Below are 115,343 nucleotides of genomic sequence, written 5' to 3' on the forward strand. Positions count from 1 at the left end.
ACAGACCTACGATGATGACGTAGAAGCTGTTGAAAACCTCCAGAATCTGAGAGTTCCAGCTGCCCAGAGTGCTGTTCGCGTTCGCCGGAAAGATCAGCGCCCAAAGCACTAGCGCAACCATCACGCCTTTACTGATCAGCGCAATCGGAACGCTGTTATTCTCATAAAAACCACTATCCGCGGTCTTAATGTCCAAATCCGTAAACGGTTCTTTAATCGACATCAATTTCCTCCCATTTTTCGTTTCTTGCAGCCGTTGCACCCCGGGCCATCCGGCATGCAACGGCACTGTTCTTAAAGTGCTAGGACCAGACGGTCCGATTTCGCCCTGGAGACACAGGTGCATAGGTAGCTGTTCGAGGCTTGTTCCTCGGGAGTCAGAATGCCGTCCCGGTGGTCCACCTCACCTTCGACGACGTCCACCATGCACGACCCGCACAAACCTTCGGAGCAACCGAAATCCACATGAACCCCGTTGGTTCTGAGGACGTCGAGAATAGTTTCTTCCTTCGACACTTTGAAGACAGCTCCCGTCGACTGGACCTCGACTTCAAAGCTGTCATTGGGCGTGTGTTCAATATCGGATGCAGCTGCAAAACGCTCAAAGTGGATGGCCCCACCGCGCAGAGCGCTGCCTGACTCAAGGACCGCGTTCAGCATCGGTTCCGGACCGCAAGTGTAGACATCAGCGCCCATCGGCATGGATTGCATGACAGCGGTCAAATCGAACTGCCCGTCTGTGTCGTCGCAATGCAGATGGTACCACTCATCCAGACCCAAAGCGCGAAACTTGTCATCCATCGCGGCTAGATCCTTGGATCGGACCAAGTAATAAACCCGGAAATCCTGTCCTCGATTCAGCAGCTCCCGGGCCATTGCGACCATCGGGGTGGCACCAATACCGCCCGCGATAAGGGTCACGTGGCGATCATGGCTTTCCAGTTTGAAATGGTTGCGCGGACCTCCGATGGCGAGTTCGGCGCCCTCTTCCAATGCGTGCATTGCCAACGAGCCACCGCGACCACTATCCTCACGCTTGATGGCGACGTTCAGGGTGCGGCCGTCCTGGCTCCAACTCCAGAGCGAATACTGGCGCACCAGATCGTCGCCAAGGTGGATATCCACGTGCGCGCCGGGTTCAAGTCCGGTGAAACGCCCCTGTTCGATTTCGAAGCAGAAATCCGAAGTGTCCGAGCTGAGTTCAGTTTTTCGGATCAGACGCGCTTTCTGAGTGTTCATCGGGTTACTCATCTTATTTTGCGCCGAAAAGAACCGCAGAGAGGCGGTCGTTGTGTCGGCCTTGGTGTTGACTACTACCTGGCTTGGGTCGGGGCGCGCCTCGGAGGGAGGGCAAAGAACTGCGATACCGGCTTTCGAGAAAGGCGGAACTTCATCGGGCGCAAAACTGCAGAAAAAACGATAGTTTTCAATTGCAATATTTTTCGCACTCAGGTGAAGGTAGCTCAATCTAAAACCTCAGAGCCACGTATCCCCTATGTCGCGACGTCACTACAATCTGCCTCCGCTTGCCTCGCTTTCTGCTTTCGAGGCCGCCGCCCGGCACCTCAGTTTCAAGGTTGCTGCAAGCGAATTGTCCGTCACGCCCGGTGCTGTCAGTCATCAGATCAAAGCATTGGAGACCGAGCTGGCATCCCCTCTTTTCATACGCAAACATCGCGGCGTTGAACTGACAGAGGATGGTGCAGAGCTGCTAGAGGCACTGGGAAGCTCTTTCCTGAAGATCTCAAAAGTTCTTGAGCAGATTCGCAGTGGGGATTCCGACAATCATGTCACCGTGGGGTCCACAACAGCGGTAGCCGCCTTGTGGCTTTCCCCGTCGGTCATTCGGTTTTGGCAGGACTATCCGCACGTAAAAGTGAACCAAATGGCCGAGGACACGTATTTCGCAGATCGTTCTGACGTGGACTTTTTCATTCGATACGGCAAAGACCCGAATGCCTCTCTGCCGCATACCAAGCTGTATCGGGATATCCTGACACCGGTTTGCAGCCCCGAACTGGCGGAAGATCTCAAAGGGGCCAGTCTCCGGGACCTGACAGAACACCGTTTGATTCACCTTGCAACCAAACACAGCAACTGGACCACATGGACGGACTGGTTTCAGGCGTTAGGGTTTAATGAGAGTATTCAGACGCAGGCGCGTGTCAGCAGCTATGCTCTGGCCCTGCAGGTCGCCAGAAAGGGCGCTGGCGTCGCCCTCGGCTGGAAGCGTTTGCTAAAACCCATGCTGGATTCAGGAAAACTTGTGGCTTTAGAGGACTTCAACATACCTGCGCCGCATAATTTCTATCTGGTTGAACGGGAAAACGATAGCCTGTCAGAAGGGGCGCTGGCCTTGAAAGAATGGCTGCTGAATGAGCTTGAGGAGAATTCGGTTTAGCTCCCCTCATCTAGCGGTTAGGATTTTTAGTATTGAATGCAGGGCCTCTGCGCTGCCAATGGGAGCCTAGAAAAACGCCAATTCAAAAGTCTTAGGAGTGACTGATGAACAAGCATGCACCGCTTTCGTCTGTTCTGACCCCGTTAAACACAGCAAAGGGGCTGCCGAACGCGCATTATATCGACCCTGAAGTGTTTGCCGAGGAACGCGACTCGGTCCTGTTTGCGAACTGGTCCGGGATCGGCTTCGGCAAGGACATCCCTGAAGCAGGGGATGCCTATCCCATTGATTTCCTTGGCATGCCCCTGTTGATGGTCCGTGATCGCGACGGTCAGATTGGCGTGTTCCAGAACACCTGCCGCCACCGCGGCATGATCCTAGTCGACAAGCCTCAAAAAATCCGCGGCGCGATCCGTTGCCCCTACCACAGCTGGTGCTACGGCCTGAATGGTGAGCTGCGCACCGCTCCTCATGTCGGCGGCCCCGGTCAGAATACCCACGAAGATCTGGATTTCTCGGAACTGGGTCTGATCCGCATCCGCTCCTACGTCTGGCGCGACGTGATCTTTGTGAACGTCGACGGCAACGCCCCCGAGTTCGAAGAAGTTCACGGCGAGCTGATGGAGCGCTGGAAAGAGTTCGAACAGCCTATGTATCACGGCGGCGCTGGCGCGTCGGTCCGGCTTGAGCTGGATTCGAACTGGAAATTGGCGGTCGAAAACTTCTGCGAAAGCTACCACCTGCCCTGGGTTCACCCAGGTCTGAACAGCTATTCCCGTCTGGAAGACCATTACAACATCAACGAGCTGGGTAAATACTCGGGTCAGGGCACCCTTGTATATCGTCAATTCGAAGGGGAAGACGGCTCGAAACTGGCGGACTTTGATGGCCTGAGCGAAAAGTGGCACGAAGGCGCGGAATACATCGTGGTCTACCCCAACACCCTGCTGGGCGTTCAGCGTGACCACGGTTTTGCCTTCATCATCGACCCAATCAATCATGAGCGGTCGAACGAGCGGATTGAGCTGTACTATGCTCAGAAACCCGAAGACAGCCCCGAACATGAAGGCCTGCGCGCGCAAAACGCGGCGCTTTGGAAAACCGTGTTTGAAGAGGACGTCTTCGTGGTCGAAGGCATGCAGAAAGGCCGCCATGGCATCAAATTTGACGGTGGTCGCTTCTCGCCTGCAATGGACGGCCCCACCCATTGCTTCCACCACTGGGTCGCAACGCAGATCGAAAAGGCACGCGCGGAGGCATGACCACTTTTCTGAACGACGGCTTGGCCAGGAATTTCCTGGCCGGGTCGTGGGTGGAGGGCGACAAGGGCGCCTCCATCGCGGTGGAAGATAACCGTTTCGATCGCCGGTCGTTCGCTCGCTCTGTCTGTGGCCGCTGGAAGCTCGACCTTGCTGGCCGGTGTCAACCCTGCCCGCCACATCACGCAAGAGGTCTTTGCCCCGTCACCTGCTACGCGCCAATCGATACCGAAGAGGATGCCATGGCCAATTGCATCGAATTCGGGGTGGCCGCGAAAAAGGGCTTGAGGCGCTTTACAACTACGTTCGCACTAAAAACATCGCCATTTCGCTAAAGGGATAGCCATGGATCGCGAAGCCTTAGACCGTGAACTGCTAGAGGCACATGCCAATTGCGACCAAGAGGCGCTTGTGCGCCTGTATACGATTGCTGCCGACGAACGAGAGCTGGCCCAGGACATTGATGCCGCCTGTTTCTATCTTACCCACGCTTTCGTTTTTGCACTGGAATCCGGCCACCCAGAGGCAAGCAATCTGAACAAACGGCTGGCTGACTATGGCCGCGCCCACAGACTGGAGTTCTGAGCAATGTCGGCAAAGCATAGGTGAAATAATGCGCGGTACCCGGCGGTGCCCGTATCCCCAAGAAGTGAATGCAGGCTGCATCTCTGGTCAAACAGGGTTCTCAGTTGACGCGTTTAGAACAGTTATGGGTCTGAATCGCCATATTCTTAACGAAAGACCGGTTCTGACATGACACAGCAAATCAGGAAGATGAAATGCGCGAAGAAGCACAGGCGGTAGTTATCGGCGGCGGGGTGATCGGTTGCTCGATCCTCTACCATTTGGCCAAATTGGGATGGTCCGATGTGGTCCTGCTGGAGCGGGATGAGTTGACCTCTGGCTCAACCTGGCATGCGGCAGCCAACATTCACGGTCTGCATGACAGCACCAATATCAGCCGCATCCAGCACTATACGATGAACCTGTATAACTCGCTGGAGGAAGAAACCGGCCAAAGTTGCGGTGTCTTCCAGCCCGGCTCGCTCTATCTGGCTCAGACAGAAGAGCGGGAACACCAGCTGAAGCTGCAGGCCGCAAAGGCCAAGCTCTATGGCATGAATTTCTATGAGATTAGCATTGAAGAGGCGCAAAAGCTGAACCCGCTGGTCAATTACGAAGGCATCCGTTGCGTGATGTTCGAACCAGATGGCGGCAATGTTGATCCGTCGGGCGTGACCAACGCCTATGCGGTCGGTGCCCGCCAGCGTGGGGCCGAGATCCATCGTTTCACCCCTGTCACCGCGACTGAGCAGCAGGAAGACGGCACTTGGATCGTGAAGACCCCCAAAGGTGACATCAAAACGCCTTGGGTCGTGAACGCAGCGGGCCTCTGGGGTCGCGAGGTGGCCAAGCTGGCTGGGATCGAGTTGCCGCTGCAGCCCACCGAACACCAGTATTTCGTGACCGAGGCGATGTCTGACGTCGAAAGCCACGGCACCCGCCTGCCCTCTGTCTCGGACCGCGATGGCGAGTATTACCTGCGTCAGGAAGGTAACGGCTTGTTGGTCGGCGCTTATGAAAAGGACATGAAATTCTGGGCCGAGGAAGGCACACCTCTGGATTTCGCCCATGACCTGTTCCCAGACGATCTGGAGCGGATTGAAGAGAACATGATGAACGCGATCGAACGTCTGCCCGCTGTGGCTGAGGCCGGGATCAAGCGCGTTATCAACGGCCCGATGATCTGGTCTCCAGACTCTAACGTGCTGATGGGACCAGTACCCGAGGTGGATGGTTATTTCTGCTGCAACGGCATTATCCCCGGCTTCTCGCAGTCGGGCGGCATGGGCCTGATGGCGGCGCAGTGGATCATCGAAGGGGAAACCCAATACGATATGTTCGCATGGGACATGGCGCGCTTTGACACCTGGGCCACCAAGGAATTCACCAAGGCCAAGGTGCAGGACCAATACGCGCACCGTTTCGCCATTCACTTCCCGAACGAAGAACGCAGCGCAGGCCGCCCCGCCCGCGTGCGCCCCATCTACGAGACGCAGAAAGCCATGGGCGCTGTCTTTGGCCTGAACGTCGGTTGGGAACACCCGCTGTGGTTCGCTGATGAGCCGGGTGTCGTGGATACAAACGGCTTCACTCGTCAAAACTGGTGGGCCCCGGTTGGTGAAGAATGCAAAATGCTGCGCGAGCGTGCGGGGATCATCGACATCTCGAACTTTGCCAAATACATCTGCAAAGGCCCCGGCGCTGCGGATTGGTTGAATGCGGTCTTCGCCAACAACATGCCCAAGGCGATCGGCCGGTCGTGTCTAACGCCGCTGATCTCAAAACGCGGTGGCATTGCCGGGGACTTCACCGTCACCCGTGTGGCCGAGGATGAGTTCTGGGTCATTGGATCGGGTATGGCGGAACGCTATCACAAGCGCTTCTTCAAGCAGGTCCCCCTGCCCGAAGGCACCACATTTGAAAGCCACACCGAGGCCATGTGTGGCTTCAACGTGGCTGGTCCGCAATCGCGCGAGATCCTGCAGCGGCTGACCAACACGTCGCTGGCGAATGAGGACTTCCCCTTCATGCGCTCAGCCAAGATTGAGCTGGCAGGCGTTGAGCTTCTGGCCCTCCGTGTCTCCTTCACCGGTGATCTGGGGTGGGAGCTGCACTGCAAGACCGAAGATCAGGCGCGCCTCTACGATGCTCTGCTTGAGGCAGGCAAAGAATTCGGCGCAGGACCAGTTGGCAGCCGTGCCCTGATGTCGATGCGTGTTGAAAAGGGTTATGGCTCCTGGAGCCGCGAATACAGTCCCGAATACTGGCCGCATGAGGTGGGTCTGGACCGCCTGTGCAAGTTCGAGAAGGATTTCCTCAACAAAGACGCCGCGCAGAAAGTGCTGGAAAACCCTGCGCGTGAACAGTTGGTCTTGCTGCGTCTGGATGAGGCCGACGTGACGGCCTCCAACGCGGACGCCACTGGCGGTGAGCCGATCTTCAAGGACGGCGAAGGCATCGGTCGCGTCACCTCGGGCACCTATGGCTATACCGTCGGTATGTCGCTGGCTTTGGGTTATGTCAAAAACGCCCAACCCGGAGACGAGGTTGAAGTGATGGTTCTGGGCCAACCCCACAAAGCCACTATCCTGCACGAGCCGCCCTTTGACGCGGCGGGCAAAGTCCTTCGGGGCTAAACGTCGAACAATCATGTTTAAGCCAGTCCTTCTCTGGGCTGGCTTTTTCATTTCTGCATCAAAGTCGCGTGGCACTGCAAAGGCGCGTTCGACCCAGCTACGCTCAAGCAGACTTCAGACAAACAAATGGCCAGCACCCCAAATGCTGGCCATTTTTTGAGTGAGTGATAGGCCCGAAGGCCTCACCGGTGAATCTCTTGTCTTGGACAAGTTATCAAGCGGGGACGGATCAGTGTATTGGGGGAATCCCGTAGATCATGCAGTTTTAGTCATGTCTTGCGGGCAAAGCTTCGCAACAGTTTGAAGCGAAAGGAAAAACTGGTCGGGTTTCCGCACCAGTGGGAAAGACCCGCGCCACTAGGGCGCGGGTCGTTTTCTTAGCCGATGATGGCGTTCAGCGTCGCACTCGGACGCATCACAGCCGCCGTTTTGGCGGGATCGGTGTGGTAGTACCCACCCAGATCGGCAGCCCCACCTTGGGCCGCGGCAAGCTCACCCAAAATCTGCTCTTCCTTGTCGGCCAGAGCAGTTGCAAGCGGGGCAAATTCAGCTGCCAATTCCGCATCATCCGACTGCGCGGCCAGCGCTTCGGCCCAATAGCGCGCGAACCAGTAGTGGCTGTCACGGTTGTCCGGCTGACCAACCTTCCGGCTGGGGGACCGGTTGTTGTCCAGAATGCCCTGCGTTGCCGCCTCCGCCGCCGCACCCAGAACACCCGCCTTGGTGTTGCCCTTGCTGTCGGCGAGGAAGTTCAGGGATTCACCCAGCGCACAGAACTCACCCATCGAATCCCAACGCAAGTGGTTTTCTTCGACCAGCTGCTGCACATGCTTCGGAGCGGACCCACCTGCACCGGTCTCGAACAGACCACCGCCGTTCATCAGTTTGACGATCGACAGCATCTTGGCCGAGGTGCCCAGTTCGAGGATCGGGAACAAGTCAGTCAGATAATCGCGCAGCACGTTGCCGGTGATGGCGATGCTGTCATTTCCGGCGGTGATGGTCTCCAGCGACTGACGCGTCGCCTCACGCGGGGCCATGATCAAGAATTTATCTGCAACACCAGCCGCTTCCAGCGCGGGCTTAACATATTGGATCAACTCGGCGTCATGGGCACGGTTTGCGTCGAGCCAGAAGATCGCCTCGGACCTGGTCAGGCGCTGACGGTCCATCGCCAGTTGGATCCAGTTCTCGATGGGCGCTTTTTTCACTGTGCAGGCCCGCCAGATGTCTCCGGCCTCGACCTCATGCGAATGCAGAGTTTCACCATTGGCAAGAACGACACGGATTGTGCCATCCGCAGGTGCCTGGAACGTGGTCGGGTGCGAGCCGTACTCTTCGGCCTTTTGAGCCATCAGGCCGACGTTGGCCACCGCGCCGGCAGTGGCCGGGTTCAGCGCACCATTGGCTTTAAAGAAGTTGATGGATTCGTCATAGACCGACGCGTAGCAACGGTCAGGGATAACACAGTTGGTGTCGCCTTTGGCTCCGGTTTCATCCCAGCCTTTGCCGCCTGCGCGGATAACGGCGGGCATCGAGGCGTCGATGATCACATCGGACGGGACGTGCAGGTTGGTAATGCCACGGTCCGAGTCGACCATATACATGGACGGACGGTCACCCTTGAGGGCGTCGATGGCGGCCACGATGTCAGCATTGTCCTTCACGCGGTCCAGCAGATCCCCAAGACCCGAGTTCGGGTTAACACCCAAGGCCTCAAGCTCTGCGCCAAATTTCTCGAACACCGGAGCCAGCCACGCGCGAACGGCATAGCCGAAGATGATCGGGTCGCTGACCTTCATCATCGTCGCCTTCATGTGCAGCGAGAACATGGTGCCATCTTTCTTGGTGTCCTCAATGGCATCTGCTAGGAAGGACGACAGCGCTTTGACCGACATAAAGGTCGCATCGGCAACGGTTCCCTCTTCCAGCGGCCAGCCGTCTTTCAGCACGGTCACGCTGCCATCTTTGCCGACAAATTCGATCTTCGCGTCACCGGCTTGCGCTGCGGTGATCGTCGCCGATTTCTCATTGGCGTAGAAATCGTTGCCAGACATTGAGGACACTTTGGTCTTGCTGTCCGACACCCATTCCCCCATCGAATGAGGGTTCTTCTGGGCGTAGTTCTTCACCGCCCGCGCCGCACGGCGGTCACTGTTGCCTTCGCGCAGAACCGGGTTCACCGCCGAGCCTTTGATCGCGTCATAGCGCGCGCGGATCGCCTTTTCTTCGTCACTCGAAGGCTCTTCGGGGTAGTTGGGGATGTCGTAGCCCTGCGACTGCAGCTCTTCGATCGCGGCGACAAGCTGAGGAACCGAGGCCGAAATGTTTGGCAGTTTGATCACGTTGGCGTCGGGCGTTTTTACCAGATCGCCCAATGCGGCAAGATCATCGGTGATGCGCTGCGCGTCGGTCAGCTTCTCTGGGAACGTCGAAATGATACGGCCTGCAAGCGAAATATCCTTAGTGCCAACGCTGACACCCGCCGCCGAGGCGAATTTGCGAATGATGGGCAGAAATGAGGCGCTGGCCAGCTCAGGCGCTTCGTCTACAATGGTATACAATATGTCGAAGTTCGATTTATCTGCCATATTCTTTCACCTTTTTTAAGCCTTTAAGGGGCAATCGCTGCAAGAGTTTGGGCCGCTTCATTGCGGCGCGGGAGGGGCGCTAATGACATAACACCCCTGAGTGACTCTGATTTGACAGGGCTTCCCTTAAATCAGGTTTGCGTTGGGATCAATCGTCTACTGGGGGCGCAAATTGCCACGGTTGGGGAAAAACACGCCGATGGGCCTGTGATTTCGCGCCCTTCAGCGCCCAACGCCCCAGGTATCACTTAGCCGATATCCGCCAGGCCATGGGTCATCCGGGTCCAGCATGTGCTGATGAACGCCGGTGATCCAGCCTCGGCCGCTGATCTCGGGGATGATGGCCGCGCGGTCCCCGACCTTGGTTTCCTCGACAATCCGGCCGGTAAAACGCGATCCGATGATAGAAACGGCCTCGAAAGATTGACCAACCTTCATCTGGCCCTTCGCGGCCATAAGGGCCATGCGCGCCGAGACCGCCGTTCCGGTTGGCGAGCGGTCAACTTTGCCGGGCTGGATCGCAACGGCGGATTTGCCTGTGAGTCCGGTTTCGGTTGTCTTCAAAGGCCCACAAAAAGCACAGAAAGAGATATGGTTCCAAGCCGCGTTTTGCGGATGGGTAAAGCCAAGCTGATCATTGGCGGCATTGGTGATGGCAACGCCCAAACGGGCGATATCGCGGGCCTCGGCCTCCACAATTTCCAACCCCCTAGCATCCGCATCGACCACCACGAAACTATCGCCTCCATAGGCCGTATCCACGGCAAGGGTGCCCACACCCGGCACTTCCAGGGGGACCGCGATCTTGTCGGCAAAGCTTGGCAGGTTTTGCACATGGATACGCTGGGCCTTACCATCCCCACACTCTGCCCGGACCCGTACCAAACCGCCGGGAGCCTCGAGTGTCATACGCGTTTCCGGCTCTTGCATGGGGATGATGCCGCTGTCCAAAAGAACAGTGGAGACACAGATCGAGTTTGACCCCGACATGGGCGGCGTGTCCTCCGGCTCCATGATGATGAACGCCGCATCCGCCTGCGGATGTTTCGGAGGGACTAGCAGGTTGACGTGGCGAAAGACGCCGCCTCGGGGTTCATTCAGCACGAAATTGCGCAAGTTCTGATCCTGCGCAATGAATGTGCGTTGATCCCACAGGGTTTCTCCGGGTGGTGGTTGCACGCCACCGACGATGACGTCGCCCACCTCGCCTTCCGCATGGGCCGAGATCACGTGGACGGTTTTGACGCTGCGCATGGGGCCTCTCTACTCGAAATGAGTCGGGCCGACTGGCCTCGTGTGGGCCAGTTCAGAGGACGACCCCGTTTCGGTCAAGCCTAAACCTGCGCTCAAAACACACCGGTTGAACTTGAATCGATGCTACCTAAACCGAACGCCAGTCTCAGGGTCGAACACCATGGCACGTTCGGGTTGGACCGTGATCCCGATCTTCTCGCCTGTCGTGCTGCGTTGGTCATCCCGTTCTTCAACGATCAGCTTGTCGCCATTCGGGGTCAGAAGATAGGAATAGGACACGCCCCCAAGCGCCTCGGTCAAATCAACGGTGCAGGTGTCGGCACTGCGGTCGATCTGGATGTGTTCGGGCCGCATGCCAAGGGTCACCTTGTTTACCCCAGCCGGAACTTGGGCCGATACCGGCAACGGTTGACCAAGGGCCGGATGCGTGACGTGGCCGTCTGCATAGTCGCATTCGAGAAAGTTCATCGCTGGCGAGCCGATGAAGCCCGCCACAAAGCGGTTGTCCGGATCGCGGTACAGGTCCATTGGCGCGCCCACCTGCTCGATCCGGCCATCGCGTAGCACGACAATTTTGTCGGCCATTGTCATCGCTTCGACCTGATCGTGGGTCACATAGATCATGGTGGCGCCGATCTCTTGATGCAGGCGTGCGATTTCGACCCGCATCTCAACCCGAAGCTCGGCATCTAGGTTGGAAAGCGGTTCATCGAACAGGAACACCTCGGGACCGCGCACAATCGCACGCCCGATGGCGACTCGCTGGCGTTGACCACCAGACAGGGCCTTGGGCTTGCGTTTCAAATATTGATCCAGTTTAAGAATGCCGGAGGCGTCCTGAACCTTCTGGTCGATCTCTGCCTTGGGAACGCCATTCATGCGCAGGCCAAAACCCATATTCTCGGCGACCGTCATATGCGGGTACAAAGCGTAGGTCTGGAACACCATCGCCACGCCGCGTTTTGCAGGATCCATGTGGGTCACTTCGCGCGCGCCAATATGAATTTGGCCTTCCGAGGTTTCCTCGAGACCCGCGATCATCCGCAGTAGGGTGGACTTACCGCAGCCCGAGGGGCCGACGAATACACAGAATTCACCATCTTCGATTTCCAGATCAATCCCGTGGATCACCTGAGTCTGGCCGTAGCGTTTGATCGCCTGATTGAGCGTTACACCTGTCATGTCGATTGCATCCTGTTGTTCTGTCCATTCGGGCGGGTTTCAGGGAACCGCCAAGCCTGCGCCTCGGTCGCGATCTGGTCGGCAACGCGCCGCACCCGAGGGACCCAGGCCTCTAGTTGATTGAAATCCATCCGCCCGGTTGAACCGGTTACCGAAATCGCGCCCAAAACGCGCCCGCCCGAGGTCAGAACCGGACAGGCAACGCAGATAATACCGGGTTCATGCTCTTCGTCGTCGATCGCGTAGCCTCGGCTGCGAATCAGTTCCAGATCCGCCCGCAACGCCGCCTCCGAGGTCAGCGTCTTGTCCGTGAAACGGTGATAGCTTTGCTGGGATACGGCGCGATCTAATGCGGGCCCATCCAGAAACGCCATCATCGCTTTTCCGACGCCGGTGCAATAGGCCGGGCCGACCTTGCCGGCCTGCGAATACATCTCGACAGGCTGCGCCGCGTTGCGTTTGTCGACATACAGCACCTGATTGGAGTCCAGCTGCGCCAAATGCACCGTTTCACCTGTCTCGGAGCTGAGTGTATCCAGAAACGGCCGCGCGATAGGGGCCAGAGAGCTTTGCGTCCACGCCGTATGCGCCAGACGGACCAGCCGCAGGCCCGGCGAATAGGTCTGGCGGTCTGGCTCATAGGCCAGCATGCCCTGATTGGTCAGCGATTGCAGAAAGCGATAGAGCGTTGCTTTGGGAAAGCTGCTGCTCTCCAGCAGTTCGGCAAACCGCACCGGGCGCTCGAACGAGGCCACGTGCTCCAGCACATCACATGCTTTGCCTATTGTTCCGTCACCAGCCACGGGTGTGTGTTCTCCTCCGTTTGACCCCCGTTCAGCCACGGTGTTTGCACGAGGGTCTTGACAAGACTAGCCGAGTCGATGTGTAGTTTTCAATATATAAAACACGGTTTCACTATTTGGAACTAAAATGGAAGCTAAGGGAGGACACCATGCATTCCATGTTCAAGCGCACCGCTGCCGCACTGGCGGCGAGTGTGGCACTAGCTGCACCCGTTGCCGCCGAACTGACCGGCGAACTGCGCATCTTTCTTGACACCTCGAACCCGGCGCCGCGTGCGACGATGGAAGCGATGATCGAACAGTTTCAGGCTCAGCACCCGGATCTGGCCATCGAAACCACAGTGATCGACCGCGAGGCGTATAAGACGCAGATCCGCAACTTCCTGACGGCTGACACGCCGGACGTTGCTACATGGTATGCCGCAAACCGCATGAAGCCTTATGTTGAGGCGGGTCTGTTCGAAGACGTTTCGGACCTGTGGGCCGAGCCGGAGATCGCCGAGAATCTGGCCTCGACCAAAGGTGCAATGACCCTTGATGGCAAGCAGTGGGGCGTGCCCTATACCTACTATCAGTGGGGCGTTTACTACCGCAAAGACATCTTTGATGAGCTTGGCCTGACCGAGCCGACCACCTGGGAAGAAGAGCTCGCGAACTGCGAGAAGATCGTCGCCTCGGGCCGCGCCTGCTATACCATCGGGACCAAGTTCCTGTGGACCGCCGGTGGCTGGTTCGACTATCTGAACATGCGCACCAACGGGTTCGACTTCCACAACCAGCTCGCCAATGGCGAAATCAGCTGGGAAGACGATCGCGTCAAGCAGACCTTCGCCAACTGGAAGCAGCTGGTCGACATGGGTGCCTTCATCGACAACCACCAGACCTATAGCTGGCAGGAAGCCCTGCCCTTCATGGTGAACGGAGACGCCGCCGCCTATCTGATGGGCAACTTCGCTGTTGCACCTCTGCGCGAAGCGGGTCTGAGCGACGATCAGCTGGACTTCTACCAGTTCGTCGCGATCAACCCCGATGTTGAACTGGCCGAGGATGCGCCGACCGATACGTTCCACATCCCGGCCAACGCGTCGAACAAGGAAGCCGCGCGTGAGTTCCTGCGCTTCGTCGTGTCTCCGGACGTTCAGACCGAAATCAACAACGGTTCCAACCTGGGCCAGCTTCCGGTCAACGCGCAATCCTCGGTGGATGACGACAAGTTCCTGCAGCAAGGGTTCGCCATGCTGTCCTCGAACAGCCCCGGTGGTGTCGCACAGTTCTGGGATCGTGACGCACCAGCTGAAATGGCCAAGGTCTCGATGGAAGGCTTCCAGGAATTCATGGTCAAGCCCGACAATCTGGACAAGATTCTAGCCAAACTGGAACGCGCTCGTAGCCGTATCTACAACAACTGATCTGGCAGGGGCCGGGTGAAAACCCGGCCTACGCCTTCCTCAATTGCAAGGCGAGCTGAAGCTCGCCTTCGCCCCCAGATCCGAGATAGCCCATGTCAGCCGTCGACACACCGGAACAGGAAAGCTGGTTCCATCGCAACCAACAACGCATCGCGCCTTGGCTCTTTCTTGCGCCGGGCCTGTTGTTCTTCATGGTCTATGTGATCATCCCGGTCTTTCAGTCCTTCAACCTGTCACTTTATGAATGGGATGGGCTGGGCGCTGCTGAATATGTTGGTTTCCGCAACTACGAGGACCTCTATTGGGAGTGGGTGGATCGCGATGCATTCTATATCTCGCTCAAGAACAACCTGATCTGGTTGATCCTGTATCTCGCAGCGATCCCCGCGGGCCTGTTCATCGCCCTGTTCCTGAATCAGACGGTCTGGGGCATTCGACTCTACAAGTCTCTATTTTTCTTTCCGTTCGTGATCTCTCAGGTCGTTGTCGGGCTGGTTTTCACATGGTTCTACGATCCGACATTCGGGCTACTGAACGAATTCCTCAGTTTCTTTGGTCTTGGCCCGCTGAATGTGCTGGGAGATGAAAAACTGGTCACTTACGGCATCATCGTCGCTGGCCTGTGGCCGCAGACGGCCTATTGCATGATCCTGTATCTCACCGGCCTAAACGCCGTGGACCCCGAACAGATCGAGGCTGGACGTCTGGACGGTGCAAAGGGAGGGCGGATGCTGTGGCACATCATCCTGCCGCAACTACGCCCCGCCACGTTTATCGCCTTTGTCGTGACAATCATTGGCGCTCTGCGGTCCTTCGACCTGATCTCGATCATGACGCAGGGCGGGCCGTTCGGGTCGTCGCGCGTGCTAGCCTATTACATGTTCGAGGTCGCCCTGTCCGAATACGGCTTCCGCATGGGATATGGCGCCGCCATCGCTGTGATCCTGTTCCTCATCATGCTGTGTTTCATCGCCTACTTCCTGTGGTCGATGTACCGCGAAGAAAGGGGGCACTGAGATGTTTCCCAAACCCATCGAAAAACAACCCCGCGCGGCACAGATCACCTATCAGGCCATGCTGCCCATTGCCCTGCTGCTGTGGCTCGGCCCCTTGCTTGCAGTTGCCTTGTTCTCAATCAAGCCAGAGGCGGATTTCACCAACGCAAACTACTGGGGCTTGCCGTCCCGATTTGAAGGCGCGGTCAACTATGGACAGGTCTTCTTCAACTCGGACATGCCGCGATATCTGCTGAACTCGTTCTTGATCACAATCCCAACGGTGATCGGAGCGGTTGCACTCAGCTGCATGACAGGGTTCGCGCTGGGGATCTACAAATTCAAGTCGAACTTGTGGATCTTCTTCATGTTCGTGGCGGGCAACTTTGTCCCGTTCCAGATCCTTATGGTTCCGGTCCGCGACCTGACTTTGGAGCTTGGCCTCTACAATACCAAAACCGGTCTGGTCCTGTTCCACATCGCGTTCCAGACCGGGTTCTGTACACTGTTCATGCGAAATTTCATCCGCGCGCTGCCTTTTGAGCTGATCGAAGCCGCCCGGGTCGAAGGCATCAGCGAGGTCCGTATCTTCTGGTACGTGGTCCTTCCCCTGATGAAACCCGCCATCGCGGCGCTGAGCGTGCTGATCTTCACCTTCATCTGGAACGACTATTTCTGGGCCGTGGTCCTGACACAAGGGGCCGAAAGCCAACCTGTGACCGCTGGGATCACCAGTTTCAACGCGCAGTACCGCGCGGCATATCAACTGATGAGCGCGGGCTCCCTCGTTGCCGCCTTGCCGCCGGTGGCCATGTTCTTCTTGATGCAGAAACACTTCATCGCGGGTTTGACCCTTGGAGCTGTTAAATAACGCCAAACGAGAGTTTTGCAAAATGACCAAAATCACCTTTATCGGCGCGGGTTCCACGATCTTCATGCGCAATATCGTGGGCGATGCGCTGCTGACCCCTGCGCTTGCCGACAGCCATTTCGCGCTTATGGATATCGACCCGCAGCGTCTGGCCGAAAGCGAAACCGTAGCGCGGGCCATGATCCGTTCGGTCGGCACCGGAGCAACGGTGACCACCCACACCGACCGCCGCGCGGCGTTGGAGGGGGCTGATTTCGTCATCACTGCCTTTCAGGTCGGCGGGTATGAACCCTGCACGGTGACGGATTTCGAGATCCCCAAGCAATACGGGTTGCGCCAGACCATCGCAGATACGCTCGGGATCGGAGGGATCATGCGCGGGCTACGCACCGTTCCAGTTCTGTGGGGCGTGGCACAGGATATGATGCAGCTCTGCCCCAACGCGACGCTGTTGCAATATGTGAATCCGATGGCGATCAACACCTGGGCTCTGGCCGAGCAATTCCCGGACCTGAAACATGTCGGCCTGTGCCATTCGGTCCAGAATACAGTCGAAGAACTTGCCCATGATCTGGACCTGCCCAAGGATGAGATCCGCTACAAGGTCGCAGGCGTGAACCATGTGGCTTTCTTCCTGCGGCTGGATCATCAGGGCCGCGACCTGTATCCCGCCTTGCGCCGGGGCTATGCCCATGGTTCTCTGCCGAAACCACCTCTGTTGATGCCACGCTGCCCCAATAAGGTGCGGTACGAGGTGATGGACCATTTGGGCTACTTCTGCACCGAGAGTTCGGAACATCTGGCAGAATATGTGCCGTGGTTCATCAAGGACGGGCGGCAAGACCTGATTGAGCAATTCTCGATCCCGCTGGATGAATACCCAACCCGCTGTGTCGAGCAGGTCGCGGATTGGAAAGAACAGGCTAAGACACTGACAGACGGGCGCGATGTCTCGGTTATTCGCAGCCACGAATTCGCGGCGGATCTGATGAACGCCGTCGTCACGGACACGCCCTATACGGCCTATGGAAACCTGCCCAACACGGGTCAGATTCCGCAATTGCCCTTGGGCGCTGCGGTGGAAACCCCCTGTTTGGTCGATTCAAACGGCGTTCAGCCCTCGGTCGTTACCGACATCCCGCCGCAACTGGTGGCGCTGATGCGCACCCAAATCAACGTGCAAGAGCTAACCGTCCGGGCGCTGACCGAGCAAAACGCCGAATACATTTACCATGCCGCCATGATGGATCCGCATACCGCGGCCGAACTGGACCTGCGCCAAATCCGCAGCCTTGTCACGGACCTTCTGACCGCGCATTCGGACTGGCTGCCCGACTGGTGCCGCCCACTTCGCGCCGCATGATCTTCAATTCATCACGAACCTCAATTCCAGCCCAAGCCAAAGATCCAAAGCCAGAATGACAAAGAAACGCCGCTCATCGCATTGGTACGGAAAACTCGACAAAGACGGGTTCATCCACCGTTCCTGGATGAAAAACCAAGGCTTCCCCGATCATGCCTTTGATGGGCGGCCCATCATTGGCATCTGCAACACCTGGTCGGAACTGACGCCCTGCAACTCGGGCCTGCGCGATCTGGCCGAAGGCGTGAAACGCGGTGTGTGGGAGGCTGGGGGCTTCCCGGTCGAATTCCCGGTCATGTCGCTGGGCGAGACCCAGATGAAGCCCACCGCCATGCTGTTCCGCAATCTGCTGGCCATGGATGTTGAGGAATCCATCCGCGCCTACGGCATTGACGGCGTTGTTCTGCTGGGCGGATGTGACAAGACCACGCCAGGGCAGCTGATGGGCGCGGCCTCGGTCGATCTGCCCTCAATCGTGGTCAGTTCCGGGCCGATGCTGAACGGCAAGTTCAAGGGCAAGGATATCGGATCGGGCACCGATGTCTGGAAGTTCTCGGAAGAGGTCCGTGCGGGCGAGATGACCCTGCAGGATTTCATGAACGCTGAATCCGGAATGTCGCGCAGCGCCGGGGTTTGCATGACGATGGGTACGGCCTCGACCATGGCCTCGCTGGTCGAAGCGATGGGCATGTCCCTGCCCACCAACGCCGCCCTGCCCGCCGTTGACGCACGGCGCATGGCGCTGGCACACCTGACCGGCAAACGGATTGTCGAGATGGTAGACGAAGACCTCAAACCCTCGGACATCCTGACTAAGGAAGCATTTGAGAATGCCATTCTGGCCAATGCCGCTGTGGGTGGCTCGACCAACGCCGTAGTCCACCTGCTAGCGCTGGCGGGTCGAGTTGGTGTCGATCTGACGCTAAAAGACTTTGAGATCGGATCTGAAATTCCCCTGCTGGTCAACTGCATGCCTTCTGGCAAATACTTGATGGAGGATTTCTGCTATGCCGGTGGCGTGCCCGCGGTGCTGAATGAACTCAAGTCTTTCTTGCGCCCTGCCAAAACGGTTCTGAACAAAGATATCTCGGCTCACTACGAGGGGGCAGAGTGCTACAATCGCGACGTGATCAGGCCCTTCGGTGACCCGGTGAAGCCCGCAGCCGGTCTGCGCGTTCTGCGCGGTAACCTTGCCCCGAACGGAGCCATCGTGAAACCCTCGGCAGCGACGGATGAGTTGCTGGAAACCGAAGCCGAAGCCTTTGTTTTCGAAAGCATCGAAGACCTGAAGGCCAATATCGACCGCGAAGACCTGCCTGTGACGGCCGAGACCATTCTGGTTCTCAAAGGGTGTGGACCCAAGGGCTATCCCGGCATGCCCGAGGTCGGCAACATGCCGGTCCCGGCGAAACTGGTGAAAGAAGGCGTGCGCGACATGATCCGCATTTCGGACGCGCGCATGTCCGGCACCGCCTTCGGTACTGTCATCCTGCACGTCAGCCCCGAGGCGCAGGCCGGTGGCACATTGGCATTGGTCAAGACCGGCGACCGCATCCGCGTCTCAGCCAGCAAGGGAGAGCTTGAGCTGCTGGTCGATGAGGCAGAACTCGACACTCGCCGCGCGGCTTGGCAGCCGGAGGCGCCGCATTACACGCGCGGTTACGCCCGACTTTACATCGACCACGTGCTGCAAGCCGATCAGGGCGCTGACCTTGATTTCCTTGTCGGCAAAGACACACGCCTCGTTACAAGAGAGAGCCACTAATGGACCAACCTGCTGTATTCCAAGACCTCAAAGGGGCCTCAGTCTATATCACCGGTGGTGGCTCGGGCGTTGGCGCTTCGCTGACCGACGGGTTCATGGCGCAAGGGGCCAACGTGGCCTTTATCGGCCGCTCGGACGCAAGCGCCTTCGTGGAAGAAATGCGTGCCAAACACGGCCGCGCGCCCCTGTTCATGCAGGGCGATATGACCGATACGGAACTGTTGCACGCCACCATGCAAAAGGCCGCCGAGGCCCATGGACCAATCAAAGTGCTGGTCAATAACGCCGCCAACGATCAGCGCCACTCTCTGGAAGAGACAACCTCTGAATTCTGGGACTGGATGATCGAGGTTAACCTGAAGGCCTACTACTTCGCCTGTCAGGAAGCGGCGCGGCAGATGGAGAATGGCGGCTCGATCATCAATTTCAGTTCGATCAGCTACATGATGGGCAACGCGGGCTATCCGATTTACACGACCTCGAACGCAGGGATTACCGGGATGACCCGCTCGCTGGCGCGCGAGCTTGGTCCGAAAGGCATCCGCGTCAACGCGCTGGCTCCCGGTTGGGTTCTGACGCAAAAGCAGATGGACATGTGGGCCACGCCCGAAGACCTCGCCGCACATTTGGATCGCCAATGCCTTAAAGAACATCTAAAGCCCGACGACATGATCGGACCCACCTTGTTTCTGGCCTCAGACGCCAGCCGCGCCATGACCGGACAATGCATGATTGCCGATGGTGGCGTCGTGGTAACGGGGTAGAACGATGAAACCAGAATGGATCGCAGCGGACTGGGGCACTTCGCACTTGCGCGTCTGGGCGATGGAGGGTGCGTCTCCTATTGACCAAGCCCAGTCGGACATGGGCATGGCGCGCGTCTCCAAGGGCCGATTTGAGGACGCCCTGTTGGCACTGATCGAAGGCTGGTTGGGCAGTGCCCCTGTCGATGTCGTCGCCTGCGGGATGGTCGGTGCTCGTCAGGGATGGGTCGAAGCACCCTATGCCGCCGTTCCAACCGCGCCTGTGAAGGGCGTTCCGATCCGCGTGCCTGCCACCGATCCTCGGATCCGCGCCTTTGTCGTGCCCGGTTTGAAACAGGTGTCCCCGCCTGACGTGATGCGCGGCGAAGAAACGCAGATCGCAGGATTTCTGGATACACATCCCAATTGGGACGGCGTGATCTGCTTGCCCGGCACCCACACGAAATGGGTGCAGGTCAGCGCGAATGAGGTCGTCAGCTTCCGCACCTTCATGACCGGAGAGCTGTTCGACCTCCTACGTGGTCAATCGGTCCTTCGGCACTCGGTAAGTGAAGGCTGGGACGAGACCGCGTTTACTGAGGCCGTTGAGGATACTCTGTCCAAACCCGAACAGCTCGCCGCCCGTCTGTTCAGCCTGCGTGCCGCAGATTTGCTGCACGGACAGGATGGCAGCACGGCCCGTGCGCGATTGTCCGGGTTGTTGATTGGGGCGGAACTTGCGGCCTCACGCCCCTATTGGCTGGGTCAGCAGATCGCGATCATCGGGGCCGAGGGTCTATCGGCCGCATACGCGAAAGCTCTGCAACCGCAAGGCGCCTTTGTCGAGATGGCCGACGCCACCACATCCACTCTGGCCGGGCTGAACAAGGCCCGCAATATGACAAGAGAAACCGTATGAGCCGCCCTATTATTGCCATTCTGCGAGGGTTAACCCCCTCGTACGCCGAGAAAGTCGGTCGACTTCTGATCGAAACCGGGATCAACCGGATCGAGGTGCCGCTGAACTCTCCGGATCCTCTTGAGAGCATCGGGATTCTGGTCGAGGCGTTCGGCGATCGCGCCCTGATCGGCGCGGGCACGGTGCTGACCCCTGAACAGGTTGAGGCCGTGCGGGATGTGGGCGGCAAGCTGATTGTCTCGCCCAATGCCGATCCTGATGTGATCCGGCGCAGCCGTGAACTGGGGCTGCAATCCTGGCCGGGCATCTTCACCCCGACCGAGGCCTTTTCGGCCCTCAAAGCGGGTGCAACCGGTTTGAAGCTGTTCCCCGGCTCCTTGGCAGGCCCCGCAGGTCTGTCAGCGTTGCGGGCGGTCTTGCCTGCGGGCACGCAGGTCTTCGCGGTTGGCGGCGCGGGTACAGACAACTTCGACGAATGGATCGCAGCCAGCGCGGACGGGTTCGGCATCGGCTCGGCCCTGTTCAAGCCGGACATGGAGATCGCAGAAATCTCGGAACGCGCCATCCGGATCGTAGCCGCCTATGACGAGGCCGTTGCATGAGCGTCACTTTCGACGACCGCCCTTGTATGCTGGGCGAAGGTCCCCTCTGGCATCCCGAGCGGAAGCAGTTGTTGTGGTTCGATATCCTCGGCAAACGCCTACTGACCCGTGAGGGCGAGGCGCAGAAAAGCTGGGACTTCGACGAATATGTCTCGGCCGCAGGCTGGGTGGACCGTGATACTCTGCTGATGGCCTCAGAAACCGGGTTGTGGCGATTTTCGCTGGCCACGGGCGAGAAATCATTGATTGCCCCGCTAGAGGCTGAAAATCCCGTCACCCGCTCGAATGACGGTCGCGCCGATCCGTGGGGCGGGTTTTGGATCGGGACGATGGGCAAAAGCGCGGAACCTGGCGCCGGTTCAATCTACCGGTTCTACAAGGGCGAATTGCGCCGTTTGGTGCCGGGTATCTCCATCTCAAACGCGATCTGTTTCGCTCCGGACCGATCCTGCGCCTATTACGCAGACACAGCGACACGACAGGTCATGCGGTGGGATCTGAACTCCGAAACTGGCTGGCCCGAAGGAGAGCCTTCGGTCTTTCTGGATCTGAACGAAGACGGTTTGAACCCGGATGGCGCGGTGGTTGATACCGCCGGGAACGTCTGGATCGCTCAATGGGGGGCGAGCCGGGTCGCGGCCTATGATCCGACGGGCAAGTTCCTGCGCGCGGTCACCATTGACGCCGCCCATACATCCTGCCCCGCCTTTGGCGGAGACGACCTGACGACACTGTTCTGCACAACCGCCCGCCAAGGGCTGAGCGCGGAAACGCTTGAAACCCAACCCACGAACGGAATGACCTTTGCCGAACTGAACGCTGGCCAGGGCCAACCGGAACACAGAGTCCTTCTATGACCCCCGAACTCGGCGTTTGCTACTACCCCGAACACTGGCCCGAGGCTGTTTGGGCCGAAGATGCCGCGCGCATGGTCGAAACGGGCCTGAGCTGGGTGCGCATCGGCGAATTCGCCTGGAGCCGTTTGGAACCCTCCCCCGGCGATCTGCAATTCGACTGGCTGGATCGCGCGGTCGAGGTCCTGGGATCGGCCGGTTTGAAGGTGGTTATGGGGACACCCACAGCGACGCCTCCACGCTGGATGCTGGACAAACACCCCGATATGCTGGCCGTCGACGCCCAAGGTCAACCGCGCAAATTCGGGTCACGTCGGCACTATTGCTTCAGCCATGCGGGCTATGTCGACGAGTGCGTCCGCATCGCCCGGATCTTTGGCGAACGCTATGGCCGCAATTCACACGTCGCCGCCTGGCAAATCGACAATGAATACGGTTGCCACGACACCACGATCAGCTACAGCGCCCCGGCGCTAAAGGCGTTTCGTCTTTGGTTGGCGGATCAATATGGCAGTATCGGCGCCCTGAACGAGGCTTGGGGCAATGTATTCTGGTCGATGGAATACGACCACTTTGACCAGATCGACCTGCCAAACCTGACCGTGACCGAGCCGAACCCGGCCCATGTTCTGGCCTTCCGACGCTTTAGTTCAGACCAGGTGGCGGCGTTCAACAAGGCTCAAGCCGAAGTGTTGCGCCCGCTGACCGATGCGCCGCTGTCGCATAACTACATGGGACGTGTGCTTGAGTTCGACCATTTCGATGTTGGTGCGGACCTCGATATCGCCACCTGGGATAGCTATCCCATCGGGTTTCTGTCGGACCGGTTAGAGGATGATGCCGAACACAAGGCCAGATTCCTGCAACAGGGCGATCCGGATATGCAGGGCTTTCACCACGACCTCTATCGCGCGGTTGGCCGAGGTCGTTGGTGGGTGATGGAGCAACAGCCGGGCCCCGTGAACTGGGCCCCGTTCAACCCCGCCCCCCTGCCCGGCATGGTCCGGCTTTGGTCGCTTGAGGCCGTGGCCCACGGGGCCGAGGTGGTCAGCTATTTCCGCTGGCGCCAAGCACCATTTGCGCAAGAGCAGATGCACGCCGGATTGCTGACACCGGACAGCCGCGCGGCCCCCGGTCTGGCCGAGGCACGCCAGACGGCGGATGAATTGAAGGCCATCGGACCGGTGCACCAGAAACAGGCGCAGGTTGCGATCCTGTTCGACTATGCTTCGGACTGGGCGTGGACCACGCAGCCGCAGGGCGCAGGTTTTGACTATTTCCGGCTGGTATTCTCGGCCTATCGCGCGTTGCGTCGCGCCGGGCTATCGGTTGACATCGTTTCACCTCAGGACCTACCGAAAGGTTACGCGGTGATCCTTGCGCCAGGTCTGGCCACAATCGACGCCGAGTTGGAAACGCGTTTGGCAAAGGCCTGCGATCTTGCCATCCTTGGCCCACGCAGCGGCGCGATCACCCGTGATTTCCAGATCCCTCTGTCGGGCCGCCCCGGCCTTGATGGCATCGATTGCCATGTCGATCTGGTTGAAACCCTGCCGCCCAATGTCAAACGCCCGGTCGTGGGGGGCGGAGCGGCGCAGCACTGGATCGATCGTCTGTCCGGAGACGGCGCGGACCTCTTGCAATTTGAAGATGGGACTCCAGCCGTGAAAACAGGGGATGGCGTTTGGTATCTGGCGGGTTTCCCGAATGAGGCGCTCTGGGATCGTCTCATCGGGCTGGCGGCGGAGCACACCGGGCTGAATTTGCAGCCGTTGCCCGAGGGCCTGAGGCTTCGGGAAACGGCCGAGCATACGTTCCTGATCAACTACAATGCCGATCCGGTTGAGTGGAACGGGCACACCATTGCGGGCTGCGACGTTGTAGTCCTCGAAAACAGCGCGTCCTCGGAGGGTTGAACCGGGCGCCGCTATTCCGTCCAAATCGCAAGGCTGTGGGCGGCTACCGGGTCTTCTCCGACCAGGAGCTTGCGCTTTGAGTTCACGGGCAGCGGTTGGTCTTGATCACCGAAATTGAAGGCAAAGCGCAGGTCCCCGCGTTGGGTGAGCCGCAAATCGTGATGCGTTTCGGAGACCTCCAGCCCAGCCCAATCCAACACGTCGCGCAAAATGTCCCGCAACAACGTGCCGCTCGGGACCATCGCAAGATAGGTCGCCCGGTCCGAGCGCATGACCGCCGGACTGCCATTCTGATATCGGCTGGCGAAATGGCCGATAACTTCTGCGCTCGTCTCGACAATTTCGCGCCAACCTGTGAAGGGCAGCGGGTTTTGCTCGCCCAACTGCACGGCTTCGTCCGCAAGGTCGGGCAAGGACTCGACTCGCAAAACGCAAACACCTGTCAAATCACTCAACACCCCCGGCGCGAGGCTATCCGGGCTGTGCATGTCTGGCGTCTTGCTGCCCGAGCGCGCCCCAATCAACAGTTTCGCTGAGGTAGTCTTTAGTCTTGAGGCCAACCCGTCGCTGACAATCATGCTCTGCGGCAAAACGATCAAGGCATAGCCATCGAGGTCGTCCTCCGGCCCGACAAAATCCAGATCGACGCCGAAACCGCGCAAGGCCGCGTACCAGTCTCGCAGGATGTTCGCATTGGGAAACTCATTGTCATGCGGCAGTATATCCGCCGCCCAGACCGACGTATAGTCGATCAGCATTGCGACTTGGGCCTTCTGCCTTTTGGCCGGCGGCAAAGCCGCGCGATCCTTCACCACCAGCGCCAGCTCAACCGCTGCCTGATCCAGACTACCATCCGACCGTAAAAGCGCGGTGTGGAACTGCTCCTGAGCGAACTTGGCTTGCCGCCAGCGAAAGAGCATCACCGCCTGCGCACCATGAGCATAGGCTGCCCAGGTCCACAGCCGGACCGCTCCATCTGCGGGCGAAGGGTTCTTTTCCGCCCAGTCGACGGGACCGGGTTGCTGCTCTAACACCCACATGCGCCCGCGTCCCTGCGAACGATAGAGATCGCAGTGAAACCCCTGATAGTCAGGTGCCCCGGTTCGCAAGTAGCGATGCTTGTCCTGATCAGACAGGGATGATCCCAGCAGATTGCCCAGCGGGTAGCTGTCGAAACCGACGATATCCAAATCGGCGGCCACCGCGTGGTGATCATACTCGAAACTGCCCGCCATGAAGTTATGCGTGATATCGCGGCCCGGCGAATGCGCCCGAAGAATATCCACCTGAGCCTTGTTGAACAGTCGGACCCGGTCCGAGGAATAACGCGCAAAATCCAAAGATTGCGTCGGGTTCGCGGCCGCGACCAAGCCGTTTGGTAGCTCGATCTGGTCAAAACTTGAATACTGCGTGCCCCAGAAGACCGTACCCCATCTCTGGTTCAATTCTTCAATCGTGCCATAGCGCTCTTGCAGCCAGCGGCGAAACCCATTGCGAGCCGCGTCGGAGTAGCTGAGGACGGTGTCGTGGTCATTGTATTCATTGTCGATCTGCCACGCGTGGACATGCGGGTTTTGACCATAGCGCCCGGCATATTCGGTTGCGATCCGTTTGGACTCTTCAAGGAAGACATCGCTGGAGAAGCAATAGTGCCGGCGCGATCCAAAGCCGCGCACGCGACCGTCAGGGCCCACGGGCAAAATCTCCGGGTACTCGTCGATCAGCCATTTGGGTGGCGAAGCCGTGGGCGTAGACATCATGACCCGCAGGCCAGCCTCACCCAAAATCCCGATGACCTCATCCAGCCAACCCCACTCGAACTGACCGCGCCGGGGCTCGATCAGGCCCCAGGTGAACTCGGCAATCCGCACCCAATCGAGGCCCATATCGACCATATGCGCAGCATCGTCTCGCCACTGGGACGGGTCCCATTGTTCGGGGTAGTAGCAAACCCCTAGCTCAAGTTTGCTCATCTGGTGTCCTTCGCGGTTCGCCGCTCGATCCATTTCAGGAAGCTGGCGCAACCCAGAGTAATCACGACATAGAGGATCGCCGCCGTGTTGAAGGGTGCAAAGGGCAGGAAGCTAGAGGCCTGGAACTCGCGCATTCGCTGGGTCATGTCGCGCACAGACAGGATCGACAGCAGCGAGGTGTCCTTGATCATCGCGATGAATTCATTGCCCAACGGCGGTGTCACGATCCGCAAGGCCTGCGGCAGCACGATCAGCCGCGCAGTTTGCCAGCGCGACAGGCCCAGCGAGCTGCCAGCCTCAAGCTGGCCTTTGGGTATGGCTTCGATGCCAGATCGGAAGATCTCGGCCATGTAGGCGGAATACCCAACCGAAATGGCGATGATCCCGCGGGTCATGTTGGTCATGTCGATACCACCGCCGGTGGCATCCTTGACCGCGCCTGCCAGAGGAAGGCCAATATAGAGGATGATCACCAGCATCGGAATTCCGCGGATCGTGTCCACGAAAAACTCGGCCCCGACCGCAAGTGGGTGCAGTTTGTGCTGAGCCCCACCCACCGTCAGTGTAAGCAAAAGGAAACCGAAAACGGCAAAGGCCAGACCCGGGTTTCGGAACTTGTCCGGCAGAAAGCTGGTTTGCCAGATCACCGGATAGCCCTGCGTATGGGCCTCAACCGGAACAAACGCGCCCGAGACGCTGTCGACGGTCTCAATCTGTTCCAATGCGGATGCAGCGTCCGGGGCGCTCCGGATTCGGACTTGCTGATCGCCGCCGCCTTCGAATTCGCCGAAGCGGATCACATCGGCCTGCGCCTGAGGGGTACCGCGCACAATGGCAATACGGCCCTCGGTATTGCCGACAAGGACATAGCTGACTTTGGGCTGCATGAAGAAAAAGGTGGATACTGCAAGCAACGCCAGACTGATCGCGCCATAGACCATCGTTGTCCGGGCCTTTGGCTTGAATGACTGAAGCCCGACCCAGATCAGGCCAAGGATCGCTGCGAAGATATAGGCAAAGATCGCCGCGCGGAACGTGATGGCGACGCCTGTTGCGAATTGCCAATGGGCCATAAACATCAGGTAGAACAGCGCGGCGCCCGTCAGAATTTCGAACCCAAGCTGCACGCGTCCGCGCAAAGGTTTCGCCAAACGGATAGAGATCAGGCATAGCGCGACGATCACGGCATAGACCGCTAGAAGGATCTGCAGGCCGCTTTGAACTTGTGCCACTACTTCGGGAAACAGAACCCAGGTTTGGTTGGAGCGGTCAATCAGGGTCGAGGTATTCTCGCTGAGCGCATGAAAGAAGACGGACTCGGCAAAGGGCATCAGGACATCCGGGGCAACAAAAGCCAGAATGGACAGGCCAACCGCCGCCGGAAACGCCACCAAAGCGGAAATCCGAAGCCATGCGGGCGCTTGCGCTTCGAACCGGGTGTGGCGGGCGCAAAGATAACCGAGGATCGCCGTCGCAAGGACCAACAGGAACCCCACGAATATCGGCCCCGCATTGTTGCCGATCCCCAGAATGGCGACCAGAGATCGCAGGTATTTGGATGAGGTGGCAAACAGATAGATGATAAACGGCGCGGCTGCGAGCAACACGAGGTTGCTCGGGCGGATCGAGCTGAGGCGCGACATGGGGTTCTCCGCTAAGTCAAAGCCCCGGCGGCAGAACCCGCCGGGGCTGGAAGGGGTTCAAAGGATCAGTTGGTGCCCCAGTATTTGGCTTTCAGCTCATCCAAAGTGCCGTCTTGCTGAATTGCGGCTAGACCTTCGTTGATCGCATCGACGGTCGGATCGCCTTCCTGAAACACGATGCCCAGCGGATCGGATTGCAGACCCGTTATGCCCACGGTCAGTTCACCCGCGAACTCCTGCTCATACGCGGTGGCCGAAGTTCCGTCGATGATCACGCCTTCGACGTCGGCGTTCTGCAACGCCAGAATAGCAGCCGAGAAGTTGTCATAGAGGCTGACATTCTCGCGCCCTACCAGCTCTTCCGCCAATTGCGCATTGGTTGTTCCGGTTTGAGCGGCCAGTTTCAGACCTCCGGCTTTGAAGTCATCCAAGGTCGTGTCACCCTTGTCGACTTGCAACAGGATGGCCTGGCTGACCACGATATAAGGCTCTGAGAAATCCATGGTCTCTTCCCGTTCCGGCGTGATCGACACGCCCGAGATGACCAGATCGAACTCACCTTGCTGAAGGGCTGCGAAGATGCCGTCCCACGCGGTGTTGACGAAATTCGGCACGCAGTTCACGCGTTCGCAAATGGCGTTCATCACGTCGACGTCAAAGCCCACGATCTCGCCCGTTGTCTCATCGACGGTCTCCATCGGCGGATAGGTTGCATCTGTTCCGATCTTCAGAACGCGGCCTTCCAAATCGGCGGCAAAAGCGGCCGGGACCGTCATCGTGGCAACGGCTGCCGCGGCAAGTAGATGTTTGAACATGTTTGGTTTCTCCTTTGTTGGGTCAGGTCAAATCGCCGGGTTCGGCGGAGGTGTGTCAGGTTGCCGCTCGATTAACGTGGCCCTGATCTTCTTTTGAATTTCAGACGGATCGACCCCGTCCAATGATTTTAACATGAACGCGCCCAGCAACCGGCTGGTCTCGTCAATCGGCACGTAGTAGGCGCTGGGCGCGGGCACGAAATACTTGCTGAGTTGGAGGTCATCGGTCGAAATGACCACAACATCGCGCCCGACCCTGATGCCATCTTCGGCGGCGGCGGACAAAACGCCCAATGTCATCGCCTCATTGGCGCAAATGATACCGGTCGGGCGGTCTTTGCGCTGCATCAGGCTGCGAAAAGCCTCTTGGCCGCTTTGCGCCGTTGTGGGGCCGTTGTAGATCAGATCGGGTTGAACGGGCACGCCCGCCGTCTGTAGCGCGGCGGCATAACCAGTCTGACGCTGTCCGGTGTAAACCAAATCGGCGGGTGGGTTGATAAGCGCAATCCGCCGATGACCTAAACGCAACAACCGCTCTGTGGCGTCGTGCGCCGCGCTTTCGCTGTCGAAATCGACATAGGGATGAGGTTCAGAACTGTCGCTCATGCCATAGGTCACAAAGGGGAAGTTCTGGTTTTGTAGATAGGCGATACGCGGGTCGTTATGTCGAGTGCCCGAAAAGATCACCCCATCCGCCGAGCGTTCCTGTACGATCGCGCGCAGGGCGGCCATCGCTTCGTCCAAATCGGCCACGCTGCACACGCTCAGCTCATAACGTGACCCCTGCAAGGCGGTTGAGATGCCAGCCACAATTCGGGTGAACTCGACACCCTCCCACTCCTCGGTTGCGTCGGTGGAGACGCCCACCAGTACCGCGATCCGGTAGGACTTGTTCGTGCGCAATTTCAGCCCGGCAAGGTTTACTTTGTAACCCTGCTCCACGGCCACTTTCTGTATCTCTTCACGGGTTTCGCGTTTGACCGAGTCCTCTCCGCGCAAGGCATTGGAAACGGTCCCGACGGAGTAGCCTGTCTGCTTGGCGATAGACTTGATCGTTGCGCGGGCCATTTAGTTGCGACCTTTCAAAAGGTCGGTCAGAAAGCGCCTGCCTATTGTCAGCGTCGTCGCCGGACTCGGCGACTCGTCATGCTCAACGAACAGATCCGAACACGCGGTACGATGCAGCGCGTCAAGAACTGCGTTCCAGTCAATATCGCCCTGCCCCAGATCCCGCCACCGGGCGTCGCCCTCTTGGCTGGGGTCCACGTCCTTGGCATGGACCGAGACCACACGGTCGGCATAGCGCCCAATTATCTCGGCAGGGTCCAAGTTCGCCGCCCCCAGCCAACCGATATCGGGCTGCCAAAAGACGTTCCCTGTTTCCAGGAACATCTCCAACGGCGTCTGCGAGGGATAACCGACCAGATCGAAATCGTGGTTGTGATAGGCCAGCCGAACGCCCGAGCCGGACAATTGCGCAGCCCATTGTGTTAACTGGCCCGACACAGCCTTCCATCCCTCGGCAGTGTCGGGCCGCGCCTCTGGTGCCAGCCAAGGCATGACGGCAACCGGGCATTCCAATCGTTCCAAAAGGTTCTGAATTTCGGGTAAACGCCCCTCGAATTCTTCCCAGTCGAAATGCGCCGAACGGACCCGCAAACCAGATTGCGCAACGATCCGGGCCATCTGAGGCGCCGTCAGGTCGTGCAACCCCGTCGTTTCGACATCTGCATAGCCACATGCCGCTGCCAATTGCAATTGATCGCTTAGATCATCACAATTCCGAACTGTGTATAGCTGTGCAGAAACCCGCATTTACCACCATTGAAACGTTTCAATAATGGTTGAACAGGGTTGAACGAGTTGTCAAGCGGCTTGAAGCAGCGCGCGCTGAATCACTTGCGCATGGACAGACCGTTATGGAAAAGATGCACTTTTTCCGGCCGTGCTGTCACCGAAACCTGCTGCCCGCGAAGGTTCCGTTGAATACCGGGCAGTTTGGCGATGACCTGATCCGCGCCATTGGATTTGGCAAAATAGAGCAGAGTCACCTCACCCAACGCTTCAGTGAAATCAACCTCGCCGCTCAAGATCGGGTCGCTATTCGTCAAAGTGAAGTCTTCGGGTCGGACGCCGATATTTACCTGCTTGCCTTCATCTTCCGTCCCGGTTGGAATCGCAGAAATCGCTGAGCCGCCGCCATCCAGGGCTATCGTTGTCATCTGCCCAGTGCCGGTGATTGTTCCGGGCAGCAGGTTCATTGAAGGCGAGCCGATGAACTGGGCCACGAACTCATTGTCCGGGGTTTCATATAGCTCAAGCGGGGTGCCGACCTGGGCGATGCCTTTGTTGGCCAGAACCACGATACGGCTGGCCAAAGTCATCGCCTCGACCTGATCATGGGTCACATAGATCATGGTGCTGTCGGGCATCGCCTCTTTGAGGCGTGCAATCTCAATCCGCGTGGCGACGCGAAGTGCTGCATCGAGGTTCGAGAGCGGTTCATCAAACAGATAAACCTTAGGATCCCTCACAATCGCCCGCCCGATTGCGACGCGCTGGCGTTGGCCACCGGAAAGGGCCTTGGGTAGACGATCAAGATATGGGTCCAGTTGCAGAATTTGCGCCGCGCGCTCAACAGCAGCGTCGATCTCGGAGGCGGGCCGCTTGGCGATCTTAAGCGCAAAAGACATATTCTCGCGCACGGTCAAATGTGGATAGAGGGCATAGGACTGGAACACCATCGCGATGCCGCGCTGCGCGGGCGGCACGTCATTCATGACCTGACCTTCGATCTCCAGCGTGCCACCGGTGATCTTCTCCAGCCCAGCAATCATCCGGAGCAGAGTGGATTTTCCGCATCCGGACGGGCCGACAAAGACGATCAACTCGCCTTGTTCGATATCCAGATCAATGTGTTTCAGGACATCAACCGGTCCATAGGATTTCGCCACATCTGTGAGTTTGAGTTCTGACATGACTTACCCCTTGTCCCTGCGCATCAGGCAGAATTCGGCAGGTTGCAGCGTGACGCGACCTTCACCCGTGACACTGCCAATGTCCTCACCAATTGCCTGCCAGCTGCCCGAGGGCAGATCGACCTGCCCCGCTTCGCGCCCCAGATTGAAGGCGCAAAACACCTCTTCGCTGGCGTTTTCGCGGCGGAAAACTAGGGCCGGGCCGACTTGCTCCATCTCTGATTGCGCCCCCGCAGCCAGCGCCGGATGCGCTTGTCGAAGAGCAATCGCGCGGCGATAGTGATGCAGCATGGATTGGTCGTCCGCCTCCATACGATCAACCGAGCGTTCGGATTGCTCGGCACTGACAGGTAACCATGGCTCGCCGGTGCTAAAGCCCGATTGTTCGTCCTGAGTTGCCCAGACCATTGGCGTCCGGCATCCGTCGCGGCCTTTAAACTCCGGCCAGAACTCAACGCCATAAGGATCTTGCAAGCGCTCGAAAGGCACATCGGCCTCGGGCAGTCCCAGTTCCTCACCCTGATACAGACAAGCCGAACCGCGCAGGCACATCATCAGAACCGCGTGCTGGCGCGCTGCTGCATCGCTGAGGTCCCAGCGAGAGGCATGGCGTTGAACATCATGGTTCGAGAACGCCCAGCAAGGCCAAGCGTCTCCAGCCTTGGCCTGAAGCTGGTCGAACACCTGTTTCGCGTAAGCTGCTGTCAAGGCTCGTTTTTCTAGGAACTCGAACGCATAGCACATGTGCATACGCGCATCACCCGAGGTGTATTCCCCCATGATCTCAAGCCCGCGTTGCGCGTCACCGACCTCACCCAGACAGGCGCGTCCTTCGTATTCGTTTGTCAGCGCCCTCAGTCGCTCCAGGAAGGCGATGTTTTCAGGCTGACTTTTGGAATAGAGGTGGTTCTGGTGGTTATACGGGTTCACTGCGGGCGCAATCGAGGCATTGCGCTCCTCAACCGGCAGCACGGGGTTATCGCGCAATTGCTTGTCGTGGAAATAGAAGTTGATCGTGTCCAGACGAAAGCCATCGACCCCCATCTCGAGCCAGAACCGGGCCACGTCCAGCAGCGCGTCCTGCACCTGTTCACAGTGGAAGTTCAGGTCCGGCTGCGATGTCAGGAAGTTGTGCAGGTAGTATTGCAGTCGGCGCGGGTCCCACTGCCAGGCAGATCCTCCGAAGATCGACAACCAGTTGTTCGGCGGCGTCCCATCGGGTTTGGGGTCGGCCCAGACGTACCAATCGGACTTCGGATTGTCCCTTGAGGCACGGCTTTCGCTGAACCACGGGTGTTGATCCGAAGTATGAGACAACACCAGATCAATCATCACTTTCAGACCCTTTGCGTGGGCCTGACCCAGTAGCTCTTGGAAATCCTCAAGCGAGCCGAACATCGGATCGACATCACGATAATCGCTCACGTCATAGCCGAAATCCTTCATCGGCGACTTGAAGAAAGGCGAAATCCAGATCGCATCGACGCCGAGCGAGGCGATATAGTCGAGCCGTTGGGTGATCCCCTTCAGATCACCAATTCCGTCGCCATTGCTGTCCTGAAAGCTGCGCGGATAGATCTGGTAGATCACGCCGCCCCGCCACCAATCTGAAGGCGCTTTGGTTGAGTTGGATAGGTCTACAGTGTTTTGCACGTTCATCAGACGCCTCTATTTGACGGATCCGGCCAACAGGCCCCGGACCAGGTATTTTTGCATTGCAAAGAACACGACCAGCGGCACAAAGATCGACACGAAGGCCGCCGTCGCTAGAATTTCCCAGTTGCCGCCTCGCGTGCCTAAAAGCTCGACGATGCGGTTGGTCATCACAGTGGTTTGGCCGGTCGCATCGATCAGGAAGACCTTGGCGACCAGAAGGTCGTTCCATGTCCATAAGAACTGAAAGATCGCGAAAGAGGCCAGCGCTGGGAAGCTGAGCGGAAGGATCAGTTTGGTGAAAATCTGGAACTCGGTCGCGCCATCGACACGGGCGTTCTCGATCAGATCGCGCGGCAATCCGGCCATGTAGTTGCGCAGCAGGTAAATCGCCAGCGGCATACCAAAGCCAGTATGGGCCAGCCAGACGCCCAGATAGCCTTTGCCAATCCCGATATTCAGGTGGAATTTCAACAGCGGGATCAACGCCAATTGCAAGGGCACAACCAACAATCCAACGACGGCCGCGATCAGCAGCGCACGGCCCGGAAACTCCATCCACGCCAACGCATAGGCCGCGAATGCAGCAACAAGGATCGGGATGATTGTCGCGGGAATTGTCACCGTCAACGTGTTGAAAAATGCCTTGGCCATACTGTCCGAACTGCTCTGATCCAGCAGGACTTTTCGGTAGTTGTCCAAGGTGAATTCCGGCGGCAATTCGGCCGTGACGAACACGCGCGCGCCTCGGTTTCCGGTGAACTCCTCGCTGTTCTCCATCCTGTAAGCGCCGTCCGCATCAACGGTGATCGTGCCGCCTCGACGCAGCTCGGCGGTGTCGCCGGGGACAAAGGCATCAACCTCACGGGCACTGATGCCCCAGTTCGAGATCTTCACCTGCTCGTCATCCCCGAAAAGCTGGCCTTCTATCACATAGAGGCCATTCTCCAGCACCTGCGTTTCAGGTGCGGCACTACGCAAGGTTAGGTTCTGCTCGGACGGAAAGATCGACCGCCACCAGCCACTGCCCGAAATTTGATCCGCGGTCCGGAAAGATGAAATCAGCAGGCCGAGGGTCGGAATCACCCACAGCACCACCAGAAAGACAACCGAGGCATGGACGACCCAGCGCAGTGCCGGTTTGGTTCCTGCAATATCGCTCATGGCCTACTCCATTTCCTTGCGCGCATTGCGCACGTTCCAGATCAGGATTGGAGTCACCAGCAACATGATAACCATGGCCGAGGCGGACCCCACCCCCCAATCATTGGCGCGGAACAGTTTGTCGTACATGTAGTTGGCCAGCACCTGCGTCTCCCATTGGCCGTTGGTCATGGCAAAGACAATGTCGAAGACCTTCAGGACGGTAATCGTAATCGTCGTCCAGACCACCAGAATGGTTGTTTTGATCTGAGGTACTTTGATCTTGAAGAAGATCTGGAACGGGTTGGCACCGTCCAGAATGGCGGCCTCGACGGTTTCTTCTGGGATGCCGCGCAAGGCAGCCGACAGGATCACCATGGCAAATCCGGTCTGAATCCAGACCAGAACGATCATCAGGAAGAACGAGTTCCAGAAGGGAACGGTCAGCCACGTTTGCGGCTCAGTCCCGCCGAAGAAGATGTAGAGGGCGTTTAGAATGCCGATCTGATCCTGTTCCGCCGGCCGCGCGTCATAGACCAACTTCCAGATCACCGAGGCCCCTACGAAGGAAATCGCCATCGGCATGAAGATAAGCGATTTGGCAAAATTGCCCCAGCGGATGCGATCGGTCAGCTGCGCCACGAGTAGACCAAAACCGGTCGACATTGCGGGTACGACGATCAGCCAGAACATGTTGTTGCGCATGGCTTCCCAGAATTTAGGCTCGGCCGCCATCTGGGTGTAGTTGTCCAGACCGACCCATCTGTACCCGCCGCCAGGCACGCGCTCCGTGAGAGAAAGACGCAGCGTCTCAACCACCGGATAGGCCAGATAGAGGCCAAGCGCCGCGAGCGCAGGGAACAAGAACAGCCAGGGCCGGATCATGTTCGCGCGGTTGATGTTGCGCCCTGCATTCGGCCCGCGCGGCGGGAACAGGACTTTGTCCAGAAACTGGTTCGAGATATAGAAGTAGCCCACGCAACCCGACACACCGATGATGATGGTCAGCAGGCCCTGAAGTGCCGGTGTCATGATGCCCTCGTCGGTTTGGAAACGGGGCAGCCGCATAGCCGCCCCATAACTTCAGTTACTTCGCGGCATCCCACGACGACTGGATTTCACCTGCAACAGTGGCCGCGTCCTTCGCGCCCGAGGAATAGTCGACCATGCCGGTCCAGAACGTCCCCGCGCCGACCGCACCCGGCATCAGGTCTGAGCCGTCAAAGCGGAACGTGGTGGCGTTGGTCAGAATCTCACCCTGACCGCGTTGCGTGTCATTGGCATAGTTCTCGGGGTTTGCCCCCAGATGCGGCGTCAGGAACCCGTCCTGAGACATCATGATCTCATGCGCAAATGGAGTTTTGAGGAACTCCATAAACACTTCAGTCGCCGGACTTGGGTTCGTGATGGTGAACAAGGTGCCAGCGCCCAGAACCGGTGTTCCCAGATCCTTCTCAGCATAGGCCGGGAAATAGAAGAAATCGGCATCCACGCCCAGCTCTGTCCCTTCCGGGAAATAGGCCGGAATGAATGAGGCCTGGCGGTGCATCATGCAAGCAGGCGGGCTGTCAAACAGGCCCTTGGGGCTGTCGCGGAAATCGATTGCAGCCGTGTCATCTGCGTTCCCAACCACATAGTCGTCATTGCGGGTAAAGCTGCCATATTCCTCGATCGCGGCAATCACGCGCGGGTCGTCGAACTTCATCTCATTCGAAACCCACTGGTCGTAAACCTCGGGCGGTTGCGTGCGCAGCATCAGGTCCTCAACCCAATCCGTTGCCGGCCAACCGGTCGCGCCACCGGATGCGAGACCGACACAGAGCGGCGTCTCACCGTCTTCGACCATCTGATCCATAAGCGCTTTGAACTCTTCCATCGTCTCCGGAACCTCATAGCCGAAGTCCTCGAAGTTCTCAGGGATGTACCAAACCAGAGACTTCACGTTCACGTTGAAGAAGAAGCCGTAGAAATCCTTGGCTCCGTCTGCGTTCTCGAACGTTCCCAAATCGACCCAAGACTGACCGGCGGCGAAATTGTTCTTGATCCAGTCTGCCGATCCTTCGGCAAGCGGCGTCAGATAGCCGTTCTTGGCCATGTTCGCCGCCAATCCGGGCTGCGGGAAAACCGTCAGGTTTGGCGCTGATCCGGCTGCTGCGTCGATCAAAATCTGCTGTTCCAGCGAGTCCGAGCCGACATAGCTGGAGTTTGCGCCCGTTGCCTCATCGAAATAGGCGACCAGATTTTCGAAGGATTGTCCTTCACCTGCAAGCCAAGGGCCGAAAATGGTGAGGTCCTGACCGCTCAGATCATGAGCGTCTGCAAAAGCCTGGAACCCGTCCCAGTCAAAGCCGCCCTCTCCAACGGGGTGGATCATTTGACCCTGTGCGTCAACAGCCCCGGCAGTCAGGGCAAACGTGGCCACACCTGCGTACAGCGTGCGTTTCATGAAATCTCCTCCCAATACTCTCCAGCGCCTTCGCTTCACGTTTTTCAAAGCGCTTTGAATGATTATTGTTATCCGCTAACATTTTTACTCTGTCAATGAGTCGTATTTTCGAATAAGTCAGAAAAACATGCTTGCCTGTTATCACAACAGGTTGGCCGGCGCACAAAACAGGACCTCACCAGTAAAGCCTTCGATTTGAAGGCGCTTTGACTACCTATGAACCTCAAGCAGCTCTCTGAAACACTGGGCCTTTCGCAAACCACGGTCAGCCGGGCACTAAACGGCTATCCTGAGGTCAACGCTGAAACACGTCTGAGGGTTGAGGCTGCTGCAGCCAAACATGGCTACCGCCCTAACAGCCGCGCCAAAGGGTTGGCGACGGGCAAGTCCATGGTCATCGGTCACGTCATCCCCAGCTCATCAAGGCATGAAATGGTGAACCCGATCTTCGGCGATTTCGTCGCCGGAGCGTCAAAAACATATGCCGAGCATGGCTATGACATGATGTTCACCAACGCCGATGACACCTCGATCGAGGCGGCCTATCGCAACCTGTTCCAACGCGGGGCGGTCGATGGTGTCGTGCTGCAGGGTCCAAAGGTCAACGAGCCAAGGATCGAGGTTCTGACGCGCATGGCGGTGCCGTTCATCGTTCATGGCCGCTCAACCGGCGTGCAGGCCGAATATGACTGGATTGATGTGAACAACAAAAGTTCGTTCCAGCGCGCGACGCAGTTTCTAATTGATCTGGGCCACCGTCGCATCGCCCTGATCAACGGGCTGGAGGATATGGACTTTGCCCAACGCCGTCGCGCCGGATATCTGGACGCCCTGCAGCAGGCCGGGCTGACGCCGGATGCCGCCTTAATGCGCAGCGCCGAAATGACCGAAGTCTATGGTCACCGGGAAACCCATCAGATGCTGCACATCGAGGAACCTCCGACTGCGATACTGGCATCGTCGATGATCACAGCCATAGGCGTGCGCCGCGCGCTAGAAGAAGCCGGGCTGCAGATGGGGCGAGATATTTCGGTCATCGCCCATGACGATGATCTTTCCTATCTCAAAAACGGACAGGATGTGCCGATCTTCACTGCAACGCGGTCCTCGGTTCGGGACGCTGGCGAAATGGCGGCCGAGATGCTGATCCAGCGGATCAAGTCTCCGTCTTCACCGGTACATACGAGGTTGCTTGAGGCCGAGTTGGTCGTCGGGCGGTCAACCGGGCCTGCGCCTACTGGGGTTCGATGATGAAATACACACGCAACGACTTCCCCGGCGACTTTCTGTTCGGCGTCGCGACATCCGCCTACCAGATCGAAGGCCACGCTCAAGGCGGTGCGGGCCGGACGCATTGGGACAGTTTCGCGGCCACCCCCGGCAATGTCGTCGGCGCGGAAAATGGCGCACTCGCCTGCGATCACCTAAATCGGTTCGAACAAGACTTTGATCTGGTTCAGGATGCAGGCTTTGACTGCTATCGCTTTTCGACCAGTTGGGCGCGTGTGTTGCCCGAAGGTCGCGGACATGTAAATCAAGCCGGGCTCGACTATTACGACCGTCTGGCGGACGCGCTGCTTGAACGTGGCATCCGCCCCTGTGCGACGCTCTACCACTGGGAGCTACCTTCGGCACTTGCCGATCTGGGGGGCTGGCGCAATCGGGATATCGCCGGGTGGTTCGCCGATTTCACCCAAGTGATCATGGGCCGGATCGGAGATCGCATGTATTCGGTCGCGCCGATCAACGAGCCGTGGTGCGTCAGCTGGCTCAGCCATTTCGAAGGCCACCACGCGCCAGGTTTGCGTGATATTCGCGCGGCTGCACGTGCGATGCATCATGTTCTTCTGGCCCATGGCAGCGCTATTCAAACAATGCGCAGCCTAGGCATGTCCAATCTGGGCGCTGTCTTCAACCTCGAATGGGCGGAGCCTGCGGATGATAGCGCGGCTGCGCAGCAGGCGGCCGCGCTCTATGACGGGATCTACAACCGGTTTTTCTTGGGCGGCGTGTTCAAAAAAGCCTATCCCGACAACGTGCTGGAGGGACTGGAGCCTCATTTGCCCGAGGGTTGGCAAGATGATTTGGACACAATCGGGGCGCCTGTTGATTGGTGCGGCTTGAACTACTACACCCGCAAGCTGATCACCTCGGCAGACAGTGCATGGCCAAGCCTGACCGAAGTGCCCGGCCCTCTGCCCAAAACTCAGATGGGTTGGGAAATCGACCCCGCCGCCCTGACCCGATTTCTGAAAAGGACCGCAGAAGACTATACCGGTGATCTTCCGATCTATGTTACAGAGAACGGCATGGCGAGCGCCGAGCGCCAGCAGGATGATGAGCGCATCGCCTATCTGGACGATCACTTGACGGCGGTGCAACAGGCTTTGGATGCGGATGTGCCCGTAAAGGGGTATTTCATCTGGTCTTTGCTGGACAACTACGAATGGGCCTTTGGCTATGAAAAACGGTTTGGATTGGTAGACGTGGATTTTGAGACGCTGGACCGCAGCCCCAAAGCCTCCTTCGCTGCCGTAAAAGCCGCACTTTCCGAGGGTGCCGCCGACCGGCAGGCCTATCGCCAGCCGTCCGGGTCTTTGCGCCCACATTGGACATTGGTGGCCGATATAGGTGGTACGAATACGCGTCTGGGCATTGTCTCTGATGGTAAGCTGACCGCATTGCACAAACACCCGACGGGCACCCTGCCCGATCTGCTGGACGCGTTGCATCATATACGCGATGAAGTTGGCACCGCGCCACAAGCCGTGGTCGCGGCTGGGGCCGGACCGGTGCGCGACGGGCGCATCCAACTGACCAACGCGAATTTGGACCTGTCCGAGGAGGCCCTGGCCAAGGCGACAGGGGCCGCCAACACCTATGTGATCAATGACTTCACCGCAGCAGCCTGGTCCGTGGCCGAAGTGACAGAGGCTGACGTATCCGTCCTGCAAGGCTCTGCCACTCCGCCGATGGGTACGCGTTTGGTCGTCGGGCCTGGAACCGGTTTGGGTGTCGGTGCACTGCTCTATTCTGAGGGGCATTTCCACACCGTTTCAGGCGAAGGCGGCCATGTGGGCCTGTCCCCGCGCACGCGGGATGAGGTCGATATCTTCGACGCCGCCCGCCATCTGGCACCCGAATGCTTTTTCGACGACAGCCTAGTGCTTGAGGCCGAAATGTTCCTCAGCGGAACCGGCTTGCCAATCCTGTATCGGGCCGCAGGCATGGCGGCTGGGCAAGCTCAGCCTCCAGTTCGCACTGCCCGAGATATCCTGCAGGACGCACGCGACGGCAAGGACCCGGTCGCCGTTCGCACCGCAGATTTGTTCATCAGCCATCTGGGTGCGTTGATGGGTGATATGGCCGTCACCGTGATGCCTGCCGGTGGCGTGTTCCTTGTAGGCGGCGTCGCCGAGAAAAACCGCTGGATGTTTGGCGAAACCTTCCGCAACGCGTTCAATGCAGGCGGACGTTTCAGTGAGTTGCGGCAGTCGATGAACCTTTATATCTCGGAACAGGCCGAATTTGGCATTGTTGGCGCTAACAACTTCTGTAAAAATGCGCTTCAGCGATAACTGAGCGTATTTTGGAAGAGGATGTGGGATGATCCTGTGTTGCGGTGAAGCCCTGATCGACATGATTGCCGAACCGACCCTGTCCGGGCGGGACGGTTTCGTTCCCCATTCCGGTGGCGCCATATTCAATACCTCTATTGCTTTGGGCCGGTTGAGCGCGCCGGTTGGCCTGCTGACCGGTCTGTCCTCGGACATGTTCGGGCGGCAATTGGCTGATGACCTGCGGGCCAGCCACGTGGACACGACACATGTGATTGCCTCGGACAGGCCGACCACGCTAGCATTTGTTCAACTGAAAGATGGCCACGCGACATACACGTTTGTCGATGAAAACACGGCGGGTCGGATGCTACGGGCCGAGGATATGCCGCGCCAACTCCCCGCGGTTTCAGCGCTGTATTTTGGTGGCATCAGCCTTGCCTGTGAGCCTTGCGCGGATGCCTATGCCGCGATGCTGGCGCAACATGGCGCGAACTGTGCTGTGATGTTGGACCCCAATATCCGACCCGGTTTCATACAGGATCAGACCCGCTACCGCACGCGGTTGAACCAGATGATTGAACAGGCCGATATCGTCAAAGTCTCGGATGAGGATCTGGACTGGATCATCCCTGGCCCGGAAAGCCATGATCAAAAAGTCCCTTTGCTGCTTCAAGCAGGCCCCTCTGCCGTCATCGTCACCCGCGGAAGTGAGGGCGCTTCAGGTTATCAGGCCAACGGTGCTGTGGTCTCAGTCCCAGTCAAACCGGTGCAAGTTGTGGATACGGTTGGCGCGGGGGACACGTTCAATGCCGGGGTTTTGGCCTCGCTGGAACGGGCTGGCCAGTTGACAAAGCCCGGATTGAAAGCACTGTCCCCGGATGCGCTACGCGACGCCTTGACCTTGGGCGCAGAGGTGGCTGCTGTGACCGTCTCGCGCGCCGGGGCCAACCCGCCCTGGTCGCATGAATTATAGCCCTACGAAGAGTCCGAGATGAAACGATCCGAAATCAACCGTATCAAGACCGAAGCCCAGGCATTCATCAGTTCATTTGGTGCCGTTCTGCCGCCTTTTGCAGATTGGACACCTGAGCAGATGCGCAACACTCAGGCGGAAAGTATCCGTGCCCATGGGCTAGGTTGGGATATCACCGACTATGGTCAAGGCAAGTTCGATGAACTTGGGTTGTTCCTGTTCACCCTGCGCAACGGCAACGTCAGCGATCTGAGCCGGGGGCGCGGTATGCTCTATGCCGAAAAGCTGCTGATCTCTCGCGACAAACAGCTGTCGCCGATGCACCGCCATATCGTCAAAGCCGAGGACATCATCAACCGAGGCGGCGGCGATCTGGTTATGGAAATCTATGCCTCGGACCCCGATGGCGGTATCGACCGGGATACCCCAGTCACTGTTCCCAGCGATGCCTGCCCTGTCACCATAGGGCCCGGAGAGCATCTGCGCCTGAAGCCAGGTCAGAGCGTGACCTTGATGCCCGGCATCTGGCATGCCTTCTGGGCGGAAGGTGGGGATTGCTTGATTGGCGAAGTCTCAACCGTGAATGACGACCGGACGGACAACGTATTTGAAGACCCGATCCCCCGCTTTGCAACAATCGAAGAAGATGCAGCGCCGGATTTCCTGTTGGTTGCCGACTACTGACTTCATTAAGAATTTCGCGCTTGCATTTTCTGACTAATTTAGTCAGTTAATGGCTGACCCAGTCAGATTCCGTTGGAATCATCGCCCGGTCCCATTTTTGCGACCGAAAGAAAACCTGACATGCGAAAATCCCTCGCCGATCTGTTGGCCATGGACGCTGTTGCCAGTCGCCATGGCTGCGCATTGAAACCAAAACTGAGGCAGGCGATTGAGGCTGATCTCAGCTTTTCCGTCCGCGCTGCATCACCGCGTCTTGAAACGCCAGTTGATCCCAATACGCTTCCGCAAAACGTCCACCCATTGGCCGCGAAAGCCCTCGACCCCAAAAGGGAACGCGCATGAAACACTCGGCATCCAACCACACACTGCCCCGCATCGAATTTGACGGTTTCGAACGCGGTTTGCTGCCTGTCATGCGGCACTTCATCCTCAGCTTCACAGAGCCGGAAACACAGGCTTGGCAACATGCCTTTTCGGTAGCGACCGAGCGTTGGGGGCGCGATCAGGGGCTTGTTCTGGCGCATCTGGTCTTCAAGATTATCAAGGCCACGCTACACACCCGCCCTCTGGGTCTGGCCTTCAAAGACCCGCTTTGTGCTGAAACACGGCAAGAACTGACATGTGACGAGCACGCCCTGCTCCGGATGCTGCATCACATGCGCCGCGACGAAACTCCGGCAGCGCGCGATGCCTTGAACGAATTGACCGGAGGCTATCCGGACGCCCATCTGATACAGGCCGGTTTGACCCTGGCTAGCCAGTTCCCGACAAATGGCGTCGGACCGGGCCAACCCGCGCGCAGGCCGATCCTGCGTGTGGTCCGCTAGCGCGATTCCTGTGCTTGACAATAGGAGCGTGAGCAGACTAGCTGCTCTGGATGGTTCCCGACGGCCTGTGTCTGAGGGATGAAAATGGGAATACGGTGCGGCCCAAAGGCCAATGCCGTGACTGCCCCCGCAACTGTAAGCGGAGAGCGACGCCACAAAACCACTGGCCCCAAAGGTCGGGAAGGTTGGCCGAGCAATGACCCGCAAGTCAGGAGACCTGCCATCACAGTTTAACCAACCCGGGGCGGGGTGTCCCGGAAGGAGGCTCGATGGCACATCTGCGTGCTGATGCAACTCATGGCTTTTGCCTTCAATCGGCTTTCGTTCAAGTCGGCGACGCGTGCCATGGCTGATCATTTCGTCCTGATATGCGGCACCTGCAATGGGCCGATCCCTGCGCACGAGGCAAAAGAAGCGTTGGACCGCCAGCTGCCCGAAGGGTTCTCGACACGCCTGATCGACTGTATGGCCGGGTGTGATCGCCCGATGACCGTCGGGCTGCAGGCCAATGGCAAGGCGCAATATCTGTTCGGCGACATTCAATCCCCTGCTGATCTGAGCGCTTTGGCTGAGTTCGCCCATCAATTTCGCGACAGTGAGAATGGCTGGACCAGCGCCTCGACCCGTCCTTTGGCGCTCTATACCAAAACCCTGTCGCGCATGCCCTGCCTGCCACCGGAGGGCACGGCATGAGCTTTCTGGTCGCTGAAAATCTGGAATATTACGCCCTGAACGGCGATGTTCTGCTGCGCGACACCTCGTTCTCGCTTGAGGAAGGCGCGATATTGGCCGTCGCTGGCCCGAACGGGGCGGGCAAAACGACGCTGCTCAACCTCTTGTGCGGGGTCGCAAAACTGGCGCTAGGCGATGTGCGTATTCAGGATCAAAGCCTGCGGAAACTGTCCTCGCTGGAGCGGGCCAGACGGATTGCCGTTGTCGGCCAGCAGGAAGTACCCGACGGGCGGCTGCACCTGCGCGACTATGTGGCCCTTGGGCAAATCCCGATCAGGGCCGACAAATCCGCAGAAGCTCTTCAAACGGACCTGCAGCGCGTGCTCGACACCACCGAGCTGTCCCATCTGGCCGGCAAACAGATGGCAAAACTGTCCGGCGGAGAGCGCCAGCGCGCTCATATCGCACGGGCTTTGGCGCAGAACCCCTCGCTGCTGTTTTTGGACGAACCGACCAACCATCTGGACCCGGATGCCAAGGGGCACATGCTGTCTCTGGTCGCCGAGTTGGGCGTGACGGTTGTGATGATCGTCCACGATCTAGTCATGATCCCCGAATTCGCCAGCCACGTCGCCCTGATGAAGAACGCGCAACTGACGGCCTTCGGCCCGGTCTCCGAAGTTCTGACGCCGGACCGCGTGCGCGAGACTTTTGGTGTTGACTATTTGTGTTTCCAGCACGAAGGACGCGTGATCCCCGCGCTGGACATCCGAAAACGAAAGCTTTCATCTTAACAGGAGAGATTGATGAAACTGAAACTCTTGTCCGCTGCGGTCTTAAGCGCGCTGGCGGGCGGCGCTGCCGCGCAAGAGATCACCGTCGACAATTGCGGTGAACCTCTGGTGTTCGATAGCAAGCCCGAGCGGATCGTGGTTCATGATATGAACATGACCGACATGGCCTTTGCACTGGGCCTTCAGGATAGCATCGTTGGCCTGACCGGGATCACCGGCTGGTACAAGACCAGCCCCGATTTCGACGCGCAGCGCGGCGACATTCCCGAACTCGCTCCGAAATACCCGACGGTCGAAAACCTCGTCGCGGTCGAACCCGACATGTTCTTCGCCGGTTGGTATTACGGAATGAAACCCGGCGGGGACGTCACCCCTGACACGCTGGAGCCCTTTGGCATCAAGACCATGGTGCTGACCGAAAGCTGCATTCACCTGAACAAAGACCGTCCCGAAGCCAGCATGGACCTGCTGTTTGACGACGTTCTGCGTCTGGGCACGGTCATGCATGTCGAGGACAAGGCGAACGCGCTGGTCTCGGGCTGGAAAGACCAACTGGCCGCGATCGAAGCCAAAACCGCCGATCTGGAAAAACCCCGTGTCTTCCTGCTGGACGGTCCGGCCGATGCGCCCTTTACCGCTGGCAAATATGCCATTCCCGACGCGATGATCTCAGCCGCAGGCGGCGTCAACGTCACCCATGACATGGACACAAGCTGGGGCCGCACCTCGTGGGAGGCTGTCGCCGCCTCGAACCCCGAATTCCTTGTTCTGCTGGACTACCAAACGGGCAATGGCGCGGCAGATACGTTTAAGTTCCTGCAGGAACATCCGGTGATGTCGCAGACCGATGCAGTCAAGAACGAGCGCTGGATCGGCCTGCGCTACGAAGAGCTGACACCGGGACCGGCAAACATCGAAGCGATCGAGAAGATGGCAACGGCGATGCACCGGGGTAACAGCTGAGATGACGAAAACGGGCCAGGCGGTCCTGCTGGGGGCGGTCATTCTGACCGCCCTTTTGCTGCTGTCGACGATCTATGGCACCACCCCGATCCCCTTGGCCGAGGTTTTCACCGCGATTGGGCTGGGGACTGGCGTGACTGAGGGCGACATGTCCCCTCTGCACCGGATTGTCTTTGACTTGCGCCTGCCCCGCGCGTTGTTTGCGGCGGTGATTGGGGCCGGGCTGGGTGTTGTCGGGGTCGTTTTGCAAACGACAACGCGCAACGACCTGGCTGACCCGTTTCTGTTTGGCCTTTCGTCCGGGGCCGCTGCGGGTGCCGTTCTGGTCATCACTGTGACAGGCGATGTTCTGGGCGTCTGGACCCTGCCGCTTGCGGCCTTTTGCGGAGGCCTGATCGCGTCCGGCATTGTTCTGGCCCTGGTTCAGAGCCTTCGCACCAGTGCGCCAGAGAAACTGATCCTCGCCGGCCTGGCTGTATCTTTCCTGTTTTCGGCCATCACCAATTATCTGATTTTTGCAGGCGACAGCCGCGCCGCGCATTCCGTCATCTTCTGGATGCTGGGCGGCCTTGGTCTGGCCCGGTGGGAGACCTTCCCCCTTGTCGTACTGGGGCTGGCTCTGATCCTGGGCTATTCCCTCTATCGCAGCCGATGGCTCGACGCTCTTCTTACGGGGGATTTCACGGCCTCAACACTCGGTATTCCAGTTCAAGGCCTGCGGTTTCGGATGTTTTTGGTGGCAGCATTGGCCACGGCTAGCTTTGTTTCGGTGGCGGGCGTGATCGGCTTTGTAGGCCTGATGGTTCCGCACATCGCCAGAGGTATCGCCGGAACGCTCCACCGCAATCTCTTGATCACATCTGCCGTCGTCGGGGCCATCTTGCTGACGCTTTCAGACATTCTGTCTCGGCTGCTTCTGGCCCCGCAAGAGTTGCCGGTGGGGATCGTTACAACCTCGATCGGGTCGCTATTCGTGTTCCTCTACCTATTCAAATCCTCACGATCTGACTAGCACGACCGTCATCCCAAGTTTTGCCGACGCTCAAGCCAACTGCCCAACTCATTTTCCGCCGAAAAGATGCTCTCGCGATTCAGTATCTGAGAGGTCATGGCCTTTGAGACAGCCCGGACACGTTTGTTGATCGCGATATCGTTGCCATCCACCGGCAGATCGCCCACATCCAGTTTTTCATAGATCGACAGTAGCCGGTTCTGCACCGTCCTCAGGGCAAGCTTACGACGCAGCGCGATGGTTTTGTCGGGCAAACCAAGGGCGAGATCGGATAGGATTGCCAGCTCAACCTCCGTCAGCGCCTCGCCCGAGCGGCTCTGTTCCCGCTGGATTTGGTGAATTTCCCGATCCACCATGATCTGCGCCTCAATCAGAACGGCACGCAAAGCCAGATGCATTCGCGAGGGGCTGGCCGTCTTCAAAACATAGCCATAGGCGGCCTCTTTCGGAACGATCCGCGCAATGCCGCGGAGATAGGCCTCATCCGAGTAGTTGGACCAAAACAGAATGCGGGTTGCGGGGCGTTCCGACCAAATCGTCCGCGCGGCCTCAATCCCGTTGCGCTCTTTCATGCGCAGGTCCATGACAATGGCCTCGACACCGTTCTGTCGGGCCTGCTCTTCCCCTTCCCGGCCGTTCGAGGCGAGGCTCAGATCGGTCACCTCGGGCAAGGCATCCTGAACCAGCTCCCGCAGGTAGTTCGCGTGCATTGCATCGTCTTCGACCAGCAGAACCTTCATGCCAACACCTCGGTTTTCGGGCATTCAGAAGCTGGTAGGCAGACCGTAATCTCGGTCCCGCTATTGTAGCGGATGTCAAACTGCGCCGCGATCAGCCGGGCGCGGGTGCGCATATGCGTCAGCCCGCCCGAGGCCTGCCGGATTTCAATCGCTCCCATGCTGCGCCCATTGTCCTGCACGCGAAGGCGCAGCCCGTCCTGACATACAATCTCGACCTCAATCCGACTGGCCGAGGCGTGCCGGACCGCGTTGTTGATGGCCTCTTGTGCGATACGGAACAAGGCGATGCGCTTGGTTTGCGGCAGCCGGTCGACCATCCCGCCGGACAGGTCACGAACGTCAATCTCGACCCCTTCATCCGGGTCAATCGCGCGTTCAAGATGGGTCCGTACGGCATGCTGAAAGCCGAACAGCTCCAGCAGGGATGGAATCGAGGTGTCGATGATTTCACGCAGGCCCTGAATGCAGTTCCTCATACTGCTGCGCAGCCCATCCAAGTCCTGAGGCGTTTCGCACCGCTCCAAATCCCGGCTGATCCGCGTCATGTCGGCCAGAGTCTGATCGTGCAGATCCATCCCAATCCGTTGGCGTTCCAATTCTAGCGCGTCTGTCAGGCTGAGGGCCCCAAGCCGCAGCCCCTCTTCCCGCGCCTGCACCTCGGTCCGCATGATCGCCTCGCGCCGAGCCTGTTCATTCGCACGCAGAGCATAGAAATACGGGGCCAGAATGTCGGCAATATTGCGAACTTGCTCGACGGCTTGTTCATCATAGAAATCAAGCTTTTGGGATGAACAGTTCAACGATCCGATCGTGCGGCCCAGCACTTTCATCGCCACATTCACGCGGCTGCGCATATTGTGTTTGAGGATGGGATCATAGTCCCCGCCTTCGAACACATATCGCGGGTCCTCCGGCGCGTTTCCGGTCAACATGTAGTCGCAATCTCCCCGCAGGATATCGCGCACGGGCGAGACCTCGACCGGGGCGCGGGTGCGGCTCCAACTGGTGCGCAGGCCGACCTCATAGCTTGTGTTAAGCCGCCCTTCCTCGTCGATCAGGCAGACATCCAGATGGTCAATTTCCAGAATGCGCACGATCTCGGATTTGACCGACCGCAATGCGGATTTGATATCCAGATTGCCCGCCAGATGGTTCGAAATCCGCAAGTAATAGGCAAGATCGGCCATGTGTTCTCTTTCGCAGCGCCAGCATGCCGCAACCGGCATGGGCGAGTATATCGACCAGCGGATCGAGTGTCATGCGGGTCGCCGCAGCCTATTTGCGGGAACCCGCAAGGAATGCGCGCGTCCTACTCTTACTTTGCGCGTGTCCTTTGGGAATTTTAGGCGCGTCGGCCCCGTCAGGCTGGCACCAAAATCGTGCGGCGCTTGGGCCGCTTTGGGAGGAAAACATGACATTAAAGGCCATATTGCTCGGCGCTGCGGCCGGGATCATCACCCTGACAGCCCCGGCTGCCGAAGCGGATACATCCGAAAAACGCATTGCCCTGTCGAACAACTATGCAGGTAATTCGTGGCGGCAAGCCATGCTGGAAAGCTGGCAGAAAAACGGAGATCAAGCCGTCGCGGATGGTGTTGTCGCCGCTGCTGACGCCTTTACGACCTCGGAAAATCAGGCCACTGAACAGGCGGCTCAGATCCAGAACATGATCCTGCAGGGCTATGATGCCATTGTGATCAACGCCGCCTCACCCACCGCAATCAATGGCGCGGTCAAGGCCGCGTGCGATGCGGGTATCACCGTTGTGTCCTTCGACGGCATCGTTCAGGAACCCTGCGCGTGGCGCATTGCGGTCGACTTTCAGCAAATGGGGCGCGAGCAGGTGAAATACCTGGCCGAGCGTTATCCTGATGGCGGCAACCTGCTGGAAATCCGCGGTCTGGCCGGAGTGTTCGTCGATGACGAGATCAGCGCAGGCATTCATGATGAGGTGAAGAACACCAATTTCGAGATCGTTGGCTCGGTCCATGGGGATTGGGCGCAGGATGTGGCGCAGAAGGCCGTCGCCGGTATCCTGCCCAGCCTGCCCGAGATCGTGGGCGTCGTAACCCAGGGTGGTGACGGCTATGGGGCCGCGCAGGCCATCGGGGCCACGGATCGTCCAATGCCGACCATCGTAATGGGCAACCGTCAGGACGAACTTCAGTGGTGGTCAGATGAGCAGGACGCAAACGGGTATCAGACAACCTCTCTGTCGATTGCGCCGGGCGTCAGCACGCTGGCCTTTTGGGTCGCCCAGCAGATTCTGGACGGGCAAGAGGTGCCGAAGGACCTGACCGTACCCTTCCTGAGAATCGATCAGGCCGGTTTGAAAGATGCCCTGAAAACAACGCCCAAGGGCTCGGTCGCCAACGTGGAATACACGCAGGATCAGGCCAAAGACGTCATCGCGTCGGCCCAGTAAGCGCGTGAAGACCGACGAGAATACGGGACCCGGAGCCACCGCCGCTCCGGTCGTCTCTCTGGAGCAGGCCCATCTGTCCTATGGGCCTGTTCTTGCCCTGCGTGGTGCGACGTTGAGCATCAGCGCAGGAGAATGCGTCGGACTGGTCGGCCACAATGGGGCCGGGAAATCCACGCTGGCGAATGTGATCAACGGCCGCCTCACGCAAACTCAGGGCGCCGTTCACCATCGGAACGCAGATCCTGCCCTACGCAACAGTCTAAACGCGCAGAATGCAGGTATTCGTAGCGTGTTTCAGGAGCTGTCGCTCTGCCCGAACCTGACCGTTTTGGAGAACCTGCGTATTCCCTATCGCAACATGCCGCGCAAAGCCTGGCGGCGGGTTGCGCGGCAAAAGATGCTCGACGCGCTGGACCTTGTCTTTCCGGGTCATGGCATCCACGCCCGCGCAACGGTCGGAAACCTGACTATAGCCGAGCGTCAGATGGTCGAGATCGCCATCGCCTTTGCCGACCGCGACCGAGAACCCAGCCTTGTTATTCTGGACGAGCCGACCTCGTCCCTTGACGCCGCCATCGCGCAACAATTGCTGGACCATATCAAACGGTTCTGCGCCAAAGGCGGTGCGGTGCTGTTCATCTCGCACATGATGGGTGAGATTTTCGAAGTCTCGACCCGGATCATCGTCATGAAAGATGGCCAGATCGTTGATGACCAACCTGCCAGCCAATTCACCCGAGCCTCGATCGTGGATGCGATGGGGCATGTCGCGCCAGATGAAGACACCTCGGGCGCCGGGCGGGCAGATCGGACCCTCGGGGCCGAGGTTGTACGGGCGGCAAATGGGCTGAACGCCCGCGCGGGTGAGATTGTCGGGCTGGCCGGGCTTGCAGGTCACGGACAGGCCGAAGCACTAGCGCAAATCTACTTCGACCACGCCCCAAAATGGAAATCCGCGCGCCAGCCCGAGGTGGTCTTTGTCGCCGGAGACCGCGCCCGTGACGGGTTGATGCCGCTCTGGTCGATCATGCGAAACCTCTCGCTGACAACCCTGCCCGAGTTCAGCCAGAAAGTGATGGTGGATCGAAGCGATGAGGCGGACATGGTTCAGACTTGGAAAGACCGTATAGGCATTCGCACAGACAACCTGTTGAACCCGATCCTTTCCCTTTCGGGCGGCAACCAGCAGAAGGTTCTGTTTGCCCGCGCGCTGGCCTCCTCCGCGCCGATTGTTGTGATGGATGACCCGATGCGCGGCGTGGATGTGGGCACCAAGAAAGACGTCTATCAGATGATCCAGGCAGAAGCCGCAAGAGGCCGCAGCTTCCTGTGGTACTCGACCGAGACCGACGAAATCCTCGAATGTGACCGGGTCTTCGTGTTCCGCGCCGGTCAGATTGCAGCCGAGCTGGAAGGTGATGAGATCACCGAGGAGAACATCCTGCACGCCTCTTTCCAAATGCAGGAGGCCTGAGATGACCAGCGACCGCATGCGCCTATTGCTGCCCGTTCTGTCTCTGGCCGTCCTGTTGGGGGCCGTGTTCTACCTGCAACCCCGCGCGATGAGCTATTTTGGCCTGAACCTACTGTTCAATCTGGCGATCCCCGTGGCTCTAGCGACCATTGCGCAGATGATGATTATCATGGTCAACGACATCGACTTGTCCATCGGCACCTTCGTCAGCTTCTGCGCCTGTGTCACGGCCACATTCGTGCACGACACGCCTCTGCTGGGTTACGGCATTCTGGCTGCTGCGGTTCTGGCCTATGCAGCGCTGGGGGCCTTGATCCAACTGCGCGGATTGCCCGCAATCGTCGTGACCTTGGGCATGTCTTTCGTTTGGGGCGGGCTAGCGGTGCTGATCCTGCCTTCACCCGGCGGAGCATCGCCTGAATGGCTGAAAACCCTAATGAATTTCAAAACCCCACTGGTGCCGGTTGCCGTGATTGCTCCGCTGGTCGTGGCCTTTGCCGTACATCTGCTGATCAAACGGTCATGGGTGGGCGTGGTTCTTCAAGGCGTTGGCGGCAATGAACGCGCGATGGAGCGCGCTGGCTGGTCTGTCGTCCGCCTGCGGGCCTCTGCTTACGGGTTGGCGGGCTTGTTCGGAGTGCTGGCCGGTATGTGCCTCGTCGGGCTGACCACTGCAGCAGATGCCAATATCGCGCTGCGCTATACGCTGTTGTCGATTGCGGGTGTCATCCTTGGCGGAGGCGAATTTGTCGGCGGTCGCATCTCTCCCTTCGGGGCCGTCATCGGAGCGCTGACACTGACACTTGCTGCCAGTTTCCTGTCCTTTCTGCGCCTCTCACCGGATTGGCAAATCGGTGCGCAGGGCGCGATCTTGATCCTCGTTCTCGCCGTGCGCCTGTTCTTTGTCCGCAAGGAGGTCTCGGCATGAGTGACCAAACCACCTCTGACACCGGACCGAACCCGTTGAGGGCGATCTTTCAGAAACCTTGGCTTTGGGCCTATCTTGCTGCGGGGATTACCTTTGTCGCCACCAGCCTGCTGGCCGGGTCTGGGGCCGGGTCGCTGCTCTATGCGGCGCTGACCTTTGCCTCTTTCTCGGCCATTGTCGGCATCGGGCAGATGTTGGTGATCACGCTCGGACCCGGCAATATCGACCTGTCTGTCCCGGCGACGATGACGTTGGCGGCCACACTGGCGCTAAAGTTCATGGACACGCAAACTGCGTTGATCCTGCCCGGTCTGCTGGTTGCAATCGGAATAGGCATCGGTTGCGGGATCGTGAACTTTGCGCTGATCCTGATACTGCGCATCCCGCCCATCATCGCAACCCTGTCCGCCTCGTTCCTTTACCAATCGCTGGCGATCTGGTCGAACCGGGGGCTGCGCATCAAACCACCGGAACCCCTGGCCGAGTTCGCCTCTGGCGGGACGTTCGGGGTTCCGAATGTCGCATTGGTCGGCATTGCGCTGGCCGTCTGCGCATGGCTGCTTTTGGAACGCGCAATTGCAGGGCGGTGGATCTCGGCCATCGGGCAAAACCTACGCGCGGCAAGGCTCAGCGGAGTCCCGGTAAACGCGGTGCGCTTTGGCATCTATGTCAACTCGGCCGTTTGTGCCGCCTTGGCGGGGTTTCTGCTGGCCAGCTTCTCGGGCGGGGCCAACCTGAACATGGGCACCGAATACATGCTGATGTCCATTGCAGTCGTCGTAATTGGCGGGTCGTCCATCGGCGGAGGCAATTCGAACGTACCCGGCATCTGGGGGGCGGCGCTGTTCATGTTCCTGATCGTATCGATGCTGAATTCATACGGTCTGGGCGCCGGAATTCGCTTGATTTTGACCGGGCTTGTGATTGTGGGCGTGGTCACTCTGGCCAGCCGAAAGGGATATAGCGCATGAGTCATTCACAGACATATGAGGTCATCCGGCCCGCATTTCGCGACCTGATCCACACCAACCTCACGCTGGCACGGATCGCTAAGGGCCATGTCTGGACCGAGGGGCCGGTTTGGTTTCCCGCGCATGAAACGTTGCTGTTCTCGGACATACCGAATGCCCACATGTATCGCTGGACCCCGCATGGCGGCACCAGCCTCTTCCGCCAGAACTCGAATTACTCCAACGGCAACACGCGTGATCGCGAGGGGCGACTGGTGACTTGCCAGCACGCAACCCGCTCGGTTGTGCGGACCGAACATGACGGGCAACTGAAAACCATGGCTGACCATCACGATGGCCGCCGATTGAATTCGCCCAACGACGTGATCACCCGTTCGGATGGTTCGATCTGGTTCTCGGATCCGACTTACGGCATCCTCTCTGATCTTGAAGGTCACAAAGCCAAGCCCGAGCAAGACGGCAGCTTTGTCTTCCGCCTTGATCCGGACCGTCCGGAACCAACCATCGTTTCACGAGATTTCGTACAGCCAAACGGGCTGGCCTTCTCGAAAGATGAAAGCCGCCTGTACGTCGCCGAATCCGGCTGCAGCCATGACCCGGACGTTCCTTCTTTACTGAAGGTCTTTGAAGTCCAGCCAGACGGCCAGCTTGGCAAGCCCAGCGATTTCGCCGCGATTGATCAAGGTCTGCCCGACGGGCTGCGCGTAGACCAATACGACAACGTCTGGTGCTCAGCCGCGGACGGGGTGCATGTGTTCTCGCCCGACGGCGAGCTGCTGGGCAAGGTCAAGACACCCGAGACCGTCGCGAACCTGTGTTTCGGTGGCCCGCGCGGCAATATGCTGTTCATCACCGCAACCACCAGCGTCTACGCAGTTCACGTGAACACCAAGGGCGCTGTCGGCTAAGCAAATTCTGGACTTCCGATCCTCGCCTAGACATGGTGGCGGTGTGCGCAAACCCCCTCAAAAGGGTTTGCCCGAAACACGCCACCAACGAAGGTCCACCTGATGAACCAGCCCCAAACGACGCGCATGAACGGCGCGCAGATCATCCTGAAAATGCTGGAGCTTCACGGCGTTTCCCATGTTTTCGGTCTGCCCGGTGAGACAACGATTGGCTGGTACAAGGAATGGCGCGCCAATAGCGGGATTGAGTTCGTGCTGACCCGCGATGAACGCACGGCGGCTTTCGCGGCCGAGGCTTACGCAAAGATCACAGGTCGCCCCGCCGTGCTTGAAGCGCCCAGCCCCGGTGTGACCCACTGCACCCCGGGCATTACTGAGGCTTTCCTCAGCTCGGTGCCGGTGATCTATTTCAGCTCGGACATCCCGATCAATCAGGACAAAAAGCACGGGCTGACCGGGGTCGATCAAGCCCGGCTCTATGACAGCATCTGCAAGGAAAGCTTCGTTCTGACCAATGCACGCGACATCCCGTTCCTGATCCGGCGAGCCTTTCGCGTAGCGACCTCGGGCCGTCCGGCGCCTGTTCATATCCGCGTGCCGATCAACATCTTCGGGGAAGAGGCCGAGATCACCGACCTGTATGCCGAACCCGACTACAGCACATATCCCGCACACCGGCCGGTCGCGGATCACAGCAAGATCCGCGCTGCAATCGACGTGCTGTTGGCGGCGCAAAAACCTGCGATTGTCTGTGGTCAGGGTGCATTGATCTCAAAAGCCTCAGACGCGATCCTTGAACTTGCCGAGCGGCTGCAAATCCCGGTCGGCACCACCACACCCGGCAAGGGCACAATCCCCGAGGATCATCCACTGGCCCTGCGCGTCATCGGTGGCCGCGGCGGGATGGAGTATTCAAACCAGTACCTGCTTGAGGCCGACACAATCTTCTTCGTCGGCTCAAATACCGACAGCGCCGGAACGGATCACTGGAAACTCTATGGCGATCCCTATACCAAAAACTTCCTACACCTTGATATTGCAGAGGCTCATGTCGGAAACACCTTCCCGCTGAAGGTTGGCCTTGTTGGTGATGCCCGCGCAACGATCGAATATATGGTTGAAATTCTTAAGGCTGAGCATCCCGGCCTTCAACGGACGCCATTGGATTTGAACCCGATAAAACAAACCGCGCTGGACAAGGTCTTCAACTCGAATATACCGATGCCCGAAGGCACGATCTCACCGGTCAAGCTGTCTCAGGTGTTGGATAGGATAATGCCCGATGATGCGATTGTCACGTCTGAGCCCGGCGTAAGTGCGATCTATCCATCGGCGCTGCTGACGTTCCGCAAACCGGGGCGGCGCTACATCACCAACTACTCGATGGGGGCGCTGGGATATTCGGTGCCTGCCGCAGTTGGTGCGATCTATGCCCATGACGGCCCGGTCATTTCCTTCACCGGAGACGGATCGTTTGGGTTCGTCATCGGCGATATGGAGACCTTGAAGCGCAGCGGCAAGAACATCACCGTCATCCTGACCCGCAACGACACGTTTGGATGGATCAGGGGTGAGGCGATCCTGCTCGACGATGTGGATGAGCCCTGGACCACCGATTTCGGACGCGTCGACTATTGCAAGGTTGCAGAAGGGTTCGGCTTCAAAACCGCCCGGATCACCTCCGAGGTCGATATCGAACCCATCCTGTCCGACGCCATCGCCAATCCCGGTGCGAATTTCATCGAGATGATGGTGCCCTCACAAGACAAGATCATCCCCTTCGTGCCCAATTGGGTCCGCGTCGCGCGCGCAAAGAACTTGCCCCACTTCTACTGAGGCAGGCTATAGGTCAGCAACTCCCGCACCAGCGGATTGGGAAAACGACGTTTGAAGGTGACGGCGTGAAAGCTTTCATTGATGCGGGGATGTTCCTCGGCCTCGACCAGACGGCCCGAGGACAGCTCATCCTGCACAACGATCGGGGCTACAAGTGCAAGCCCGATATCTTCACGCGCGAGCAGGCGCATCATGGCCATATCATCCACTTCGGCCGCGATCTGAGGCCGGACCGACATGCGGCTGGCCATCGAATCAAACGCCGTGCGGACGCTGCTATTGGTGGTTGGCAGGATAAAGGGCTGCTCTTCCAACAGATCCCGGATCGAGCGCTTCGGATCCAGTCGCGCCGGCGTGCCGACGATGCTGACGGGTTGTACCGCCAGATGGTGCGTTTCAAAACTGGTCAAGCTGTCACTGGCAGGCTCATGATTCATGAGAACCAGGTCGAAATTCAGCGTCTCCAGCCCCTCAAGCAACTCGCTGGGATTGCCTGATCGCAGGATCACCTCAACATCTGAGCGCGCCAGCATTGGGCGCAGAAAGCCGATCTGAAAGTTCCGTGACAAGGTCGCCTGCGCACCAACTCGCAGCGCCGTACGCGCGTTGCCCTCATCCTGCAAAGTGGCCACAAGTTCTTGCCCTGTCGCGAAAATTGCGTCCGCATGGTCCAGCGCGATACGCCCGGCCTCGGTCAGATGCAGCTTGCGCCCGCGACGTTCAAACAGGGGATGACCCAGCCGTTCCTCAAGCTCTTTGATCTGAACAGACAGCGCGGATTGCGACAAGTTCAGCCGTTGGGCTGTCCGGGTCAGGTTGCCATCATGGGCGACCGCCCAGAAGTAACGCAGGTGATGATAGTTCAGAGGCATACCGTTCTAATTAATAGAACGTAATCTCCATAACAATGTATTTTTCATACTCAAGATTGCGCAATATGTCCTGCTCAACCGGCCAAAACAGGCTGGACTTACAAGGAACGCGCATCATGACCTACCTGTTTCTACCCCTGCTTAGCCCGCTGATCTTGCTGGCATCGGCTTACTATGCCAGCCGCAATCCGGGACTGCGGCCAAACCGCGTCGTCAGGCTGTCGGAATGGGCGGCATTGGCGGCTTTCGTAGGCGCCGCACTGTCGGCCCTGATGCTGGTTCTTCACGGCCCCGGCACCTCGGGGTTGATCGGGTTCTGGGGTGTTGGCCTCTCCGTGCGACTTGATGCGGTCAGCTCCATCATGCTGGTTCTCGTCAGCTTCATCGGATGGATCGTTCTACGCTACTCGGCCACCTATATGGATGGAGAGGCCCGTCAGGGTGCGTTCACCGGCTGGATGTCAGCAACACTCGCCTCGGTTCTGTTGCTGGTGATGTCGGGCAACCTGATCCAATTGCTTGCCGCGTGGATTGCGACCAGCCTGCTGCTGCACCAGCTGCTACTGTTCTACCCCGAGCGGACCACCGCCCGACGGGCAGCGCGGAAAAAGGCTGTTGTGGCGCGTATCAGTGAAGGCGCGCTGGCCCTTGCGGTAGTCCTGTTGGTCGCAACCTATGGCACCACGGACATTGCCTCGATCCTGTCTTCGGCAGAACCTAACGGGCTGACCATCGTCGCTGCCCTGCTGATCGCGCTGGCCGCCATCATGGCCTCGGCCCAGTTCCCGGTCCACGGGTGGCTGACCGAGGTGATGGAGGCCCCGACCCCCGTCTCGGCCCTGCTGCATGCGGGCGTCATCAACGCCGGAGGGTTCCTCCTGATCCGCTTTGCCGACGTGATGCTGGCGGCACCGGGCATCATGGCGCTGCTGGTGATGCTGGGTGGGTTCACCGCGCTATTCGGCGGTCTGGTGATGCTGACGCAACCGGCGGTGAAAACCTCGCTGGCCTGGTCGACCATTGCTCAAATGGCCTTCATGATCATGCAATGCGGGCTGGCCCTGTTTCCGCTGGCACTGCTACACATCGTGGCGCATTCGCTCTACAAGGCGCATGCCTTCCTCAGCGCGGGTGAGGCCGTGCGCAACGTAGCAGCCATCCGCAGGCCCGGCCCAGTCGCTGTGCCAAGCGCGCGGAACGTGTTGCTGGCATTTGCCACCGGCATCCTGATCTACGGCATCGTCGCCATGACGTTCGGCGTAGACGGCAAATCCGTTCAGGCGATTGCCCTTGGCGTGATCCTGATCTTCGGCGTCGCCTATCTGCTGGCGCAGGGCTTTGCCGATGCCGCACCCGGCGCGTTGACCCGCCGCACTGTTGTCTATGCTGGCGTAACCTCGATCAGCTACTTCGTCCTGCAGATCATCGCCGTGTACTTGACCAAGGGCACCCTGCCCGCAGCGCCTGCGCCCGGGCCGTTGGAGTGGACGCTAATCATTCTTGCCCTGATCAGCTTTGGCGCGGTGGCCTTGGCCCAATCGACTTTCCCGCTTTGGGCCTCGCACCCGGCGGCGGCTGGTATTCGGGTGCATCTGTCGAACGGGCTCTATGCCAACGCAATCTTTGACCGGCTGCTGGACGGATGGTCCAAGCGCCAAACCGTGTAAGAGGGGTTTCTCAAGATGTATATGAAACACGAAAGCTATCCCGCAGCCCTTCTGGAACTGGTCGCGCTGGCCAATGATGCGGTGCGTCAAATCCCGCCGTTGTTCCCGCTTGCCTCCAACGTCGCGGTAAACCCGTTTCTGGGACAAACGCAAGAGACGCTGGCCGTGACCTCGGCCCGGCTGGCGCGGGTTGCGGGCACGCGGATCACTCCGGACCGGGCGGTATTTGCGCAGAAACTGGCAAGCGGAGAGATTTCTGAGGTCGATCTGCGGGATGCCCTCGCCGGCGTCGAAAGCCGCTTTGACGCACCCAGTTTCGAAGATCTGCAAGCTGCGCTTGGGTCCGAGACCGCGAAGCTGTCTCCCCTGCCCACGGTTGCCGATCTGGCTGCCGAGGTCTCCGGGATCGACTGGCCCGGTCTGATTGACGAACGGATCGGGGCCTGGGCCGCCAGCCATTTCGATCAGGGTCAGGCCCTGTGGCAACCCAACCGCACAGGCGGTGCCTATAGCGCCTGGCGCGAGTTCGCCTCACGCGATCTGACCCCGGAAATCCACGGCCTGAAAGGGTTCGGAGCCTTCGTGGCTGGCACCAACCGCTCGCAATGGCGGGCGATTGGCCGCGCCTCTGAGGCACTGGGTGTCACCCCTGAGGCGGCCAGCACCGCCTTCCATCGCTGGCTGATGACACTGGGCGGTTGGGCGCAATATGCCCGCTATCTGCTATGGCAAGCCGAGCTGGAAGGGCAGACGGATACGAGCACAACCGAACTGCTGGCCATTCGCATGGTGTTCGAAGAGGCTCTGTTTGGCCTCTACCACGATCAGATTGCCGATCGCTGGGCTGAAACCATTGCCCAGCATGAGGCCCCCATCACCCCGATCCGCGATCTGGTGATCGACGCGGTGCTGCAGGACGCTTCGGAGCGCGCGCAACAACGCAAGCTGGCGCAAACCCTCAGCGCCCGTCAGCCGCGCAAGGTCGAAGGCCGCCCCGAGGTGCAAGCGGCATTTTGCATCGACGTCCGCTCCGAAGTCTTCCGCCGCGCGCTAGAATCGCAGGACAGCGGTATCGAAACCATTGGTTTTGCTGGTTTCTTCGGCCTCGCCAGCGCCCACAAGGCAGCCGGTTCCGACGTGACCGAAATACGGGGACCGGTCCTGTTGAACCCGAACGTGTGTTCCCACGCGGCCGAGGGCGCGCAGGCCGACCTTAACCGGCGTTACACCGCACGGGCCAAACGGGCCTGGGGCCGGTTTAAACTGGCCGCGGTCTCGTCTTTTGCCTTTGTGGAGGCAACAGGTCCGGTTTATGCGGGCAAACTGCTGCGCGACGCTCTAGGCAAGGGCCACGAGGCCGCGAAGTTCGACCCTGCGCCGAAGCTTGACGACGGGATCGACCTGCCTACACGTGTCGCCTCGGCCAAAGCCATCCTTGGGGCGATGTCTTTGACCAGAAACTTCGCTCGTATCGTGATGCTCGCCGGTCATGGCGCGGATGTGACGAACAACCCCCATGAAAGCGCCCTGCAATGTGGCGCATGTGGCGGTCATGCCGGTGACGTCAGCGCCCGCCTTCTGGCCGGATTGTTGAACGATCATGCAGTACGTGAAGGGCTGCGCGCCGAGGGGATCGACATCCCGGCGGACACGCTGTTTCTGGCGGCGATGCACCACACTACGACCGACAAGGTCTCTCTGTTCGATCAGGATCAGGCGACGGGTCAGTGGGCCGCGAAGATTGCACAGTTGAAAACCTGGCTGACCTCGGCCGGACAACTGGCCCGGTCCGAGCGCGCCGCGCGTCTACCGCGTGCCAAAGGGGCCAATGACATCGCCCGCCGCGCCACCGACTGGGCTGAGCTGCGCCCTGAATGGGGGCTAGCCGGATGCCGCGCCTTCATTGCCGCGCCGCGGTCCCGGACCGATGGCACGGGTCTTGCGGGTCAGTCCTTTCTGCACAGCTATGACTGGCGCGCGGATGAGGGCTTTGGCGTGCTGGAACTGATCATGACCGCTCCGGTCGTGGTCGCCAGCTGGATCAGCCTACAATATTACGGCTCGACCGTCGCACCTGGCCTGTTCGGCGGCGGCAACAAACTGTTGCACAATGTGGTTGGCGGCATCGGTGTTGTCGAAGGCAATGGCGGCGCGCTGCGCCCCGGCCTACCTTGGCAATCCGTGCATGACGGAGAGTCGTTCCAGCACGACCCGCTGCGCCTGTCGGTCATCATCGAGGCCCCACGGGAGGCGATGAACGACATCCTCAGACGCAACGAAACCGTGAAAGAGCTGTTCGACAATCGTTGGCTGCACCTGATCGCCATGGATGAAAACGGCGATCTGGCCTGGCGTTACACCAAGGATCTGGAATGGGTCACCATGGCGCGGGCCGAGATCCGCGCTATGGCTGCTGAGTAACACTTGAGAGGCCCGGCGAGGACACCCGCCGGGCCGTCTGACCTAAAGCGCGGCGCGGAACAGCTGCGTCAGGTTCTCTTTCGTCAGCTCAATCGGATTGCCCCCGCAGGAGGGGTCAATGATCGCGCCTTCAACCAGCTCGGGTATCCGATCCTCAATCACGCCCAGCTCCGACAGCTGACGCGGGATGCTGAACGCATCGTTGAACTCCTGTACAAAGGCGCGGAATCCGTCGAAGCCGCCCTCGATACCCAGATAGGCGGCAGCCTGTTGGAACCGATCCGCGATGGCGGGCGCGTTAAACTCTAGCACCGCGGGCATGCAAACCGCGTTGGTCGTGCCGTGATGAGTGTTGAACACCGCGCCAATCGGATGGCTCATGGCGTGGATCGCGCCGAGGCCCTTTTGAAACGCCGTCGCCCCCATGGCCGCCGCGCTCATCATCTGCGCGCGCGCCTCAAGATCAGTGCCATCCGCATAAGCGCGTGGCAGGTAATCCTTGACCAACCGCATTCCCTCCAGCGCGATGCCTTGGCTCATCGGATGGTAATGCGGGCTGGAAAAGGCCTCGACGCAATGCGCAAAGGCGTCCAGCCCGGTGCCTGCTGTAATGAATTTCGGCATGCCCACGGTCAGTTCCGGGTCGCAGATCACCACGGTGGGCAGAACCTTCGGGTGAAAGATGATCTTCTTGGCGTGGGTCTCGGAATTGGTAATGACACTGGCACGTCCTACCTCGGACCCCGTTCCGGCCGTTGTAGGCACCGCGATGATCGGCGCAATCACATCCGCATCAGCACGGGTCCACCAATCACCGATATCTTCAAAATCCCAAACGGGGCGCGTTTGACCCGCCATAAAGGCAACCATCTTACCCAGATCCAGCCCCGAGCCGCCGCCAAAGGCAATCACCCCGTCATGACCACCGGCTTTGTAGGCCGCGACTCCGGCATCGAGGTTCTTTTCATTCGGGTTCGGGTCCACATCGCTGAACAGACCCCGACCCAGACCGGCGGCCTCGAGAATGTCCAACGTCGCCGTCGTGATTGGCAAATCGGCCAACCCCTTGTCCGTCACCAGCAGAGGGCGCTTCATCCCTGCCGTCGCACACGCCTCGGGCAGTTCGTTGATGCGGCCAGCACCGAATTTGATCGCGGTCGGGTAGGACCAGTTTCCAACGAGGCTCATGATGTTACCTTCTTCAAATGGTAGGATTTTGGACGGGTCAGGTTGTGATACCCGATGACCGACAGGCCACCCCCTCGCCCTGTATTCTTGCAGCCGGTCCAGCACAGACCCGGGTCCAGATAGTCCGCCCGGTTCATAAATACAGTGCCCGTTTCGATCTGATCGCCCACTCGCGCGGCCCGGTCCACGTCACGGGTCCACAGGCTGGCGGTCAGGCCGAATTCGCTGTCATTCATCAGCGCGATTGCCTCGTCGTCCGAGGACACTTTCATTATCCCAACGACCGGCCCAAAACTCTCATCCCGCATCACGCGCATATCATGGGTGACATTGGTCAGAATCTGAGGCGTCAGATAAGCACCACCATCATCCTCGGTGAATGTCTCGATATGGGCCACCGCGCCATCCGCCACAGCCTCGGCAATCTGAGCACGCACCTCATCGGCAAAGCGCACATTGGCCATCGGACCCAGCGTCGTCTCAGGGTCCAGCGGATTGCCCAGCTTGTAGCCTTTCACAATCTCGACGGCTTTCGCCACGAAGTCGTCGAAAAGACTTTCATGCACGTAGATCCGCTCAATCCCGCAACAGCATTGGCCCGAGTTGAACATCGCCCCGTCGATCAGAGTATCCACGGCGGCATCCAGGTCGGCATCCTCCATCACATAGCCCGGATCTTTGCCGCCAAGCTCGGTCCCGACGCCTGTGAAGGTGCCAGCGGCTGCACGTTCCATCGCCTGCCCGCCGCCGACCGAGCCAGTGAAGTTCACAAAATCAAACGCATTTCCGGCAATCAGGTCATTGGTCACATCGTGGCTGAGGAAGACATTCTGAAACACATCCTCGGGCAGACCAGCCACGTGGAACGCCTGCGCCATCCTCTCGCCCACCAACAAAGTCTGGGTGGCATGTTTCAGGATCACGGTATTCCCGGCGATCAGCGCCGGAGCCACCGTGTTGATCGCCGTCATATAGGGATAGTTCCAGGGGGCCACCACAAAGACCACCCCTTGCGGAACGCGCTTAATGTACCGCCGAAACGTCTCATCCTCGCCCACGGCGATATCGGCAAGCGCGCTTTCAGCAATCTCCGCCATATGGCTGGCGCGTTCATTGAACCCACCAAACTCACCACCGTAGCGCACGGGCCGACCCATCATATGGGCAAGCTCAGGTACGATCTCATCATTCATCGCACCAACCGCCGCGACACCGGCCATCACAAGATCAACTCGCTCGTGCAAGGACCGCGCCGCCCAAGCCGCCTGCGCGGCGCGTGCCCGAGCCGCCGCCTCAAACGCCACGTCCCGAGATAGCACCTCCCGCTCCGCAAAAACCGACCCATCAATCGGTGAGACACACTTTAACATCTGCCCCATAGTCACTCCATTTTCCGAAAAAACAGGATCCCCTGCTTCATCTGGCCCAAAATACCTCGGGGAGCGCGAGGGGCTGGCCCCTCGCTCCTGCCCTCTACGCGCGCTCAAACCCACGGGCAACTTCCCAATCGGTTACCACACGCGCAAATTCTTCGATTTCCACCTCAGCGGCCCGAGCGTAGTGATCCACCACCTCATCCCCCATAGCAGCCCGCAACATGGCCGAACCACGCAAAGCGCTCAATGCTGCACCAAGATTGCCGGGGATCATCCCCGTATCGCCCTGGTAAACGTCGCCGGTTGCCGCAGGTTGCAACTCCAATCCCTCTTCAATGCCGGCAATTCCCGCCGCCAGCATACCGGCCATCACAAGATACGGGTTCATGTCCGACCCAGGGATCCGGCATTCCACCCGAATGGCCTTGGTCCCATCTCCACACAGGCGGAAGCCAGCCGTTCGATTATCCACCGACCAAATAATCCGTGTCGGCGCAAAGGTACCCTTCATGAACCGTTTGTAACTGTTGATATAAGGGGCCATGAAATAGGTGTAATCCGGGGCGTATTTCAGCAGGCCAGCCAAATAGCTTTTCATCACATCGGACATGCCAAGCGGATCATTTTCATCATAAAAAGCAGGCGCGCCGTCTTTCCAAAGGGATTGATGCACATGGCTGGAACTGCCGACCTTGTCGTGATGCCATTTCGGCAGGAACGTTGCCGCATGACCATGCTGCCAGGCGATCTCTTTCACCGCATTCTTGGCGATCGAGTGGTACTCGGCCGTGTCCATCGCAGGCGCGTATTTGATGTTCAGCTCTTCCTGCCCGGTTTCGGCCTCACCTTTCGAGTTCTCAACCGGTATCCCCGCATCCCACAGATGGTTACGGATCGGGCGCATCACATGCTCTTCCTTGGTGGTCTGGAGGATATGATAATCCTCGTTGTAGCCGGAAATCGGCTCGAGATCGCGAAAGCCGTTTTTGCGGATTTCGTCGAAACTCTTCTCGAAAAGGAAAAACTCCAGCTCTGTCGCACACATCGCCTCATAGCCCATGGCTTTCAAGCGGTTGACCTGCGCCTTCAACATCGCCCGAGGCGCATGCGGCACCTCTTCATGCGTGTGATGATCGAGAATATCGCACATCACCATAACAGTGCCTTCAAGCCATGGCACCGGGCGCAGGGTCGAAAGATCGGGCTTCATGACATAGTCGCCATACCCCCGCTCCCAACTGGTCGAGGCATAGCCGTCCGGTGTGCCCATCTCAAGATCAGTGGCCAGCAAGTAGTTGCAGCAATGGGTTTCTTCCCACGCGCCCGCAACGAAATGACCCGCATGAAAGCGCTTGCCCATCAGACGGCCCTGCATGTCAACAAAGCACACCAGAACGGTATCTACTTCACCCGCTGAGACCTGCGTTTTGAGATGTTCGAATGTAAGTGTCGCGGTCATTCTGCCCCCTCCTTCAAATTCCTGATGGCGGGCCACAGCAACGCCAAAATCTCAAATGCTACCGTGGCGACCTGTGACCGCGAACGCAACAGATCATTGCGACGTTTCGGTATGAGATTTCACAATCTGCGCCTGAGTGCCTGCAAACGCTGAAAAGACGGACGCGAGGTACTAACCGCGAGGCCTCAGACCTGCGGCTTGCGCGCGACGATCCAGACGGGATGATAGCTGAGAGAGACGCCGTTTTCGGTCTGAAACTGGCGTGTGTACTCTGCCTCGAACAGGGCGAGTGTGGATTTGGTCCAGACACTTTTCGCGCGCCCGTTGACGCCGGTCTTACGCAGATGGCGCAGAACATGGCGCGGGGTAGGAAAGTATGAAGGTCGCAGCGCCTCGCCTGTCGCAAGCACTTCCAGATGAGCCTCCACAGCCCCTGCCATCTGGTCGGGGCCGCACAAACCGGGGGCACGGGCCGAACTGCCGATCTGGCTTAGTTCCCGATATTGTTCCCGCCCAAAGCCCGAAATCACCAACCAGCCGCCCGGTGCGAGGGATCGCGCCGCCCGTTCCAAAAGCGCCTGCGGGTCTTCCATCCACTGGATCATCGACGCGGAGGCAAAAAGATCCGTCTTCTCGGGCCAGATCACCCGCCGCGCATCGCCGCAGATAAACTGCGCGCCGACCTTATCTGCCGTTTGGCGGGCTTCGGGTGCGATATCATTCAGGGTGAGGCTGTCAAAACGGTGGGCTTGACACAGAAGCCGCGTGAAATGCCCGGTTCCGCAACCCAGCTCAAATCCACGTTCAAACTTTGCCGGGGCGTCGTGTTGGCGCGTCACTTCCACCAGTTTCGCGGCCACCCAGGCCTGTTGGCAGGCAGTGTCGTGATAGCTTTGGAAGCTACGGCTGAAGCTGCGCTGAACCCGGTCCAAGAGTTGCACCATCATGCCAGCCACTCCGCCCAGCTTTGCCCCGCGCGGAACGGGACATGAGGACCTTCGACAGTTCGAATACTATCAGCGCATGAAGCCCATGCGGCCTGTTGCGCGTTTGTTGGCACAATGCGGTCGCGCTTGGGAATCCAAACTCGATCAAAACCCGGGTCCTCAGCAGGGCCACGGTCGATCACCGCGTGTAACTCGGCCCGAGCGGATGGGATATCCAGTTCGGGAACCTCTCCGCTCACACCCGCGCGGCGGCAGAATTTGGCAAAGCTGGTCTGAGACAATTGATCCGCCGTTGCGCGGATCATGTCGGGTGCGATCCCATGCTCGGCACTTGCAGGGTTCAGCGTGCCGCTGACTGCAACCAAGCGATCTGGGCGCATCCCCGTTTGGTTCAGCCAATGCGCGGCTGAGACGACGCCGAAAGAGAAGGCCAGCAAATTCACACGGTCGAACCGCGACAAGTCCGGCAGCGGGTCATCCAGTCGGGTATAGCCCTCAACGAACAGCACATTTTCCCCACCTGTGAGGCAGGAGAATGGCGCAGAACCCAACGCCCACCCCCCGAACACGAGTATCAGATCGGGGCTATCCGAGCGTGTCAGCCAGCGATGACTCATCCGTCGCCTCCAGCGAGATCAACCATGGCGGCGGTGACGCGGCTCAGCTCATCTGGCGAGATGATGTAGGGCGGCATGCAGTAAATATTATGCCCAAACGGACGCAACCAGACGCCTGTTTTTGGGGCGAGGCCATGGGCTACGGCAGGGTCGACACGGTCTTTCATCTCGATCACACCGATGCCGCCCAGAACCCGCACATCGGCAACACCGGGCAAGTCACGAGCCGGAGCGAGTTCAGCCTGCATCTGCTGCGCAATCACTGTGACCTCGGCCCGCCAGTCGCGCTGTACCAACTGATCGAGGCTGGCAACACCTGCGGCGCAGGCCAGAGGGTTGGCCATATAGGTCGGGCCATGCATCAGCACCCCGGCCTCGCTTTCTCCGATACCACGCGCAACTGCCTCGGTCGCGATGGTGGCGGCCAGTGTAATGTGCCCACCTGTCAGGGCCTTGCCGAGGCACAGGATGTCGGGCACCACATCCGCGTGGTCCATGGCAAACAGCTCACCACTGCGGCCAAAGCCCGTGGCAATTTCATCGAAAATCAGCAGCACGTCATGCGCGTCACACAGCGCCCGCGCACCCTTCAGCCAGTTCGGGTGGTAGAAATACATCCCGCCCGCACCTTGCACGACAGGCTCCAGGATCAGCCCCGCGATCTTGTCACCCTTTTCGTCCAACAACTGCTCAAGTGCCTTCAGCCCGTTTTCGGCGGCATCCTCCGACCAGTCCTGATCGAATCGGATGGTCGGGCGCGGCAGGAAATGCTGGATGGACAGAGCGCCCTTGAACAGCCCGTGCATCCCGTTCACCGGGTCGCAAACACTCATCGCTTTCCAGGTGTCACCGTGATAGCCGCCCCGGATGGTGGCGAACTCTGAACGCGCTGTGCGGCCTTTGGCGATCTGGTACTGCACCGCCATTTTTAGCGCGACTTCGATGGCGACTGAGCCGCTGTCGCTGTAGAAGATGCGATCCAGACCCTCAGGCAGCATTCCGATCAGCCTTCGGCCCAGCTCGACTGCGGGCGCATGGGTCAGCCCTCCGAACATGACATGCGGCAGTTGCGCCAGTTGGGCCTGCATCGCCTCTATAATGGCCGGGTGGCGATGGCCGTGAACGGTACACCACCAGGAGGACATGGCGTCGATCATCTGCCCGCCGTCCTCACGCGTCAGCCAGACGCCCTCAGATCCGGTGATCAGATGCATCGGGCCGGGATCCAGCACATGGGTGTAGGGGTGCCACAGGTGGCGGGCGTCAAACTCCAGCGGGGTCATAGAGCCCTCCGGATCGCATCAAGGTCGATGGTCTGGAACGCATCCGACAGGTTTTCACGGGTCAGGTCCGAGAGATAGGGCAGACGCCCCAAATGCCTGACCTTGCACATCTGCGCGATGGTTTGTTCGACCTCTGGCTCGGGGTCGCCAACGAAGGCAACGCCGATGACGTCGCACCCCGCATTGCGCAAAGCCATCAGAGACAACGCCGTGTGGTTGATCGTGCCAAGCGCGGTGCGTGCAACCAGAACCACCGGGGCATTCCATTGCGCGAAGAGGTCCAGATAGAACACCTGTCGGTTCAGAGGGACCATCACCCCTCCTGCCCCTTCAACAACCAGAGGGCCATCGACCTGCGGCAGCGCCAGTTGAGCAAGGTCGATCTCGACCCCCATATCCTCGGCGGACAGATGCGGCGAAGCGGGTATGTTCAGACGGTAGGCCTCGGGCAGAACCTCAGCCCCTGACAGATCGCGCACGATGTCGGTGTCGGTCGCATCCTCAAGCCCGGATTGCACCGGCTTCCAGTAGGTGGCTCCAAGGGCGGCGGTCAGACCTGCGGAGAAAACAGTCTTGCCGACGCCCGTGTCGGTTCCGGTGATGATCAGCGCGCTCATGCGGCCTCCGATTGATATGCCGCCAAAGCTTTAAACAGTGCCAAGATATCAACACGATCTACATTGCCGGTGATGGAAATCCGCAACCGCGATGTCCCGCGCGGTACGGTTGGCGGGCGGATGCCCCTGACGTCGAACCCTTGCGTCTTCAAGGTCTGCGCCATCGTCATCGTACGCGCATCATCGCCCAGAATGACCGGAATGATCTGGCTGTTCAGCGCAGCTTCAGCAATTCCTATTGCGCGCGCCGCATCATGGGCATAGCCAATGCGCTGCTGGGCGGCCTCGACCAGACCTGTCTGAGTAGCCAGCGCCCCGAGGGCCGAACGAACCAAAGCGGCATTCAAAGGCGATGGCGCGGTGGCAAAGATGAAGGGGCGTGCGCGGTTGATCAGCGTGTCGATTACGACTTTTGGGCCGCAGATCAGCCCTCCGGCAACGCCCAGACCTTTGCCGCAGGTGTGCAGCGTCAACAGATGGCAGTCGAGGTCATGCGCCAGCCCCCGTCCCTGAAGTCCGAACACGCCGGTCGCATGGGCTTCGTCCACGACCAAAACGGCGTCTTCCTCACGCGCCAAGCCCGCCAGATCGGTCAGTGGGGCAAGATCCCCTTCCATCGAATAGACGCTCTCGACTGCGATCCAGATTTGGCCCGAGCCGCCCTCGGCCCGCCACTCCCGCACTTTTTTACCCGCGTCCGCGACATCATTGTGTCGAAACGACCGCTGATCGGCCCGGCAAGAGCGCATGCCCTCATGCGCGCTGGCGTGGACCAGAGCGTCATAGAGAACCAAGTCCTCGGCCGCAGGAAGGGTTGCGAAAATCGCCTGATTAGCCTGAAACCCGCCACCCATGAACAAGGCGGCCTCGGCCCCAAAAAACGCGGCGGCTTCGACTTCAAGCGCTTCGTGTTCGGGATGGTTTCCGCGCAATAGACGCGAGCCGCCAGAGCCAACCGGAACACCGCGCGCCAAAGCCTCTTGCGCGGCTTCTTGCAGAAGCTGCGATCTGGCGAGGCCCAGATAGTCATTCGACGCGAAATCCAATCCCGACGCAGGCGTCAGGACCCGGCGGCGATGCCGGGCCTGCAAGTTGTCGAGCATGGATTCGAGCCGAGCAGCAGCCTTCATTCAGCGGCTTCCCGGCCCGCCTGATCGCCGGCTTTCTCGGCCTGTAGACCAAGTTTGGCGAACAGGACCATATCGGTGTCCTCTTCGGGGTTTTCCGCCGTCAGCAGCGTTTCGCCCACAAAGATCGAGTTCGCACCGGCGAGGAAACACATGGCCTGCATCTCGTCGCTCATCTCGCTGCGGCCAGCGGACAGGCGAACGTAAGAGGTTGGCATCAGGATACGCGCCGTCGCGATGATGCGGACAAAGTCGATCGGATCGATCGGCTCGGCATCGGCCAGAGGTGTGTCGGCCTGTGGCATCAGCATGTTGATAGGAACCGAATCCGGCGCGGGCTGCATGTTGGCCAGCGTCAGCAGCATATCGATGCGGTCGCCCGTATGCTCACCCATGCCCAAAATGCCGCCGGAACACACTTTGATTCCCGCTTCCTGCACCCGGTTCATCGTGTCGATCCGATCGGCGAAGGTTCGGGTTGTGATGACCTCGGAATAGTAGCGCTCGGACGTGTCGATATTGTGGTTGTAGTAGTCCAGCCCCGCATCGCGCAACTGCACGACCTGCGTGTCGTCCAGCATGCCCAGCGTCATACAGGTCTCCATTCCCATGGCCTTGACCCCTTCGACCATCGCGACCAGAGCCGCCATGTCGCGCGCTTTGGGCTCGCGCCAGGCAGCGCCCATGCAGAACCGCGTGGCGCCGCCATCCTTGGCCTTCTTCGCCTCGGCCAGAACACGCTGCACCTCGATCAGTTTGGAGGCAGGCAGGGTCGAGCCATTGCGCGCCGATTGTGAGCAATAGGCGCAATCCTCGGCGCAGCCTCCGGTTTTGATCGACAGCAGTTTCGAGGTCTGGATTTTGTTCGGATCGAAATGCTCACGATGGACGGTTTGCGCCCGGAACAGCAGATCCATCAGCGGGAGATCATGAACAGCTTGCGCGGATTTTTTGGTCCAGCCGGAATGAGGGATGATCATTTTATCTATAAAACTCTCGGCAGCTTGCGTTGCGTCGAGTTTATTATCTACAAAATTTCACGACGCAACCCGGCATGCATAACACGTTCAATATGACGCATCAATTCGCGGATCGTTGACCGAGGGCTATCCCAGAATACCCGGCAACCGCAGCCCATGTTCGCGGGCACAAGCCTTAGCATCCTCGTAGCCCGCATCCGCGTGGCGCCACACGCCCGAGGCCGGATCGTTCCACAAAACCCGCTCCAACCGTTTGGCCGCTGCATCGGTACCATCGGCGCAAATGACCACGCCCGCGTGTTGGCTAAAGCCCATGCCGACCCCACCGCCATGATGCAAAGACACCCATGTTGCGCCCGAGGCCGTATTCACCAGCGCATTCAGCAACGGCCAGTCGGAAACAGCGTCCGAGCCGTCCTTCATCGCCTCGGTCTCACGGTTGGGCGAGGCGACGGACCCGCTGTCGAGGTGATCCCGACCAATGACAACCGGGGCTTTTAGTTCTCCGTCGCGCACCATTTCGTTGAAGGCCAGCCCGGCCTTGTGGCGATCCCCAAGACCGATCCAGCAGATCCGTGCGGGCAGGCCTTGGAAGGCAATACGCTCCTGCGCCATGTCGAGCCAATTGTGCAGATGGGTGTTCTCGGGGAACAGCTCTTTCATCTTGGCGTCGGTTTTGTAGATATCCTCGGGGTCGCCAGACAGGGCGCACCAGCGGAACGGGCCGACCCCGCGGCAAAACAGCGGGCGAATATAGGCGGGCACGAAACCGGGGAAGGCAAAGGCGTTCTCGAGCCCTTCATCCTGCGCCACTTGGCGAATGTTGTTGCCGTAATCCAGCGTCGGCACGCCCGCGTTCCAGAAATCGACCATCGCAGCGACATGTTGCTTCATCGAGGCGCGCGCGGCAGTTTCAACCGCTTTGGGATCGCTTTCGCGTTTGTCCTTCCACTGCGCCATGGTCCAGCCCAGCGGCAGGTAGCCGTTGACTGGGTCATGGGCGCTGGTCTGGTCGGTGACGATATCGGGGCGCATGCCACCGGCCTGCATCCGGCGGTAGATATCGGGGAAGATCTCTGCCGCATTGCCCAGCAGGCCGACCGATTTCGCCTCACCCGCCTTGGTCCAGCGGGCGATCATCTCAAGCGCCTCGTCCAGCGTTTCGGCCTCTTCATCCAGATATTTGGTGCGCAGGCGGAAGTCGATGCTGTCCGGATTGCATTCAACAGCCAGACAGCAGGCCCCGGCAAAAACCGCCGCCAAGGGCTGCGCGCCACCCATTCCACCCAAACCACCGGTCAGGATCCACTTGCCGGTCAGGTCGCCGCCATAGTGCTGACGCCCGGCCTCGGCGAAGGTCTCATAAGTGCCCTGCACGATACCCTGCGTCCCGATATAGATCCACGAGCCAGCGGTCATCTGGCCGTACATCATCAGACCCTTCTTATCGAGCTCGTTGAAGTGATCCCAGTTGGCCCAATGTGGCACAAGGTTCGAGTTCGCGATCAACACCCGAGGGGCATCCGTATGCGTCCGCACAATGGCCACGGGTTTGCCGGATTGCACAACCAGTGTCTCGTCTTCTTCCAGATCCTTGAGGCTTGAGACGATGGTGTCAAAGTCGTTCCAAGTCCGCGCCGCGCGCCCGATGCCGCCATAGACCACCAGCTCATGCGGGTTTTCGGCCACGTCCGGGTGCAGGTTGTTCATCAGCATCCGCAGCGGCGCTTCGGTCATCCAGCTTTTAGTGTTCAGCTCCGGCCCGGTGGGCGGATAGATATCACGGGTGTTCTTGCGGGGGTCGGTCATGATGCAAGCTCCAATGCTGTGTCTTGGACGGCGTCCAGAATGTCGAATAGCCAGCGGCGCAAACGTTCGGCTTTACGGTCGTCATAGGACCATGGCGGGCGCTCGGTTGTCAGGTAGGAGGATTGGGCCAGCTCCATCTGAATGGCGTGGAGACCCTCGGCCGTGCGGCCATAGTGGCGTGTCGTCCAGCCGCCTTTGAACCTTCCGTTCAAGACGGTGCTATAGGGTGATGAAGCGGCAAACTCATGGGCCGCTGCCTCGATCTCAGGCGCGCAGGTCGTGCCGTTATTTGTGCCCAGATTCATATCGGGCAAGACTCCGTCAAACAGGTACGGAATGGTGCTGCGGATCGAGTGGCAGTCATACAGGACCGCAATGCCGTGGATCGCCCTGACCCGCTCCAGTTCGGCCATCAGCGTGGCATGATAGGGCGTATGAAACGCAGCGAGGCGTTCGGCGATTTCCGCATCGGATGGCGGCTGATCCCAGATGCCATTCCCATCGAAGTCGGTCAGCGGAACCAGTGTCGTCGTGTTCTGACCGGGATAGAGAGACACGCCCGACGGATCGCGATTGGCATCAATCACATAGCGGTGGAAACTCGCGCGGACCGCCGTCGCCCCGGTCAGCAACCCGTCATAGAGCGTTTGGATGTGCCAATCCGTATCCGTCAGCGCCCTGCCACGCGCGTTCAGCTTAGCCTGCACCTCGGGTGGTACATAGGTGCCGGTATGCGGCAGGCCCAGAACGATGGGGCTATCGCCTCGGGTGACTTCAAACGGATCCATCACGCGCCCAGCTCTGGCATGGCAACACTTGTGTTTCGCGCTATCTCGCCGCTAGAAATCAGGATTGAGGCTGCCTCGATATCCGGCGCGGTATAGCGGTCGTCCCCTAAAGGCGGCACCACAGCGCGCAACTGGGCCATCACGCCTTGCAACGTTTCACTGGTGGGCAACGGCGCGCGGAATTCGATCCCTTGTGTGGCACAAAGCAGCTCGACACCCAGAATACGCTCCAAATTGGTGACCATTTGACCCAGACGCCGCGCGCCATGGGCCGCCATTGAGACGTGGTCCTCCTGATTGGCCGAGGTGGGCGTCGAATCCGTCACACATGGGTTGGCGAGATGCTTGTTTTCACTCATCAAAGCCGCCGTCGTGACCTCGGCAATCATTAGGCCCGAGTTCAAGCCCGGATTGGGGGTCAGGAAGGGCGGCAGATCAAAGCTGAGGACCGGATCGACGATCAGTGCGATGCGGCGTTGGGCGATGGCTCCGATCTCGGCCACAGCCAGCGCGATCATGTCGGCGGCGAAACCAACTGGTTCGGCATGAAAGTTACCGCCCGAGACGATCAGCCCGGCCTCTGACAAGACCAGAGGGTTGTCGGTGGCGGCGTTCGCCTCAAGTTCAAGCGTTGTGGCGGCCTGCCGGATCACGTCCATTGCCGCACCGACGACCTGCGGCTGGCAGCGGATACAATACGGGTCCTGTACGCGCGTATCGCCGTCGCGGTGGCTTTCGCGGATCACCGACCCGGCCAGCAGGGCGCGCATGGTCTCTGCGGCCTCAATCTGGCCGCGATGGCCGCGCAGGCTGTGGATTTCTGGTTGCAATGGCGCGGTGGATCCCATGATGGCGTCCGTAGTCAGAGCCGATGTGACCAGCGCGCTCTGCGCCGCTTGCCATGCCCCGAACAAGCCCGCCAAAGCAAAAGCGGTCGAAAACTGGGTGCCGTTGATCAGCGCCAGACCCTCTTTCGGGCCAAGCTCTACCGGCTTCAGGCCAGCTGCCGCCAGCGTCTCAGCCCCCGGCATGAGTTTGCCGCCATATTCGGCCTCACCCTCGCCCATCATGACAGCGGCCATATGGGACAGCGGCGCCAGATCACCAGAGGCCCCGACCGAACCCTGCGCGGGGATCACAGGGGTGACGCCCTTCGCCAACATGGCCTCAAGCAGCGTGATCAACTCCAGCCGCACGCCTGAGGCTCCGCGCCCGAGGCTGAGCAGTTTCAGGACCATCATCAACCGCGCATGCGGCCGCGGAATCGCAGGGCCGACACCGCAGCAATGCGACAGGATCAGATTGCGCTGCAGGGTCGCCGTATCCTCGGCCGCGATCTTGACACTGGCAAGCTTGCCGAAGCCTGTGTTCACGCCGTAGACCGCGACCTCACCCGCAGCAGCATCCGCGATGCGCGCGTGGGCAGCCAGAATGCCGGGATGGCATATCGGATCCAACTGCACGGCGCATTCGTCTCGGAACACCTGCTCCAACTGCGCCAGAGAAACAGCGCCGGGTGTAAGGGTCAGGGTGGTCAAACTGCGCCTCCGAAAATGCGAGCGTGTAGCGAATTGAAGCCGATGCGATAGGACAGCTCGGCCGGGTGAGTGACGTTCCACATCGCCAGATCAGCGCGCATGCCGGGTGCAATCTGGCCGCAATCGTGCAAACCCAGCGCGCGGGCGGCGTTGAGGGTCACGCCTTTCAACGCCTCTTCAGGTGTCATGCGGAACAGGGTGCAGCCCATGTTCATTGCCAAAAGCAGAGAGGTCATCGGGGCCGAACCCGGATTACAATCCGTCGCCAAAGCCATCGGGACATTGCGCTTGCGCAGCAGATCAATAGGCGGAGATTGCGTTTCGCGCAGGGTATAGAAAGCACCGGGCAGGATCACACCAACAGTGCCCGCGCGCGCCATTGCCGCTGCACCCTCGTCATCAAGATACTCGATATGATCCGCAGACAGTGCGCCATAGCTTGCCGCCAGCTTTGCGCCGCCGAGATTGGACAGCTGTTCGGCGTGCAGTTTGATCGGCAAGCCAAGCTCACGCGCCACATCAAAGAACGGCACGAGCTGGTCGGGCAGAAAGGCAATCCCTTCGCAGAAGGCATCTACTGCATCAACCAGCCCCTCGGCATGGGCGGCCCGAAGGGTCGGAATGCAAACCTCAGTTATATATGCGTCCGGATTGCCCTTGTACTCCACCGGCACCGCATGGGCGCCAAGAAAACTGGTTACGACCCGCACCGGACGGTGGTCTTGCAAAGCCCGCGCGGCGCGCAGCATGGTCAATTCGGTCTCGCGATCCAAGCCGTAGCCGGATTTCACTTCGAGGACCGAGACACCTTCGGCCAGCATCGCATCCACGCGCGGCAGCGCTTGCGCAACCAAGTCATCCAGACTGGCCGCACGCGTGGCCGTCACGGTAGAGATGATCCCCCCTCCGGCGCGGGCAACCTCTTCATAGCTCGCCCCATTCAAGCGCATCTCGAACTCGACCGCGCGATGGCTGCCGTGGATAACATGCGTGTGGCAATCGATCAGAGCGGGCGTCACCAGACGCCCTGCGCAGGACGTCTCAGACAACCCGACATAGGTTTCGGGCAAAGCGGTCCGCGGCCCGACCCATACGATTTTATCGCCCTCGATCACAATTGCCGCCGACTCGATCACCCCATAAGGCGCGCCATTCTCCGCCATGGTTGCGGCGTTCAGGTCCTTCAGGATGTGGGTTGTGGGCATTTGATTCTCGCAGCGGATGCAATTCTCTCTTTTCTAGTACATTCCAATGTGTTTTATGTCTATCCATAAAATGGAGAGCCGAATGACCATCTTCGCGAAGCGCGCATTGCTACCCACAGGTTGGGCAGAAAATGTCAGGCTGGATTTGAAAGACGGGCACATCGCCGCTGTGACAGCCGACGCCAAAGCGCAAGACGCAGATGTCACAGTCGACACCCTGTTGCCTGCGCTGGCCAACCTGCACAGCCATGCCTTTCAGCGTGCCATGGCGGGGATGACCGAATACCGGCGCGCCGGGCGGGACAGCTTCTGGACGTGGCGCGATGTGATGTATCGCTTCACTGAGCAACTGACGCCCGATCAGATTCAGGCCATCGCCGCACTTGTCTATATGGAGATGCAGGAGGCCGGGTTCGCCTCCGTCGGAGAGTTTCACTATCTGCACCATCAACCCGGTGGCACGCCCTATGAACGACTGGCAGAGCTATCCGACCGCATCATGGCCGCCGCCGTCGAAACAGGCATCGGCCTGACGCATCTGCCCGTCCTCTACTCCTATGCCGGGGCCGGAGAAGTGCCTTTGGAACCCGGGCAACAGCGGTTCGGCAACGACGTGACACGTTTCCTGCGACTGGTGGACGAGGCCAAAGCGGCCAGCGCCGCATTGCCAGAGGATGTCCGGGTGGGAATTGCCCCGCATTCCCTGCGCGCGACCTCACCCGCCGATCTGAAAGAAGTGCTGAACCATAACACCGGTTTGGTTCATATCCACATAGCCGAGCAGCCCAAGGAGGTTGCGCAGGTACAGGCTGGCCTGGGCGCGCGCCCGGTCGAATGGCTGCTGGGTAATGCCACTGTCGACAGGCAGTGGTGCTTGATCCACGCCACACACATGACCGATGAAGAGACACGCGCATTGGCGGCGTCCGGCGCTGTCGCAGGCCTTTGCCCAATCACAGAAGCCAATCTGGGCGACGGCCCGTTCAATGGCGCGACGTATCTGACCGCAGGCGGCGTGTTCGGTGTGGGATCGGATTCGAACGTGCGGATTTCACTGACCGACGAGCTTCGGACGCTGGAGTACTCTCAACGCCTGCGCGACCTGTCGCGCAATGTGCTGGTGGTTGGCGAAGGGTCTGTTGGGCAAACCCTCTATTGCGGCGCCGCGACGGGTGGGGCGCAAGCGCTGGGCCGAAACGCGGGGCAGATAGCCGAGGGCGCCTTGGCGGACCTTGTTGCCATCGACAGCAGCGACCCGGCGCTGTGCGCTTTGCGACCTGACCAGTTACTGGACGGGCTTGTGTTTGCCGCACAGGACGGAATGGTGACCGACCTCTGGTCGGCTGGGCGGCATAGGGTCAAGGATGGGCATCACGTGGCACGCGACCAGATCGTGACGCGGTACAGAAAAGCCATAGCCGAGATATTGCCTCACTTGTAACGCTCGGCATCCTCTTTACGCGAGAGTCGCCTGCGATACATATTATGAATAAGCTTATTGAGGAAACGGGATCAGATCGTGACGGAACAGAAGAATATCGGTTTTCAGGATATCCGAGACGAGGTGATCAACCGTATCCAAAGCCGCATCTGGCCTCAGGGTAGTTTACTTCCGACCGAGCTGGAACTGGCCGCCGAGTTCGGCTGCGCCCGTGCCACCGTGAACCGCGCGCTGCGAGAGTTGGCGGAACAGGGCATCATTACTCGTAAGCGCAAAGGCGGCACCCGGGTCGTTACGACCCCGGTCAAGCAGGCCAAACTGCCGATCACCGTTGTCCGCCAGACGATCGAGGATATGAATGCCGAATACCGCTATGCGCTTGTCAGCCGCACACAGATCGACTGCCCAGCGTGGCTGCAAGCCAAGCTGGGCCTGCAGGAAGGCGCGCAAATCCTGCATCTTCAATGCATGCATCACGCAGACAACCGCCCTTTTCAGTTTGAAGAGCGTTGGATCAGCGTTGATGCCGTACCTCACGTGGTGAATGAGAGCTTTCTGACCGCCGGCCCCAATGAATGGCTGCTATCCGAGGTTCCCTTTTCCAACGCTGAGATCGCCTTCTCGGCGGTTCCGGCCACCGGGCAGTTGCAGGACTTTCTGTCAGTGCCACCGGGCACACCGTTGTTCCAACTGGAACGCACGACATGGTTCCAAAGCAAACCGGTCACATTCGTCAGAATGACCTTCCATCAAGGTTACCAGATGCGGACCACCTACTAACCCCTTTGCCGAAAACGCTCAGACCGTCGCTGGCTGTTTCGGCGGATCAACTTCCTCGGGTTGATAGGTCGGGATCACTCCGATCGGGGGTTTTTCGCGAATGTATTCTCCGATCCGCGCCAACATCGGTTTGCGCGGGCAATTCGGTCGCGTCGCCGCCCCCAGATCACGCAAGTGCCCCGGCCCATCAAACGGAATGAAGCAAAGCGGCCAGTTGTCCCGCTTGAACTGCTCGGCCGCCAGGGCGGAAACAATCGTACAATCGTCAGAGTGACAGATATGACGGCAGATTGTCTCGAACCGCAACGCGGTCAGATCAAAGCGCTTACTGATACGGCTGGAGGGATCCTGCTTGGGCAACCGATCTTCCAGCGCATAGCCGAAGCTATGGGGCAAACGGATGAAATCATGCACTGGCACCTCATCGGCAGAAATCGAGGGCAGAGTATGCAGCGGATGCCCCTCGCGCAGCGCCAGAAACAGAGGCTCGGACCAGATAGAGGTGAAATCCAGCGCGTCGCTGTTGTTGATCTTGGCCACCAGCGCCAGATCCAAAGTGTGGTCTTCGACCATCTGCAACATGTTTTGCGGCAGGTCTTCGATCATTGTCACCCGCATGCGCGGAAACAAAGTGCTGAACAGCTCTGAGAAATACTGCGTCAGATATGGGGCCAACGTGGGCGTCATGCCGATGGTGAAGGGCACCGCCTCGGGGTCGCGGAACTCGGTCGCTGTGTCACGGATTTTTTGCGCGTCATTCAGCATCCTTGTTGCGATGTCGACGATCCGCGCGCCGCAGGCCGTCGGGCGGACCTCATTGTTCAGACGCAGGAACAGCTCGACCCCCAACTCCTGTTCGAGTTTCTTGATCTGGTTGGACATCGCCGGCTGGGACACGTTGCAAGCCGAAGCGGCCTGACTGAACTGGCCGTGCTTGGCGATGGCAATGACGTATTCCAGGTCTCTGAGGTTCATGGCGGGGCAATTCGAACAAAAAAATAGGTCAAGGTACCTATGACACTACGCGCGCCCCCCCTGTTTCAGAAGGCCGCGCGGCGATTTGAGGAGGATTTGCCCCCCACATCCCGTCACAAATAGGTGAAACACCGTCATCAAATAAGTGAGCGACCCGCGGTTTCCCATCGCATCGTCTTGTAAATCAAGGCTGCCGCCTGCGAAGACTTCACGAAATTCGTGACTATTCGCGCTGGTTATACCCCCGATTTGGACCATGAATTTCCGCCGACAATGGGCGGGGCCTACTGATTTGTTGCGTCGGTTGCCCGATCGAACGGGCCACCTGCACCACGCAACAAACCAGACGGAGTGACCCATGCTGTCCCAATTCGTAGAAAGCCTGCGCGCCCGTCTCTTGACCACGTCAACACTGGCGCAAGAGACCACACGTGACGGCCAAACCCTTTTCAACAATTTCTTCCAGAACACGATCGTCGACGACACGCCCGCTTTTGTTCTGGCCAATGACTTTTCGCGCCTGCTGAACTTTGGCGAGATTGTCACCAACAACGCCGTCGCCGCCGTTCAGGCGCAGGGCGAGGATGTTGACGTGTTCAATTTCCGCTCGGGTGTGATCGAGGCGAATAGCGGCCCCGATGCGCTGGCCACCGGCGTTCAGGTCACCGGCAGCGCCGCCGTGCGCAACTTTGGTGAGATCTCGGGCGACTTTAACGGCGTTCAGCTTGCAGGACCCGAGAGCTCGGGCAGCCTGGACAATTTCCGTGGCGGTGTGATCTCCTCCGACAGCCGCGCTGTCGACATTCAAGGCCAGGGCATTGACGTGCGCAACTTCGGCGACATCCTTGGCACCGGAGATCAGCGCAACGGCACGATCTACACCAACAGCACCGCCGAGGATATCTCGATCTCGAACTTCACGGGGGGAACCGTGGATGCCGGTGAGGGCAATCAGGGCGCCGGGATCTCGCTTCAGGTCGGGGATGAGGTTGGCGACCGTGTGGAAACCGATATATTCAACGGCTTCGGCGGCACCATTCAGGGCCGTGGTCAGGCGGCGTCGAACACCGGTCTGGCGGGTGACGGTATCCGGATCAACAACGGGGCTGAAGGCACGATCCTCGAGACCGAGATCCTCAACAGCGGGCTGATCACATCGGAAAGCACCCAAGGCACCGCAGCCGGTATCCGCATCGCGGATGGCGCAAGCGCCGAGGGCGAGATCCTGAACACCTCAACCGGGGTGATCGAGGGCGCCGCAAACGGCCTCTATATCGGTCAGGGCACACATGATCTGGACGTTCTGAACTTCGGCACGATCCAGTCCGACAGCCGCGCGGTTAATATCGACGGCACCGGTGTGAACCTTGTGAACGGCGGTGATATCCTTGGTACGGACAGCCAGCGCAACGGCACCGTTTATGCTGACGGCACCGCCGATGATTTCGCAGTCAACAACCTGGTCACCGGCACGATCGACGCAGGCGAAGGTAATGAAGGGTCGGGCTTTGGCGTTGAAATCGGCGGAACTGCGGATGGCGCATCCTCGTTCACGCTAGACAATGCGGGCACCATTCAGGGTCGCGGCAATGCGGCGGCAGGCTCCAACGCGGCAGGCGACGGTATCCGGGTTGGCAATGTGGGCAACATTGGCGTCACCGATGCGGTCATCAACAACTCGGGCACTATCGACTCCGAGGGCGCAAACGGCACTGTTGCGGGTGTGCGTTTCGTCAACGGCGTGTCGTTCCAGGGTGAGTTCAACAACTCGGGCCAGATTTCGGGCGTTCAGAACGGCGTCTATTTCGGCAACCCGGTCGCCGGTGAAGGCGCGGATCACACCGGTGGTGTGTTCAACAACCTCGAAACCGGGGTAATCTCGTCCGACAGCCGCGCGTTCAACATCGACGGCATCGGCCTCGAGGTGAACAACGCAGGTGAGATCGTCGGCACCGACAGTCAGCGCAACGGTACCGTCTACGCCGACGGCACTGCGCAAGACTTCACCTTCAACAACCAGGAAACCGGCGTCGTCGATGCGGGTGAAGGCAATGAAGGGTCGGGCTTTGGCGCCGAGATCGCGGGCGAGAATGCGTTCACGTTGAACAATGACGGTCTGATCCAGGGTCGCGGCAACGCGGCGGCGGGCACCAATGCCGCAGGCGACGGTATCCGCATCGGCAATGTCGGCAACGCAGGCACGTTCACCGGCTCCATCACCAACGCAGGCACTGTGCAGTCCGAAGGTGCAAACGGAACCGTCGGCGCGTTCCGCGCGGTGAACAACGTCAACTTCCAAGGCCAATTGGTCAACGAAAAAGGCGGCGTGTTCGCAGGCGTGCAAAACGGCGTCTACTTCGGGACCGGTGATCATACCGGCAGCTCGTTTGTGAACCGTGGAACCGTCACGTCGGACAGCCGTGCGGTGAATATCGACGGTGAGGGGCTTGAGGTCGTCAACGAAGGCGAAATCCTCGGCACCGGCAACCAGCGCAACGGCACCGTCTATGCCGATGGCACTGCCGACAACTATACCTTCAACAACACCGGTCTGGTTGATGCGGGTCTGGGCAACAACGGCTCGGCCGTGTCGCTGCAAACCGGCGATGTCGAAGGCGATATCGTGTCGGCGGCGGTTCTGAACGAAGGCACCCTGCAAGGTCGCGGCGACGCGGTTGAGGGCAATCAGGTCGGCGATGGCCTGCGCCTGTTCACCAGCCAGTCCGAGGCCGGATTTGCCGGAGTGGTCGTCAATGAAGGCCTGATCGCAGGCTCCGAGACCTCGGACGCAGCCGCAGGTATCCGCGTTGACGGTGGCCTGAACCTTCTGGGGGCAATCCTGAACGAAGGTGAGATCCGCGGGACGGTCAATGCAATAGACGCTTCGGATGCGGGTGACGTGACCATCGTCAATGACGACGAAGGCGTGATCAACGGCAACGTCCTGCTGGGCTCTGGCGATGACATCTTTGTCGATCTGGGCACCACCAACGGCAATATCGATGGTGGCGCGGGCGACGACGTTCTGATCGCAGGCGATGCGGACAATGTTCTGACCGGTGGTCTGGGCAATGACTTCATCGACGGTGGCGACGGCATCGACACAGCCGATTTCTCGGATCTGGATGTCGCGGTCGAAGTGCGCCTGGGCGCCAATGGCAACGGCACTTCAACCCGCGATACGGGCTTTAATGTCTCGGTCAAGGACGCCGTGGTCTCTGCCCCCGGTCAGTTCGGCGCGAACATCGCCAATGGTGCAGCTTTTGTGGAACAGGCGCTTCAGGGCAACCTGTATTACAACATCCACACATCGGACTTCCCCGGTGGTGAAATCCGCGGGCAGCTGCTGGTGGACAGTGTCGAGACCGAGCATGGCATCCGCACCGTCACCTTAAGCGGCGGTCTGGACGCGGCGCAGGAACCGGGGCCGACCTCGGACAGCGAAGCCACCGGCGAGGCGACTGTGGTCATTACGCAGAACCTGCACACGGGTGAAGTGACCTATTCCAGCGAGCTGAGCGTTGTGGGCCTGAGCGAGGCCGACCTGAACACCCCGATCCCGGGTGTTGTCTCGGCCATCCATCTGCACAACGCACCGGCCGGCAACAATGGCCCGGTCGTGCAGGACACGCTGGTAGATGCGGGTGCCACTCTGGACGTGAACGCCACAGGCGGCACGGGTGTCATCGGTCAGGACGTCATCGACAACCAGATCGAGGTCGATGTTCTGCAGTCGATTGAGAATGTGATCGGGTCCGACGATGGAGACATCATCATCGGCAGCGATCTCGACAACAAACTCAGCGGTGGTGACGGCGATGACCTGATCTCGGGTGAGGGTGGCAATGACATCCTGATCGGTGGCGCAGGTGCGGATACCTTCACCTTCGGCGCGAATTTCGGAAACGACGTGATCCAGGACTTCGAAGTCGGCCTCGACCAGTTGCAATTCGGTGACTTCGGCCCCGATTTCGGCAGCGCTGTGAATGTCGCTCAGGATGGCAACGACGTTGTGATCTCGTTCGGCACCGAAGGCTCGGTCCGTCTGGCGGGCGTCAACACCACCGACCTGACCGAAGACGACTTCGTCGCTTAATCGAAAACGGACTGGGCGGGTCACACCGCCCAGTTTGCCAAACCGGAAAAGGGCAAGACGATGTTTCAGAAATCCAACCCCGTACAAACCGCATGGGCCTCGTTGCGCAAAGGGTTTGTTGCTGTCGCTTTCTTCAGCCTGTTTCTCAACCTGCTGATGCTGGCCGGGCCGCTTTACATGCTGCAGGTCTACGACCGGGTCCTGACCAGCCAGAATGTCGACACGCTGATCGCGCTGACCCTTCTGCTGGGTGGCGTCTTTGTCGTGATCGCCTGTCTCGACCTGATGCGGATGCGCATCCTGGGCCGCCTGGCCGCCCGGTTCGAAATGGCCGTCGGTGCGCCCGTTCTGGGGGCCGCCATGCGCCGCCGGGTTCAGGGCAAAGCGCAGAGCGCCGAGAATCTGGTCGACGACGTCAACGGATTTCGCGAGTTCATCTCGGGCTCGACCCTGACAGCCTTTTTCGATGCGCCGTGGATTCCGATATACCTGCTGGTCCTCTATGTCCTGCACCCGCTGCTGGGTCTGCTGGGACTGGCCGGAGCCGTCACCCTGACCGTCATGGCGCTGATCAACAACGCACGCGCACAGAAACCGATGCGAAACGCTGCCGAGGCCCGAGGACGCTCGGACGCGCTGTTCAAGACTTCGGATCGTAATGCCGAACTGGTCCACGCGCTGGGCATGAAATCCGATCTGGTGCGTCGCTGGACCGCCCTGCAAATCGACGCGCACGCGCATAAAACATGCGCGGCTGACCGTATCACTGGCTTTTCGGTCCTGTCCAAGACCATCCGTATGGGCCTGCAATCGGCCATTCTGGGTCTGGGTGCAGCCCTTGCCATAACGGGCGAATCCACTGCAGGCGTCATGATCGCCGCGACCATCGTATTGGCGCGGGCGCTGGCGCCGATTGACCAGCTTATCGGCCAATGGCGTGGTTTTCTGGCCGCTCGCGGTTCCTACGCCAAGATCAAGGCGCTGACAGAGGACTTCGCCGAGGAAACACCCAACCTGCACCTGCCCCGCGCTTTCAAGACGTTGGACGCGAAAATTGCTCAGGCCGGTCCGCCGCGCGCGATCAATGCCACCATTCGGGGTATCGACTTTGATCTGGCCGCAGGCGACGTTCTGGCTGTCATTGGCCATAGCGGCTCGGGCAAGACGACGCTGGGCAAAATGCTGGCCGGGATCTGGCACCCGCAACGGGGCGAGGTTCTGCTGGATGGCAGCCCAATGTCGAAATGGAACACCGAGGATCTGGGCAAACAGATCGGCTACCTGCCGCAGGATGTCGAGCTGTTCGACGGTACGATCCGCGAAAACATCGCCCGTTTCTCGGTCGCCATCGACGACGCCGAGGTTTTTCGCGTCGCGCAGGAAGCTGGCATTCACGAAATGATCAGCGCCCTGCCCGACAGCTATGAAACGCGCATTGGTCAAGGGTTCTTTCTGTCCGGCGGTCAGCGGCAGCGTCTGGCCCTCGCCCGCGCGCTCTATGGTGACCCGTTTGTTCTGGTGCTGGACGAACCGAACTCGGATCTGGATGCCGAAGGGGAACAGGCCTTGCGCGATGCCATTCTGGCCACTCAGGCCCGCGGCTCCATCGCAATTGTCATGACTCACCGCCCCGCAACCTTGCAGGCCGCCAACAAGGTCATGGTCATGCGCAACGGGTCCCAGACCCAGTTCGGCGACAAGGATGACGTGCTGAAAGTCAATCGCCGCAATGTTCTGGACAGTTCAGGCAAGGGCACCCGCCCGACCCCTCAGCCCGTCCCGGAAACGCAAATCACAGGAGCAGCCCAATGACACAGATTGTCCCGTACAACGCCTCTCGCAATGCGTTGTCGCTGAATGAGGCAGAGTTCATCGACATCTCGGACGCCTCCCCCCGGATCGGACGCTATGTCTGGGTTGGCGTCATCACCCTGTTGGCCTTTGTCGGAGGCAGCGCCTACTGGGCCTTCGCCTCGAAACTGGACGGGGCGGTGGTTGCCCCTGCCTCCTTCGTGGTCGAAGGCGATCGCAAAACGGTCGAGCATCTGGACGGCGGCATCATCCGCGACATCCTGATTGCCGACGGAGATTTCGTTCAGGCCGGTCAACCTCTGATCCGGCTGGACAGCACCGATATCGACGTCGACCTGAACGTGCTGGGCAGCCAGATGGGTGAGCTTTCGGTGCGCCGCGCCCGCCTGCTGACACAGATGAGCGGTCAGGACCGGTTTGATGAAGCTTCGGCCATGGCTGGTTTTCAGGCGGGTATGGAGCGGCTGCACTGGACCTCCGCCTATCTGACGCAGAAACAGCTGTTTGACGCCGAAGCCCGCGCCCGCCAGACCGAAACTCGGATCAATGAGCAGCGGATTTCGGGCCTGAAGGATGAGGCCCAAGGGCTGGCCGAACAGCGTGTCAGAACCCAAAACCAGATCGAGATAACTCTAACCGAACTGGACAGCCTACAGACCCTGCTGGACAAAGGGTTGGTCGCGGCCACCCGTGTCAGCTCGCGTCAGATTGAGCTGCAGCGTCTCTACGGCGTCGATGCTTCGCTGCGCACCCAGATCGCGCAGGCTGAAAATCAAGTTAGAGAGCTGGAACTGACGCTGATCAGCCAGCAAAAGCTGCGGGATGAGGTAATCGCGGGAGAGCTTGCGGTGGCCGAAGCGCAGCTTGATCTGGTGCGCCCGCAATATGCAGGCACCGCCGAGCGCCGCAAGCGGATCGAGCTGTTGGCCCCAACCAGCGGACGGGTGGTCAATCTGGCGGCCTCGACCACCGGCGGCGTCATTCGTCCGGGCGAACACATCATGGACATTGTCCCGGCGGATCAGGCGCTGATTGTCGAGGCGCGGGTCAAGACCGGTGACATCGACAAGCTGCGGATCGGCCAGTCCACCCGCATCCGCCTGTCGGCCTTTGCACAGGCAGACGTCCCCGAGGCCAGCGGCAAGATCTTCGACATCTCGGCCGATGCCTTGGAAGACGAACGCACGGGCGAGCCCTACTACAAGGCGCGGGTCAAACTGGATGCCCAGCAGCCCGAGGCGGTGGCCGCGCTGGATCTGGTACCCGGTATGCCGGCTGATCTGTTCGTCAATACCGGCGAGAGGGCCGTGATCGCCTATCTGTCACAACCCATCAGCGACCGGTTGGCCAAAACCTTTATCGAGTGAGTGGGTACTCAGGTAACGAGTATGTTTTTAACGAGTGGGAATGGTCTGCAGATGGGGCTGCAGGCCATTTCACTTTGTCAAACGCCGTAGCGGGCCATGAACATATCGACAGCTTGCAGGGCAACCTCGTCAATCTCGGCCTGAGAGAATTCTTCCTGGATGCCAAAGGCGGCGCGCAGCCATAGGCGCACTTTGCACAGCTCGGCGAATTGTTCTGCTGCGATCGTCACATCCTCGATCAACAATTCGCCCTTGGCGACGGCCTTTTCCAGATACTCGACCATCTTTCGCTGACCGTTCTGAGGCCCAGCTTCATAAAACACCCGGCCAAGTTCCGGGAACCGATCCCGTTCAGCCACGCAAACGCGGAAAATCTGGCGATTGAAATCCGATACGAAAAAGCTGACCAACTGCGTCGCGGTAATCGTCAGAACTTCGCGCACGGGTTTGGTTTCGTCGATCATCGAGATCACACGCTCGGCCATGCGTCGGCATTCGGTTTGCGCCACCTCAATAAACAGCAGGCGCTTGTCGGGGAAATAGCTATATAGCGTCGCTTTTGAGACACCCGCCGCCCGCGCAATGTCATCCACACTGGCCCCCTCGAACCCATCCGCGAGAAAAACTTCTCGGGCCCCGCGCAGAACCTGGTCGAATTTTCGGCCGGTGCGCAGGATGGTGGCGGATTGGGTCATGATGGCTCCTTCAGCGGGTTGTGGATCGAATTTATAAACCGATCTGTTCAGACACAAGGATTCTTGGTGTTTTCTGACGGGCCGTCACCCAAAACACCGTTCGATCCGTGACTTGCAGGTCGCGCGATCCATGTTAGGAGGGTACCCATGGTCGAGATCTTTCTGCGCACCCTTCCCTTCTTCGTGATCATCGGCCTGGGTTACTGGGCCGGGCGCACGCGGTTTTTCACTGAGGAAGCCACCGCCTATCTGACGAAATTCGTCTTTTTCTTTGCCCTGTCGGCCATGCTGTTCCGCTTTGCCGCCAACCTTCCCTTTGCTGAGATTTTCAACGGGCGGCTGATCATCGGTTATCTGATCGGCACACTAGCGGTCTACGCACTGGCTTCGCTGGTGGCATGGATACGGGGCCTCGACATCCCCACCGCCGCGGTTGAGGCCCAGTGTGCCGCCATCGGCAATGTCGGCTTTCTGGGCCTGCCCATGCTGGCTATGCTGCTGTCCGAGGCCGCGATCGGGCCCGTCATGCTGATCCTTGCGGTGGATCTGGTCGTGTTTTCCTCGCTCATCGTAGTCCTGATCAATGGCGGCCGGGACGGAAAGCTAACGGTCAAAACGCTGCGCCTGATCGGGTTTGGGTTGCTCAAGAACCCGATGATCGTATCGATCTCGGCCGGATTGATCTGGTCGGCGCTACAGATTCCGGTGCCCGGCCCGATGAATGATTTTCTGACCATTCTGGGTGGGGCCGCAACGCCCGGAGCACTGTTTGCAATCGGCGCCTCGCTGGCTGGTAAATCGGCCGAGCGGGTTCAAATCGCGGGCTGGCTGAGCTTTTGCAAGCTGATCGTCCACCCCGCCTGTGTTGCCGTCGCCCTGCTTTGGCTGGTTCCAGTCGATACCTTCTCGGCCACGGTTGCGATTGCCGCCGCTGCGCTACCGGTTGCGGGCAATGTCTACATGCTGGCGGCGCATTACGGGGTTGCACCTCATCGCGCCTCGGCGGCGATCCTGCTGTCTACGGCGGCCAGTATTCTGACGGTTCCGCTGATCATCGGATGGCTTACCGCTTTGTGAGCGTGCAACCCCACCAAAAAGTCATGCACATGGCCGCCGCCGCACTTTACGCGGCGTCCTTAGGGCGATAGCCATGGCGCGACCCTAGATTAAGGACTCGACCAGATGAAAACCCTTTCGGAAAATGCCTGTTTTGGTGGTGTGCAAGGTGTCTACCGCCATGCCTCGACCGCCTGCCAATGCGATATGACCTTTGGCCTGTTTCTGCCCGCCGAGGCCAAGGACGGCCCCGTTCCGGTTTTGTGGTACCTGTCTGGCCTGACCTGCACCCATGAAAACGCGATGACCAAGGCCGGTGCACAGGCCTGGGCCGCCGAACAGGGCATCGCCATCGTGTTCCCCGACACGTCTCCCCGCGGCGAAGGCGTGGCCGATCACGAAGACTATGATTTGGGCCAAGGCGCGGGTTTTTACGTCAACGCGACGCAAACCCCTTGGGCCCCACATTTCAACATGTGGGACTATGTGGCCGAGGAACTGCCTGCATTGATCGCCGAGAATTTTGCCATCGACATGGACCGTCAGGCTATCACCGGCCATTCGATGGGCGGCCATGGTGCTCTGACACTGGCGATGAACCTGCCGGGGCGCTATCGCTCGGTCTCGGCCTTTGCGCCAATCTCGAACCCGACCGGCGCGGATTGGGGCCGCAAACAGCTGAGCGCCTATCTGGGCGATGACGAGGCCGGTTGGGCCAAGCATGATGCCTCGCTCCTGATGAAAGAGGTCGGATTTGACGGCCCTGTCCTGATCGACACCGGTGCGAGCGATCAGTTCATCGACCTTTTGCGCCCCGAAGCGTTGGCACAGGCCATCGCCGAGCGCCGCCAGCAGGCGACCTATCGTCTGCAACCGGGCTATGACCATTCCTATTTCTTCGTGTCCACCTTCATGGAAGACCACATCACGTTCCACGCCGAAGCGCTGTACGGAGACTGAGGCATGAGCAAGTATGACTATGACCTGATCATCATCGGGTCTGGCCCCTCGGGCCGGTCGGCAGCGATTCAGGCAGGCAAGCTGAAACGCCGGGTGTTGGTGATCGACCGGCACGATCGTTTCGGAGGCGTATCGGTGCATACCGGCACGATCCCGTCCAAAACCCTGCGTGAAACCGTGCTGAACCTTTCGGGCTGGCGCGAACGCAGCTTTTACGGCCGCTCCTACCGGGTCAAAGAACAGATCCGCGCCGAGGACCTGAAGGCCCGGCTGCACATGACACTCGACCACGAAGTTGACGTGCTGGAGCACCAATTCAACCGAAACCATGTGGATACTCTGAACGGGCTGGCCTCGTTCACGGGCCCGCATGAGATCGAGGTGGCGACGGATAGTGGTGAGAAAACCCGCCTGACCGCCGCAAAGTTCCTGATTGCGACCGGAACCAAAACCTATCGCCCGGACTATGTGCCTTTCAACGGCAAAACCGTTGTGGATGGCGATGAATTCCTTGAAATGGCCGAGATCCCTCGGTCGCTGGTTGTTATCGGTGCCGGGGTGATTGGCGTGGAATATGCCACCATGTTTTCGGCCCTGGATGTCCGTGTCACCCTGATCGAGCCGCGCGACACCTTCCTGGATTTCATCGACAAACGCCTGATCCACGATTTCACCCATCAAATACGTGAGAATGGAGTGGATCTTCGGCTCGGCTCGGCCGTCGAAAAGATCGAAGATGCGGGCGAGCATGTCGAGGTCACTCTTGAGAACGGCCGTCACGTTCGGGCCGAGATGCTGTTGTTTGCTGCCGGTCGGATGGGCGCGACCTCGACGCTGAATCTGAAGGCTGTTGGCGTTGAAACAGATCACCGCAACCGGATCAGCGTGGATCGCAAGACTTACCAGACCGAAGTGCCGCATGTTTACGCGACGGGAGACGTGATCGGGCACCCTTCGCTAGCCTCAACCTCGTTACAACAGGGTCGCGTGGCGGCCTGTCATGCGCTTGAAACCCCGACCCTGCCGGAAAGCCCGTGGTATCCCTATGGCATTTACTCCGTGCCCGAAATCTCGACCTGCGGCATGTCCGAGGAAGAGTTGCAGGAGCGCGGCATCCCCTATGAGGTCGGCGTGGCGCGATTCCGCGAAACCTCGCGCGGGCATATTATGGGGTTGGAACATGGCATGTTGAAGATGCTGTTTTCCCTGAAAACCCGCCGGGTACTTGGTGTTCAGATCGTGGGCGAAGGCGCGACGGAGCTGATCCATATCGCCCAAGCCGTACTGAACCTGAAAGGCACCGTGGACTACTTCGTGCAGAACACGTTCAACTATCCGACGCTGGCCGAGGCCTATAAGATCGCCGGTCTGGACGCGTTCAACCGGATGCCAATCCCCGAAGAGTTCAAGGTCAAGAAAAAGCCTGTTGAACCCGCAAAGAAAGAGGCAAAAAAGGCGTGACAACGCTCTATGTCGATGGGGACGCCTGCCCGGTCAAAGCCGAGGCTGAGCGGGTCGCGACCCGACACAAAGTGCCTATGGCGCTGGTGTCGAATGGCGGGTTGCGGCCATCGGCAAACCCTCTGGTACAGGTCGTCATTGTCGCTGAGGGCGCGGATGAGGCCGACAAATGGATCGCCGAGCGTTGCGGCGCAGGCGATGTCGTGGTCACCTCGGACATCCCGCTGGCGGCTAAGTGCGTCGAGGCCGGTGCCCGTGTTCTTCGGCCCAATGGCGAGGCTTTCACCGCCGCCAATATAGGCCAGCAACTGGCGATGCGCGACCTGATGGCGGATTTGCGCGCGGCGAACCCTCTGGGCGCTGGAGGTGGTGGGAAACCGTTCGGGAAAGCCGATCGCTCGCGGTTCTTGGACGCTCTGGAACGGGAATTGCGGGCGGCGCAACGCGGCTGATCCTCCCGCCAGTTGAAGACGCATCAAAGATGCGCCCTCGCCTGTTGGGCCAGGCAGCGCGTGCCGCGCTGCGGGCGCGCCCAGTTACGCAGCGGCGGGGGTCGGCCCTCGGTTCTCGCGAATGGGCAAGTGGACAATCGCGCTGAACGCGCCCACGGCGATACCGATCCACCAAACCATCGTGTAGTCGCCATAGACGTCATACATCCGCCCGCCCAGCCAGATGCCAAGGAAACTCCCAAGTTGGTGGCTGAGGAAGACAATTCCATACAGCGTACCCATGTAGCGCAGACCGTAGAGATGCGCGACCAGACCGGATGTCAGTGGTATTGTGGCCAGCCAGAGAGAGCCCATAGCCAACGAAAAAACGATGACCGATATTGGGGTGATCGGAAACATGATGAACACGACAGCAGCCAGCGTGCGCGCCGTATATACGATGGCCAGCAAGTATTTCTTGGGAAAGTGGTTCCCCGCCCAGCCTGCCAAAAGCGTGCCGCCGATATTAGCCAGCCCGATCAGCGAAATGGACAACGCACCCAAGGCGGACGTGGTCGTTATGCCTATCGAATGCAGGACGCCACCCGGCTGGATGGGGCCGCACATCTCGGTCACGAAGGCTGGGAAGTGAGCTGTGATAAAGCCGAGCTGATAGCCACAGCTGAAAAAGCCAAGTGAGATCAGCGTGTAAGACGGGTCTCGGAGGGCACGCCCCAAGATTTGACCCATGCTTTCTTCCAGCTCGGCCTTACTGCTTTGCTGAGGCGCACGCATGAAGGGCAGGATCAGCACGAGGCAGAGAATAGCGACGGCGAACACGATATAGACCTGATGCCAGGGCAGGAAGGTCAGCATCCATTCGGCCGTTGGCGCGCCCAAAACCTGACCGAAACTGCCCGCAGCCGTAACGATGGCCAAAGACATGGATCGGTTCGCGTCAGAGGATGCCCGCCCAACCACGGCAAGAACCACGCCGAAGCCGGTACCTGCAATGCCAAACCCGACCAACCATGCGTAGATTTGGTGTTCAAACGGAGTAATAGACCAGGCTGAAAGCACCATGCCAGCGGCATAAGTCAGCGCGCCAAGCACAATGGCCTTTCGGTCGCCGATCTTTTCAGCGATGGCGCCAAAGATCGGCTGCCCGATCCCCCAGGCCAGATTCTGGATCGCAATGGCCATTGAGAAATCGGTGCGCAGCCAGCCGAACTCAGATGCGATCGGGATCTGGAACACCCCAAACGAAGCGCGCACCGCGAAACTGACTGTAATGATGATACAGCCAACGATCAGAATTGGATTCAGCAGACGTGCGGAGTGCGGCATCGGGACCTCAGACAAACAAGTTTTGCGACGCTACTGTTTTTCTTCAGCGCGTCAATTCAGTAGATTTGCGGTTCGACATAAGGAAAATTGATGCATGCCTGAAAATGCCCGCTTTTCAACGCGTAGTGCGGGCGCTATGGCTCAAACCCATGACGGATCTGATTTCGCTGTATAACGAACGTATCTCCGATGGGTCTCTGACGCGGGATGACGCGCAGGAAGCCGTTCTGCCGCATTTTGAACGTATCCGGGGCGAGTTGAGCGCGCCGGTGAAGCGGGGCTTGTTCCGCAAGGCTCCTCCACCGCCCAAGGGGCTGTACCTGTGGGGCGGGGTTGGGCGTGGGAAGTCCATGCTGATGGATATGTTTGTGGATGCGCTGGAGGATATACCGGCGCGGAGGGTGCATTTTCACGCGTTCATGCAGGAAATCCATGCGGGTATGCACAAGGCACGCAAGGATGGTGTTGAAGACGCGCTAGCCCCGGTCGCGCAGGATGTCGTGAAATCTGTCAAGCTGCTGGCGTTTGACGAAATGCAGATCACTGATATCACGGACGCCATGATCGTCGGACGCCTGTTTGATCTGCTATATGCGGGGGGGGTGGTCATCGTAACGACCTCGAACCGGCATCCAGATGATCTGTACAAGGACGGTTTGAACCGACAGCTGTTTTTGCCTTTCATCGCCCATATCAAAGAGCAGCTTCAGGTGTGGGAGCTGGTCTCACCGACTGACTATCGCCAGAACCGCCTTGAGGGCGCGCCGGTTTATTTCTCGCCAATCGGGCCGGAAGCGCGTGAGAAGATACGGGCCGTTTGGGCGGATTTGTCGGGAGGCACGGCCGAGCCCTTGATTTTGCAGGTCAAAGGCCGCGCTGTTGAGCTGCCAGCTTTTCGCAATGGGGTTGCGCGGGCCTCGTTCTACGACCTGTGTGGACGGATGCTGGGTCCCGGGGATTATCTGGCAATCGCCGAAGCGGTCAAGGTGCTGGTGTTGGAGGATATTCCGCGTCTGTCGCGCAACAACTTCAATGAGGCCAAGCGCTTTGTGACGTTGATCGATGCTCTGTATGAGGCCAAGGTTCGGTTGATCTGTTCTGCGGCGGCTGAGCCCGAGATGCTTTATGTCGAGGGCGAAGGGACCTTTGAATTTGAGCGCACCGCGTCTCGGCTACGGGAAATGCAGGATCAGGATTGGGGGAAGTAGGGGGGGCGCTGCCCCCGCCGCCACTGGCGGCTCCCCCGGGATATTTTTGGCCAGATGAAGCCCTGCGGGCGGATCTTAGCCGTTTTCGCGCAGGATATTGCCCGCAAGGTAGAGGGACCCGCAGATCAGGATACGTGCCTGTGGGTCTTTGGCCACGACTTTGTCGAGCGCCTCGGCCACGCTGTTGGCGGTTGATGCGGATAGATCGACCTTGGCGGCAGCGGCGGCTGTTTCTTCGGCGCTGAGGGTTGCGGCCTCACCCGGGATGGAAACAGCGGTCAGGCTCTGGGCCTGTTTGGCAAGCGGCGCGAGGTAGCCTGTTACGTCTTTGGTGTTCAGCATACCGCAGATCATATGGGTCGGGCGTGTCGGCAGGTTCGACAGAACCTCGGCCAGAGCGATGCCTGCCGCGGCGTTGTGCCCTCCATCCAGCCAGAGCTCGGCCTGCCCTGCCGTTTGCACCAGCGGGCCGGTTTTGAGGCGCTGCATCCGTGCGGGCCATTCGGCCTTGGTCACGGCGGCCTCATAGGCGGCATCGCCAAGGTTGAGATGGCGCAGAACGGCCAGGGCCGCTCCTGCGTTCTGGATCTGGTGGGCACCCAAGAGGTTGGGCAGAGGCAGGTCACGGAGGCCGGTTTCGTCTTGGTAGATCAGGCGGCCATTTTCTTCGGTGACGTGCCATTGCTGGCCATAGGCAATGAGAGGCGCGCCGAGGCGTGCGGCGGTCTGTTCGATCACCTCCATCGCCTCATCAGGTTGCGGGCCGACGATGCAAGGCACGCCGCGTTTGATGATACCGGCCTTTTCAGCGGCGATTTTCGCCAGGGTGTTGCCCAGAAACTGTTCGTGGTCGATTGAGATCGGGGTGATCACCGTCACGGCAGGTTTTTCGATCACATTGGTCGCGTCCAGACGCCCGCCGAGGCCGACTTCGAGCAGGGTGTAATCCGCTTTGGCTCGTGCGAAGGCCAAAAGGGCCGCGCAGGTCGTGATCTCGAAATAGGTGATGTTCTCGCCGCCATTGGCCGCGTAACACTCATCGAGTACTGCCGTCAGGTCGGGTTCCGAGATCAGCTCTCCGGCCAAACGAATACGTTCATGGAACCGGGCGAGATGCGGTGAGGTATAGGCGTGGGCCGACAGCCCTGCCCCCTCAAGCCCGGCTCGGATCATCGCTTGGGTCGAACCCTTGCCGTTGGTTCCGGCGATGTGGATCACCGGCGGCAACTTGTCTTGCGGGTTGTCCAATGCCTCTAGCAAACGCCAGACGCGATCCAAGGTCAGGTCGATGATCTTGGGGTGCAGCGCCATCATCCGGTCGAGGATGGCGTCCGATGTTTGGGTGGTCATTTCTGATCCGTATCTTCAGCAGGCGCGTCTACGGCGGCCTCTTCCGGTTCCGGCGCAGGCAGATCGCCTTTGATCGCCGGCGGCTGGTTCATCAGCATGCGGGTGATGGTGATCAACTCTTCACGCAGTTCGGTGCGTTTGGTCACGCGGTCCAGCATACCGTGGTCCAGCAGATATTCGGCCCGCTGGAACCCTTCGGGCAGTTTTTCACGGATGGTCTGCTCGATCACGCGGGGACCGGCAAAGCAGATCAACGCGTTGGGTTCCGATATATGCACGTCGCCCAGCATTGCGTAAGACGCAGTCACACCTCCGGTGGTCGGGTGGGTCAGCACGACGATATAGGGCAGGTTCGCCTCTTTCAGCATCTCGACGGCCACGGTGGTACGCGGCATCTGCATCAGGCTCAGGATGCCTTCCTGCATTCGAGCACCACCCGCGGCCGAGAAAAGGATCAGCGGACGCTTTAGTTTCACCGCCTCTTGCGCGGCGGCGATGATCGCGTTGCCGACATACATGCCCATGGACCCGCCCATGAACGAGAAATCCTGTGCCGCCGCAACAATCGGGGTACGCCCGATCTCGCCAGTGGCCACAAGCATGGCTTCTTTCTCGCCGGTTTTCTTCTGGGCCGCCTTCATGCGATCGGGGTATTTCTTCTGATCGCGGAACTGCAGCGGGTCATCTTTCGGCGCGGGCACTGCAACTTCGGTAAAAATGCCGCCATCGAACAGGTGGCCGAACCGGTCGCGCGGCGTGATTGCCATGTGGTGACCGCACTGGGTGCAGACGTTCTGGTTTTCGGCCAATTCGCGATGGAACAGCATCGTTCCGCATTCACCGCATTTGTGCCACAGATTTTCTGGCACTTCTCGGCGCGAGAAGATCGAGTTGATCCGGGGGCGGACGTAGTTTGTGATCCAGTTCATATCAGAGCCTTGGATTGTGCGGCGTTGACGTCAAATAAGACGCTACGGAAAGAAATGCAATCAGCGCCTGATGACGAGGCGTGCTGTCAGCCAGCAAACCATCATTGAGCCGAAATCCACCCACAACCACTGCCGCAGCACGCCACCGTCCGACATATCGTAGGGCAGCAGGAAAAGGGCCAGACCGCTGAGCGTATCGGGCAGTGAGATAATCAGGAGAGAGATCACATTATTGAAGAAATGCAAGGCGATAGCCGGGCCCAAAGTGCCGGACCGGGCCGTCAGATCAGCTGCCAGAACGCCGAACACGCAGGACCAGACCGCGACCAACAGCGCATTGTCGCCAGCGATCCCCGGCGCATAGTGACCGGCGGCAAACAAGGCCGAGGGCACCCCAACCCAGATCAGCGGTGACTGGAACCGTGCGGCCAGAGATTGCTGCAGGTAGCCGCGAAACAGGATCTCTTCGGCGCTGGTCTGAATCAGCACGGCGCCTGCTGCGAACGGCAGCAGCACGATCCAGGTCGAGAAGGCGAGGTTCTGGGTCAGCGGATCCCCCATTCCGTAAGGCGGTAGGGCTGCCAGTGCCAGACCCAGAACCGCCAGGGCCACCAAAACCCGTGTGAATTGACTGATCGCCAGACGACGCTCTCCGAGAATCGCCCAGAGTGACCTTTGCTGCATCTGTTTTGCAGCGACAGCGACCCCAATCGTCAGAAACCCAAAGCTGGCCAGCAGGACAAATGTCGCGAGGGGGGACGTTCCGCGCAAAAACCCTTGGGCCTGAGAGGGCGGGATCAGCGCTCCGACGATCGCAAAAAGTACAGTATTCGCCGCCAAATAGAGCGCGCAAATAATTACCAGCCCGACCAGCAACCGCCAAAGGTCAGGGCGCGTGCGGGCGTCGCGCACCAGATGTTCATGCGCGGTATAGGCAGCGGGTTCAATCATTGTCATCTGCCTCGTCAAGAATGGTTTCCTGTACCACGTCCGGGAAGACATCCGCCGGATTGGCAACCGTGTTCACGCGCGTGGCGAGCGTAGTCAGGTATCCCGCGACAGTTTGCAGCAACTGCGTCGCGACCGAGGCGTCGCTTTCGACAACGGCGCGCAGTTCTTCGGCTCCAATACGCAGGAAGGCGCAATCTGTGTTGGCGACCAGATCAAGTTGTCGGCGGTCACCGGTGATGATCGACAGGTCCCCGATCAGGCGGCCCGGCTCAACAATCGATATGGGGCGTTTGTTGCCATCTTCATCCGACCAGTCCAACCGGGCCTGACCCCGAATGCACAGGTAGGCTGCGTCCGCCGTCTGCCCGCGCGAAAAGATCACCTGCCCCGCCGCAACGTCGTACCATTGCGCCGAGAACGCCAGCAGCCGTTGGCTCCGCCCGTCGATGCCCGAGAAAAGCTCGGTGGTCGAGATAATTTCGAGCTTTCTGCTGAGGTCGGCAGTAGCTCCTTCTTGATGCAGAACGGGTGTGCGTGAGACACCGTCGATGCGGCCATCCTTTACCTCGACGAACAGATCATAGGCTTCGGGATGGGCAAAATGATCCTCCATGAAGATCATGATCGACTCGGGCAGCAATTCCCGCAGGCGCAGCCGGGTGCGCAGGCGGCTTTCCGAATCGTGGCTGGCGAGCGCCTTGTCGAGGATCAGGATATCGGGTCGCTTGATCCCTGCACGCGAGAACGATGCGCGTTCTTGGAACACCGTAGGCAGGTTGTTCCCCCCCAAGCCCGAGGGCAGGTCGAACATGGTGGCCGCAGCGCGGCGGCGCAGGCCGGCCTCATTCACGGCCTGGGCGACCAGATCTTCGATCTCTTCGGCGTGGGCGCCTGCCATGAGGGAAACGCGCCCATAAAGGACATTCTCGATCACGGTCAGGCGCGGGAAGTAGGCGTCAGGTGACAATGGAACGAACATCCCATCCAGCGCCTCATGCATGGCGGCGGATTGCTGTTTTCGGATCGCAAGGATCTTGTCCTTGTATTCATCCGGAAAGTCGGGGCCAATTTGCTCGGCCGTCAACAGGAACGGCACCGTCAGCATCAACGCACAATCCGGTTCTGAGACCGCATCGTCCCCTTTGGTTTTCAGGCGATCCTTGATGTCCAAAAGCCTGTGATACATGTCTTTGGACATTCCCAACCGTAGGAAAAGCGGGTGATCGGTGCCATCGCGACCAAAGGCCTGGTCCAACGTCTCGATCACGGTGCTGGCCATGTTCATTGCTTCCTCGGCCAGATCATGGCTGCGCAACATGTTGCGGAACCGCTGATCACCAGCCAACGACTCGGGTGTGATATCCCGCGCGGGCGTTGCAAACAGCAAGTTGCCACCCAAAGGCACTGCCGGATTAAACTGATCCGGGTCGAACCGGTAGACATAGCGATCGAGGCCCTTGTCCTGCAATTTCTGGGCCACTGTCTCGCGAAGTTTCACAAGCTCTTGCGCCAAGCCTGGATGCAATTTCGGGTCAAACTGCGTGCGCAGGGTGCGTCGCAACATGAACTCGTCAATGCCCATCGCCTCGACCAGTTGGAACCACCACGCGCGGATGTCGTCGATATCGTCCAGCCCGGCCAGCCCCGGATCGACCCACTCATCCTCGAGCGAATCTATTGGATTGCCGGACCGAACGGCCTCGATCTGGCGGCGGGTCGGGGCCTTCTTGGCCTCAGTTTCGTGCTGAGGATAAGGACGCAGCGGCATCAATAGGTTGTCACCCAGAGTTCCATCGAACAGGTAAGGCCGCGAATAGGCGTAACCGATCCGAGCAGCAATCACCGCCTGATGCAATTCGTTCAGATTGTGCCCGGCCAGCAGGACCTCGCCCTGAACCGGTACCACCTCACGCGTCAGAAGCTGCGCTAAGGCGGTGCGTTCGGCCGCGTTGGTCGACTGAATCGCCACCCTCGCGCCCTTGGGAATTCTCAGATCGATATCTTCCAGAATGGTCTTGCCGTCATCATCGCGCACGGTGACATTGCGCAGTTCGATATCACCGGTGAGGTGCGGGATGACCTCGGGCCGGCCATCGAACAGATGTTCGGGGATCATGTTGGACGGGGCGAAGCGTTCGGTCACGATCTCCCATCGCAGCGACATATCCTGCACCTGATTGTAGTAGGTCAGCAGATCCTTCCACGGGCCACTCAGATCTTTGTACGCCCCCAAAGCGGCGACCAGAGCACCCACCGTCACCTCACCCGTGATCGCAAGATATCCACCGACCGAGTAGAACAGGAACGGCGTTATCTGAGTGATCAGATTGTTGAGGAACTTCATGAAGAACTTTTTGTTGTAGATCTTGAAGCGGATCTCGAACAAGTTCCCCAGACGATAGCTGAACTGCGCCAATCGGTAGCGCCAGCCGCCATTGGTGCGCAAATCGCTGATCCCGGCGGCACTCTCGCCGATCTCGGAACTCAGGTGGCGGACCTCCTGAATGCGTTCTTTGTTCAGCAGGTTGATCTGGCGTTGCAGTTTCGGGATCAACCACGCCTGTAGCGGGATTAGGGCGATACTGGCCAACCCGAACCAGACACTCTGCATGAACAGGAAGGTGACGATGGTCATCATCTGACCGAACTGGAACACCGGTTGGGCGATGGCATCGCCCATCAGACCACCCATAGGTTCGGCCTCGGAAGTGATCATCGAAACCAGCTCACCCTGACTGGTGGTGGCGAAATACGATTTCGGAAAGCGCATCGACCGGTTGATCAGGGTAAACCGCAAGCGACGCAGCATCCGCTCGGCCAGAACGCCCTTCATCGTGTTGATGCGCATCTTCATCAGACCGCTGGCGATCACCGTAGCCAGAAAGGCAAAACACAGGATCATAAGGTATTGAATCTGCGTGACAGTCACCCCCCAGATCGTGACCGTATCTGCGGGCGCACCAATGGCATCGTTGATTATCTGCTTGGGCAGCTCAAGCGAGGCATAGAGGAACGGAAACGAAAGAACCGTCAGAACCAACAGCACAAGCTGTTGTTTTTTGGAGTGTTTCCAAATGAACGAAAACAGGGTGGGTTCCATGGCCGGGCCTTGTCGAATGAAAAACTGATGCGTGGCGTGGTTGCTGGCGACCCGCTTTTTCAAGAGGCCCGACCCTAAGCACAGACCCGACGTAATGCAAGAACCGACGGTGGCCTTACGCGCCGAAAACCGACAGATCCAAATTCCGGGTTTGTCCCTTGCCCGGTCTTTGACTAAAGAGGTCCTACGTCGGACGAAGGGACTATGGGTAGGATTCTCGAACGCTATTTTCACCGCAGGGTTTTGGACCGCTGGCGCAAGGCCGCGCAGATGGCGGGTGACGCCCCTCAGGCCGAACTGCGACGCCAGCGCGACAGCGCGCGCGCCCTGCAAACACAGCTTAGGCAGGTGATTGACACGGCGGATATTCGGCTGCCCGATCCGCAAATCGGCTCGAACCAGTTTCCCAAACCGATCGGCACGGATTGGAGCTGGCGCCCCGATCTGTGGCGCTGGCCCCTTGCCACGCCCGGCATTGCCTCACCCCCGCGCAAAGCGTCCCTGGGCGATCAGGTGCAGGTGTTTCACGACTGCCCACAGGCCGAGATCGCTATGCGCCAGAACCGCAACCGTCTGCCCAGTGATCTGGCCCCCTTCAACATGGGCGTGGAGGTCTTTGGCTTCGAAGGTAGCTTCCTCTCGCTTTCGATCCAACTGCCAAGCGATGCCTCTCAGGGCCTGAGCCTGCAGCACCTTATCCGCCTGGACACGCATATTTACGCGGAGCAGGAGATCGACCTCTTTGCCCGGCTCAACATCCTCAGCGGTCCGAATACCGAACAGGTTCTGCGCAAGCTTGATCTAGCCAGCCCGTCGCCCAGCGTCGATTTCGATCTGGCCCATCTGCCGTTGAATGAGAAACGGATCGAGAAGATCTGGTTGGACCTGATCCTTGAAAACCCCGGCATGAACAGCGTCACTCTGCGCGATCTGACTTTGTGCCGCCACCATCGCGCTGATTTGTGAGGTCTTTGGGAATGACTGAGCCACGACTGACCCGGACCCGGTTTGAAAACGGAATTTGGCAAGGACATCTGCGCGCCCAGACCCAGCCGGATATTCAGGTGCTTTACCGTGGCGAAGATGTCGAAGGCGTCACCCTCTCGGATGTCGAGGACGGCTGGACCGTGACCATCCCGGTGCCGGTCGCGGCCCTCTCGGACGGCGTCCATAGCTTTGTCATATCCGAGCGCTCAACGGCCCGGAAACTGGGTGATTTTACGGTGATATCGGGCGAACCTGCCGCCGATGATTTGCGCGCCGAAGTCGAGCTATTGCGCGGTGAGCTTGACATGCTCAAGCGGGCTTTTCGCAGAATTTGCCGGGAACCCAGCTGAGGCGAGACCCGGGTTTTCCTATCTTTTTCGCCATTTACATGCATCATTGAGGCAGCCGCAACACTCCGGAAGCCGCCATGGATCGCAAAAGTATCATCAAAGTCATTGCCTTGATGGTGACCGCATTCGGCATCGGCATCGACTTTACCGGGGCCTTGATGCTGGTTCCGTCAATCGAAAGCAGCTTTGACAGCGATATCACCAGCACCCAATGGGTGTTGAATATTTACGCACTGTTCTTCGCCATGACCATGGTCGCCGGAGGGCGCTTGGGCGACATGTACGGTCACCGCAAGGTGATGATCATCGGCCTGTCAATCTTTCTGTTTGCCTCGGTGTTGTGTTTCTTCGCACCCGGCCTCGATTTCCTGATCGGCGCGCGCGCCTTGCAAGGCATTGGCGCAGGATGCGTCTGGCCCTGCACCTTGGCCTTTGGGGCCACCAAAGTCTCCAAACAGGAACACCGCGCGCTTGTCATGGGTCTGATCTTGGCGGGCGTGACCACGGGCAATGTGTTTGGCCCAATGATCAGCGGACTTGCCGTCAGTTTAGGCGAATGGCGATACTTCTTCCTCGCCAACGTCGTGTTCTCCTGCATCTCGATGGCAACCGCACTGATTTTGATGGAGCGGGAGACCCAGCACAAACAGGGCGAACACATCGACTTTGCCGGTATGGGAATCCTGTCCTTTGCTGTGCTTCTTCTCCTCTACGGGCTGGATGTGGGGGCTGATTGGGGCTGGTCGTCAATCCCGCTTTTGCTGCTTTTCTTTGTCAGCGCCGTTCTGTTCCTGCTGTTTCCGCGCGTTGAAAAGCGGGTGAAAGAGCCGCTCCTATTGCCGCAATTAATGCAGAATAGAGAATTTCTGATCACGCTTGGCCTGAATATGTTCAACGTCTCAGCCGCCTTCGTCGCGTTGTTGTACTTTCCGCAATACATGCAAAAGGTGCTGGGCTGGACGACTTTCCAATCGGCGCTTGGGCTGGCCCCTCTGACTATCCTGTTGGCGGTGGGGTCGATTGTCTCCGGCACGCTCTACAATGATTTCGGGCCTAAACGCCTGCTGTTTTGGGGCTATGTTCTGGCGGCTGTCGGATCGGCCAGTATCGTGATCCTGCCCAGCAGTTTGGGCTATTTCCACATCCTGCCGGGCATGGCGATGATCGGGTTGGGCGCGACCCTGACGGTCGGGCCGTCCGGAACTGCTGCGGTATGTGCGGTCAAACCCGAACGCGCCGGGCTGGTTGGTGGCCTCAGCTTCATGACGCATCTGGTCTATGGGGCAATCTCGGTCGCCTGTGCGACCGCCATCATGTATGCGGTGTCGCTGTCTACCCTACGAGACAAATTGGCCGCCGCCGGCATTGATCTGACCGATGCCGAACAACGGGCGATCAACGGCGGTTCCCTTAGCACCGACTCTGCACATGCGGTGATGGCAAAGCTGAACGCGGATCAGGTCGATACAGTCAAATCCGCGCTCACAACTGCCTTTGACAGCGGCATGAGCATGGCATTCATCTTTTCCACGATCTCGGTCTCGTTGGGCATTCTTCTGGCGCTGATGCTAGACGAAGCCAAGCTGCACAAGATCGAAAGTTGAAAGGGCCGCGCTTGGCGCGACCCTTTGGGTTTTACTGAGACTCGATTTTACTGAGACGGGCCGTCAGGATTGAACGCCGACAGACCTTTGAGGATGTCGATGGCATAAGCCAGCTGGTAATCCTCTTCCCGCAGCTCAGCGGTGGCTTCAGCTTTGGCGCGGTCTTCTTCGATCTGACGGATTTCATCCTCGCTGAGGCTGTCATTGTTCAGACTGCCGCGAAGATCCGCCTCGGAACGTGTCGGACGATCATCCTCTTCTTCGGTTTCCGGAGCCGGGCGCGGTTGTTCTACGATGATGTCCGGGCTGACACCTAACGCCTGGATCGAGCGGCCAGACGGCGTGTAGTAACGCGAGGTGGTCAGACGCATCGCACCGTCACCGCGCAGCGGCATCACCGTCTGCACCGAGCCTTTACCAAAGCTCTTGGTGCCAACAACAATCGCGCGACGGTGGTCTTGCAGGGCGCCGGCCACGATTTCAGAGGCCGAGGCCGAGCCGCCATTGATCAGCACCACAATTGGCTTTCCTTCGGCCAGATCACCGGGAGTCGCGTTGAATCGCTCGCCGTCCTGTGGGTCACGCCCACGGGTCGAGACGATCTCACCTTCGTTCAGGAACGCGTCCGAGACCTTGATCGCCTGCGTTAGCAGACCGCCCGGGTTATTGCGCAGGTCCAGCACAAAGCCATTGACCTTGTCGATTCCGCCCGCTTCCTCGATCTGCTCTTCCATTCCGGCCTGCAGGTTCGGGAAGGTCTGATCGTTGAACGTGGTCACCCGCATGACAACGCTAGTGCCCTCGGTCCGAGCGCGTACGGCGGTCAGTTTGATCGTGTCACGAATGATTGTGACATCGAACGGATCAGGCTCACCCTCACGCACAACGGTGATCACGATTTCCGAGCCGACAGGGCCGCGCATCAGTTCAACCGCCTTATCCAGCGTCAGGCCCAGAATGCTTTCGCCATCCACATGGGTGATGAAATCTCCGGCCTCAATCCCGGCCTCATCGGCAGGCGTGTCGTCGATCGGAGAGACGACTTTGACAAAGCCTTCCTCTTGCGTGACCTCGATACCAAGCCCGCCAAACTCACCCCGGGTCTGGACGCGCATCTGTTCGGCATCATCGGGCGACAGGTAGCTTGAATGCGGATCAAGTGAGGTCAGCATACCGTCAATCGCGGCTTCGATCAGCTCTTCCGGCTCAACCTCTTCGACATATTGCGCGCGGATCCGCTCAAAAATGTCACCGAACAGGTCGAGTTGTTGGTAGACATCGGCCTTGCTCTCGGCCTCCTGCGCCAGCAGCGGTCCTGCGATCTGAGTTGTTGCAATGATGCCTGCAACCGTTCCGGCCAGTCCGGCCATCACAAATTTCTTCATACTCGTTTATCCATCCTTGCTGGTCCGAAACCACGACTCGGGGTCCACGGGGCTGTTATCTTCTCTGACCTCTATATAGAGCGTTTCTGACCGGTCAGTTCCAGTGCCATCACCACGAGTTGACAAAATAGCACCGATTTCCGGCGTTTCACCGGGCATCAAACCGACCGGAGTGCCCTCTGGTATCACTTGACCTATGTCTCCGTAGACTTCCTGCAAGCCCGAAAAGACGAATAAGAGGCCGGGCTGAGGCTCAAGAATGATCAGATTTCCCAGGTCCAGAAGCGGACCTCGGTAGCGAATTGTAGCCGCCGTGGGCGTTGTTACCAGGGCACGCGGGCGCGCACCAAGCACGAGCCCCGGCCGCGTCACGCCCGCTGCGTCTGTTTCCCCGGCCCGGTGCAATAAAACGCCTTGAACCGGCAGAGGCACTTCGCCCTTGCGGCTTTGAATAGAGTCGTCACTTTGCGCGATCTCCCCTTCCGAGATTTCGGATAGGCCTGTTGCGAACCCATCGAGTGTTTCGGTCGAAGAGATCAGGATCGCCGTTTTGATCGGGTCTTCAACAAAGCGCTGCGGCAACCCGGTGCGATCCGCGATGGCCTCGCTCAGGCGTGTGCGGGCAGATTGCACGCCGGTCAGACCTTCTGTCAGGGTTTCCGCCGCATCCTGCTGCAGTACTCGCAAGGTCTGAACCTCTTGCAAATCCTGTTCCAAAGCCTGCGCCTTGGCATTCAGGCCTGGTGTCACCTCGGACAGCATTATCCCGGCCCGCGCAGCCCCCAAGGGGCCCGAAGGGTGCAACATCAGCACCGGCGGGGTGGTCGTTTCTATGGTCTGCAATACACCCAGCAACTGCGCGACATCCTGTTCCCGCGCGCGCAGCTCGGCCGACAGCTGCGCCTCGCGCGTGGCCGCCATGCGCAACCCGTCACGCATGGCGGATAACCCAGCCTCGTAGGCTTGGATCGTCACTGTCAGAGCGCGCACCCGGTCGCGGGCGCTTTCAGCCTCGGACAGCGAGATTGACGCCTGTTCCAACATCTCGGCCGCCGCCAGCGCTGCCTGAGAAGGCGTGTTCTGCGCCTTAGCCGAGCCACACAAGAGCACCGCCAAGGCTGCGGCGAGACCCCTCATGACAGCAGGCTTTCCCCAGTCATCTCAGGCGGTTTGGGCAGGTTCATCAGTGCCAGCAAGGTGGGCGCAAGGTCCGACAATCGCCCGGTGCGGAGCGTCGCCCCCTCGGGCCCGCCAACCAAAGCCACCGGTACCGGATTAAGCGTGTGCGCGGTATGCGGGCCACCTGTCTCCGGATCCACCATTACTTCGCAATTGCCGTGATCGGCAGTGACGATCATCGCCCCACCGGCTTTTTCCAGTGCGGCAACCACGCGAGCCAGACCTTGATCCACGGCCTCACAGGCTTTGATCGCAGCGCTCAGATCTCCGGTATGGCCGACCATATCGGGGTTGGCGTAGTTGGTGACGATCAGATCATAGCCAGCCTCGATTGCCTCAACGAACTTGTCCGTCACCTCGGCCGAGGACATCTCGGGCTGTAGATCGTAGGTGGCCACTTTGGGCGATTTGGGCATGAAGCGATCTTCGCCAGCTTCGGGGACCTCCTTGCCGCCGTTCAGGAAGAAGGTCACATGGGGGTATTTCTCGGTTTCGGCCAGACGGAACTGGCGCAATCCCTGTTTGGCCACCCATTCGCCCAGAGTGTTCACGATGGCTCGTTTGGGGAACACGGTCGTCATATAGGCGTTGTGGCCGTCGGAGTATTCGACCATGCCAAGCAGAGCAGATAGCACCGGGCGCGGGCCGGTGTCGAAATCGTCAAAGCCCGGCTCGGCAATCGCGCGCAGGATTTCCCGCGCGCGGTCGGCGCGGAAGTTCAGGCAGAAAAACCCGTCACCATCTTTGACACCGTCATAACCTTCCAGCACGGTCGGCACAATGAACTCATCCGTCTCGGATTGGTTGTAAGCGTGATCGACTGCCGCATTCGCCGCGGTACCGGCACGGGCCTGTCCTTTGATCATGGCGTTGTAGGCTTGGCTGACACGCTCCCACCGGTTGTCGCGGTCCATGGCGAAGTAACGCCCGCAAACGGTGACGATACGCGCGCCTTCGGGCAGACGTTCCTCAAGCTCGGAGATGTAGGTGAAAGCAGATTTCGGGGCGACGTCGCGCCCGTCGGTCACTGCATGCAGAGCCACCGGAACGCCGGCATCCGTGATCGCTTTGGCCGCTGCAACGATATGGTTCACATGCCCATGGACACCGCCATCCGAGGCCAGCCCCATCAGATGCGCCGTCCCACCCGCGGCTTTCACTTTTGCAATGAACGCCTGCAGCGCGGCGTTGTTAAAAAATGAGCCATCCTCGATCGCCAGATCAATCTGGCCCAGATCCATCGCCACCACACGGCCCGCACCGATATTGGTGTGCCCAACCTCGGAATTTCCCATCTGACCGCTGGGCAAACCCACATCCGGGCCATGCGTAATCAGCGTGGCATGCGAGCCCTGCATGATCGTATCGAATGTCGGTGTGTTGGCCAGAAAAGGGGCATTAGCCTGAGTGTCGTCGGACAATCCCCAACCATCAAGAATACACAGGACTACTGGTTTGGGCGTGGCCATTTTGGTCTCCGGTAACTGCTCTTAGTGAACCTTCTATCGCCTGACCGCTTTGGGGTGAACCGCCTTTGCGCCCATCGGCGCAGATTTAATCGTTTCATAAACTGACCCCGACACCCGGATTTCCTTACCCGAAAGTAACGTGAACCTTACGTCAGACCACCTTGTGCGAACGGCGTCGTGCTGCCTAGTCTCACCTTCAGGGAGAGGGAACCTATGCAGCCAGAGATCGCAGTCTTCGCACTGATCTACCTTTTGGCGCCTGCCGCGATGATGCTGCTAGCGCGGCATTCGACTTTGGCCGGACGGCTGGGGCCGATTGTGCTGTGCTATATGGCCGGATTGGCGCTGGGGCTATCTGGTCTGCAACCTGACGCGGCTGGTCAGGTCCGTGACGGGGTCATGGAGGCCAGTTTGGGACTTGCCCTGCCGTTGCTGCTGTTTGGGGTCGACCTTGGGGCTTGGGGGCGGATCGCAGGTTCCGCGCTTATGTCGATGGCGCTGGCCGTTGTCTCGGTCACGCTTGTTGCAACGGGCCTGTTCTTTGCGTTCCAAGCGGGCGGCACCGCGCAGACCGAGCAGTTGTCCGGCATGGCTGTGGGGACGTACACAGGCGGCCTTGCGAATATGGGAGCGATCAAACTGGCACTGGATATCCCAGAGAACCGCTATCTGTTGTTTGCAACCGTAGATACTATTGTCGGTGCAGGTTACCTGCTGTTTGTTCTGACGTTGGCCCCGTTGGTTTTCGCCCGCTTTCTGAAGCCGTTCCCGGGTGATCGCGACACGCAGGCGCCCGCAGCGGACGAAGCCAATGCGCCGAATATGCTCCGTCAGGGGGTGGTGGCTTTTCTGGTTAGTGCATTTTGCGTGGCCGCGGCGGTGCTGCTGACTCCTCTGTTCAGCTTTGCACCATCGCAGGTCATGACCGTGGTTCTTCTAACGTCGCTAGGTCTGCTCGGCTCGGTCACGCCGTCTTTGCGCAAAAACCGGGCCGCATCTCATATGGGCATGTACCTGCTCTACGTATTTTCATTCAGCGTCGCGGCTTCGATGGATCTAGCGGAGTTGCGCGATATGGATCTGTCTATTCTTGGCTTTGTACTGATCGCCACCTTCGGCAGTTTCGGTCTGCACGCACTGCTTGCACGCACCGCCGGGGTCGACCGAGATACATTCCTGATCACCTCGGTCGCAGCGGTCATGTCGCCTGCCTTTGTGCCCATGGTCGCCCGCAGCTTGCGCAACCCTGCGATCTTGATGTCGGGCATGGCAACCGGCATTCTCGGCTTTGCGATCGGGAACTATCTGGGCATTTCACTGGCGCTGCTTTTGGCCGGGAAAGGATAGGATATGGATCATCAGAAATTGCCAGAGACAGGCCGCCCTGAAGGCGAGATCCTGAACCAGTTGAAATCCTTTGCCGAAAACGACCCGAATTACCGCGAGGGCCGGACGTGGAGCCTTGTGTATCATCTGGACGATGACCACGACGCCTTCACAGCCAAGGCCTACAGCGCGTTCTCTTCGGCAAACGGGTTGAATCCGGCGGCGTTTCAGAGCCTCAAACAGATGGAGACGCAGATCATCTCAACCATGGCCGGGTTGCTTAAAGGCGGACCGGCGACCTGTGGCGTGGTCACTGCGGGCGGCACCGAGAGCTGTCTGATGGCGGTCAAAACCTACCGGGACATGGCGCGCAAAAAGCGCAAGGTGACCCGTCCGAACATGATCCTGCCCAAGACCGCCCATGTCGCCTGGTTCAAGGCCGCCGAGTACTTCGGCGTCAAGGCGCGTCTTTTGCCGATGACGCCGGACTACGCCACCGATATCTCCAAACTTGCGAGGTTGATTGACGCCGGAACGGTGATGATCCTCGGGTCAGCGCCGGAATACCCGCATGGCACCATCGACCCGATTGCCGAGATGGGCGCAATCGCGCAGTCCAAAGGCATTCCCTTGCATATCGACGCCTGCGTCGGCGGGCTGATCCTGCCCTTCATGGAGCGGAACGGCGTTGACCTGCCCGATTGGGATTTCCGTGTGCCGGGGGTGACGTCCATCTCGGCCGATCTGCATAAATACGGGTATGCGGCCAAGGGGGCGTCAACCATCCTGTATCGCAATCTTGACCTGTTGAAGCACCAGATGTTCGTCTGCCAGGACTGGCCCGGAGGGGTCTTTGCCTCGCCCGCTTTGCTGGGCACAAGACCAGGAGGCGCCTATGCCGCCGCCTGGGCGGTGATGCAGAAACTCGGTGAGGACGGCTACTGCCGGTTGGCGAAAGACACCACCGAAGCGGTCGAGACCTTGAAGACGGGAATAGCGGCGATAGACGGCCTGCGCATTCTGGGAAACCCGCAGGGGCCGCTGCTGGCCTATGGCTCAACCGATCCGCAACTGAACATCTATGCCGTGGCGGATCAGCTGGAGCGCGCCGGTTGGAGCATCAATCGCGTTCAAAACCCAGATGGCATCCATTGCATGGTCACCGCCAAACACCGGCATGTCACCGATGAATACCTGGCCGATCTCGCCCAGGCGGTTGCAACCGTTCGCGCCAACCCCGAGCTCGCCAAAACCGGAGGGGCCGCAACCTATGGCATGATGGCCCATGTCCCGCTGCGCGGCATGGTGAAATCCAAGGTGCTGGATGTGTTTGCCGAGATGTACCGGGCCGGTGGTGGAGATTTGCATCTGGATGACGGCAAGACCCCGAACCTGCTGGAACGCGGCATGGCCCGATATGTTCAGTGGAAAGCGCGGCGCAGTTAGTCCTTCAGATAACTCTTGTACGGCTTGGCTTTCCGGTTTCGGTATTTGACCGTCAGGTCTAGCGGCATGTCATTTTCGTCGTAGATCCCCAACACGATCCCCCTGCCCCGGCTTTTGGTTCGCATCTCGATCAGTTGCTGTTCAGACCGCGTCGTGCGCTGTGACGGGCGGCGTGTCCAAGCGAACAGGTGGTCATACATTTCACTGATCACCTCGGCATGATCTTCGCTGTCGCCCAGATCAACCAACTCCTCCGGGTCGTTTTCAAGATCGAACAGGATCGGACGGTGCCCGCCCTCACAATGGATCAGCTTCCAGCGTTTGTTGGCGACCATGAACATCACCGCAGCGCGGACAGAGGCGTTCATCCGCTCGGCAATTGGCGACGCGGAATAGTCGTATTCGCAGATCACCACATCCCGAGGCCGGTCCTGTGCCTGTCCATGCAGGATCGGCAACAGGGAATGACCTTCGAGGATATGACTGGCGACGCCGCCTCCGGCCACATCTACGAATGTCGGAGCAAGATCAATGGATTCGACCAGCGCATCGCTCACCATGCCTCGGGTCGCGTCGGCCTCGGGCGAAGGGTCATAGATGATCAGTGGCATTTTGGTCGAGGTATCGTGGAAGAACGTTTTCTCGCCCATCCAATGGTCGCCTAGAAAGTCGCCATGATCTGAGGTCAGAACGATCATCGTATCTTCCATCCGGCCGGTCCGCTCCATCCAGTCAAACAACCGGCCCATCTGATCGTCGGCCTGCTTGATCAGGCCCATATAGGCTGGGATCACCGCCTCACGCACATCCTGGCGCGAGAAGGTCTCACCGATTTTGGTCTCCATGAACGCTTTCAACACCGGATGCGCATTTTTGCGTTCCTCATCGGATCGCACCACCGGCAGCACATGTTCAGGTCCGTACATCGAGGCATATGGCTCTGGCACGATATAGGGCCAGTGCGGTTTGATGAAGCTTAGGTGGCAGCACCATGGGGCGTCATGGGTTTCCATGAACTCGATCCCGCGCCCGGTCAGATAGGGAGTCTCGCTGTCTTCTTCGGCGATATTTGCAGCCTCCGAGGAGTTCTTCAGGAACCAGCCAGACAGAACATTGCCATCTGCGTCCAACCCGGAATTTGCGAAGTCATGCCAGGGGTTGTCGCCTTCATAGCCTTTGTCTCGCAGATACTCATTGTAGGCCTTGGCCCCATCGGGGTCGTAAAACCCGTCCGGCCCTTCGGGGCGCATTCCGTCATCGCGTTCGAAGACATCAAAACCACATTCCGCCAAACGAGCGCCAATCAGGCTGTCCGGTTCAAGACCGAGCCGCGCCATGCCTTCCGCATCCGCGCGCATATGGGTTTTGCCAACCAGCCAGCATTCCATCCCCGCCTTACGCAGGTGGTCGCCCATCGTCATCTCACCGACCTTCAAGGGAATCCCGTTCCACGAGGCTCCATGCGAATGCACATACCGACCCGTATAGGTCGACATGCGCGAACTGCCGCAAATCGGCGATTGGATATGGGCGCGATTGAATCGCACACCCCGCGTGGCGAGACGGTCGATATTCGGCGTGTGGAGGTGCGGATGCCCGTAGCAGCTCAGGTAATCCCAGCGCAGCTGGTCGAACATGATGAACAGGATATTCTTGGCTTTGGCCACATGCGCCTCCGGTCTGGTCCGAAGGCTATCTAGCCAATTCCCGATGGACAGTGCAAATGCCGATTAGGCCTGACGCTCCATCTGCTCCAGCATCTTCTTGGCGCGTTTGCATTGCAGCTGATCACGCAGAGGGCTGTCGGGGTCGATGTCCTTTTGGCAGACCACGCATTTATCCGCGCCCGAGATCGCGTTCAAACCACCGCAGCTGCCCTTGATGGTTTTACCCATCAACATCACGCCCAGCGACATGCCAACCATGACCAGAGACAGAAGAATAAAGGCCAGAATGAAGGTGCTCATCTCGGTTCCTACCAATCAGTTGGTGCCCAGAGCGTCTTTGAACGCGCTGCTGTGCGAAGTTATATAGGCATCATCGCCGCCTGTCACATCCCGCGAGATGAAATACACGGCAAGTTTATGCTCTTCGGCCAGCTTCATGCCCTTTTCCTGACCCAGCGCCAGCATGGCAGTCGCCCAGGCATCCGCCATCATGGCGGTTTCCGCCAGAACCGTGACCGAGGTCGTCCGGTGCGTGATCGGACGCCCGGTTGTCGGGTCGATGATATGCGAATAGCGCACACCGTCTTGTTCGAAGTAGTTCTTGTAATCGCCCGAACTGGCCATACCGCGATCGTCCAGCGACACGATCAACTGCAGGCTCTGGGACCCGGCCTGAGGCTTTTCGATCCCGATCTGCCACGTTTCGCCCTTGTCGTTCTGGCCTTTTGAGACCAGATCGCCGCCGATCTCGACCAGATAGTTTTCGATGCCTGCGTCCCGCAAGGTCTCGGCGACGGCGTCAATGCCATAGCCTTTAGCGATAGCCGACAGATTGATCCCAACGCCAGGTTCGGATTTTGCTAGCGTTCCTGCCTCAGCATCCAGCGTCAAAAGCCGATTTTGTCCAACGCCTGCCAGCGCGGCCTCGATATCAGCATCCGACGGCACAGGGTCTTCGGGCTTGCGCGGACCAAAGCCCCAAAGTTCGATCAACGGGCCGAGTGTGACGTCAAAGGCTCCATCGGTTTTGTTATGAACGTCATTTGCGGCGGCCAGAACCAGCGCGAACTCGTCGGAGACAGCAACAGGGTCGGTGCTGGTAGACGCCGAGAAGGTCGAAACCTCGGAATTCGGATCCCAGTTCGACATCTTGGCGTTGACAGCGGCCAGAGTCTCCTCGACCGATGCCGCCAACGCAGTTTCGTCGAGATCCTCGCCAATTGCGGTGACATTGAAGGTTGTGCCCATGGTCTCACCCGCCAGGCGCACCACATCGGGTTCCTTGTCGAACAGGCAGCCAGTCAAAAGGGTGGCAAGGGCCAGCGCAGGCAGTAGACGCATGGATCAGTCTCCGGGAAAAGCAGTGCCCGGCATATGCCAGCCACCCCGGTCAGAGTCAAACCGGCTTCACAACTTCAGCGGCAAAAAACCCAACATCAAAAGGCCAATCCCAGCTGGAAGTCCGAACAACCACGCCCGTTTCTGCCACCCGTCCGGCTGCTGTTTCCACACCATGCGAAAATTATGGCCGCAGACCACCACAACAAAGAAAATCAGCGCAGCAATCGGGGGTGTCAGATAGATGTCACTCACAGGCTTGGACTCCGGGTTTTCGCCGATGCGGGCATTTGCACCCTATACAGGCCATTTAGCTGCGCTAAGGTGAAAGGGAAAGACTTTGCAAGAACCAAAAAGGAGATTGCCCATGGCCCCAACCTCATACCAGGCCCCCACACGCGGCGACAAGCAGGACAAGTCCACCTACAGCCAGTCGACGGGATCGAACCTGTCGCAGTCGCAGACGACCGTGGCGAAACTGCTTGAGGGGAAAGGCGACGCGGTGTTCTCTGTCCGTCCGAACGAGACGATCCACACGGTGGTGAATATTCTCAAGGAAAAACACATCGGTGCCGTTCTGGTGACCGATCAGAACGGAGCGCTTCAGGGCATCCTGTCCGAGCGTGACATCGTACGCCGTATGGCTGACACGCCCGGCCAGACCCTGCCGCAATCGGTCGAGGATCTGATGACCAAAGAGGTTCAGAGCTGCGCGCCCGACGATACGCTGAATGCGGTTCTGAAAACCATGACCGAAGGCCGCTTCCGCCATATGCCGGTTGTCCGCAATGGCCTTTTGTGCGGTATGATCACAATCGGTGACGTCGTGCATTTCCGTCTGAAAGAGCTGGAATACGAAGCGCTTCGCATGAAGCAGATGATCGTTGGCTAAAGCAACCTGGCCCGCGGCGGTCTTTCGCCTCGGGCCAGACGACCTAAGCTGTTGCAGTGAATGTGACCCCTCCGGGGTACAACTCAGCAGCGGTCAGGCAGTTGGTCGCGAAAGCGCCGGTGTCGATCGAAATCACCCCGTCCCTAACCTCGGCCTGATCCACGATCGTGTGCCCATGCACCACCCATTGACCATCCCGGCGTGGCAGTTGTCGGAATTTGGGGTGGCCCCAAAGACAGGTTCTCCGGTCCTGTTTTTCCACTGATGCCCGAGGGTCCAGAGCGGCATGAACGACCGAGACATTGCCGCTGGTCCACATCAACGGGCGCTCCGACAGCCAGTCCACAAGCTCATGCCCCATGGCAATGCGCAAACGCTCTGCCAGATCGCCCCTATCGGCGTCGACATCCTTAATGCCAAAGGAGGCCAGCGTCTGGACGCCCCCGTTGTTCATCCACAGCGGGCCAATGCCGAACGGGTCCTCAAGAAACCGCAGTAACATCTCTTCGTGATTGCCCAGCAGGCAGGTTACGCGCCCGTTCGAGGTCAAACTCAGATGTTTCAACTGCCGCAATACCTGCGCGCTGTAGTCTCCCCGGTCGACATAGTCGCCGACAAACACCCAGGGCAGGCTCTCGTCGAGCTTCGGCAGCAGGGCTTGCAACAGGTCCAAACGCCCGTGAATATCTCCGACCGCAACGAAACGCGCATCGGGCCTAATGCCCGACACATCCGCGCCGCGCATTCCGCCCGGTCCAAGCAGCCCTTTTATCCAGCCCGTCACCATGCAAAGACCTCTACTCTGACCGGCTGCGACGGACAATCGGCAATCGGTCCGGAAACGGGCGGTTGACCAATGGGCGCGCAACCTTGATAGACATTGCAAAGGGGTCGCCGAAGCGTGAGGGATGTATGAAGCGGGTTTTGATCACGGGCACGGCCGGATTTATCGGCTTTCACCTGGCGAAGCTGTTGCTGTCCGAAGGGTTCCGTGTGCATGGCTATGACGGGATGACCGACTATTACGACGTCGCCCTCAAGCAACGCCGCCATCAGATGTTGCTGCAAAATCCCGGCTTTACCACCACTGAAGACATGCTGGAAAACCATGAACGGCTGATGCAGGTCGCGGATGAGTTTCAGCCCGAGGTGATCATCCACCTCGCCGCTCAGGCCGGTGTGCGCTACAGCTTGGAAGAGCCACGCAGCTACATCAACTCGAACGTCGTCGGCACGTTCAATGTGATGGAGGTCGCGCGTCAGCACAAGGTTCAGCACCTTCTGATGGCCTCAACCTCTTCGGTCTATGGCGCCAATGAGGACATGCCCTTTACCGAGGTCGAAAAGGCCGACACGCAGCTGACGATCTACGCGGCGACCAAAAAGGCCAATGAGGCGATGGCCCACTCCTATGCCCACCTCTGGGACCTGCCGACCACAATGTTCCGGTTCTTCACGGTCTATGGCACCTGGGGGCGGCCCGATCTGGCTCTGTACAAGTTCGTGGACGCGATCCTCGAAGATCGCCCGATTGATATCTACAACCACGGCGACATGTATCGCGACTTTACCAATGTCGAGGATCTTGTCCGTGGCATCCGTTTGCTGATCGACGTGCCTCCGGTGCGACCCGCCAGCGCGGATGAGGTCGAGGACGGCGATAGCCTGTCCCTCGTCGCGCCGCACCGGGTCGTAAATATCGGCAATGGCGACAAAGTGCGCCTGATGGATTTCATCGAGGCCATCGAAGCGGCAATCGGGAAAAAGGCCATCCGCAACTACATGCCCATGCAAATGGGTGACGTCCCCGCCACATGGGCCAATACTGACCTGTTGCAACGCCTGACAGGGTATCGCCCGGAAACCAATTTCAAAGACGGGATCGCGCAGTTTGTTGCGTGGTTCCGCGATTATCACGGCAAGTAGAGGGCCAAGACCGGAATGCTGGAAACCAATCCTGACGCCCGCAAAATCGCCGTGATTGGGTTGGGCTATGTCGGCCTGCCGCTGGCAGTCGCTTTTGGAAAAATCGGCCCCGTGGTCGGGTTTGATATCAACGCCGAACGTATCGACGCCTTGCGCAATGGCAAGGACGCAACGCAAGAGGTCGAGCCCGAAGACCTTGCCGCCGCATCAGGCCTGAGTTTCACGACGCAAGCCTCCGACCTTGCGGCGTGCGACACCTTCATTATCACGGTGCCCACCCCAATCACCGCAGGCAAACAACCTGATTTGTCGCCTTTACTCGCGGCCTCGGAAACCGTGGGAATGGTCCTGAAACCCGGCGACCTGGTGATCTACG

97 protein-coding genes, 2 pseudogenes and 1 riboswitch (1 of these 100 running past the window's edge) are annotated in these 115,343 nt (G+C 59.3%); of the genes and pseudogenes, 52 read left to right on the forward strand and 47 right to left on the reverse strand.

The features are described 5' to 3' along the window. Both ACR0KL_RS05335 and ACR0KL_RS05340 read right to left on the reverse strand, forming a co-directional pair. Positions 1–223, reverse strand: a pseudogene (locus ACR0KL_RS05335) (BCCT family transporter); the annotation flags it as partial. A gap of 71 nt (positions 224–294) precedes the next feature. Continuing rightward, positions 295–1,239 carry a PDR/VanB family oxidoreductase gene (locus ACR0KL_RS05340; RefSeq protein ID WP_480776702.1) on the reverse strand — a complete coding sequence of 315 codons (945 nt, stop codon included), beginning with the start codon at positions 1,237–1,239 and terminating at the stop codon, positions 295–297. Between the two features lie 256 nt (positions 1,240–1,495). On the opposite strand from ACR0KL_RS05340, the gene ACR0KL_RS05345 reads away from it, so the two are divergent. The 5 genes from ACR0KL_RS05345 to ACR0KL_RS05365 all read left to right on the forward strand — a co-directional run bounded on the left by ACR0KL_RS05345 (position 1,496) and on the right by ACR0KL_RS05365 (position 6,860). Then, positions 1,496–2,401: a LysR substrate-binding domain-containing protein gene (locus ACR0KL_RS05345; RefSeq protein WP_170679983.1), complete on the forward strand. Its 906-nt coding sequence runs from the start codon at positions 1,496–1,498 to the stop codon at positions 2,399–2,401. A gap of 104 nt (positions 2,402–2,505) precedes the next feature. Then, positions 2,506–3,663, forward strand: coding sequence for an aromatic ring-hydroxylating oxygenase subunit alpha (locus tag ACR0KL_RS05350; protein WP_170679981.1), 1,158 nt, complete (start codon positions 2,506–2,508; stop codon positions 3,661–3,663). Next, complete coding sequence (locus tag ACR0KL_RS05355) at positions 3,660–3,995, forward strand: hypothetical protein (protein ID WP_170679696.1); 336 nt, start codon at positions 3,660–3,662, stop codon at positions 3,993–3,995. The genes ACR0KL_RS05350 and ACR0KL_RS05355 overlap by 4 nt, the downstream gene beginning before the upstream one ends. Before the next feature lie 10 nt (positions 3,996–4,005). Further along, on the forward strand, positions 4,006–4,245 hold the full coding sequence (locus ACR0KL_RS05360; RefSeq protein WP_170463900.1) for a hypothetical protein: 240 nt from the start codon (positions 4,006–4,008) through the stop codon (positions 4,243–4,245). Between the two features lie 194 nt (positions 4,246–4,439). Next, the gene (locus tag ACR0KL_RS05365) at positions 4,440–6,860 is read left to right on the forward strand and encodes an FAD-dependent oxidoreductase (protein WP_170679980.1); all 2,421 of its coding nucleotides are present in this window, start codon (positions 4,440–4,442) and stop codon (positions 6,858–6,860) included. Positions 6,861–7,237: 377 nt separating this feature from the next. Here ACR0KL_RS05365 and ACR0KL_RS05370 read toward each other — a convergent pair whose 3' ends face one another. The 4 genes from ACR0KL_RS05370 to ACR0KL_RS05385 all read right to left on the reverse strand — a co-directional run bounded on the left by ACR0KL_RS05370 (position 7,238) and on the right by ACR0KL_RS05385 (position 12,690). Then, complete coding sequence (locus ACR0KL_RS05370) at positions 7,238–9,451, reverse strand: NADP-dependent isocitrate dehydrogenase (RefSeq protein ID WP_480776703.1); 2,214 nt, start codon at positions 9,449–9,451, stop codon at positions 7,238–7,240. Positions 9,452–9,673: 222 nt separating this feature from the next. Further along, the gene (locus tag ACR0KL_RS05375; RefSeq protein ID WP_170679978.1) at positions 9,674–10,705 is read right to left on the reverse strand and encodes a trans-3-hydroxy-L-proline dehydratase; all 1,032 of its coding nucleotides are present in this window, start codon (positions 10,703–10,705) and stop codon (positions 9,674–9,676) included. A gap of 123 nt (positions 10,706–10,828) precedes the next feature. Continuing rightward, positions 10,829–11,887, reverse strand: a complete 1,059-nt coding sequence (locus ACR0KL_RS05380) for a sn-glycerol-3-phosphate ABC transporter ATP-binding protein UgpC (protein WP_170472620.1) — start codon at positions 11,885–11,887, stop codon at positions 10,829–10,831. Continuing rightward, the gene (locus ACR0KL_RS05385; RefSeq protein ID WP_170667152.1) at positions 11,884–12,690 is read right to left on the reverse strand and encodes an IclR family transcriptional regulator; all 807 of its coding nucleotides are present in this window, start codon (positions 12,688–12,690) and stop codon (positions 11,884–11,886) included. Before ACR0KL_RS05385 ends, ACR0KL_RS05380 begins: the two co-directional genes overlap by 4 nt. A gap of 149 nt (positions 12,691–12,839) precedes the next feature. On the opposite strand from ACR0KL_RS05385, the gene ACR0KL_RS05390 reads away from it, so the two are divergent. From ACR0KL_RS05390 to ACR0KL_RS05435, 10 genes are all read left to right on the forward strand, one after another. Continuing rightward, positions 12,840–14,099, forward strand: a complete 1,260-nt coding sequence (locus ACR0KL_RS05390) for an ABC transporter substrate-binding protein (RefSeq protein WP_480776704.1) — start codon at positions 12,840–12,842, stop codon at positions 14,097–14,099. 92 nt (positions 14,100–14,191) lie between these two features. After that, positions 14,192–15,115, forward strand: coding sequence for a carbohydrate ABC transporter permease (locus ACR0KL_RS05395; RefSeq protein WP_170555117.1), 924 nt, complete (start codon positions 14,192–14,194; stop codon positions 15,113–15,115). A gap of 1 nt (position 15,116) precedes the next feature. Then, a complete protein-coding gene (locus ACR0KL_RS05400; protein WP_170679976.1) occupies positions 15,117–15,965 on the forward strand; it encodes a carbohydrate ABC transporter permease in 849 nt (282 codons plus the stop codon). Positions 15,966–15,987: 22 nt separating this feature from the next. Beyond that, positions 15,988–17,328: an alpha-glucosidase/alpha-galactosidase gene (gene melA, locus ACR0KL_RS05405; RefSeq protein WP_170679975.1), complete on the forward strand. Its 1,341-nt coding sequence runs from the start codon at positions 15,988–15,990 to the stop codon at positions 17,326–17,328. A 55-nt stretch (positions 17,329–17,383) separates the two neighbouring features. Next, positions 17,384–19,093 carry an IlvD/Edd family dehydratase gene (locus ACR0KL_RS05410; RefSeq protein WP_170679974.1) on the forward strand — a complete coding sequence of 570 codons (1,710 nt, stop codon included), beginning with the start codon at positions 17,384–17,386 and terminating at the stop codon, positions 19,091–19,093. Next, positions 19,093–19,857, forward strand: a complete 765-nt coding sequence (locus ACR0KL_RS05415) for an SDR family NAD(P)-dependent oxidoreductase (RefSeq protein WP_480776705.1) — start codon at positions 19,093–19,095, stop codon at positions 19,855–19,857. Before ACR0KL_RS05410 ends, ACR0KL_RS05415 begins: the two co-directional genes overlap by 1 nt. A 4-nt stretch (positions 19,858–19,861) precedes the next feature. Then, positions 19,862–20,755 (forward strand): 2-dehydro-3-deoxygalactonokinase, encoded by an 894-nt coding sequence (locus tag ACR0KL_RS05420; RefSeq protein WP_170679972.1) that lies wholly within the window; start codon positions 19,862–19,864, stop codon positions 20,753–20,755. Beyond that, positions 20,752–21,357, forward strand: a complete 606-nt coding sequence (locus ACR0KL_RS05425) for a 2-dehydro-3-deoxy-6-phosphogalactonate aldolase (RefSeq protein ID WP_170679971.1) — start codon at positions 20,752–20,754, stop codon at positions 21,355–21,357. Before ACR0KL_RS05420 ends, ACR0KL_RS05425 begins: the two co-directional genes overlap by 4 nt. Continuing rightward, positions 21,354–22,214, forward strand: a complete 861-nt coding sequence (locus tag ACR0KL_RS05430; protein WP_170679969.1) for an SMP-30/gluconolactonase/LRE family protein — start codon at positions 21,354–21,356, stop codon at positions 22,212–22,214. The genes ACR0KL_RS05425 and ACR0KL_RS05430 overlap by 4 nt, the downstream gene beginning before the upstream one ends. Further along, the gene (locus ACR0KL_RS05435) at positions 22,211–24,127 is read left to right on the forward strand and encodes a beta-galactosidase (protein WP_480776706.1); all 1,917 of its coding nucleotides are present in this window, start codon (positions 22,211–22,213) and stop codon (positions 24,125–24,127) included. Before ACR0KL_RS05430 ends, ACR0KL_RS05435 begins: the two co-directional genes overlap by 4 nt. Before the next feature lie 11 nt (positions 24,128–24,138). Here the strand turns inward: ACR0KL_RS05435 and ACR0KL_RS05440 are convergent, their stop codons facing one another. The 10 genes from ACR0KL_RS05440 to ACR0KL_RS05485 all read right to left on the reverse strand — a co-directional run bounded on the left by ACR0KL_RS05440 (position 24,139) and on the right by ACR0KL_RS05485 (position 36,778). Continuing rightward, positions 24,139–26,100, reverse strand: coding sequence for a beta-galactosidase (locus ACR0KL_RS05440; RefSeq protein ID WP_480776707.1), 1,962 nt, complete (start codon positions 26,098–26,100; stop codon positions 24,139–24,141). Then, positions 26,097–27,743, reverse strand: coding sequence for an amino acid ABC transporter permease (locus tag ACR0KL_RS05445; protein WP_170690534.1), 1,647 nt, complete (start codon positions 27,741–27,743; stop codon positions 26,097–26,099). The genes ACR0KL_RS05440 and ACR0KL_RS05445 overlap by 4 nt, the downstream gene beginning before the upstream one ends. Positions 27,744–27,808: 65 nt before the next feature. Further along, on the reverse strand, positions 27,809–28,558 hold the full coding sequence (locus tag ACR0KL_RS05450) for a basic amino acid ABC transporter substrate-binding protein (RefSeq protein WP_419740815.1): 750 nt from the start codon (positions 28,556–28,558) through the stop codon (positions 27,809–27,811). 27 nt (positions 28,559–28,585) lie between these two features. Further along, on the reverse strand, positions 28,586–29,626 hold the full coding sequence (locus ACR0KL_RS05455; protein WP_170679961.1) for a LacI family transcriptional regulator: 1,041 nt from the start codon (positions 29,624–29,626) through the stop codon (positions 28,586–28,588). Continuing rightward, positions 29,627–30,373, reverse strand: a complete 747-nt coding sequence (locus ACR0KL_RS05460; protein ID WP_170679959.1) for a sugar phosphate isomerase/epimerase family protein — start codon at positions 30,371–30,373, stop codon at positions 29,627–29,629. Between the two features lie 80 nt (positions 30,374–30,453). Continuing rightward, complete coding sequence (locus ACR0KL_RS05465) at positions 30,454–31,536, reverse strand: sn-glycerol-3-phosphate ABC transporter ATP-binding protein UgpC (protein WP_170679957.1); 1,083 nt, start codon at positions 31,534–31,536, stop codon at positions 30,454–30,456. Between the two features lie 3 nt (positions 31,537–31,539). Next, positions 31,540–33,195 (reverse strand): alpha-amylase family glycosyl hydrolase, encoded by a 1,656-nt coding sequence (locus ACR0KL_RS05470; RefSeq protein WP_170679955.1) that lies wholly within the window; start codon positions 33,193–33,195, stop codon positions 31,540–31,542. A 9-nt stretch (positions 33,196–33,204) separates the two neighbouring features. Further along, positions 33,205–34,353, reverse strand: a complete 1,149-nt coding sequence (locus tag ACR0KL_RS05475; RefSeq protein WP_170679953.1) for a carbohydrate ABC transporter permease — start codon at positions 34,351–34,353, stop codon at positions 33,205–33,207. A gap of 3 nt (positions 34,354–34,356) precedes the next feature. Next, a complete protein-coding gene (locus ACR0KL_RS05480) occupies positions 34,357–35,364 on the reverse strand; it encodes a carbohydrate ABC transporter permease (RefSeq protein ID WP_170679951.1) in 1,008 nt (335 codons plus the stop codon). A gap of 55 nt (positions 35,365–35,419) precedes the next feature. Then, entirely contained in the window at positions 35,420–36,778 is a 1,359-nt protein-coding gene (locus ACR0KL_RS05485; RefSeq protein ID WP_170679949.1) for an ABC transporter substrate-binding protein, read from the reverse strand. A 216-nt stretch (positions 36,779–36,994) separates the two neighbouring features. On the opposite strand from ACR0KL_RS05485, the gene ACR0KL_RS05490 reads away from it, so the two are divergent. The 11 genes and pseudogenes from ACR0KL_RS05490 (at position 36,995) to ACR0KL_RS05540 (ending at position 46,263) form a co-directional block, all read left to right on the forward strand. Then, entirely contained in the window at positions 36,995–38,029 is a 1,035-nt protein-coding gene (locus ACR0KL_RS05490; RefSeq protein ID WP_170679947.1) for a substrate-binding domain-containing protein, read from the forward strand. Then, positions 38,029–39,330: pseudogene (locus ACR0KL_RS05495) on the forward strand (GH1 family beta-glucosidase); the annotation flags it as partial. The gene ACR0KL_RS05490 and the pseudogene ACR0KL_RS05495, both read left to right, overlap by 1 nt. Positions 39,331–39,396: 66 nt before the next feature. Continuing rightward, on the forward strand, positions 39,397–40,356 hold the full coding sequence (locus ACR0KL_RS05500) for a glucokinase (protein WP_480555216.1): 960 nt from the start codon (positions 39,397–39,399) through the stop codon (positions 40,354–40,356). Between the two features lie 28 nt (positions 40,357–40,384). After that, positions 40,385–41,311, forward strand: a complete 927-nt coding sequence (locus tag ACR0KL_RS05505; protein ID WP_480776708.1) for a carbohydrate kinase family protein — start codon at positions 40,385–40,387, stop codon at positions 41,309–41,311. A gap of 18 nt (positions 41,312–41,329) precedes the next feature. Next, a complete protein-coding gene (locus tag ACR0KL_RS05510; protein WP_170679941.1) occupies positions 41,330–41,995 on the forward strand; it encodes a D-lyxose/D-mannose family sugar isomerase in 666 nt (221 codons plus the stop codon). Positions 41,996–42,115: 120 nt separating this feature from the next. Then, complete coding sequence (locus ACR0KL_RS05515; RefSeq protein WP_170679939.1) at positions 42,116–42,337, forward strand: hypothetical protein; 222 nt, start codon at positions 42,116–42,118, stop codon at positions 42,335–42,337. Beyond that, entirely contained in the window at positions 42,334–42,822 is a 489-nt protein-coding gene (locus ACR0KL_RS05520) for a hypothetical protein (protein WP_480555175.1), read from the forward strand. The genes ACR0KL_RS05515 and ACR0KL_RS05520 overlap by 4 nt, the downstream gene beginning before the upstream one ends. A gap of 34 nt (positions 42,823–42,856) precedes the next feature. Beyond that, a riboswitch (cobalamin riboswitch) is annotated at positions 42,857–43,061 on the forward strand. A 106-nt stretch (positions 43,062–43,167) separates the two neighbouring features. Further along, positions 43,168–43,515 (forward strand): DUF1636 family protein, encoded by a 348-nt coding sequence (locus tag ACR0KL_RS05525; RefSeq protein WP_170679937.1) that lies wholly within the window; start codon positions 43,168–43,170, stop codon positions 43,513–43,515. Next, positions 43,512–44,288, forward strand: coding sequence for an ABC transporter ATP-binding protein (locus tag ACR0KL_RS05530; protein WP_480776709.1), 777 nt, complete (start codon positions 43,512–43,514; stop codon positions 44,286–44,288). The genes ACR0KL_RS05525 and ACR0KL_RS05530 overlap by 4 nt, the downstream gene beginning before the upstream one ends. A gap of 12 nt (positions 44,289–44,300) precedes the next feature. Then, positions 44,301–45,251, forward strand: coding sequence for an ABC transporter substrate-binding protein (locus ACR0KL_RS05535; RefSeq protein ID WP_480776710.1), 951 nt, complete (start codon positions 44,301–44,303; stop codon positions 45,249–45,251). 1 nt (position 45,252) lies between these two features. Next, positions 45,253–46,263, forward strand: a complete 1,011-nt coding sequence (locus ACR0KL_RS05540; RefSeq protein WP_480776711.1) for a FecCD family ABC transporter permease — start codon at positions 45,253–45,255, stop codon at positions 46,261–46,263. An 8-nt stretch (positions 46,264–46,271) separates the two neighbouring features. Here ACR0KL_RS05540 and ACR0KL_RS05545 read toward each other — a convergent pair whose 3' ends face one another. Next, complete coding sequence (locus ACR0KL_RS05545; RefSeq protein ID WP_480555177.1) at positions 46,272–47,027, reverse strand: response regulator transcription factor; 756 nt, start codon at positions 47,025–47,027, stop codon at positions 46,272–46,274. Beyond that, entirely contained in the window at positions 47,000–48,190 is a 1,191-nt protein-coding gene (locus ACR0KL_RS05550; RefSeq protein WP_480776712.1) for a GAF domain-containing sensor histidine kinase, read from the reverse strand. The genes ACR0KL_RS05545 and ACR0KL_RS05550 overlap by 28 nt, the downstream gene beginning before the upstream one ends. 224 nt (positions 48,191–48,414) lie before the next feature. Between ACR0KL_RS05550 and ACR0KL_RS05555 the strand changes: the two genes are divergently transcribed. From ACR0KL_RS05555 to ACR0KL_RS05580, 6 genes are all read left to right on the forward strand, one after another. Next, on the forward strand, positions 48,415–49,428 hold the full coding sequence (locus ACR0KL_RS05555; protein ID WP_170679927.1) for a substrate-binding domain-containing protein: 1,014 nt from the start codon (positions 48,415–48,417) through the stop codon (positions 49,426–49,428). A 4-nt stretch (positions 49,429–49,432) separates the two neighbouring features. Next, entirely contained in the window at positions 49,433–50,902 is a 1,470-nt protein-coding gene (locus tag ACR0KL_RS05560) for a sugar ABC transporter ATP-binding protein (protein WP_170679925.1), read from the forward strand. Between the two features lies 1 nt (position 50,903). Beyond that, on the forward strand, positions 50,904–51,830 hold the full coding sequence (locus ACR0KL_RS05565; RefSeq protein WP_480776713.1) for an ABC transporter permease: 927 nt from the start codon (positions 50,904–50,906) through the stop codon (positions 51,828–51,830). Next, on the forward strand, positions 51,827–52,801 hold the full coding sequence (locus tag ACR0KL_RS05570; protein ID WP_480776714.1) for an ABC transporter permease: 975 nt from the start codon (positions 51,827–51,829) through the stop codon (positions 52,799–52,801). The genes ACR0KL_RS05565 and ACR0KL_RS05570 overlap by 4 nt, the downstream gene beginning before the upstream one ends. Next, positions 52,798–53,709 (forward strand): SMP-30/gluconolactonase/LRE family protein, encoded by a 912-nt coding sequence (locus ACR0KL_RS05575; RefSeq protein WP_170679919.1) that lies wholly within the window; start codon positions 52,798–52,800, stop codon positions 53,707–53,709. Before ACR0KL_RS05570 ends, ACR0KL_RS05575 begins: the two co-directional genes overlap by 4 nt. 102 nt (positions 53,710–53,811) lie before the next feature. Further along, positions 53,812–55,545, forward strand: a complete 1,734-nt coding sequence (locus ACR0KL_RS05580) for a thiamine pyrophosphate-binding protein (RefSeq protein ID WP_480776715.1) — start codon at positions 53,812–53,814, stop codon at positions 55,543–55,545. Here ACR0KL_RS05580 and ACR0KL_RS05585 read toward each other — a convergent pair. Then, positions 55,539–56,417 carry a LysR family transcriptional regulator gene (locus ACR0KL_RS05585; RefSeq protein ID WP_480776716.1) on the reverse strand — a complete coding sequence of 293 codons (879 nt, stop codon included), beginning with the start codon at positions 56,415–56,417 and terminating at the stop codon, positions 55,539–55,541. The genes ACR0KL_RS05580 and ACR0KL_RS05585 overlap by 7 nt on opposite strands. Positions 56,418–56,533: 116 nt before the next feature. Here ACR0KL_RS05585 and ACR0KL_RS05590 point away from each other — a divergent pair, with 116 nt between their 5' ends. Beyond that, positions 56,534–58,084 carry a proton-conducting transporter transmembrane domain-containing protein gene (locus ACR0KL_RS05590; RefSeq protein ID WP_480776717.1) on the forward strand — a complete coding sequence of 517 codons (1,551 nt, stop codon included), beginning with the start codon at positions 56,534–56,536 and terminating at the stop codon, positions 58,082–58,084. Positions 58,085–58,099: 15 nt separating this feature from the next. Continuing rightward, positions 58,100–60,505: a DUF2309 domain-containing protein gene (locus tag ACR0KL_RS05595; RefSeq protein ID WP_170679911.1), complete on the forward strand. Its 2,406-nt coding sequence runs from the start codon at positions 58,100–58,102 to the stop codon at positions 60,503–60,505. 42 nt (positions 60,506–60,547) lie between these two features. Here the strand turns inward: ACR0KL_RS05595 and ACR0KL_RS05600 are convergent, their stop codons facing one another. From ACR0KL_RS05600 to hutI, 13 genes are all read right to left on the reverse strand, one after another. After that, positions 60,548–61,693, reverse strand: coding sequence for an iron-containing alcohol dehydrogenase (locus ACR0KL_RS05600; RefSeq protein ID WP_480776718.1), 1,146 nt, complete (start codon positions 61,691–61,693; stop codon positions 60,548–60,550). Beyond that, on the reverse strand, positions 61,690–63,072 hold the full coding sequence (locus ACR0KL_RS05605; RefSeq protein WP_480776719.1) for an aldehyde dehydrogenase family protein: 1,383 nt from the start codon (positions 63,070–63,072) through the stop codon (positions 61,690–61,692). Before ACR0KL_RS05605 ends, ACR0KL_RS05600 begins: the two co-directional genes overlap by 4 nt. A 94-nt stretch (positions 63,073–63,166) precedes the next feature. Next, positions 63,167–64,528 (reverse strand): glutamine synthetase family protein, encoded by a 1,362-nt coding sequence (locus ACR0KL_RS05610; protein WP_170679905.1) that lies wholly within the window; start codon positions 64,526–64,528, stop codon positions 63,167–63,169. A gap of 185 nt (positions 64,529–64,713) precedes the next feature. Then, positions 64,714–65,475 (reverse strand): methyltransferase domain-containing protein, encoded by a 762-nt coding sequence (locus tag ACR0KL_RS05615; protein ID WP_170679903.1) that lies wholly within the window; start codon positions 65,473–65,475, stop codon positions 64,714–64,716. Beyond that, a complete protein-coding gene (locus tag ACR0KL_RS05620; RefSeq protein WP_480776720.1) occupies positions 65,472–66,092 on the reverse strand; it encodes a pimeloyl-ACP methyl esterase BioG family protein in 621 nt (206 codons plus the stop codon). Before ACR0KL_RS05620 ends, ACR0KL_RS05615 begins: the two co-directional genes overlap by 4 nt. Continuing rightward, the gene (gene bioA, locus ACR0KL_RS05625) at positions 66,089–67,375 is read right to left on the reverse strand and encodes an adenosylmethionine--8-amino-7-oxononanoate transaminase (protein ID WP_480776721.1); all 1,287 of its coding nucleotides are present in this window, start codon (positions 67,373–67,375) and stop codon (positions 66,089–66,091) included. The genes ACR0KL_RS05620 and bioA overlap by 4 nt, the downstream gene beginning before the upstream one ends. After that, positions 67,372–67,992 (reverse strand): dethiobiotin synthase, encoded by a 621-nt coding sequence (gene bioD, locus ACR0KL_RS05630; protein ID WP_480776722.1) that lies wholly within the window; start codon positions 67,990–67,992, stop codon positions 67,372–67,374. Before bioD ends, bioA begins: the two co-directional genes overlap by 4 nt. Continuing rightward, on the reverse strand, positions 67,989–69,122 hold the full coding sequence (locus tag ACR0KL_RS05635) for an 8-amino-7-oxononanoate synthase (protein WP_480776723.1): 1,134 nt from the start codon (positions 69,120–69,122) through the stop codon (positions 67,989–67,991). Before ACR0KL_RS05635 ends, bioD begins: the two co-directional genes overlap by 4 nt. Then, entirely contained in the window at positions 69,119–70,099 is a 981-nt protein-coding gene (gene bioB, locus ACR0KL_RS05640) for a biotin synthase BioB (protein ID WP_480776724.1), read from the reverse strand. Before bioB ends, ACR0KL_RS05635 begins: the two co-directional genes overlap by 4 nt. A 126-nt stretch (positions 70,100–70,225) precedes the next feature. Then, positions 70,226–71,908: a urocanate hydratase gene (hutU, locus tag ACR0KL_RS05645; protein ID WP_480776725.1), complete on the reverse strand. Its 1,683-nt coding sequence runs from the start codon at positions 71,906–71,908 to the stop codon at positions 70,226–70,228. After that, positions 71,905–72,696 carry an N-formylglutamate deformylase gene (hutG, locus tag ACR0KL_RS05650; RefSeq protein ID WP_170679999.1) on the reverse strand — a complete coding sequence of 264 codons (792 nt, stop codon included), beginning with the start codon at positions 72,694–72,696 and terminating at the stop codon, positions 71,905–71,907. Before hutG ends, hutU begins: the two co-directional genes overlap by 4 nt. Next, entirely contained in the window at positions 72,696–74,234 is a 1,539-nt protein-coding gene (gene hutH, locus ACR0KL_RS05655) for a histidine ammonia-lyase (protein WP_480776726.1), read from the reverse strand. Before hutH ends, hutG begins: the two co-directional genes overlap by 1 nt. Next, positions 74,231–75,439 carry an imidazolonepropionase gene (hutI, locus tag ACR0KL_RS05660; RefSeq protein WP_170679887.1) on the reverse strand — a complete coding sequence of 403 codons (1,209 nt, stop codon included), beginning with the start codon at positions 75,437–75,439 and terminating at the stop codon, positions 74,231–74,233. Before hutI ends, hutH begins: the two co-directional genes overlap by 4 nt. Positions 75,440–75,521: 82 nt before the next feature. Between hutI and ACR0KL_RS05665 the strand changes: the two genes are divergently transcribed. Beyond that, on the forward strand, positions 75,522–76,880 hold the full coding sequence (locus tag ACR0KL_RS05665; protein ID WP_170679885.1) for a formimidoylglutamate deiminase: 1,359 nt from the start codon (positions 75,522–75,524) through the stop codon (positions 76,878–76,880). Positions 76,881–76,958: 78 nt separating this feature from the next. After that, positions 76,959–77,660 (forward strand): GntR family transcriptional regulator, encoded by a 702-nt coding sequence (locus ACR0KL_RS05670; protein ID WP_170679883.1) that lies wholly within the window; start codon positions 76,959–76,961, stop codon positions 77,658–77,660. Between the two features lie 18 nt (positions 77,661–77,678). Here ACR0KL_RS05670 and ACR0KL_RS05675 read toward each other — a convergent pair whose 3' ends face one another. Further along, positions 77,679–78,635 (reverse strand): LysR substrate-binding domain-containing protein, encoded by a 957-nt coding sequence (locus ACR0KL_RS05675; RefSeq protein WP_170679881.1) that lies wholly within the window; start codon positions 78,633–78,635, stop codon positions 77,679–77,681. 358 nt (positions 78,636–78,993) lie between these two features. Here ACR0KL_RS05675 and ACR0KL_RS05680 point away from each other — a divergent pair, with 358 nt between their 5' ends. From ACR0KL_RS05680 to ACR0KL_RS05690, 3 genes are read left to right on the forward strand one after another with little or no spacing between them, the layout of a single operon-like run. After that, on the forward strand, positions 78,994–82,731 hold the full coding sequence (locus tag ACR0KL_RS05680; protein WP_480776727.1) for a beta strand repeat-containing protein: 3,738 nt from the start codon (positions 78,994–78,996) through the stop codon (positions 82,729–82,731). A 60-nt stretch (positions 82,732–82,791) separates the two neighbouring features. Next, a complete protein-coding gene (locus ACR0KL_RS05685) occupies positions 82,792–84,543 on the forward strand; it encodes a type I secretion system permease/ATPase (RefSeq protein WP_170679877.1) in 1,752 nt (583 codons plus the stop codon). Then, complete coding sequence (locus tag ACR0KL_RS05690; RefSeq protein WP_480776728.1) at positions 84,540–85,910, forward strand: HlyD family type I secretion periplasmic adaptor subunit; 1,371 nt, start codon at positions 84,540–84,542, stop codon at positions 85,908–85,910. The genes ACR0KL_RS05685 and ACR0KL_RS05690 overlap by 4 nt, the downstream gene beginning before the upstream one ends. Positions 85,911–85,987: 77 nt before the next feature. Here ACR0KL_RS05690 and ACR0KL_RS05695 read toward each other — a convergent pair whose 3' ends face one another. Then, entirely contained in the window at positions 85,988–86,605 is a 618-nt protein-coding gene (locus ACR0KL_RS05695) for a TetR/AcrR family transcriptional regulator (RefSeq protein ID WP_480776729.1), read from the reverse strand. Positions 86,606–86,752: 147 nt separating this feature from the next. Between ACR0KL_RS05695 and ACR0KL_RS05700 the strand changes: the two genes are divergently transcribed. The 4 genes from ACR0KL_RS05700 to ACR0KL_RS05715 all read left to right on the forward strand — a co-directional run bounded on the left by ACR0KL_RS05700 (position 86,753) and on the right by ACR0KL_RS05715 (position 90,534). Beyond that, entirely contained in the window at positions 86,753–87,682 is a 930-nt protein-coding gene (locus ACR0KL_RS05700) for an AEC family transporter (protein ID WP_480776730.1), read from the forward strand. 105 nt (positions 87,683–87,787) lie between these two features. Next, a complete protein-coding gene (fghA, locus tag ACR0KL_RS05705; RefSeq protein WP_480776731.1) occupies positions 87,788–88,621 on the forward strand; it encodes an S-formylglutathione hydrolase in 834 nt (277 codons plus the stop codon). Between the two features lie 3 nt (positions 88,622–88,624). After that, entirely contained in the window at positions 88,625–90,082 is a 1,458-nt protein-coding gene (gene sthA, locus ACR0KL_RS05710) for a Si-specific NAD(P)(+) transhydrogenase (RefSeq protein ID WP_170377338.1), read from the forward strand. Then, positions 90,079–90,534 carry a YaiI/YqxD family protein gene (locus ACR0KL_RS05715; RefSeq protein WP_170463095.1) on the forward strand — a complete coding sequence of 152 codons (456 nt, stop codon included), beginning with the start codon at positions 90,079–90,081 and terminating at the stop codon, positions 90,532–90,534. The genes sthA and ACR0KL_RS05715 overlap by 4 nt, the downstream gene beginning before the upstream one ends. An 84-nt stretch (positions 90,535–90,618) precedes the next feature. Here ACR0KL_RS05715 and ACR0KL_RS05720 read toward each other — a convergent pair whose 3' ends face one another. Continuing rightward, positions 90,619–91,860, reverse strand: coding sequence for an MFS transporter (locus ACR0KL_RS05720; protein WP_170679865.1), 1,242 nt, complete (start codon positions 91,858–91,860; stop codon positions 90,619–90,621). A gap of 149 nt (positions 91,861–92,009) precedes the next feature. Between ACR0KL_RS05720 and zapE the strand changes: the two genes are divergently transcribed. Beyond that, entirely contained in the window at positions 92,010–93,068 is a 1,059-nt protein-coding gene (gene zapE, locus ACR0KL_RS05725; protein WP_170679863.1) for a cell division protein ZapE, read from the forward strand. A gap of 75 nt (positions 93,069–93,143) precedes the next feature. Here the strand turns inward: zapE and ACR0KL_RS05730 are convergent, their stop codons facing one another. The 4 genes from ACR0KL_RS05730 to ACR0KL_RS05745 are packed head-to-tail and all read right to left on the reverse strand — an operon-like array spanning position 93,144 to position 99,398. Continuing rightward, positions 93,144–94,418 (reverse strand): bifunctional folylpolyglutamate synthase/dihydrofolate synthase, encoded by a 1,275-nt coding sequence (locus ACR0KL_RS05730; protein WP_170679861.1) that lies wholly within the window; start codon positions 94,416–94,418, stop codon positions 93,144–93,146. Then, positions 94,415–95,347 (reverse strand): acetyl-CoA carboxylase, carboxyltransferase subunit beta, encoded by a 933-nt coding sequence (accD, locus tag ACR0KL_RS05735; protein ID WP_170640185.1) that lies wholly within the window; start codon positions 95,345–95,347, stop codon positions 94,415–94,417. Before accD ends, ACR0KL_RS05730 begins: the two co-directional genes overlap by 4 nt. 60 nt (positions 95,348–95,407) lie before the next feature. Next, positions 95,408–96,298, reverse strand: coding sequence for a CPBP family intramembrane glutamic endopeptidase (locus tag ACR0KL_RS05740; protein WP_480555184.1), 891 nt, complete (start codon positions 96,296–96,298; stop codon positions 95,408–95,410). After that, a complete protein-coding gene (locus ACR0KL_RS05745) occupies positions 96,291–99,398 on the reverse strand; it encodes an ABC transporter transmembrane domain-containing protein (RefSeq protein ID WP_170679857.1) in 3,108 nt (1,035 codons plus the stop codon). Before ACR0KL_RS05745 ends, ACR0KL_RS05740 begins: the two co-directional genes overlap by 8 nt. Before the next feature lie 204 nt (positions 99,399–99,602). Here ACR0KL_RS05745 and ACR0KL_RS05750 point away from each other — a divergent pair, with 204 nt between their 5' ends. The 3 genes from ACR0KL_RS05750 to ACR0KL_RS05760 all read left to right on the forward strand — a co-directional run bounded on the left by ACR0KL_RS05750 (position 99,603) and on the right by ACR0KL_RS05760 (position 102,339). Continuing rightward, a complete protein-coding gene (locus ACR0KL_RS05750) occupies positions 99,603–100,364 on the forward strand; it encodes a DUF6478 family protein (protein ID WP_170679855.1) in 762 nt (253 codons plus the stop codon). Positions 100,365–100,375: 11 nt separating this feature from the next. Beyond that, complete coding sequence (locus ACR0KL_RS05755; RefSeq protein ID WP_170679853.1) at positions 100,376–100,735, forward strand: hypothetical protein; 360 nt, start codon at positions 100,376–100,378, stop codon at positions 100,733–100,735. A 77-nt stretch (positions 100,736–100,812) separates the two neighbouring features. Further along, complete coding sequence (locus tag ACR0KL_RS05760; protein ID WP_170679851.1) at positions 100,813–102,339, forward strand: MFS transporter; 1,527 nt, start codon at positions 100,813–100,815, stop codon at positions 102,337–102,339. Between the two features lie 47 nt (positions 102,340–102,386). Here the strand turns inward: ACR0KL_RS05760 and ACR0KL_RS05765 are convergent, their stop codons facing one another. From ACR0KL_RS05765 to gpmI, 3 genes are read right to left on the reverse strand one after another with little or no spacing between them, the layout of a single operon-like run. Then, positions 102,387–103,724, reverse strand: a complete 1,338-nt coding sequence (locus tag ACR0KL_RS05765) for a S41 family peptidase (RefSeq protein ID WP_170679849.1) — start codon at positions 103,722–103,724, stop codon at positions 102,387–102,389. A gap of 6 nt (positions 103,725–103,730) precedes the next feature. Further along, the gene (locus tag ACR0KL_RS05770) at positions 103,731–104,861 is read right to left on the reverse strand and encodes a peptidase M23 (protein ID WP_170679847.1); all 1,131 of its coding nucleotides are present in this window, start codon (positions 104,859–104,861) and stop codon (positions 103,731–103,733) included. Further along, complete coding sequence (gene gpmI / locus ACR0KL_RS05775; protein ID WP_170679845.1) at positions 104,858–106,372, reverse strand: 2,3-bisphosphoglycerate-independent phosphoglycerate mutase; 1,515 nt, start codon at positions 106,370–106,372, stop codon at positions 104,858–104,860. Before gpmI ends, ACR0KL_RS05770 begins: the two co-directional genes overlap by 4 nt. A 213-nt stretch (positions 106,373–106,585) precedes the next feature. Between gpmI and ACR0KL_RS05780 the strand changes: the two genes are divergently transcribed. Then, positions 106,586–107,719, forward strand: a complete 1,134-nt coding sequence (locus ACR0KL_RS05780) for a DUF819 family protein (RefSeq protein ID WP_170679843.1) — start codon at positions 106,586–106,588, stop codon at positions 107,717–107,719. Between the two features lie 3 nt (positions 107,720–107,722). Then, positions 107,723–109,144: a pyridoxal phosphate-dependent decarboxylase family protein gene (locus tag ACR0KL_RS05785; protein ID WP_170679841.1), complete on the forward strand. Its 1,422-nt coding sequence runs from the start codon at positions 107,723–107,725 to the stop codon at positions 109,142–109,144. Here the strand turns inward: ACR0KL_RS05785 and ACR0KL_RS05790 are convergent. The 4 genes from ACR0KL_RS05790 to ACR0KL_RS05805 all read right to left on the reverse strand — a co-directional run bounded on the left by ACR0KL_RS05790 (position 109,141) and on the right by ACR0KL_RS05805 (position 112,404). Beyond that, positions 109,141–110,811 (reverse strand): sulfatase-like hydrolase/transferase, encoded by a 1,671-nt coding sequence (locus ACR0KL_RS05790; protein ID WP_480776732.1) that lies wholly within the window; start codon positions 110,809–110,811, stop codon positions 109,141–109,143. The genes ACR0KL_RS05785 and ACR0KL_RS05790 overlap by 4 nt on opposite strands. 63 nt (positions 110,812–110,874) lie before the next feature. Beyond that, on the reverse strand, positions 110,875–111,111 hold the full coding sequence (gene nqrM, locus ACR0KL_RS05795) for a (Na+)-NQR maturation NqrM (protein ID WP_170377292.1): 237 nt from the start codon (positions 111,109–111,111) through the stop codon (positions 110,875–110,877). Positions 111,112–111,126: 15 nt separating this feature from the next. Next, complete coding sequence (locus ACR0KL_RS05800; protein ID WP_170679838.1) at positions 111,127–112,152, reverse strand: FAD:protein FMN transferase; 1,026 nt, start codon at positions 112,150–112,152, stop codon at positions 111,127–111,129. A gap of 66 nt (positions 112,153–112,218) precedes the next feature. Continuing rightward, positions 112,219–112,404: a hypothetical protein gene (locus ACR0KL_RS05805; RefSeq protein ID WP_170377287.1), complete on the reverse strand. Its 186-nt coding sequence runs from the start codon at positions 112,402–112,404 to the stop codon at positions 112,219–112,221. 112 nt (positions 112,405–112,516) lie between these two features. Between ACR0KL_RS05805 and ACR0KL_RS05810 the strand changes: the two genes are divergently transcribed. Then, positions 112,517–113,041 carry a CBS domain-containing protein gene (locus tag ACR0KL_RS05810; protein ID WP_170679837.1) on the forward strand — a complete coding sequence of 175 codons (525 nt, stop codon included), beginning with the start codon at positions 112,517–112,519 and terminating at the stop codon, positions 113,039–113,041. Between the two features lie 43 nt (positions 113,042–113,084). Here the strand turns inward: ACR0KL_RS05810 and ACR0KL_RS05815 are convergent, their stop codons facing one another. Further along, positions 113,085–113,828 (reverse strand): metallophosphoesterase family protein, encoded by a 744-nt coding sequence (locus tag ACR0KL_RS05815; protein WP_480776733.1) that lies wholly within the window; start codon positions 113,826–113,828, stop codon positions 113,085–113,087. 125 nt (positions 113,829–113,953) lie between these two features. On the opposite strand from ACR0KL_RS05815, the gene ACR0KL_RS05820 reads away from it, so the two are divergent. Then, positions 113,954–114,967: a GDP-mannose 4,6-dehydratase gene (locus ACR0KL_RS05820; RefSeq protein WP_480776734.1), complete on the forward strand. Its 1,014-nt coding sequence runs from the start codon at positions 113,954–113,956 to the stop codon at positions 114,965–114,967. A gap of 15 nt (positions 114,968–114,982) precedes the next feature. Then, positions 114,983–115,343, forward strand: the beginning of a protein-coding gene (gene tviB / locus ACR0KL_RS05825) for a Vi polysaccharide biosynthesis UDP-N-acetylglucosamine C-6 dehydrogenase TviB (RefSeq protein WP_480776735.1). 923 nt of this gene lie beyond the right edge of the window; only the first 361 of its 1,284 coding nucleotides appear in the window; its start codon is at positions 114,983–114,985; its stop codon lies off the right edge, out of view.

It is taken from the genome of Ruegeria sp. C8 (genome assembly GCF_056537565.1).

Excerpts from the sequence above, each read along its gene's own strand:
- ACR0KL_RS05380 (WP_170472620.1), bottom strand. The coding sequence starts at position 11,887 with ATGACAGGTGTAACGCTCAATCAGGCGATCAAACGCTACGGCCAGACT.
- ACR0KL_RS05565 (WP_480776713.1), top strand. The coding sequence starts at position 50,904 with ATGACCAGCGACCGCATGCGCCTATTGCTGCCCGTTCTGTCTCTGGCC.
- bioA (WP_480776721.1), bottom strand. The coding sequence starts at position 67,375 with ATGACCCCGCTGGAGTTTGACGCCCGCCACCTGTGGCACCCCTACACC.
- ACR0KL_RS05580 (WP_480776715.1), top strand. The coding sequence starts at position 53,812 with ATGAACCAGCCCCAAACGACGCGCATGAACGGCGCGCAGATCATCCTG.
- ACR0KL_RS05590 (WP_480776717.1), top strand. The coding sequence starts at position 56,534 with ATGACCTACCTGTTTCTACCCCTGCTTAGCCCGCTGATCTTGCTGGCA.
- ACR0KL_RS05465 (WP_170679957.1), bottom strand. The coding sequence starts at position 31,536 with ATGTCAGAACTCAAACTCACAGATGTGGCGAAATCCTATGGACCGGTT.
- ACR0KL_RS05430 (WP_170679969.1), top strand. The coding sequence starts at position 21,354 with ATGAGCGTCACTTTCGACGACCGCCCTTGTATGCTGGGCGAAGGTCCC.
- ACR0KL_RS05515 (WP_170679939.1), top strand. The coding sequence starts at position 42,116 with ATGCGAAAATCCCTCGCCGATCTGTTGGCCATGGACGCTGTTGCCAGT.
- ACR0KL_RS05760 (WP_170679851.1), top strand. The coding sequence starts at position 100,813 with ATGGATCGCAAAAGTATCATCAAAGTCATTGCCTTGATGGTGACCGCA.
- ACR0KL_RS05345 (WP_170679983.1), top strand. The coding sequence starts at position 1,496 with ATGTCGCGACGTCACTACAATCTGCCTCCGCTTGCCTCGCTTTCTGCT.
- melA (WP_170679975.1), top strand. The coding sequence starts at position 15,988 with ATGACCAAAATCACCTTTATCGGCGCGGGTTCCACGATCTTCATGCGC.
- ACR0KL_RS05600 (WP_480776718.1), bottom strand. The coding sequence starts at position 61,693 with ATGAGCCTCGTTGGAAACTGGTCCTACCCGACCGCGATCAAATTCGGT.
- ACR0KL_RS05575 (WP_170679919.1), top strand. The coding sequence starts at position 52,798 with ATGAGTCATTCACAGACATATGAGGTCATCCGGCCCGCATTTCGCGAC.
- ACR0KL_RS05480 (WP_170679951.1), bottom strand. The coding sequence starts at position 35,364 with ATGACACCGGCACTTCAGGGCCTGCTGACCATCATCATCGGTGTGTCG.
- hutI (WP_170679887.1), bottom strand. The coding sequence starts at position 75,439 with ATGCCCACAACCCACATCCTGAAGGACCTGAACGCCGCAACCATGGCG.
- ACR0KL_RS05770 (WP_170679847.1), bottom strand. The coding sequence starts at position 104,861 with ATGAGGGGTCTCGCCGCAGCCTTGGCGGTGCTCTTGTGTGGCTCGGCT.
- ACR0KL_RS05720 (WP_170679865.1), bottom strand. The coding sequence starts at position 91,860 with ATGCCGCACTCCGCACGTCTGCTGAATCCAATTCTGATCGTTGGCTGT.
- hutG (WP_170679999.1), bottom strand. The coding sequence starts at position 72,696 with ATGGATCCGTTTGAAGTCACCCGAGGCGATAGCCCCATCGTTCTGGGC.
- ACR0KL_RS05360 (WP_170463900.1), top strand. The coding sequence starts at position 4,006 with ATGGATCGCGAAGCCTTAGACCGTGAACTGCTAGAGGCACATGCCAAT.
- ACR0KL_RS05435 (WP_480776706.1), top strand. The coding sequence starts at position 22,211 with ATGACCCCCGAACTCGGCGTTTGCTACTACCCCGAACACTGGCCCGAG.
- ACR0KL_RS05415 (WP_480776705.1), top strand. The coding sequence starts at position 19,093 with ATGGACCAACCTGCTGTATTCCAAGACCTCAAAGGGGCCTCAGTCTAT.
- ACR0KL_RS05350 (WP_170679981.1), top strand. The coding sequence starts at position 2,506 with ATGAACAAGCATGCACCGCTTTCGTCTGTTCTGACCCCGTTAAACACA.
- ACR0KL_RS05665 (WP_170679885.1), top strand. The coding sequence starts at position 75,522 with ATGACCATCTTCGCGAAGCGCGCATTGCTACCCACAGGTTGGGCAGAA.
- ACR0KL_RS05750 (WP_170679855.1), top strand. The coding sequence starts at position 99,603 with ATGGGTAGGATTCTCGAACGCTATTTTCACCGCAGGGTTTTGGACCGC.
- ACR0KL_RS05700 (WP_480776730.1), top strand. The coding sequence starts at position 86,753 with ATGGTCGAGATCTTTCTGCGCACCCTTCCCTTCTTCGTGATCATCGGC.
- sthA (WP_170377338.1), top strand. The coding sequence starts at position 88,625 with ATGAGCAAGTATGACTATGACCTGATCATCATCGGGTCTGGCCCCTCG.
- ACR0KL_RS05535 (WP_480776710.1), top strand. The coding sequence starts at position 44,301 with ATGAAACTGAAACTCTTGTCCGCTGCGGTCTTAAGCGCGCTGGCGGGC.
- ACR0KL_RS05400 (WP_170679976.1), top strand. The coding sequence starts at position 15,117 with ATGTTTCCCAAACCCATCGAAAAACAACCCCGCGCGGCACAGATCACC.
- ACR0KL_RS05510 (WP_170679941.1), top strand. The coding sequence starts at position 41,330 with ATGAAACGATCCGAAATCAACCGTATCAAGACCGAAGCCCAGGCATTC.
- ACR0KL_RS05685 (WP_170679877.1), top strand. The coding sequence starts at position 82,792 with ATGTTTCAGAAATCCAACCCCGTACAAACCGCATGGGCCTCGTTGCGC.
- ACR0KL_RS05390 (WP_480776704.1), top strand. The coding sequence starts at position 12,840 with ATGCATTCCATGTTCAAGCGCACCGCTGCCGCACTGGCGGCGAGTGTG.
- ACR0KL_RS05445 (WP_170690534.1), bottom strand. The coding sequence starts at position 27,743 with ATGTCGCGCCTCAGCTCGATCCGCCCGAGCAACCTCGTGTTGCTCGCA.
- ACR0KL_RS05365 (WP_170679980.1), top strand. The coding sequence starts at position 4,440 with ATGCGCGAAGAAGCACAGGCGGTAGTTATCGGCGGCGGGGTGATCGGT.
- ACR0KL_RS05485 (WP_170679949.1), bottom strand. The coding sequence starts at position 36,778 with ATGAAACGCACGCTGTACGCAGGTGTGGCCACGTTTGCCCTGACTGCC.
- ACR0KL_RS05595 (WP_170679911.1), top strand. The coding sequence starts at position 58,100 with ATGTATATGAAACACGAAAGCTATCCCGCAGCCCTTCTGGAACTGGTC.
- gpmI (WP_170679845.1), bottom strand. The coding sequence starts at position 106,372 with ATGGCCACGCCCAAACCAGTAGTCCTGTGTATTCTTGATGGTTGGGGA.
- ACR0KL_RS05730 (WP_170679861.1), bottom strand. The coding sequence starts at position 94,418 with ATGACCACCCAAACATCGGACGCCATCCTCGACCGGATGATGGCGCTG.
- ACR0KL_RS05490 (WP_170679947.1), top strand. The coding sequence starts at position 36,995 with ATGAACCTCAAGCAGCTCTCTGAAACACTGGGCCTTTCGCAAACCACG.
- ACR0KL_RS05450 (WP_419740815.1), bottom strand. The coding sequence starts at position 28,558 with ATGTTCAAACATCTACTTGCCGCGGCAGCCGTTGCCACGATGACGGTC.
- nqrM (WP_170377292.1), bottom strand. The coding sequence starts at position 111,111 with ATGAGCACCTTCATTCTGGCCTTTATTCTTCTGTCTCTGGTCATGGTT.
- ACR0KL_RS05745 (WP_170679857.1), bottom strand. The coding sequence starts at position 99,398 with ATGGAACCCACCCTGTTTTCGTTCATTTGGAAACACTCCAAAAAACAA.
- ACR0KL_RS05440 (WP_480776707.1), bottom strand. The coding sequence starts at position 26,100 with ATGAGCAAACTTGAGCTAGGGGTTTGCTACTACCCCGAACAATGGGAC.
- ACR0KL_RS05610 (WP_170679905.1), bottom strand. The coding sequence starts at position 64,528 with ATGACCGCGACACTTACATTCGAACATCTCAAAACGCAGGTCTCAGCG.
- ACR0KL_RS05690 (WP_480776728.1), top strand. The coding sequence starts at position 84,540 with ATGACACAGATTGTCCCGTACAACGCCTCTCGCAATGCGTTGTCGCTG.
- ACR0KL_RS05815 (WP_480776733.1), bottom strand. The coding sequence starts at position 113,828 with ATGGTGACGGGCTGGATAAAAGGGCTGCTTGGACCGGGCGGAATGCGC.
- ACR0KL_RS05395 (WP_170555117.1), top strand. The coding sequence starts at position 14,192 with ATGTCAGCCGTCGACACACCGGAACAGGAAAGCTGGTTCCATCGCAAC.
- ACR0KL_RS05765 (WP_170679849.1), bottom strand. The coding sequence starts at position 103,724 with ATGAAGAAATTTGTGATGGCCGGACTGGCCGGAACGGTTGCAGGCATC.
- bioB (WP_480776724.1), bottom strand. The coding sequence starts at position 70,099 with ATGATCATCCCTCATTCCGGCTGGACCAAAAAATCCGCGCAAGCTGTT.
- ACR0KL_RS05370 (WP_480776703.1), bottom strand. The coding sequence starts at position 9,451 with ATGGCAGATAAATCGAACTTCGACATATTGTATACCATTGTAGACGAA.
- ACR0KL_RS05530 (WP_480776709.1), top strand. The coding sequence starts at position 43,512 with ATGAGCTTTCTGGTCGCTGAAAATCTGGAATATTACGCCCTGAACGGC.
- ACR0KL_RS05555 (WP_170679927.1), top strand. The coding sequence starts at position 48,415 with ATGACATTAAAGGCCATATTGCTCGGCGCTGCGGCCGGGATCATCACC.
- ACR0KL_RS05550 (WP_480776712.1), bottom strand. The coding sequence starts at position 48,190 with ATGGCCGATCTTGCCTATTACTTGCGGATTTCGAACCATCTGGCGGGC.
- ACR0KL_RS05810 (WP_170679837.1), top strand. The coding sequence starts at position 112,517 with ATGGCCCCAACCTCATACCAGGCCCCCACACGCGGCGACAAGCAGGAC.
- ACR0KL_RS05505 (WP_480776708.1), top strand. The coding sequence starts at position 40,385 with ATGATCCTGTGTTGCGGTGAAGCCCTGATCGACATGATTGCCGAACCG.
- ACR0KL_RS05695 (WP_480776729.1), bottom strand. The coding sequence starts at position 86,605 with ATGACCCAATCCGCCACCATCCTGCGCACCGGCCGAAAATTCGACCAG.
- ACR0KL_RS05620 (WP_480776720.1), bottom strand. The coding sequence starts at position 66,092 with ATGAGTCATCGCTGGCTGACACGCTCGGATAGCCCCGATCTGATACTC.
- zapE (WP_170679863.1), top strand. The coding sequence starts at position 92,010 with ATGACGGATCTGATTTCGCTGTATAACGAACGTATCTCCGATGGGTCT.
- ACR0KL_RS05780 (WP_170679843.1), top strand. The coding sequence starts at position 106,586 with ATGCAGCCAGAGATCGCAGTCTTCGCACTGATCTACCTTTTGGCGCCT.
- ACR0KL_RS05520 (WP_480555175.1), top strand. The coding sequence starts at position 42,334 with ATGAAACACTCGGCATCCAACCACACACTGCCCCGCATCGAATTTGAC.
- ACR0KL_RS05540 (WP_480776711.1), top strand. The coding sequence starts at position 45,253 with ATGACGAAAACGGGCCAGGCGGTCCTGCTGGGGGCGGTCATTCTGACC.
- ACR0KL_RS05460 (WP_170679959.1), bottom strand. The coding sequence starts at position 30,373 with ATGCGGGTTTCTGCACAGCTATACACAGTTCGGAATTGTGATGATCTA.
- accD (WP_170640185.1), bottom strand. The coding sequence starts at position 95,347 with ATGAACTGGATCACAAACTACGTCCGCCCCCGGATCAACTCGATCTTC.
- hutU (WP_480776725.1), bottom strand. The coding sequence starts at position 71,908 with ATGACCGACCCCCGCAAGAACACCCGTGATATCTATCCGCCCACCGGG.
- ACR0KL_RS05635 (WP_480776723.1), bottom strand. The coding sequence starts at position 69,122 with ATGAAGGCTGCTGCTCGGCTCGAATCCATGCTCGACAACTTGCAGGCC.
- ACR0KL_RS05605 (WP_480776719.1), bottom strand. The coding sequence starts at position 63,072 with ATGGGGCAGATGTTAAAGTGTGTCTCACCGATTGATGGGTCGGTTTTT.
- ACR0KL_RS05615 (WP_170679903.1), bottom strand. The coding sequence starts at position 65,475 with ATGATGGTGCAACTCTTGGACCGGGTTCAGCGCAGCTTCAGCCGTAGC.
- ACR0KL_RS05340 (WP_480776702.1), bottom strand. The coding sequence starts at position 1,239 with ATGAACACTCAGAAAGCGCGTCTGATCCGAAAAACTGAACTCAGCTCG.
- ACR0KL_RS05675 (WP_170679881.1), bottom strand. The coding sequence starts at position 78,635 with ATGAACCTCAGAGACCTGGAATACGTCATTGCCATCGCCAAGCACGGC.
- ACR0KL_RS05410 (WP_170679974.1), top strand. The coding sequence starts at position 17,384 with ATGACAAAGAAACGCCGCTCATCGCATTGGTACGGAAAACTCGACAAA.
- ACR0KL_RS05585 (WP_480776716.1), bottom strand. The coding sequence starts at position 56,417 with ATGCCTCTGAACTATCATCACCTGCGTTACTTCTGGGCGGTCGCCCAT.
- ACR0KL_RS05820 (WP_480776734.1), top strand. The coding sequence starts at position 113,954 with ATGAAGCGGGTTTTGATCACGGGCACGGCCGGATTTATCGGCTTTCAC.
- ACR0KL_RS05800 (WP_170679838.1), bottom strand. The coding sequence starts at position 112,152 with ATGCGTCTACTGCCTGCGCTGGCCCTTGCCACCCTTTTGACTGGCTGC.
- ACR0KL_RS05425 (WP_170679971.1), top strand. The coding sequence starts at position 20,752 with ATGAGCCGCCCTATTATTGCCATTCTGCGAGGGTTAACCCCCTCGTAC.
- ACR0KL_RS05680 (WP_480776727.1), top strand. The coding sequence starts at position 78,994 with ATGCTGTCCCAATTCGTAGAAAGCCTGCGCGCCCGTCTCTTGACCACG.
- ACR0KL_RS05375 (WP_170679978.1), bottom strand. The coding sequence starts at position 10,705 with ATGCGCAGCGTCAAAACCGTCCACGTGATCTCGGCCCATGCGGAAGGC.
- ACR0KL_RS05545 (WP_480555177.1), bottom strand. The coding sequence starts at position 47,027 with ATGCCCGAAAACCGAGGTGTTGGCATGAAGGTTCTGCTGGTCGAAGAC.
- ACR0KL_RS05570 (WP_480776714.1), top strand. The coding sequence starts at position 51,827 with ATGAGTGACCAAACCACCTCTGACACCGGACCGAACCCGTTGAGGGCG.
- bioD (WP_480776722.1), bottom strand. The coding sequence starts at position 67,992 with ATGAGCGCGCTGATCATCACCGGAACCGACACGGGCGTCGGCAAGACT.
- ACR0KL_RS05420 (WP_170679972.1), top strand. The coding sequence starts at position 19,862 with ATGAAACCAGAATGGATCGCAGCGGACTGGGGCACTTCGCACTTGCGC.
- ACR0KL_RS05475 (WP_170679953.1), bottom strand. The coding sequence starts at position 34,353 with ATGAGCGATATTGCAGGAACCAAACCGGCACTGCGCTGGGTCGTCCAT.
- ACR0KL_RS05455 (WP_170679961.1), bottom strand. The coding sequence starts at position 29,626 with ATGGCCCGCGCAACGATCAAGTCTATCGCCAAGCAGACAGGCTACTCC.
- ACR0KL_RS05470 (WP_170679955.1), bottom strand. The coding sequence starts at position 33,195 with ATGAACGTGCAAAACACTGTAGACCTATCCAACTCAACCAAAGCGCCT.
- ACR0KL_RS05355 (WP_170679696.1), top strand. The coding sequence starts at position 3,660 with ATGACCACTTTTCTGAACGACGGCTTGGCCAGGAATTTCCTGGCCGGG.
- ACR0KL_RS05740 (WP_480555184.1), bottom strand. The coding sequence starts at position 96,298 with ATGATTGAACCCGCTGCCTATACCGCGCATGAACATCTGGTGCGCGAC.
- ACR0KL_RS05755 (WP_170679853.1), top strand. The coding sequence starts at position 100,376 with ATGACTGAGCCACGACTGACCCGGACCCGGTTTGAAAACGGAATTTGG.
- ACR0KL_RS05525 (WP_170679937.1), top strand. The coding sequence starts at position 43,168 with ATGGCTGATCATTTCGTCCTGATATGCGGCACCTGCAATGGGCCGATC.
- fghA (WP_480776731.1), top strand. The coding sequence starts at position 87,788 with ATGAAAACCCTTTCGGAAAATGCCTGTTTTGGTGGTGTGCAAGGTGTC.
- ACR0KL_RS05785 (WP_170679841.1), top strand. The coding sequence starts at position 107,723 with ATGGATCATCAGAAATTGCCAGAGACAGGCCGCCCTGAAGGCGAGATC.